Below are 88,386 nucleotides of genomic sequence, written 5' to 3'. Positions count from 1 at the left end.
GCACCTCTAGCTCAATTGGCAGAGCAATTGACTCTTAATCAATGGGTTCCGGGTTCAAGTCCCGGGGGGTGCACCAAGGGAAGGGCCCTTGAGCGGCAATAGCTGCTCAAGGGTTATTTCTTTGCGTTGTGAGCAACAAACAATTGCACCTCTAGCTCAATTGGCAGAGCAATTGACTCTTAATCAATGGGTTCCGGGTTCAAGTCCCGGGGGGTGCACCAAAGAAAGATCCCTGGATGGCCGAGACGCCACCCTGGGATCTTTTTTGCTTTTCGGCCTGCTCCGCCCCGGACCGGCCGCCTCGCGGTGTCCCGAACCGGCCGCCTCGCGGACCTAGTTCGGGACGTCGTCGTGCGATGCGCCGGAATCGGCCGCGGCCACAATGACATTTACGGCGGCCGCGGAATGGTTGTTCGCCAGTTCGCGCACCAGGGCTTGAAGTTCCCGCCGCAGTTTGGCGGTATCCACGGGAACGGGTTCAAGAACTTCCCGCTCCAACTGCGTGGCGAGCCCGAGCGTGCGCTCCCCCGCTTCGGTCAGACTGACCACTTGGCTTCGGCGGTCCGAAATGCCGCGAGCGCGGCTGACATGGCCGTGCGCTTCCAGCCTGGCGAGGGTCTTCCCCATGGTCTGCGCCTGTACGCGGACAATCTGTGCGAGCATCGACTGCGTGGTGGGTCCCTTGACGGCAAGCACTTCCATGACAATGACCCCGGCGTGGGTCAGCCCCATACCGCGTAATTTCTCATTCCAGGCGTGCTCCACGAGCCGCGCCGCCGTGGAGAGCAGGCGCCCGGTGGGCCACCGTTCCATGTCAGGCATAAGGGCCAGTATATCGGCCAGGGCGTATCGATCTGGTTCGGGTCCAATTCGTGAAGCGAACAGCTCGTCACTAAGCTGGGTGCTCGCGAACCCAAGCAAGGAGCATAGTATGGCGGAACGACTCATTCCTGGCGGCGTTGCCCCCGATTTCACCCTCAAGGACCACACTGGCCGTGACGTCAGCCTGGCCTCCTACCGTGGCCGGAATACGGTCATCTATTTCTACCCGGCGGCGTCCACCCCGGCATGCGCGAAGCAGGCCTGCGATTTCCGGGATTCCCTCGAAACTCTTCGTGCCGCCGGTTACGAAGTCCTTGGCGTCTCTCCGGACACAGTGAAGGACTTGGAAAAGTTCGTGGCCGAGGAATCCCTGACCTTTCCCCTGCTGTCCGACGAAGGGCACCACGTAGCTGACGCTTACGCGGCTTGGGGAGAAAAGAAGAACTACGGACGCACTTACGAAGGGCTGATCCGATCCACGATCGTGGTGGACCCCGACGGCAAGGTAGCCGTGGCCCAGTACAACGTGCGGGCCACCGGACATGTTGCGAAGCTCCGCAGGGACCTCAAGCTCGACAAGTAGCCACGACATGCCCGCGTCGGGCGACGGCGGAACGGCCGGCGCAAACCACGGGTACAATAGAGCGCGGTATGTGCCCGGGACGCAAGAGACCCTGAATCCCGGCCAGGTACCAGCACCAGCGCGAGTGGTGAAATTGGCAGACACGCAGGATTTAGGTTCCTGTGCCTTCGGGCGTGGGGGTTCAAGTCCCCCCTTGCGCACACGTCTGAAGTGCCCCGGTCCTTGACCGGGGCACTTCAGTTTTCAGCCGGGACTCAGGCCCCTGAACTAGACTGGACTGCGGTCCGGCTGCCACGGGCCTTCGCCCGTCCAACTGCCTTGAGGGGACAAGAGTGGTAAGCAGCAAGCTTCGCCGTGTCACGCTACAAATCGGCGCAGGCCTTCTGGCCGTGGCCTTGACCTCGTGCACGGTAGCCCCTGGTCCGGCACCGTCAACATCGGCCGCGGGGGATGCACCGCCGGAGCCGAGCAAGACGTTCAACTTCGGCACCCCGTCGATGCCGCTTGGACTCGACCCCGCCCTGACGAACGACTCGGAGTCGTATCGCGTCACTCGGCAAGTGATGGAAGGCCTTGTGGGCGTGGATGCTTCCACCGGGCAACCGACGCCTCTTCTGGCCACAGCATGGTCCCAAGGAAATGACGGACTCAGCTACGACTTCACGCTGCGCACAAAAGTCACTTTCCACGACGGAACAGCCTTTGATGCCGCCGCGGTCTGCAGCAACTTCAACCGCTGGTTCAACCTTCCGGCAACCGTGCGCCAACAAGTGCCCGGCATTCCCTTCAAGAGCGTCTTCAAGTCCTTCTCGGACGACGCCACTCTCTCCTTATTCAAGAACTGCAAGGCGATCTCAGCCGACCACGTCCAGATCAACTTGGCGAAGCCCTTCACCGGATTCCTCCAAGCCTTGACCCTGCCTGCTTTCGCAATGTCGTCCCCCAAAGCGATGGCCGAAGGCACCGCGAACGTCCTGGACAAGAAATTGGCAGGGCAACCGGCGTCGTCGTATGCCTCCCATCCCGTCGGCACCGGCCCGTACGTCTTCTCCTCCTGGAGTCAGGACCGCATCACCCTTACGAGCTACAAGGGTTACTGGGGCGATCGCGGACAGATAGCTACAGTCAACTTCATTCCGTTCGACCATCCACAAGGTCGCCTTCAGGCCCTGCTGGCGGGCACAATCGACGGCTACGACCTCGTCACCGCCGGAACCTTCGACCAACTGGTCAAGAAGGGCATGCAGATCGTCCAACGGGATCCGTTCTCCGTGATGTACCTGGGAATGAACGAGTCCGTGGGTCCCCTCCAGAATCTTGGAGTCCGCCAGGCAATCGAAATGGCCATCGACAAAGAGACCCTTATCCATAAGTTCTTTATCGACAACACGTCACCGGCATCCCAGTTCGTTCCGCCCAAGCTGAGCGGATTCAACAACAATGCTCCGGCGCTCGGGTACGACCCGGACAAAGCCAAGCAGCTGCTCGCTAAATCCGGCTACAAGGGCGAAGAACTCAAGTTCTACTACCCGCTCAACGTCACCCGCGCCTACATGCCCACCCCGGAAAAGATCTACGCGGAGATCAGCGCCGAGCTGACCGCCGTCGGGCTCAACATCAAACCGGTGCCTGTGAGCTGGGACGATGGCTACCTCCAGAAGGTCCAATCGCCGGGCGATCATGCGCTCCACCTACTCGGCTGGAACGGCGCCTACTCGGATCCGGACAACTTCGTGGGCACCCTTTTCGGTGAGAACAATGGCGAGTTCGGCTACAGCGATCCGCAGGTGTTCTCGAAAATCGACCGAGCCCGTGGGCTCCCTGACGGCTCCGACCGCAACTCCCAGTACCAGACCATCAATGCCCAAGTTGCCGCAACCGTCCCGGCGGTCCCCATTGCCTTCCCCATCTCGGCCTTGGCTCTCTCCGACCGCGTCGAGAAGTACCCTGCATCGCCTGTCTTAAACGAAGTTTTTACAAACGTTCGCCTGAAGTCTTGACGGGCCGCCGCAATTTCAGTTATGTGCCCACGCGGGGATATTCTGTGACAGCCAGTGCCGCCGCTATCGGAGATTGATCGTGACCTTCATTTCCAAGACACACCACGCTGACGTCGTCCTTATTGGGGGCGGAATCATGAGCGCAACCCTCGGTGCGTTCATCAAGCAACTCGAACCCAGCTGGACCATCTCCCTCTTTGAGCGACTCGACGAAGCCGGCCTTGAAAGCTCCGGACCGTGGAACAACGCGGGAACCGGACACGCAGCGCTCTGTGAGCTTAACTACTCCCCCGCAGCGAAGGACGGTTCTGTTGACCCGTCCAAGGCCCTGCACATCAACGAGCAATTCCAGCTTTCCCGGCAGTTCTGGTCCCACTTGGTGGACAACAAGTTGATCGGTTCCCCGAAGGGCTTCATCAACACCGTTCCGCACATGAGCTTTGTCATCGGCGACAAGCATGCAGACTTCCTCAAGACCCGTTACGAAGCACTCAAGCCCAACACGCTCTTCCGCAGCATGGAGTACACGGAAGACCAGGCACAGATCGCCAAGTGGGCTCCCTTGATCGTCAAGGGCCGCGACGCCAAGCAGCGCGTGGCCGCCACCCGCGCTGCGGAAGGCACCGACGTCGACTTCGGGGCCTTGACCCGCGAGCTGACCGGCTACCTCGCCAACAACGGCGTTGAAGTCAATTACGGCCACGACGTCACCAATGTGCGCAAAGCCTCCGACGGCGGCTGGGACCTTTCGCTCAAGCACCCCGCTTCCGGCGAACACGGCCAGATCCACGCCAAGTTCGTCTTTGTCGGCGCCGGCGGTGGAGCACTCCACCTGCTGCAGGCATCCGGCATCCCGGAGAGCAAGGGCTACGGCGGTTTCCCGGTCTCGGGCCAGTTCTTCCGCTGCACCGACGGGGCCATCGCCAGCCAGCATAGCGCCAAGGTGTACGGCCAGGCCTCCGTAGGCGCTCCGCCCATGTCGGTGCCGCACCTCGACACCCGCTACGTCGACGGCAAGCGTTCCCTGCTCTTCGGCCCGTACGCCGGTTTCTCCACGAACTTCCTTAAGACCAGCAGCTACCTTGACTTGCCGCTGTCAATTCGTCCGAGCAACATCATCCCGATGCTCGCCGTGGCCAAGGACAATATGGACCTGACCGCCTACCTGATCAAGGAAGTGGCCAAGCGCCACGATGCCAAGGTGGAGTCCCTCCGCGAGTACTACCCCCAGGCCGACGGCGGCAACTGGGAGCTGATCACAGCGGGCCAGCGTGTGCAGATCATCAAGAAGGACTCCCGAAAGGGCGGCGTGCTGCAGTTCGGAACCGAGGTCATCACGGCTCGCGACGGCTCCATCGGCGCACTGCTCGGCGCATCGCCTGGTGCATCCACCGCAGTCCCGATCATGATCGAGATGCTGCAGCGATCCTTCCCGAAGAACTTCAAGGGCTGGCAATCGAAGCTCAAGGAAATGATGCCGGGCTACGGCGTCAAGCTGAACAACAACCCGGAGCTTGCCGCGGAACTGGAAGCGAGCACCGCCCGTTCGCTCCAACTCGAGGCTGCCAACGCAGTCCAGCACTAGTATCAGTCCGGGCTGCGGCCAGTTCGAGACACGAGACAGACCGTAGATCCCGGGAGACAGTGCAATGTTCCGTCTGGCAAGGCTTTCACTGGCGAACAGGGCATTGATCGCGCTGATCACCGTTTTCGCTGCGGTGTTCGGCGTGATCACCATGTCCTCCCTCAAGCAGGAACTCATTCCCTCGATCGAGTTTCCGCAGATTTCGGTGATCACGGCCATGCCGGGCGCGTCTCCGGAAGTCGTCGACAAGCAACTCAGCCGGCCCCTCGAATCAGCATTGAACAGCGTCGAGGGCCTCGAATCGACCACGTCGACATCGCGGAACGGCGTTTCGCAGATCACCATGGTGTTCACCTACGGTTCGAACCTGGACCGCGCGCGCAACCAGATTGATCGCGCCATCTCCAACGCGAAACGGGTACTACCGGCCAATGTCGAGCCCCGCTCCTTTGCCGGGAGCATCAGCGACTTCCCTATCGTGTTTTTGGCCGTGTCTTCGGACAAGCCGCTGAGTGAGCTGAACACGGACCTCCAGCGGCTCAGCGTTCCCCGGCTGCAGAAGCTGGACGGGGTCCGCAGCGCCGACGTAACCGGCGGGGCAACCCAGCACATCCTGATCCAGCCCAAGGCCCAGGCCATGGCCGCAACCGGCGCCACGGTCCAGTCGCTCACAAACGCCCTCAAGAACAACGGCACGCTGGTTCCCGCCGGGACCATCGAGGACCAAGGCAAGACCTTGTCCCTCCAGATCGGCAGCCCCGTGGACTCCCTCGATGTCATCAAGGGCTTGCCGCTGGCCGGGGCCAAGGGCGGTACCACCATCGGCACCGTCGCGGATGTGAGCATCAAGGACGACGCCGCGACCTCCATTACCCGCACCAACGGAAAGCCGACACTGGCGTTGTCCGTTACGAAGAAACCCGAGGGCGATACGGTTGCCATTTCGCACGCCGTCAAGGATTCCCTTGCCCGGATGGAGGCAGAACTCGGCTCCAATGCGCACTTCACCCCCGTGTTCGACCAAGCCCCGTACATCGAAAAATCGATCAAGGACCTCACCACGGAGGGGCTGCTTGGACTGGGCTTCGCCGTTGCCGTCATCCTTGTGTTCCTGATGTCCGTTCGCTCCACCTTGGTGACGGCGGTGTCCATTCCCCTGTCCCTCCTGATCACATTCATCGGAATATCGGCAACGCACTACTCGCTGAACATCCTTACGCTGGGCGCGTTGACCATTGCGATCGGCCGCGTGGTGGACGACTCGATCGTGGTGATCGAGAACATCAAACGCCACCTCAGTTATGGCGAACACAAGCTCGCGGCAATCCTCAATTCCATCCGGGAAGTTGCGGGGGCCATCACAGCGTCCACCCTCACGACGGTTGCCGTTTTCCTGCCGATCGCCTTCGTGGGCAATCTGGCGGGCGAGCTGTTCCGCCCCTTCGCCCTGACGGTGACCATCGCCCTGCTGTCCTCATTGCTCGTGTCGCTCACCATCGTTCCGGTGTTGGCCTATTGGTTCCTCAAGTCCCCATCCCAGTCCGCCGCCAATGACGCCCGTGCCGCCGAGCGCGCTGTTGCCGCTGCGCACGAGGCAGAGCAGCGCAGCCTGCTGCAGCGCGGATACTTGCCCATCCTGGCCAAGACCCAGAAGCACCCGGTGGTGACGATCGTCGCCGCGGTCCTGGTGTTGGGTGGAACAGCAGCCATGTCCCCGCTGCTGGCCACAGACCTGCTGGGAAGCTCCGGTCAGAACAGCATGACCGTGCGCCAGGTTCTTCCCGCCGGTACCAGCCTGGAGCAGACTGGCGCCGCCGCTGCCAAGGTGGAATCGGTCCTGCGCGGGATCAACGGCATCAAGGATGTACAAGTAACGTCAGGCAATGCCCAGACAGGTTTCGCCGCCCTCACGTCAAGTGGCGCCTCGAACTCGACATTCACGGTAGTAACGGACGAAAAAGCCGACCAGCAGAAACTGCAGGACACGGTCCGGGCCGGGCTCGCAAGCGCCGCGGCCGCAGGAAAGGTCACTGTTGGCGCCCAACAGGGCGGCCTGGGCACGTCTTCCAGCGTGGACATCACCATCAACGCCGCCAACGCCGCTGATCTGAAAACCGCGAGCGACGCTGTGGCGAAGGCCATGGACGGGGTACCCGGGAGTTCCGAGGTAGCCACCAACCTGGATGCCAGCCAGTCCGTAGTGCAGGTGAGGGTCGATCGAGCCAAAGCCGTCGCCGCCGGGCTGAACGAGGAACAAGTGGGTGGAGTGTTGGCGTCCACCGTCAGTCCTGTACCCGCAGGCACAGTCCGTATCGACACCACGGATTTTCCGGTCCAAATCGGCGAAGGCACACATTTCAGCAGCATCGCCGATGTCAGGGCCATCAACCTCCCGACGGCGTCAGGACCGGTTCCGCTGTCCAGCATCGCTTCCGTGGACCAAGTGGACACGCCTGTGTCCATCACCAGCAGCAACGGCCAGCGGAGCGCGAAGGTGACCGTGACGCCGTCGGGCTCCAATCTCGGTGCCGTCAGCACGGCCGTCCGTGACCGGCTCGACTCCGTGCAGCTGCCTGCTGGCGTCACTGCCGCGATCGGCGGCGCAACAACGCAGCAGGCGGACTCGTTCCGGCAACTCGGCCTCGCTCTCCTGGCCGCCGTCGCCATTGTGTATGTCATCATGGTTGCCGCCTTCAAGTCCCTCATCCAGCCTCTTATCCTGCTGGTCTCCGTGCCTTTTGCGGCGACAGGTGCCATCGCGTTGCTCCTGGTCACGGGCGTCCCGCTCGGGCTGCCGTCCCTCATCGGCATGCTGATGTTGGTGGGAATCGTGGTGACCAATGCGATTGTGCTGATCGACCTCATCAACCAGTACCGCAAGCCGCACGGCGGCGGCGCCGGAATGAGTGTGGCAGAAGCCATCACCCACGGCGCCCGTCAGCGGCTGCGTCCCATCCTGATGACCGCCCTCGCCACCGTTTTCGCCCTCACCCCCATGGCCCTGGGCATCACGGGTGGCGGCGGCTTCATTTCCCGGCCACTGGCCATTGTGGTCATCGGAGGCCTCGTCTCGTCCACGGCGCTGACCCTCGTCCTGGTGCCGGTGCTCTACAAATTGGTCGAAGGCCGGCGCGAGAAGAAGGCGCTGCTCAAGGCACTCACGCAACGTCCCGACGTCCCGAAGGATGGCACGGCCGGCCATGGCCAGGCAGACCACCTGGACTGGACCACCGGGATGATCCCCAGGGTAACCGGCCGCCGATCGGCTTCCGGCCCCGCCGAGTAAGGCAACACGCCGGGAACAAAATCTTGCCTTGCCCTGTTACAACCAGCGATACATGCAAATGCATCTATCTTGAGATAGACTGTTGGCAGAGCCCGGACACCAATCGGGCAGGCAGAAAGGCACATCATGGAGATCGGCGTATTCAGCGTCAGCGACATCACCACTGACCCCACCACGGGCCATACCCCCACGGAGAACGAGCGCATCAAGGCCGCCGTGGCCATTGCCAAGAAGGTCGAAGAGATCGGCATGGACGTCTATGCGATCGGCGAGCACCACAACCGCCCCTTCTTCTCCTCCTCCCCCACCACCACTTTGGCCTACATTGCGGCGCAGACGGAACGCATCACGCTGTCCACGTCCACCACGCTGATCACCACGAACGATCCCGTGAAGATCGCCGAAGACTTCGCCATGCTCCAGCATTTGGCGGACGGCCGCGTGGACCTCATTATGGGCCGGGGCAACACGGCTCCGGTTTACCCCTGGTTCGGCAAGAACATTCAGGACGGAATCGAACTCGCCGTGGAGAACTACTCCCTGCTGCGCCGGCTCTGGGATGAGGACACCGTCAACTGGAGTGGCAAATACCGCACCCCGCTGCAGAACTTCACGTCCACACCCCGTCCGCTCGACGGCGTCGCGCCCTTCGTCTGGCACGGCTCCATCCGCAGTCCCCAGATCGCGGAACTTGCCGCGTACTATGGCGACGGCTTCTTCGCCAACAACATTTTCTGGCCCAAGGAGCACTACCAGCAGCTGATCGGCCTGTACCGCGAACGCTACGAGCACTACGGCCATGGCAAGGCAGACCAGGCCATCGTGGGCCTCGGCGGGCAGTTCTTCATGCGCAAGAACTCCCAGGATGCGGTGAAGGAATTCCGCCCCTACTTCGACAATGCTCCGGTTTACGGCCACGGGCCTTCCTTGGAAGACTTCACCTCCCAGACGCCCCTGACTGTGGGCAGCCCGCAGGAAGTCATCGAGAAGACGCTGACCTTCCGCGAATACTTCGGCGATTACCAGCGGCAGCTGTTCCTGGTGGACCACGCCGGATTGCCGCTCAAGACCGTGCTGGAGCAGCTGGATCTCTTCGGCGAAGAAGTCCTTCCGGTCCTGCGCAAGGAGTTCGCGGACCGCAAGCCCGCCCACGTGCCTGACGCGCCTACCCACGCGTCCCGCGTTGCCGCTTCCTTGGCCGCTTCATCCAGCGATGATGTGACCGATGCTGTCAGTGACGCCGTCGGGCGGTCGGCGTGAGCACCAAGGCGCCCACCTCGTCGGCCGTGCGCCTCGCCGCAGAAACCTGGGAGTCCTTGTTCCGCTCCCAGGTTGCGGTGATGCGCCGGCTCCAGGCCGGACCGGCGTTCAAGAAACTCCCCATCAAGGAGTATGACGTCCTGTTCACGCTCTCCCGATGCCCCACGGGCAAATTGCGGTTGAACGAGATCAACGATCATGTCCTGCTCAGCCAATCGAGCCTGAGCCGCTTGGTTGACAGGTTGGAGAAGCGCGGACTCGTCGAACGCAGCATCGCCCCCGACGACGGCCGTGGGATCCTTCTTGGGCTTACTGAAGCCGGTCAGGAACTGCAGAAAGAGATCGGCCGTGAGCACATCCGAGACATCGCCGAGCTTGTGGCTCCGGCACTGACGGCCGAGGAACAGCGTGACCTTCTCCGGTTGACCGAAAAGCTGCAAGCATTCGTGGCAAACAAGTAGGCGGCCGTACGGGCGTCTAGCGCAGGACGACGAGCTTTGCCGGATCCTCATCCGGCAGTTCGTCGCCCACTACCGCGGTGACGCTCAAACTCTTCAACGACAAGCTTCCGCCCACCGTGGACAGGAACGCAGTGTCCGACGAATCGCGGCCGGCCGTGATGCGGAGCATGGACTCCCGAGGAGCCAGCCCGGTGGGGTCGATCACGTACCAGGTTCCGCCGATGTGGGCCTCCGCCACGGCATGGAAGTCCATGGGGCTCAGCCCGGGGGCATAAACGGCGGCGAGCCGGGCGGGGATGTCCTTGGAGCGGAGGAGGGCAATGGCGAGGTGGGCGAAGTCCCGGCAAACACCTTTGCGGTGCAGGAGCGTTTCCACCGCACCATCTGTCCCCCGGGAGGATCCACTGATGTAACGCAGTTCGTCGTGGACCCAATTCCGGACGGCTTGCAACAGTTCCTCGCCGTGGAGCCCCCCGAACTCGGCGTACGACGTCGGAAGCAACCGATCGGACTCGGCATATCGGCTTGGCCGCACATAACGGATGAGTTCCATCCGCGAGGACTCATCGGGGAGGCCAACGCCCTTCACCGAGGCCCGGTAATCCACCGTGACCTCGCTGGGTTCGGCGAACTCCATGTAGTGGAAACGTCCACCATGATGGTCCGCCAGCTCAGTGAGCGGAACAGCGTCGCCTTCCACGGTGACTGACAACTCTTCGGTCAAGGATTCGTAGCCCGGATTGGTGGCGACGGCGATTGCCATCGCCACCTTGGTGTTGGCGACGGTCTTGAAAACGAGCTGGGCAGCAACGTTACGTTCCATGGATCTCCGGAGTGTTGCGGCTGGACAACCCATTAATTATGCAGAGTTGGCGCCGGCGAGCGTACGTGTCAATCGTGGTTCTACAGATTGATCTTCAGAGACAGTAGCATCCGCTGGACGTTGGCGAATTCCGAGCCCTGATCGACGTACTTCGCGGCTTGGTCCAAGGTGTCGAAGGACTTCGCGGGCGCCACTACTTCGTCCGTGGCAAAAGCGTGCACTGCGGGCATGTCGCCAAAGTAGTAGTTGCCTTTTCCTGCTGGCCCCGCCACGAGACTCCGGAGTTGGCAGGCCTGGCCGTCAGTTCCGGCCACCATGTTGGTGATGCCGTACGAACCGAAGAACTTGTAGCCCTGAATGACCCTGAACACCACGTGCGGAGGAATCGTGGAACCGCCATCCGCATGGGGCAGGTCAATCGGGACGCTGCTGACTACCACATAAGGCCTCTTGGCGGCCGGACTACAGTCGGCTGGGCTCACTTCAGGCAGTCCTGTGTGCAGGGTCGCCAGATACCCTCCCTTGGCGTCCTTGACCACGATCTTGAGGGCGCCCGGCAAGGAACCGGCGTCGGGCGTGACCGATTGCGCGATCCAGTCGCTTGGAAGATCGAAGCTGACCTTCTTGGCCGCATCCGAATACGTCTTCCACGCCGAGGCCGTAGCCCCCGCCGTCGCCGTACTTCCCGTGGAGGGGCTCCCCGAAGCAGCGGAGGTGCCCGACGGCGGGGCGGTACCCGCGGCCGACGGCGCCGTAGTGCCGGGTGCCGCACTGGTGGACCCTGCCGTCCAGACGGTTCCGCCTTTGCCCTCGGAACTGCAGCCAACCGCGGACACCACAACGAGCGCCCCCACGACGGCGACTGAAAACTGCAACGGGATCCGCTTCGCTCTCATGCGCACCAGCCTAGCGGCGCCCCGCCGCTGCCCGCCTGTCCCGGTCGGCGTTTCGCGAGTCCAAACCCGCAGGGAGCGTTCGGGGAGCGGCTGCGCCTCGCGCCGTAGGACTAGGCTGGACGCATGGCTCCAGATCAGTTTGACGAGGACGAAAACAGTGTGGCGGGAATCTCCGCCGTGGAAATCGCGGATTGGCGTTTGCGTACGTTTGCCTTGTACGACGACGTCCGGAAGATTGCGGTGAGCGATCCCTTTCAGGCCCATGTCTATTGGCGCCAGGAACGGGACCGTATGTTCGGTACCCACCCGGCCTCGGCCTTGACGCCCGCCAGCAAGCAAGCTTTCGCCGGCCTGCGCACCGCGGACTACAACCCCGGATTCCGCCGCTATGCTGCTTTGTCTCCTGAAGGCGCGGGGCAGGAGATGAACGTCCAGACCGGAACGGACGGCGTTGTGCCATTCGTCCGCCTCGGCACCTTCGATCTCGACGAGCTTGGTTCCCTGGCCGTGTGGCGCCTCCGCAGTTATGGCGGCGGCATCTTCGTCCCCTTCCGCGATGCCACAGCCGGTAAGCCGGGAGGGAGCTATGGTGCCGGCCGGTACCTGTTGGACACCGTCAAGGGCGCTTTCCACGGCCTTCGGGGATCCGGGCAAACGCAGGAGTTCGTTCTCGACTTCAACTTCGCATACAACCCGTCCTGCGCGTACAACGAGGCCTGGGCCTGCCCCTTGGCCGGACCGGCGAATCGCCTGGCCGCGGACATCCCGGTCGGGGAGCTCTACCTGCCCCTCTAGCTGCGAAAACGGCACCTGCCGCGGGAGTTAGTCGCACGCCGCCGCGTAACCCGTAACCATCCGGTGAGGACGTAGGATGTCTTCATGACCTCCCCACGTGCACGCCGGATCGCCCGCGTCCGCCCCTTCTCCCCCGCCACTCCGGACGAACAATTCTTCGTGGCGAACGACGCCGTCGAATTCGCTTCGGAGGCAGGCCGCATCTGGACTGTGGTGGACAGCCCGTTCCCGGGTTCGCCGGCAAACGGCAGCAGCGCGGAGCGACCGGGGTGGCACGCGGGCGCGCAGGTCCTGGAGGGCACGTTCACGTTCCTGGCCCCGTCTGTTCCCGCCAACGTCTTCGGCATGGCACACAACACCGGCCAGCCAGGCCGGGACCTGCCCGCACAAGCGTTCCACAAGGCCGCCACAAGTGTCATCGGACCGGGCGACGCCATCGAGCTCGCCTCTGCGATCGGCTACGTGGACCCGGAAGCGGAACTGACCGTCGTCGTCGGGCGCAAAGTCCGCGGACTGACACTCGAGAACGCCCGCGACGCCATCCTCGGTTTCACCATCGGCAATGACGTTTCTGCACGGGACCTGCAGAAGACGGACGAGCTGTGGATCAGTGCCAAAAGCCAGGACACCTTTACTCCTGCAGGACCTTGGGTCGTCACGGACCTCGACGACCGTGATCTTTCGATCGGCATCGTGCACAACGGCAGGGAATTACGGACGGCGAGCTCCGCCGACCTCGGCTGGAAGGTGGACGAAATCCTTGTCTACCTCAGCTCGTTCATGACTTTGCACCCCGGCGATCTGGTGCTCACCGGCTTCCCGGCTGAGTGCGCCCCGATCGCGCCGGGAGACGTTGTGACCTGCCGCATTGAGGGCATTGGAGAGCTCAGCAACCCCGTTATAGCCGCTTCTTGGGAGAAAATTCCCAGCTTGATATGACAGGCTTGAGCCATGGAGCCTCCTGCCGTGACCGCAACCGAAACGCGGCAGACGTCCCTTTCGAGAACGGTCACCAGCAAGCGTCGCAAAGGTATCCTGCGCTATCCGGTGGTCCGGCAGCTCGTCCCTTTCACCGGCGTCGGAATCATCTGCACGGCGACGTCGCTAGCCCTGTACGCACTGTTTCGGCCGTGGATGGGACCCCAGCTGGCCAACGCCGCAGCGCTGACCATCACCTCGCTCATGAATACAGCACTGAACCGGCGGCTGACCTTCAAAATCACCGGCAACCGGAAGAGGACCCGGGACCATCTGAACGGGCTGATCGTGATCGCGGTGGCCCTGGTCATCACGGGAGGGAGCCTGGGCGTGCTCCATGCGTTCCGGCCCAATGCCACCCTGACCGAGGACCTCTGGACCACCACGCTGTCCGGATTCTTCGCCACCGCCGTGCGCTTTACCATGCTGCGGCACTGGATTTTCCGCCGGGCGCGGCACGTCTGAGCTGCCGTCGGATCCCCAACTGACTGGCAGTTATTGTCGTTATGAGCCCTCAAAACGGCATCTGCTGCCAGTCAGTTGGGCTGGGGAGAGTCAGCGGCGACCGAGCCCCTGCACGCTCCCGACGGCGGCAGCCACGGCCTGCGCGGCTTGCTCCAGTTCCGCTGAGGTCACCGTGGAGTTGAAGCTGAAGCGGACAGCGGTCTGGGCTACCTCGGCGTCAATGCCCAACTCCAGCAGGACCGGAGACGGTGCATCCGATCCAGCGGCGCATGCTGATCCGCTCGAACAGACCACGCCAAGCCGCTCAAGTTCCAGCAAGACGGATTCTCCGCTGGTGCCAGGGAAACAGAAGGACGCGATGGATGGCAGCCGCCGCGAGGGGTGGCCCGTGAGAACAGCTCCGGGCACAGTTTCAAGGACGGTCCCGATGAAGGCATCCCGCAGCTCAGAGACCCGGCCAGCGAGTCCCGGCTGTTCAGCCAATCCGGATTGTTCATCGTGGGCAAGGGTAAATGCCGTGGCAAGCGCAACGGCACCTGCCACGTTTTCGGTTCCGGAGCGTCGCCCCCGCTCCTGGCCACCACCGTGGACTACCGGCTCGATCTTGAGCCTTCCCTTGGCATAAAGAACGCCGCTGCCCTTAGGCGCGCCGAGTTTGTGGCCGGAAATACTCAGCGCGTCGACGCCCAGTTCCTTGACGCCGATGGGCAGCCAGCCGGCGGCCTGGACGGCGTCCGTATGGAACGGCACGCCATGTTCCGCGGCCACCTCCGCGAGCTGCCGCACCGGCTGCACCGTCCCGATCTCGTTGTTGGCATACATGATGCTGACGAGGGCAGTTTCCGGGCGCAGGGTGGACCGGAGCGCCTCAGGCGTCACGACCCCGTACCTGTCGACGGGGACCACGTCCACGTCGAATCCATGGACGCGTTGCAGGTAGTGTGCGGATTCCTCGACGGCAGGGTGTTCGATCGCGCTGATGACAATCCGGTTCAGGGCCGAATCCGCGGACCGCCGTGCGAGGGCGATTCCCTTCACAGCCAAGTTGTCGGCTTCGGTGCCGCCGGAGGTGAAGGTGACCTCGCCCGGCCGGCAGCCCAGGACCTTGGCTACTGCCGCACGAGCGCCGGACAGCGCGTTCGCAGCTGTTTCGCCGAGGCTGTGATGGCTTGAAGGATTGCCGAACTCGCCCGTCAAGTAGGGCCACATCGCTTCGAGGACTTCCCTGCGGACGGGAGTGGTGGCCGCCGCGTCGAGGAAAATCATGGCGTCAGCCCCGGCCTGGGGGGACGCCTACGTCCAGCGTCACGTCAAGGCCCAAATCCAGCGCGGCAACACTGTGCGTGAGTCCGCCGATGGAAATGACATCCACTCCCGCCGCGGCGATGTCCGCCACGGTGTTGACGTTGACGTTGCCACTTGCCTCGACGATGGCGCGCCCGGCCACCTGCTCCACGCCGGCACGGAGCTCCTCAAGGGAGAAGTTGTCCAGCATGATCGTGTCGACGCCGGCTGCGAGCACGGGTTCGATCTGCTCGGCACTGTCTACTTCCACCTCGAAATGCGTGGTGTGGCCCAGCTGTGCCTTGGCGGCCGCGAGCAGTGCGGTGAGTTTGGCGGAATCGCCACCGGTCATCACGGCCAAGTGGTTGTCCTTGGCCAGGACCGCATCAGACAGGCTGTAGCGATGGTTGGCTCCCCCGCCGCAGCGGACGGCATAACGTTCCAGCACCCGCAAGCCGGGTGTTGTCTTCCGGGTGTCCGTGATGCGGGCTTTGGTGCCCTCGACCAGCTTCACGAACTCTGACGTCTTGGTGGCAATGGCGCTCATGCGCTGGACCAGGTTGAGCCCGACGCGTTCGGCAAGCAGCACCGAGCGGGCACGGCCGCTGACCCGCGCGAGGTGGGTTCCGGCGTCGAACGCAACACCCTCGGCGAGCAGCAGCTCCACTTCGGTGTCCGGGTCGATGAGCAGCATTGCGTCCCGGAACACGGTTCCGCCGCTGAAGACCCCGGGAACGCGCGCATTGAGCACGGCGGTGGCCCGGGCTTCGGCGGGGATCAGCAGTTGCGAAGTGATGTCCCCGTTCGGCGCATCCTCCGCGAAGGCCCGCTCCAGAATGTCCCGGACGGGTGCTGTGGGGAGGGTCAGGCTAGTCATTGACGAGGCTCGCTTTCCGGCGGATGGTGTATCTCTGATTCGGTTCTTCATACGGGGTTTCGACGGCGTCACGCCGGTAGTGCGCCCCCAGCGACCCACGCCGCGCGCCGGCGGCTTGCACCAACAGTTGCGCCGCAAGGAGCAAATTGGCGTCCTCGTGCATCAAGGAATCCGCTGAGTCCGGCACGTTCTCAGGAAGCACGACGTCGACCCAAGCGTTGAGTGCCTCAGCAGCCTCCCGGAGCAGCCCTCCAGTCCGGAGAACCCCGGCCTTGGCTGTCATCAGCCGACGGAGGGCGGTACGACTGAAGGGCTCGGGGACAAGCTCAGGCTGCCACGAAAGCGCCCCTGCAGGCGCCGAGGGAACTAGCGAGTCGGTCTCCCCGCTGTTGGACTGCACCTCGCCAAGGAACCCTTCAACAGCCCGCCGCCCAAACACGAGTCCTTCGAGCAGGGAGTTGCTGGCCAGGCGGTTTGCGCCCTGGACACCCGTGCACGCCACTTCGCCGGCTGCGAGCAGTCCGGGCACGGAGGTGCGGCCGTACAGATCGGTGCCTACGCCTCCCATCCAGTAGTGGGCGGCCGGGGCAACCGGAACGGGCTGGCGGGTCCAGTCGACGCCGGCTTCGCGGGTCCGGGCGCTGATGGTGGGGAATCGTTTCTCAAGGAAGCCCTGCCCCTTGGCTGCTTCGACCACCCGGGCGTCAAGGAAGACGTGGCCGTTGGGATCGCCAAGTGAAGCCAAGTGGAGGGCGATGCTGCGGGAGACGACGTCGCGCGGAGCAAGTTCGGCGTCCGGGTGGTAGGCCGGCATGAATCGTTCGCCCTTGGCGTCCACCAAGATGGCGCCTTCGCCGCGGACAGCTTCCGAGATCAGGAGGGGATCCGCGCCGCCGGCCGCCGGGCCTGCAGCAGCTGACAGCACCATGCTCGTGGGGTGGAACTGGAAGAATTCCAGGTCCGCGAGCTCCGCTCCTGCCCGCCACGCGAGCGCGAGCCCGTCGGCCGTTGCAACCGAGGGGTTGGTGGTCCGGGCGAATAGCTGCCCCGCTCCACCGGTGGCAAGCAGCACCGCATCGCCGTGTAGAGCCTCGAGGCGCCCGTTCCGCAGGAATTCAACGCCTGCCACACTTCCCTCGGACTGGATCAAGCTAGTGGCCTGAGCGTGTCCCAGCACTTGGAGTCTCCCGGCAGCCTGCGCGTCAAGGACTGCGAGGATGAGTGCCTTCGCAATTCCGGCGCCGGTGGCGTCTCCGCCGGCGTGCAGGATCCTCGGGGCCGAGTGGGCGGCTTCGAGCCCCAAGGCGGGATCGCCGTCGTCGTCCGCGTCGAAACGGACACCGAAACGCTCAAGCCCCATGATGTCGAGGCGCGCTTCGGTGCACAGCACCCGCACGGCTTCCTCGTTGCAGTGGCCGCCGCCGGCCTTGAGGGTGTCCGCAATGTGCGCGGCAACGGTATCGCCGGGGGCGGGCTGCTCGAGGACTGCCGAAATCCCGCCCTGCGCGAAGAAGGTGTTGCTGTCTGCAAGCGCGCCTTTGCTGAGCAGGACGACGTCCGCACCGGCCTCAGCGGCCAGCAGTGCGGAATAGAGTCCGGCGATGCCGCTGCCGACGACGACGAGTCGCCGCCGCGCAGTAGCGCCGGGAAAGCGTTCTGCAGTCATATCAGGCTCAATTCGACTGGTTGATACGGGGTGGGCCTAGAGCGGCCGTGCGGCTAGCATGCGCTCGAGGGCGATCTTGGCGTTGTCCTTGACGGAGTCGTCTACGGTGATGCGGTTCACCACGCGGCCCTCCACCAATTCTTCAAGCACCCAGGCAAGGTAGCCGGGGTGGATGCGGTACATCGTGGAGCAAGGGCAGATCACCGGGTCCAGGCAGAAGATGGTGTGCTGGGGGTTCTCGGCCGCCAAACGGTTCACCATGTTGATCTCGGTCCCGATGGCAAATGTGGTGGGCTCGGTTGCGGCGGCGATGGCCTTCTTGATGAAGTCGGTGGAGCCTGCGCCGTCTGCCGCGTCAACAACTTCCATGGGGCATTCAGGGTGCACAATGACGTTCACCCCGGGGAATTCGGCACGGGCCTTCTCGATCTGGCCCACGTTGAAGCGCTTGTGGACGGAGCAGAAGCCGTGCCAGAGGATGACGCGGGAATCCAGCAGGGTCTGCTCATCGTTTCCGCCGAGCTCCTTGCGCGGGTTCCACATAGGCATCTGCTCCAGCGGCACGCCGAGGGCTTTGGCAGTGTTGCGGCCCAAGTGCTGGTCAGGGAAGAAAAGCACCCGCTGGCCGCGTTCGAAAGCCCATTCGAGCACCGTCTTGGCGTTGGAGGACGTGCAGACGATGCCGCCATTGCGGCCGCAGAAGGCCTTCAATGCGGCTGACGAGTTCATGTAGGTCACCGGGATGACCGGGGCCCTGCCTTCGGAATCAGGTGCGGTCCCGAAGATCTCTTCGAGCTGCTCCCAGCATTCCTCCACCGAGTCCTCGTCCGCCATGTCTGCCATGGAGCAACCGGCGGCCAGGTTCGGCAGGACCACGGCCTGGTTCTCGCTGGAAAGAATGTCCGCAGTCTCTGCCATGAAATGCACACCGCAGAAGATGATGGCCTCGGCGTCGGGCTTGGTCAGGGCCGCGTTGGCCAGTTGGAAGGAGTCGCCTACGAAATCCGCATACTGGACAACTTCGTCGCGCTGGTAGAAGTGGCCCAGAATGACGGCCCGCTCCCCCAGCGTCTCCTTGGCGGCGCGGATCCGGGTGTCGAGCTCGGCGTCGCTGGCCAACTTGTATTCTTCAGGCAATTGGCCCTGCCGGGGTGTGGCTTTTGGAGCATCGTCGGAGTTGGAAGCGCCGGGGCCGTAGGCGGGGATGCCGGCGAGGGCCTCTGCGAGGTCGTACTCCCACGGGCCCTTGGACAGAGCGGGGCTGCACGTTGAGCCCGCTGCGGAACGGCCACTCTCGGCTTCCTCCCGCGTGATCAGCTGGATAGCTGTGTTGACGCTGCTCATGGTGTACTCCTGTTGTCTGGCCCGAGTCCGGGCGTGCCGGTGAAGCGGTAGAGGCGTGGCGGGCGGTGTTTTCCGCCCTGGAGGTATTCACCGGTCTCCTCGATTTCCGGTGTTCCCTTGATTTGCCGGCGAAAGTTCGCCGGATCCAGCTGGCGGTCCAGGACAGCCTCATAGACTTCGCGGACCTGGGCCAGGGTGAAGAACTCCCCCAGCAAGTGATAGGCGATGGACCCGTAGGCCATCTTGTTGCGCAGCCGCCATAGGGCGTAGTCGACGATCGCGTTGTGATCGAAGGCCAATTCGGCGAGCCTGTCTGCCCGGAACCAACGGACATTCTCTGACTCGTCCGCGAGTGCGGCTTCCGTGGGCTGCACCAACGCCCAGTAGACGATCGAGACAACACGTTGGGCAGGCGAGCGGTGCAGGCCGCCGAAGGCGTAGAGCTGCTCAAGGTATTGAGGTGCCAACCCGGTTGTTTCGCGGAGGTTCCTCGAAGCTGCATCCTGGAGGGACTCGTCATGCTGCAAGGGACCGCCGGGAAGCGCCCACATGTCCTTGAACGGTTCGCGGATGCGGCGTACCAGCGGCAGCCACAGCGTCGGGCGGCCGGAGCTTTCGCTCGGGCGTAGGGCGAAAATCACCGTGGATATAGCCAACGACGGCGGTGCGAGCCTGCGCTCTGCCACATTGGCGGAGGTGGCGTACACGGTGTTCACCCCGCTTCTTTGCCTCAGGGACTGGAAAGATAGTTAAAGTCAAAATGACTAGAACTAATGGTACGACCGTCTGGGGACAGAGTCCAAATGTTTCAGCCCGCATTCTCCTTGGCGGCCGCTTCCAGGAGGGGCAAGGTGCGGCCTTGGAAATGCGTATTCAGCACGATCACCGACGACGAGCGGAGCACGGTCTTGGTGGCGATGAGCTTATCCAGCACGCGCTGCAGGTCCGAGTTCGATTTGCCCACCACCCGGACCATGAGATCCGAACTGCCGGAAACAGTGTGGATCTCAATAAGTTCGGGAATAGCGGCCAAGGCTTCGACGACGGCGTCGTGCCCCAGGTCCTGGTTGATGGTGAGCGAGCAGAAGGCCACCACGGGATAGCCGAAGCCCGCAGGGTCCGGCTGCGGAACCCAAGGAGCCACCACGCCCCGCTCGGCCATCCTGTCCAGCCGGGACTGGACCGTGGCGCGAGCCACCTTCAAAACCCTGGATGCCTCGAGGACGGACGCACGCGGGGAGTCGGTGAAAAATCGGACAATCTTGGCATCCAACCCGTCAACAGCCACCAATTTTCCCTACTTCCAGCCGGATACTGCACAAATCGACAGGAAACGTGCCGATCTCCGTTCACATTGCTTCCATCGTCTCACAAGTGTTTTTCGCCACTTTGCCTGTGTAAGCGGTAAATTCGATAAGTCCCACGAGGACCAGCTGACAAACCCTCCACAAGAAGGCAAACACGAATGACAACGACGTCCACCGCTGTTCGACCCGCCATTCCTTCGCAAGGCCTTGGCCACTCGATGAAGCCGCGCCAACTGACCATGATGGGCCTGGGCAGCGCCATCGGTGCAGGCCTCTTCCTCGGCTCGGGCGCCGGGATCCATGCGGCCGGTCCCGCAGTGCTCATCTCCTACCTTGTGGCTGGCACCCTGATCATCCTGGTGATGTGGGCCCTGGGCGAAATGGCCGCAGCCAACCCCAACAGCGGCGCCTTCTCCGTCTATGCCGAAAAGGCGATGGGCAAAACGGCCGGATCAACGGTCGGCTGGCTCTGGTGGTTGCAGTTGGTAGTCGTCATCGCCGCGGAAGCCCTCGGCGCGGCCGGATTGCTCTTCTCTGTCTGGCCGGTCATTCCCGTGTGGGCACTGGCCCTGATTTTCATGGTGGCCTTTACCGCGATCAACCTCGCCGGAGTCCGGAACTTTGGTGAGTTCGAGTTCTGGTTCGCCATCCTGAAGGTTGCTGCCATTGTCGTGTTCCTCATCATCGGCGCGGCATTGCTGTTCGGCTGGCTGCCTGGAGTGACGTCCCCCGGCATTGGACACATCACGGGTAACTTCGCACCGTCCGGTTGGGCCGGAATTGCCGCGGCACTCTTTGTAGTGATCTTCGCCTTCGGTGGCACCGAAATCGTGAGCGTGGCTGCCGCGGAAACGCAGGACCCGGTTCACAGCGTCGGCAAGGCCATCCGCACCGTGGTGTGGCGCATCCTGGTTTTCTACATCGGCTCAGTCTTCGTCATTGCTGCTGTCCTTCCCTCGGACTCAGAAGGGTTGAAGTCGCCGTTCGCTGGCGTCCTGAACCTGGCGGGCATCCCGGGAGCCGGCACGGCAATCACCCTTGTTGCCGTTGTGGCCCTGCTGTCAGCACTCAACGCGAACCTCTACGGGGCCTCACGCATGGTGTTCTCGCTGTCTGAGCGCGGCGAAGCCCCGGCTTTCCTGTCGCGGCTGCGCGGCGCCCAGGTGCCCATGGCCGCCGTCGGCGTCTCTGTCGCTTTCGGCTTCATCGCCACCGTCCTGGAACTGCTCTTTCCCGATCACGTCCTGCCGGCCTTGCTCAACCTGGTGGGCTCCACCTGCCTCGTGGTGTGGGGTACGGCACTCGTGTCCCAGTTCATCCTGCGTCGCCGCGCCGACCGCGAAGGAACCGAGTTGCCGCTTCGCATGAAGGGCTTCCCCTTCCTGACAGTGTTCGGACTGGCGCTGCTTGCCCTCATTTTCGTGGTGGGCTTCTCGAACGCCGAGAGCGCGGGCCAGTTGATCGGCACGTTCCTCCTGATCGCGTGCATCGCCGTGGCCTGCCGCATCGGGGCCAAGGTCAAGGCCGCACGAAGCGCCTAGCAAACCCAACTAGATAGCAGTTGTTGTCGTTTTGACGAGTCATAACGACAACAACTGCGAGTCAGTTGGGTGAGGGAATGTTGTACAAGCTGCTAAGCATTCCATCGGAACCATTGACAGTTCTTGGCAGTTTGCCTAGCCGCAAATAGGCGGATTGCCTACGGCCTACACAGTGACTACGGTCACGTCCATGGACTCATTTCTTCCCGCTGTGGCCGCAGCCGATGCCGCGCCCCTGGCTTCCGAACAGCTCAGGGAGCTTTACTCCCTGATGGCTGCCGTTCGATATCTGGATACCTCGGCCGTCGCTTGGCAGCGTCAGGGAATCATTCCCGGCTATGCTCCGGAACTCGGCCAGGAAGCAGCCCAGGTCGGCAGCGCCTACGCCTTCGACACGGCACACGATTTCGCTTTTCCGACGTACCGCGAGATGGGCGTCGCCAGGACCATGGGCGTGGACATGGTGGCGTACATGTCCACCCACAAGGCAACATGGCACGGCGGCATGTACGATCCCCTGGCAAGCCGCCTCGCGCCCATCCAGGCCGTGGTGGCAGGCTCAGTGCTCCATGCCGTCGGCTGGGCCCACGGCCAGACCCTGAGCGGGGAGCCGGGAGTTGCGCTCAGCTACTTCGGCGACGGCGCCTCCTCCCAAGGCGATGTCCATGAAGCCATGAACTTTGCCGCCGTGATGAAAGCACCGGTTGTCTTCTTCATCCAAAACAACGGCTGGGCGATTTCCGTGCCCACCGAGCGGCAGGTGGCCGGCGGGTCGGTGGCTGCCCGCGCAGCCGGCTACGGCATCCCGGGCATTCAGGTGGACGGCAACGATGTGGTGGCCGTCTATGAGGCCACCCGGGACGCCTTCGCGCACTGCCGCGCAGGAAACGGCCCTGTAGTGGTCGAGGCAATGACCTACCGCCGCGGTCCCCATTCCACAGCTGACGACCCCGGCCGGTACCGGAGCCTCGACGATGAGCGCATCGACGCCGGCAAGGATCCCTTGGAGCGCCTCCGCGAGCGTCTGTTGGCCGTGGGCGCGGCAGATGACGCCTTCTTCGCCGCCGCCCACCAAGCAGCACGAATCGAGGAAGAAGCGATCCGCACCGGAATCGAAGCCCTCGGCCCGCGGCCAGGCACTGAGATGTTCGATTTCGTCTTCCAGGAAACCACCCCCGCCCTTGAAAACCAGGCCACCCGTTGGCGCGAGGAGTCCGAACATGTCTGAGAGCACCACCGCCACCCTCGAAACTGCAACACGGAACGAAGCAACCACCAAGACCCAGTCCACCCGGCTCTCCATGCAGCAGGCCCTCAACCGCGCCTTGGACGAGATCCTCTCGGCCGATCCAAGAACGGTGGTCTTCGGCGAGGATTGTGGACAATTGGGCGGAGTCTTCCGCATCACCGATGGCTTGCAGGCCAAGCACGGAGAATCCCGCGTCTTCGACACGCCGCTCGCTGAATCAGGCATCTTGGGCATGTCCGTGGGGCTCGCCATGGCTGGCTTCCACCCCATTCCGGAAGTCCAGTTCGACGGCTTCGCGTATCCCGCGATCAACCAGATCGTGTGCCAGATCGCCAGGATGAACTACCGCAGCAGGGGCAAGCTTCCGATGCCGATCACGCTCCGGGTCCCCAGCTTCGGCGGTATTCGCGCCCCCGAACACCACGGCGAAAGCCTCGAGGCGCTCTTCGCGCACGTTCCGGGCCTCAAGGTTGTCTCGCCGTCGGACCCGCATGACGCCTACCACCTGCTCAAGTACGCGGCCTCGCGGCCGGATCCGGTGATCTTCATGGAACCCAAGTCCCGGTACTGGCAAAAGGGCGACGTCGACACTTCCGACGGCGGAACCCTCACCGGCGCCCGGATTGTCCGGCCAGGCCGCCACCTGACCCTCGTGGCCTGGGGCGCCATGGTGGCCCGGTGCATGCAGGTTGCGGAACTCGCGGCCGAAGACGGAATCGACGTCGAGGTCCTTGATCTGCGCTGGCTCAAGCCGATCGACGCCCAAGCATTGGCGACTTCCGTCGGAAAGACGCGGCGCGCCGTCGTCGTGCATGAAGCTCCGCTGACCTCCGGGCTGGGGGCCGAAGTGGCCCAACTGATCACGCAAAGCTGCTTTGACACGCTGAAGGCGCCCGTGGAGCGGGTCACCGGCTTCGACGTGCCGTATCCCTCCGGCGACCTGGAGGACGAATACATCCCGAACATTGACCGCATCCTCCTGGGGATCCAACGAGTACTGGAGTATCGACGTGGCTGAAATCAGCTTCCCCCTGCCCGATCTTGGCGAAGGCCTCATTGAAGCGACCGTGCTGGACTGGCTCGTCTCCCCCGGCGACCATGTCGAACGGAACCAGCCCCTCGTGGAGCTGGAAACGAGTAAGTCCGCCCTCGAGTTGCCAAGCCCGCAGGCAGGTAAAGTGATCCGTATCCACGGTGCGCCGGGCGACACTATCAACGTCGGTGAACCGCTGGTGGTGTTCGAGGTGCCGGACAATACTGCCGGCATCGTGGGCACGGTTCCGAAGGATGATGTACCCAAGCGCCGGGTCCGCCTGAGCGCCGTACTTGATGAGGACTGACACCATGAGCGGCAGGCACGCAGAACAGCACATCCATACGGTGGAAGGAACGGATCCCCATATCTTCGTGGAAATCCATGAACCCGCCGCAGGGACCGACGCCGGACTGCGCCCCATCCTGCTCCTGCATGGCTTCTCTTCCTCGAGCAAGCTCAACTGGGGAGACACCGGGTGGATTACCGCCCTGCAGGCCGCCGGCCGCCGCGTTATCACAGTGGACCTCCCGGGGCACGGCCGAAGCGCTTCGCCCGAGGACTTGGACTCTTACTCCCCCAGCCGGATCCGCGCGGACCTGCTCCAGATAGTGGCCGACGCCGGCGCGCGCCCGCTGCGCGATGGCGACCCTTCCAGCGGACTCGACATCATTGGTTATTCTTTGGGCTCCCGGCTCGCCTGGGAATTCGGGGCAACCCAGCCTGAACTCGTGCACCGCCTGGTATTGGGCGGCCCGAACAAGGAAGACCCGCTGGCATCCTTCGATCTCGCGGCTGCCCAGCACTACCTTGCAGACGGCATGCCCATTGAAGACGAATCCACCGCGGGGTTGCTCAAAATGGCGCAGCTCTTGCCGAGCAACGATTTGTTTGCGCTCTTGTCGCTGATCGAAGCGATTAAGGGAGAACCGTACGATCCCGCCGAGGCGGTGCCGCACATGCCGATGCTCCTGGTGGCCGGAGATAAGGACGAACGGGCCGTCACCATGCCTGAGCTCGCGTCAATCGCCTCCCACGCCGGCGGCATGGTGGAACAATTACTCGTCCCCGGACGGAACCACAGCAACGCCATCACCAGCCGGGTGTTCAAGGACGCCGCCCTGGCGTTCCTCGGCGTCTAGGCTGACGATGAAGCGGCTCGCCTTACCGGGCCAGCCGCTCCGCGTTAAGGGTCATCCGCTCCAGCACGCTGACGGCCATGGCGTATTCATCCAGGCCTATCCCCATCGAGATGTCCCGGCGGGAGTCCTCGACGAGCCTTTGGGCTTCCATATGTTTTACGTGGCCCAATTCGCTGAGGCTGATGCGATCGTCCACCATGACGATCATTCCACGGCCTACCAGCGCGGCCAGTTCTGTTTCGCGACGACGCGTATCGCCGCCCCAAAAGGGGCTGAGAACGCCGTCAAGGTCCTCGGGGCTGAGAGGTGCCTCCGCGAGGACGTTGAGTGTCTGCCACTGCCTCCGGCTGAGTTTCAACCTCGCCAAGGTGCGGTCCAGATGCGCTTCCAAGGTGGCATCCAGGCGTTTGATCCAGTAACCGATGGGCTTGTTCACACGGCCCATCGTGGCAGCGAGGAGCGGCCGCGGCAAGAAAGGTAGGCTTGATTCAGCGCCGGATTACGTGGAAGTGAGACGAATGGGCATGCGCTTCAAGGACCGTGCGGACGCCGGACGCCGGCTGGCAGCCGGGCTTCCGCAACTCCGGAAACGGCCAGACACGATCCTGCTTGGCCTGGCTCGCGGCGGGGTCCCCGTAGCGGCCGCGGCCGCCGTCGAACTTTACCAACCGTACGGCGCCGTCCTGGTGCGCAAACTCGGCATCCCGGGACGTGAGGAAACCGCCTTCGGCGCCTTGGCCTGGTCCAACGGCAGAATTGTCCGAATAGTCAATCGGCCCCTTGCCGAACGGATGCGGTGGCACGGAATCACCCAGGGTTCGCTTGATGCCGTGGAGGTACGCGAGCGGGGCGAACTCCTGCGGCGCGTGAAAACCTACCCGGGTATCAGCTTCGATCTCTCCGGAAAGACTGTGGTTCTTGTCGACGACGGGCTGGCCACCGGCGCAACCATGCGCGCCGCCGTCGAGGCTGTCCGGTCCGGTGGGGCGGCGACCGTCGTGGCCGCCGTCCCTGTGTCATCCCTCGAAGCCCAAGCGTCCATCAGCCGGGTATGCGACTTCATGATCTGCCTGCACACACCGGGGAAATTCCACGCCGTGGGCGCGTTCTACGAGCACTTCGAACAGTTGACGGACGACGACGCCGTGCGGCTCCTGGAGCGGGCTGGTTGAGCCCGCCCGTATTCGCAGGAACTCCGACGCTCGCTCACTTCTGTTGGCCCATTTCCCGACGCTCCTGCAGATATGTCGGCTTCCAACCCGACGCCCCTGCACAAATGAGGCAAAGATTCGGAACGCTCTTGCACATGTTTTGAACTGCAGGAGGGAGCCGCCGTTTTGGCTCATAGGTGAGCGAGCGTCGGCGTGCCTTTGGTGCCTAGTGCGCGCTGAACCCCAGCGGACGGCCCTTGGTTTCCTTGGCCAGCACCACCCCTACCGCGGAGATGACGCACAGGACCATGATGTAGATGCCCACGGAACCTGACCACTTGGTGCCGTCCAGGAGAGCCTGTGCGATCAACGGCGCGAAGGCCCCGCCAAGGATCGAGCCCAGCGCGTACCCGATGGAAATCCCGGAGTAGCGGACCTGGGCAGGGAACATCTCGGCGTACATGGCAGACATGGGGCCATAGGAAAGACCCAGCCCTATGGTCAGGACGAAAAGTGCCGTTCCGTACAGGAGGATGTCCTTGGAATCGATCAGCGCGAACATCGGAATCATCCAGGCGAACACGAGTCCGTAGCCGATCAGGAACGTCTTGACCCGGCCGATCTTGTCCGAAAGCCAGCCACCCACCATGGTGAAGATGAGCCATCCGAAGGAAGCCACCGTCGTGGCCAAAAGAACCTGCGCCGACGGCATCTTGAGGGCCTTATTGGCGTAGGAAATGAAGAACGCGATCAGTAGGTAACCGGCCGCGTTGTTGGCGATGAAGATCAAGGCAGCGAGGATGACTTCCTTGCTGTTCTTGCGGAAGAGTTCACGCAGCGGAGCCTTGCTTTCGGCTTTGCGCTGGGAGATTTCCTTGAAGACGGGGCTCTCCCCTACCGCCCGGCGGATCAAGTAGCCCACGACGATCAGGACGACCGACAGCAAGAACGGCACACGCCAGCCCCAGGCATTGAAATCCGCCTTGGACAGGCCCGAGGTCAAGAAGTACAGCAGGCCCGTGGCCAGGATCATGCCGATGGGAACGCCGATCTGGGGGTAGGCACCAAACAGGCCGCGCTTGGCCTTCGGCGCATGTTCCACGGCCATCAACGCTGCGCCACCCCATTCACCTCCGGCTGAGAAACCCTGCAGCACGCGCAGCGCAATAAGCAGGACCGGCGCCCACAATCCGATGGTTTCATAAGTGGGAAGCAGGCCGATCAAGGCCGTGGCCCCGCCCATCATCACGAGGGTCATGACCAGGACAGCCTTGCGGCCCAGCCGGTCGCCGAGATGTCCGGCAACAAACGCGCCGAGCGGACGGAACAAGAAGCTGATGCCGATCGTGGCGAAGGAGAGGATCTGCGCCAGCCCGGGGCTGGACTTCTCCAGCGGAGTCAGGAACAGCGGCGCAAGCAACGTCGCCGTCAGCTGGGCAAAGATGAAGAAGTCGTACCACTCGATGGTGGTGCCCACCAAGGTGCCTGCGAGGACCCTGCGCTCTTCGCGCTTGCTGCTTGGGCCCGATTGGGTGTCGACAGAGGAAGTTGCGGTCATTGAAACTCCAGTGTTGGGTGCGGTGATGACTGTCGTCCTGAATTACCGACAGAACGGTCAGTTGGAATAGCCTACTACGCGAATGTGATGGACGGCACAAGATGACGACGGCGGCCGAAGTCGCCGTCGTCGCACCCGCCCTGGCACGTTCAGTCTTGCCGATCGAGGAACTCCCGCACCCGGGCGCGGACCGGCTCGCGATCGTAGCTGTTCACGAGGGCGCCCGCCATGCGGACGGGGTCACCGAAGAAGAAGTATTCATATAGGGCCTGGCGACCGGCGAACGAGGAAATGCTCGCGTCGAATGCAAGTTTGAAGAGCCGGACGCGCTCCGGGCCGGTGAGGGTCTTAGCCTGCAGGTACATTTCTATGTCCGGCAGTGCCTCGCTGGCCACGTCCGCTTCGCCGGGGAGCGCCATGAGGCCGGACGCCGAGAACTTGCGGATGATTGCCGGGAATCGCTGGGCAACCTTGGGGTACCAGTTGCGTGCGGCGTTCAACGTTGGCCAATGCGGCAGGAACACGCCATCCGGACTTGGGGCGGCCTGCGCCTCCGCGGCCACCATGAGGGCCTTTTCGATTTCAACTGTTTCGATCAGCTCCGCGAGGTCCTCCTGGATGTGCTGGAAACTGTCAATCCCGATGGACGCCGCGATCTCGGACGCAAGGCCAAGAAAGAACTCGCTCTTGGCAATGGTCCGCGTGACCACCTGGTGGGTCATGAGGGCCCCGGCGCCGGTCTCGGAGTAGAAGGCGTTGCAGAGTTCGGGATGGCCAAGCATGAAGATGCGCTCGTTGGGGACGAACACATGATCGAAGACCACGACGGCGTCCATCTCCTCGAAGCGGCTGGCGAGGGGCTCGTCGTGGGTGCTTCCGCCGTTGTAGAGGGAGGTCCGGCACAGGTAGCGCATGCCCGGCGCGTCATTCGGGACGGCGAAGGCGTAGGAGTAGGGGGCGTCTTCCGGCGTTGCCCGGAGGAGCGTCGAGGGAAACACGAGGAGTTCGTCCGCAATCGGCGCGATCGTGGCTAGCATGCGCGCGCCATGGACCACGATCCCATCCTCCCGTTCCTCCACCACCCTGGCCGAGAGTTGGCCACCGAGCTGTTCGGACCCGGACACCGAGCGGTTGACCTGGGGCGGAATCAGGGTGTGCGTGGCCAGGAGATCATTTTCGCGGCAATGCTCGTAGTACTTGCGCATGTTCTCGCCAAACATCGGATCGGCCTGGGCAAACCACTTTTCCGCAGCCGCGAGCGCCGTGAGTGCTCCGTTCATGTAGTCACCGGTCCGGCCGAGGAATCCATGGGAGTACTCGGCCCAGGTGCGGATGGCCGCATGCCGGTGTTCAAGGTCCTCTTTGCTCCGCGGCACCAGGAACGAAGTGCTGACGCGATCCCCGGTTGTCGGAGATTCGTAGGTGAGGGCGTCCGCGTACTTCGGGTCATGTTGCATGTCGAAGAGCTTCGCGTACGTGCGGGCCACGTTCCTGAAGGATGGGTGGTCGGCGATCTTCTCGGTGACCATCTCGCCGTCGATCAGGACGTGGGGGTTCATCGAGTTGAGCTTGTCCAAGTACTGCTGTCCGGTCCGGATTCCCATGGTTGTCTCCAATGATGGTTGAGCTGAAACGGCATTGCGTGTGTGGATGCGGCATTTCCCGGCGCCGCGGCAACTACAGAAGATCCTCCATTCCCAATTGGCTTTCCGGGATGGTGGTGAAGGAGCTGTTGGCGAAGGCCAGCGCATCGCCGTTGCGATAGTTGAAGTCGACCACCTCGCCCACGTAGAGGGTGTGATCACCACCGTCGTATGCGGCCCATGGCTTGCACTCGAAGTAGGCGAGGACATTGGATAGGCGGGGCGCGGTGTCGCCTTCCACCCAACGCGGCTCGGGCCCGGGACGGCCTGCGAAGTGCAGGGCGAGCTCCTGCTGCTCCGCCCCCAGGATGTTGACGCTGAACGGCCGCCCGGCAAGCTCGTCGTGGGCTTTGGCGGTACGGGCGATGCTGACAAGGACCAACGGCGGCTCCATGGACACCGAGGTGAACGAATTGACTGTAATGCCGTGCCGCTTGGTTGCGCCGTCGAACGTCACGATGGCCACGCCTGTGGCAAATCGGCCCAGACTGCCACGGAAGTGATGTGCCCGCGGCCGCGAAGTGCGGCCCAGACGGCCTGGCTCCGCATTCTGGCTGGACTTGGCAATCATCATTGATTCCTGGAGATTGTTCTATATGTGAACTTGTTCTATATTTGAACAACAAATTCTCATACAGAACCATAGTCTTTTGCGGTCCACGGCACAAGACGGCGGGTCCGCCGCGTTAGACCCCAACATAGGATGGAGCCCATGATGTCTCCCAGTGCCACGAAAAGGCCGCAGGAAACGACGGCGACCGTTTCGCCGTCGCAGACTCTCTCCCGCGGAATCCGGGCACTGGAAATCCTGGCCGCCGCCGAGCGCCCCTTGACCATTGCCGAGCTCGCCACCGCCCTTGGCGTTCATCGCTCCGTGGCCTACCGGATTCTGCGCACGCTGGAGGACCATTCCCTTTTGGTGCGCGATGACGCCGGCCGTGTTCAGCCTGGCCCCGGATTGGCGGTGCTGGCGCGGGGCGTCTCCCGCGATCTCCAGACCGCAGCCCTCCCCGAACTGACCCAGCTCGCCAACACTCTGAACATGACGGCGTTCGTGGCGGTCTGGGACCATCAGGATTGCGTCACGCTGGTCACCGTGGAGCCACGCCACTCGGCCGCGACCCTGGCGCAGCACCCGGGGACCCGTCACCCCGTGAACACCGGAGCGCCTGGAATCGCCATCCAGTCCACCATGAGCGAGGACGAATGGGCCACCCGCGCCCCGGGCCTGCCCTATCGGCAGGAGGCAACCGAAGCGCGCCGGCTCGGCTATGCGGCAAGCCACGACGAGGTCATCGCAGGATTGTCTTCCCTGGCCGCTCCCATCCAGGTGCCCGGCGGGCGGCCCGCTGCGATCGCCGTCGTCTACATCCGCCGTGAACAGGACCAAGCCGCCGTCGGGGAAGCACTGGCCGCGAGCGCAGCTCGGATAGAGTCCCAGCTGGCCTAAGGGACCCTGCATTTCACCCTTGATGCGTGCGGTCGTCCTATTTCTTCCAACGCTCGCTCACTTTTAAGGCCAAAACCGGGAATCCTTTTGCAGATGATCTGAAAGAGGGTTTCCAAAAAAGTGGGCCATAAGTGAGCGAGCGTCGCTATTGTTGGGTGCCCGGCTTGCGCCGGAGGAAGAGTCCCGCCAAGATGCCGAGCACCAGAAGCGCACCCGAAGCGGCGGTGGACACCACAAAGGCGGCCCCGGAACCTTGGGTCTGTGCCAACTGGCCAGCAAGGTAGGCGCCCAAGGCCGTACCGGCCACGATCCCGCTCGCCAGGGCGGTCATGACCGTTGCCATGCGGCCGGGCGGTGCCACCACTCCTCCGATGCTGAAGACCGTCACCATGACGGGTCCCACCGGGATTCCCAGCACCAGCAGAACCATGGCCATCGGCCAGATCCCGGCCGGGAGGAACAACAACAGGGAGAACGCCGTCATCGCCGCCGCGGCGACCACCCAGCGGATCGCCAGCCCAAAGCGCTGCGGCCAGTAGGCAACAGACAGGGCGGCGACGGCGGAGCTCAGGCCCATGACGGAGTACATGAGCCCCGCGATTTCGGCAGTGGCGAATTGGGCGGAAAAAGCGCTCAACGCATTCTGCGTGGCACCGAAAAATGTTCCCATGCAGACCATGGCCATTACCGGAACGGCCACTTTCAACCAGGCCAGGGAACGGACCCGTGATCTCTGTCCTTCAGGAGCGCTCCCGACGGCGGTCGGTCCCTTGCGCTTTGCCGGCACCACAGCCAATTGCGAAGGATGCACGGCGAAAGCAGGTACTAGAGTGGCGGTGAGGACCGCAGCCAATGCCAGCGGCAGCCAAGCAGCTACGAGGCTGGCCAAGATGCCAACCAGCGCCGGCCCCAGGACGAAAGTGATTTCGTCTGCGGTTCCCTCGTAGGACAAGGCAGTATCCAGGTCTGCGCGGCTCGCCGCCACACTGCCGGAACCGGCGGCTTTTCCACCAGCTCCGGAGCCCACGTTCCGTGCGGGGAGGTTCCTTGTGGTCAGGGCCATCCATCGGACACGGGCCATGGGACCCACCTGCGGGCAACTCGCTCCAGCAAGGAAGGCCGTCACGAGAATGGCGATCGCGTCCGTGGGTGTGTTGAAATCCGGCGTCAGGTAGGCGGCAACAAGCAGTGCGATGACTGTGACCGCGTTGACGGCCGCGGCTACCAGCAGGACCGGGCGTTGGCCTGCCCGGTCAGCGAGCGAGCCGAGCACGGGCGCACCCACGGCTGACCCGATACCCACGGCGCCGGCGGCCAGGCCGCCGATGGCGTAAGAATGGCTGACGGCCGTGACGAGGGTCAAGGTGCCAACGGTCAGCATGGCAAGGGGCAGCCTCGCGAAGAGTCCCAACGGCAGGAAGTCTCGGCCAGCAAGTTCGGGCAGGCGCGCGAAGCGGCCAGGCAGACGCGAACGGCGCTGGGGGACAGGCTGCGACGGGGCAGGCTCAAGCGCCGTGTTGGCCGCGGAGTTTTGTGGAAAGGAGTTCATGATTCCGGGTTCGCTGAATGGTGCGCATCGTCCCTCCTCCCGATGCGCGCGACCCGGTGTAACCCTCCAAGTCTACCGGACGGCTCGCTGAGGATGCGTCCGTTCCGGCTGCTGCGTCCTACGCGGCCGCGGCGTCGACGATTCGCACGGTGGAGCCGTTGCGGCTCTTGATCACTTGGAGCTGGCTGCTGATTCTCTGCTTCATTTCGGCAACGTGGCTGACGAGTCCGACTACCCTGCCGCCGTCGCGCAATCCTTCCAGCGCGTCCATCACCTGTTCGAGGGACTGCTCGTCGAGGCTCCCGAAGCCCTCATCCACGAACAAGGTCTCGATATCTACGCCGCCGGCCTCTTGCTGGACAACATCCGCGAGCCCCAGGGCCAAGGCTAGCGAGGCCATGAAGGATTCCCCGCCGGAAAGGGTGGCGGTGTCCCGCCGCTGTCCCGTCCATTCATCCACGACTTCCAGGCCCAGCCCGGATTTCGCGCCCCGGGCTGCCTTGGCGTCCGTGTGCTGAAGGGTGTAGCGGCCGTCGCTCATGGCAACAAGGCGCTCTGACGCCGCTGCTGCGACTTGTTCGAGCCGCGCAGCCAGAACATAGCTGTTGAGGCTCATTTTGTAGCCGTTGTCGCCCAACCCCCTGGCAGTTTCGGCGAGTTCGCTGAGCACCCGGGCGCGTTCGCGGGGCTCCCGTCCCGAGGCCGACACTGCTTCATACTGCGCACGGATCGTTGCCAAGCTTGCCAGGGTCCGGGCGGCGAGCCCCGCGGCAAGGGCAAGACGACGCGCCGCTTCTTCCGCTTGACCGGCCTCCTGTTCGAGGACGGCCAGCTCGACGTCGGCCAAAGGCACCTCGCCGATTCGGGCTTCCTTGGCAGCGAGCACAAGGTCCTCGGACTCAAAAAGCTCCGCGAGACGGGCGCTCTCGGTCTCGAAATCTCTGATGGCTTCGTCAAAGCGTGCGGCGTGCTGTTCGTCGAGGATGTCTCGCCGGGCATCCTCAGCTGTCTCGAAATGGTTTGCCGACAGGGCCCGTTCCAAGGCCGCCGATGCATCGTCCAAGGCCTCCCGGGCGCCTTCCAACTGGGCGCACGCGGTGACGGCGGACTGGAGGAGCTCGCGTTGCCTGGTCAGGGCCTCGATCCTGCCACGCAGCGTCTCGAAGCCGTCACGAAGCCCGGAAAGCAAGGTGTCCAGGGACTGGCGTTGATCGCTCAGCAGGATCAGGGCCGACTCGTCCTGGGCCGCAACCGTGTCATCCCGGAGTTGCTCTTCTTCCAGGCGGGAAATCCGCTCCATCACACGGGCGAGGCTTTCCTTGCCTCGCTTGAGTCCGTTGACAGCGAGCCGTGCTGAGGCGAGCGCGTCTTTGGCCAAGGCCTCTGTGGAAGCAGCTTCTTTTGGATCGATGCCGCCGCCTTGGGCCGCGAGCACAGCGATCTCCTGCTCGGCGGACGCGAGCTCGGCCGACGCGTGGAGCAGCTCGTGCTCACTCTCGTCATAGCGCTCGTGGGCGGATTGCTCTTCCTCGGCAAGGGCCAAGGCTGTCAATCCGGCTGACGCTAGCGAAGGGTGCTCGGCGCTTCCGCAGACAGGGCATGCTTCACCATCATGCAGCTTTGCTGCGAGCTCTGCGGCGGCGTTGGCCAAGCGGGATTCGCGGAGATCCAACCAGAGTTGGCGGAGGTCCTGGGAAAGCGCGCGCGCCAACGCGTGCCGCTTTGCCGCAGCGGAGAGCGATTCGAGGGCAGCTGCGTGACGAGCCACGGTCTTGACGGTGTTTTGTGCTGCCGCGGCTTCGCTTTCGCGCAGGGGCAGTTCCAAGGTTGCCGCTTCCAGCTGACCCAGGCCGGTTTCCAAGGAGGCTGCCTCCACGCGAAGCGCCACCAAGCTTAGGGACCTTGATTCCTTGGCGGTATCCCGATGCTTTGCCGCAGCATTGAGTCCGACGAGCCGGCCGGCAATGTGGTCGAGCTTTTGTTCGTCCTCAACCCGGGCTTCGAGGACCGCCGTGGTTTCCCGAATCCTTGCCAAGGCCGCGGCGGGATCGCTTGCGTCCAGCGAGGCCGCAAGGAGTTTGGCCTTAGCCGACTCGGCCTTCGAGGCCGCCAGGTCCAGTGCCCTCGCAGCACGGTCGACGGCGTCGAGCTGGCCACCGAGTACGGCAGCCTTCCGGTGACGCCCAAGACGGTCGCGGAATTCCTGGACTTCGGCCGCGCGTGCAGAGAGTGCTTCGCGGCGGCGCGTGGCGGCGTCGAGCTTCGCGTGCCGTTGAACCCGTTCCCGGGCAGAGTTGAGCTTATCCGCCAGCTGAAGCGTGGCGGCGTCGGCGGACGTGGCAGACTTTTGCCGCTCCAGCGATTCGGCCTGCGCCCGTGCTTCCAGGTGCCCGAGCCAGAGTTCGGGTGTGTCCGCGCCGGATACTATGTCATGGACATCCGGCTCCACTGAATCTTCAATGCCTAGCTGCGCGAACTCCGATTCGGCCCGCTGCAGGAGCAAGTGAAGACCGTTCCCGTTGTCCTCCACTTCCGCGCGCGCGGCGTTTGCCTGGAGTGCCAACTGTTGCTCGATGGCTTCGAAACGCTGGGTGCCGAAGAGTTTCTGCAGCAGGTCCAGCCGGTCGGAAGCCTTGGAACGCAGGAAGGCCGCGAAGTCTCCCTGCGGGAGCATGACCACCCTGGTGAACTGCTCCCGGTCCATCCCGAGGACATCACCGATTTCCGCGCCTGCTTCGTCGTTGCGGGAACTCTTCTCCTCCCACGAACCATTGACCCGTTCGCGCAAGAGGGTCTTGGCCTGCTGGGTGGTGAAGCCTTTGCGTCCGCGGGCACTGGGCTTGTCCCACGCCGGGGAGCGGGTGACTTCGAAGCGCCTGCCGCGCGCCGAGAATTCGCAGACAACGCGGGGCTCTGCAGCCGGTTCCGCGTGATCGCTCCGCAAGCGTTTGCCGTCTTGGCGGGCGCCGGGTACCGAACCGTACAAGGCAAAGCAAATGGCGTCGAGCACGCTCGTCTTGCCGGCACCGGTTGCACCGTTCAGGAGGAAAAGACCCCGGGCGCCCAGTTGATCGAAGTCGATCGACTGAACCCCGGCAAACGGCCCGAAAGCCTCGATCTCAAGGCGGTGGATTCTCACAGTTCCGCTCCTTCCAGCCGGACCGCTTCCAATGCTTCACGAAGGGCGGAAAGTTCAGTTTCGTCAGCGGGCCTCCCGCGCACATGGTCAAGGAAACCACAGCAAACGCCGAGATCGTCCTCGGCTTCAGCAAGCCTGCTGCTGTAGCTGGCCTTGGCCCTGCCCCCGGCGTCCTCCGGGTCAAAGCCCAACACCAGTGTGTCCGGGAAACGGGTACGCAACTGTTCCATGGCCTGCGCCGGGCGCGCTGAGTCCGTGAGGGTGATCTGGCAGTAGGCGGATTCGGCCCAGTTGTGTTCCTCGGACTCCAAAAGCCCGGCGAGCTTCCCCCTGAGAATCGCCAGCTCCCGCGGCGCCTCCCACAAGATTTCCTCGACGCTCCTCACGCCGTCAACTCCGACGTCGATCAGCCAGGCGCCCTTCCGATGCTTGGCTTCGGAGAACGAGTAGGCCAGCGGCGAACCCGAGTACCGGACGTGCTCGGAAAGTTCCTGCCGCCCGTGGAGATGGCCCAAAGCCGTGTAGCCAAAGCCATCGAAGAGATCGAGTGGCACTGCTCCCAATCCGCCGACGCTCAGATCGCGTTCGCTGTCCGAGGTGATACCTCCACTCGCGAACGTGTGCGCCAGCACTACGGAATGCACAGGTCCCGTCTCACTTCTCCGGGCGATGTCCTTGTGAATCAGCTGCACCGCTGCCTGGGTGACGTCAAAATGACTCGCCGTTTGTGTGCTGAGCCGTTCGGCAACGAGCCTCGGTTCAAGATAGGGAATGCCGTAGACGGCCATCACCGGGGCCCCCGGATTGGCTTTGCCGGCGCCGCTCCCGTCAAGTGCGAACAAGACCGGGGAATCCAAGTCCTCCACCCGTGTCCTCAAATGGACTCCCCCGCGCTCCAGCAGGCGTGAGGCGAACCCGAGGCGGATCGCGGAATCATGGTTGCCGCTCGTCAGTACCACGCTGGCCCCGGCGTCCGTGATCCGAACCAGGGCGTCGTCGAGAAGCTTCACAACATCAAGGCCGGGAAGTGCACGGTCGTAAACGTCTCCGGCAATCAGCACGACATCGACCGATTGATCGCGGATAACCGCCAGCAATTGCTCAATGAAGTTGCGCTGGGCATCCAGCATCCCGACGCCGTGGAATGAGCGGCCCAGGTGCCAATCCGAAGTGTGAAGAAGCTTCATGTTTTCACGCTAACGGGAGGCACAGACATTTTTGGCGCGGCACGGCGGCATCGGGAATATCGGGGCCTTCCGGGCAACTAATTCCGGTCTCAGTCCCGCTTGCCGTCGAAGAAATCACGGGCGGGGTCGACGGCGGGCTTCACTTCTGCGGCAGGCGCAGCGGGCACAGCGGGTGAAACCTTTGCCGGGCCTTCAGTCGCGGCGGCGTCCGCGTCGTCGTCGGACTCTTCGTCCCATTCGCCGGACTGCGCCGGTTCTTCAATCTCCGCGACGACCGCCGGAGCGGACTCGCCAAAGCCGCGGAAGATGAGACCCGCGATCGCTGCCCCCACCAAGGGCGCCACCCAGAAGAGCCAGAGCTGCTCCAGCGCCCAGCCGGAACTGAAAACTGCGGACGCGGTGGCGCGGGCGGGGTTGAAGGCAAGGTTGCCGGTGGACTGGCCCAACTGCAGCAGCGCTGCGACGGTCAGGCCGACGGCGAACGGTGCAGCAACCTTGCTGGGGTTCCGCCGGGCGGTGACCCCCAGGAAGACTCCTACCAGGATCGCCGCGCCGAGTACCTCTATGAGCATCACGCCGGTCAGCGGAACCTGGAAGCTGGAATGGGCACCGAACCCCGAGGTCGCGGTGTCAAAGACGTTGCGGCTGTCGGTGATCCCGGGAACAGTCCGTACGACGGCGAAGATCGCCAGTGCGCCCAGCAAAGCGCCCACAAGCTGGGCACCCAAGTAGGCGGCCCCATCCACAAGCTTCGTGCGGCCCGCGATCACGTGGCCAACGGTGACTGCCGGGTTGAAATGCCCGCCCGACAAGTAGCCGAAGGCAAGCATGGCAGCGGTAACAGCGAGGCCGCTGGCCAGCGACGCCGGCATCGGAACCGCCTGGGGATTGATGAAGATGAGCACACCCAAGCCAATAACCACAAGGAACAACGTCCCCAGAGCTTCAGCGGACGCCCGGGCGATGAGCCCCGTACCGCGGGAGGAGGGAACGGACACAGTTGTGGTCATGTCGGATGATTCCTTAGTTCGAAGTTCGGGTGGCGCGTTGCGGAGGCACACGGCAACAGCTAGCCACGCAGCAGATCGCGCGTTGTGCCCCGCAGCATCCTGTCAGCCGAGTCTGGACGCTACCTGAATCCGAGCCTAGTCGCCAAGCGCGATCGCGGCGACCGCCGCGCAACCCAGTGCGATGATGGACCCCGCGCTGGCCAGCATGAGGACGGCCGACGCTTCGTCCGCGCCCTGGTGGAGCTGACGGGACCTTACCCAAACAACGCCACCCAGAACGATCGTCGCAGCGGCGGCCGTCAAAGCGCAGATTCCTTGGTAATCGAGCCCCGGTATTCCAGTGGGCACTTGCCCCGCGCCGGACTTGGCCGACAGCCACCTGCGCCAGATAAACAGGTCCACAACCAGAAGCGAAATAAGGGTCCGGCGCCAAGCGAGCGTGGTGCGCTCCGGCTGCAGCCCCGAATCCCTGGCCTCGACGCTCAACGCGCCACCAGGATCAACACAGCAAACGTGAAGGCTGCCACGGCAACCACGATGGTCATCAGCATCATGACCCGTGAGAACGGCAACGCTTGGTCGTTGCGCATAGCGGCCTCCATCTGCGCCCACCGTCGGTAGGCAAGCGTCGCGAGGCCCGCGCCAATGATTGAAAGCACGACGCACAGGACAATGCGCACCGGCTGCGGTGCGATATTCGGAGCAAGCTGATCGATCGCCACGGCGCCCGCCAGCAGCGCCAAGGAAGTGCGAATCCAGGCAAGGAAGGTCCGCTCATTTGCGAGGGAGAATCTGTAGTCCGGCGTCTTTCCGGTTTTCCGCCACGCGGGTTCACGCATCACTGCCTCCTGGTTCAGGAGCCACGGTATCAGTGGGCATGTGAAGTCCGGCGAAGCAGCCGCGGTAAATTACCACTATGAGTGCTTTACCGTCCCCCTCCGTCGTGCCATCCTTCGAGTCCCGGGTCCTCGGCTGCCTGCTGGGAGGGGCCTTGGGCGATTCGCTCGGATACGCGGTGGAATTCGACGACGTGGACGCCATCCGCTCCCGATACGGCGCGGCAGGACTCACCTCCTTCGGACAGCTCGACGGCGGCTCCCACTTTTCGGACGACACCCAGATGACGCTGTACACCGTGGATGGCCTCGTGGAAGCACTTGAGTGGGCCAACGACGGCGTAGCCGCCGATGAAACAGCGTGCCTCTGGCTTGCTTATCTTCGCTGGCTCGCCACCCAGGACGTGGCCTTGCCGGCATCGGCCCCCGTTCCCCAACCGCGTTGGATTGACAGCCAGGAAGTGCTCCGGCACCGCAGGCATCCGGGCAAAGCGTGCCTGAGCGGACTCGCCACGGGCCAGATGGGGACCAAATTTCGCCCTGTCAATCCGGAATCGAAGGGCTGCGGCACGGTGATGCGATCCGCTCCATTTGGCCTGGTCCCGCATATTTCCGAAGCCACGGTCTACAAGCTGAGCACTGACGCCGCGTCGCTGACCCACGGGCACCCTTCGGCACGGCAGAGTGCCGGCGCCTTCAGTGTGCTGGTGCACAAACTGGCCACGGGCGTGGATGTACGGACTGCGGCTGAATATGCCTTGAGTGTGGTGGCGGCATTGCCGGATCCCGCCCCTGAACTCCTGGATCGTCTTCGCCAAGCGCTGGAACTATCCTCCACAGGCGCCGTGCTCAGCCCCGAAGAACTCACGGCGCAACTGGGCGAAGGCTGGCTCGCGGAGGAGGCACTCGCCGTCGGACTCTATGCCGTGTTGGCAACTGCCCCTGCGGCAGAGGCACGGCTCGATCCATCGGCCCATTTCCGTCAGGCGGTTGCCGTTGCGCTGAATCACAGCGGTGACAGTGACTCCACCGCTTCCATCGCGGGCAATATCCTGGGGGCATTCCACGGTGAGGCCGCCCTGCCGTCGGACTGGCTGGAAGCCCTTGAGGCGCCGGAAGTCATTCGCGCGATGGCGCAGCAGTTGATTGCCGTCACGGTCGGCTAGAAAAGGCCAGTTCAGGCCTGGCGAAGTGCGATGTTATTGCAGGCTTCGCAAACTTCCTCGGGAATGAGGCCACGCTTCTGGAGGAAACCGAAAATGGCGCAGCCAAGGCAGAATCCCACAAACGACTCGAGGGACGCTGCGACAATCAGCAGGGCGAGAAGGATCCACGCTCCCAGCGCGAAACCGGCGAAGAAGAGAACCACGGCAGCGGTACTCAGCACGGCGCCGATTCCTTGTGCGAAGCGCTTGGGCGGACCCGGGACAAGCTTGGCAGGACCGACTCGGGGTGCCAGGACCTTCACGGACAACAAGGCAAACGGCGAGATCCTGGGCCCGAACAACACCCGCAACCAGAAACCGGCCGCAATCAGCACGAGCCCCCAGCCAAAGCCGGTGAGGAGCGTAAGCACCGCAGCCAAAACCACAAGGCCCGCAGTGATCCTCGCGGCGTACTCATTGACAGGATTGGGGAAAGCGAAAACGGCGCGCCACCCGGTGGCCGCCGGAGCCGGCGTCCCTGCGGTGAACCGTGCGGTGTCAGCCTTCTTTCCCTGTGTCATGGCTCAAGGCTAGGAGTGCGGGCACGCAACGGGAAGCTTTGTTGCTCCGTGTGAATATTGATGCTGCTAGCTTCCGCCGACCATCTGCAGGAACTCTCCCTCGGAAAGCACCTCGATCTGTTGGCCGCGGCCATGCAACTCCAAGACCCGCTTGGCTTTCCCCGTGAGGCGACCGTTCCGCAGATCGCCTGCTACGAAGCCATCGCCCACCACCAGGACCGTGGTCCTTCCGGTGACGCGGCTCTCGGGGCGTGCGCCCATCTCCGCGGCCCGCTGTTTCGCTTCCGGCCGGGCAATGGCAAGTTCACCGGTGAAAACTACTGTCTGGCCGAACAGCGGGTGGCCCGGTTCCGCAGCAGGGTTCGGCACCGGATTGGTACCCTCTTCCGGCCAGTTGCTCCAGGCTCGCCCAAGTTGGCCGGCGCCATTCACGACGCCGGAGCGGCCAGAAGGTTGCGAACCGGCCCCGACGGCCGCGAGCGCAGCCAGGGTTTGCTTGGACAGGCCGTCTCCCGGCTGAAAGGCCGGCTGTTTTGGCAAGGCCAGGCCGAGGGACAAGTAGAGCTCGGCAATACTATTCGCGTCGTTTCTGCGTGCAATATCGACCAGGATCCCCGCGCAGGCCCGGGCGTCCTCGGCGGCATCGTGATGGTTCACGAGGGGCACGCCGGCCTCTTCAGCAGCGTAGGGGAGGGAATTGGACACCAGGGAATAGCAGCGCCTGGACAACATCACGGTGCAAACGTATTCGTACGCCGGGCCGGGCAGCCCGGACACTTCAAGCCCGGATCGGATGACGCCGAGATCGAAGGCTGCGTTGTGGGCCGCCAAAATATCGCCGCCGATGAAAGCCCCGATTTCGGGAAAGAGATCGCCAAAGCGTGGAGCGCCGGCGACGTCCTCGGCCCGGATGCCGTGGATTCGTGTGTTGTGGTACTGGAAGTGGTCGTGGTTTTCCGGTGGGCGCATGAGCCAGGAGGCTTCCTCCACCACTACTCCGCCGCGGACCTTGCTGAGGCCGACCGAGCACGGCGAGCCCCTGAAGCCGTTCGCAGTTTCAAAGTCGATCGCCGTAAAGTCCAATGCCACTGGTCAAGGTTACAGAGGGAAAGAGCCGCCCGGTGCTCCAGTGATTGTCGCCACGATGAGGGCGTCCGCGACGGCAAGACCACGAACAACCGGCGGCCTCAAACTTCGCTTGCTGTCTCCTGCAGATTGACGAGAGCCTTCTTGGTTGCCCTTTGGGTCAGGACGTGGATGACTGACCCTACTGCTGCCCCTGCGAGGGCAAACAGCACCACGCCAGGCAAGGAGTCCTCGAGATTAGTCGCATCCTTGGGGGCATGCTTGCCGGTGGACTTGCTCCAGACTGCCTCCAAGGCCTTATTCGCCGCGATTCCGGCGCCCATGCCCACCGCCATGCCGAGCAGTTTGATCAAGACGTTCATCTCGTTCCTCCGATCGTGGCCTCACGGGCCGTTCAAATGCCTCGGTGCTGCCGTCGCGCGCGTGTCCCAGCAGCCTCCGGCCTTTGCCTAAGAATGATTGTGGATAATCAGCATGCTTAGCATTCAGCATAGGTGAAGAGTACGGTTCCGGCCCAACGGTCACCGGCTCAACCTGAGCCCGTTCAAAGCCCTCGCGCCTCGGTTATGTGGAAGGCCGGTGTCCTGGGGCCAGCAGCTCGCGTGGACCAGCAGGGTATCCGCCCCGGCGGCTGGCCATGACGATTGCGAGGGCTGCCGCCGTCGGGACGGCCGCGGCTAGCGGCACCCACAGGGCGCCGACAGCAGTCAGGGCCAAAGCGCCGTACCCGGCGCCGACGGCGATGCCCAGTTGAATGGTAACCACCGTCAAGCCGTTCGCAGCGTCCTTGTGCTCTCCGCCGGCGCGGAGGATCGCGGCCTGGTTGTAAATACCGACGGCCCCGAACGCAGCTCCCCACACGGTCACCAGCACGAGTTCACCACCCCATGTGCCGCCCACTACTGGCAACAGGCCGAAGGAGACCACAAGCAGAGCGACCGCTGAAAGCAGGGAGCGCCGCGGATAGGAATCGGCAGTGAGACCAGCGATCCAGATCCCCACGAGGCTGGCAGCCCCCACCACGGACAGGGAGATGCTGGTGAAGGCATCCGGAAGGCCTGACGCGTGGAGGAACGGGGCGATGTAGGTGAAAAGGGTGAAGTGGCCCAGGAGCAAGAGAGGCCAGGCCGTGGCCACCGCGATTACGCCGGGCAGCTTCAGCGCTCCGCGGAGGGTCGGCCTGGTACTGCCGTCCTCGTCGGGCGCGGCGGGGAGCACCCACACCGCCAGCAAGGCGAGGACCGCACCGACTCCGGCCAGGACAAGGAACGAGGCACGCCAGCTGAGCACCGAGCCCATGAGTGTGCCGATCGGAGCGCCGACCGCAAGCGCGATGCTGTTACCACTGAAGACCATGGCCATTGCTTTTCCGACAGAGTGCGCTGGAACGATCCTGGCAACGTAAGGGGCCATGCTTGACCACAGCATCCCGTGGGCCACACCGCCGAGGAGCCTCGCGGCAACTGCCAAGCCCAGGCTGGGGCTGGATGCCAACAGCACGTTGCTTAGTGCGAACGCGAGCACGGTGGCGATCAACAACGGTTTGCGCGGGATTCGTCCGCCCAGCAGCCGCGCCAGGGGAAGGGCCGTAAAGACAATGACTGCCGCATAGGCGGCCGTGAGGGAGCCCACAGCTGATTCCACCACCCCCAGGTCCCTGCTGATCTGGGGCAGCAGTCCGGACGGAAGGAGTTCGGTGGTGACGGCTGTGAAGCCTGCCGCAGCGAGGATCAGAAGACCTCCCCACGGGAACCTCGGGCTTCGGAACGATCCCTCAGATGTGGCCTGTTGCGAGGCGGGCTGCATCGACGCACGTGTCATGGTGTCCTCAAGCGTCGTTGTAGGCGAGGTTGCTGGAGAGATGACGGTGGGCCTCGGCCTGAGCCCGGAGAGCCTTGGCCCGCTGCTCGAAGACACCCACAGCGTCCAACCCTGCGGCGAACCGGAGTGGAGGATCCTCCAGCTCGGCCAGTCGGATCAGTGCATCCGCGAGCTTGGCGGGGTCTCCGCCCTGCAGGCCGTTCATGCTCTTCCACGCCGTGACCGTCTGCTCGGTGCGTTCGGCGTAGTCCTCAATGGTGGATTCCGCGTAGCTCGTGGATTCCGGCGTGAGCAACTCGGTCCGGAAAAACCCCGGCTCGACGAGCATGGTGCGGATACCGAAGGGCGCGATTTCAGGGGCGAGGGATTCGGCCCAGCCTTCGACTCCGAACTTGGACGCGGCATAGGCGGTCAGGAACTCCCCGCCCGCGATACCGGCGGTCGAAGAGATCGTGACGACCAGGCCCGAGCGCTGGGCCCGCAGGACCGGCAGGGCCGCACGGGTGACGTTCATGGGCCCGAACATGGTGGTTTCGATCTGTGCCCGGAAATCCTCCGGGCTGATTTCCTCGAAGAACCCGGCGTAAAAGTTGCCGGCATTGTTCACGAGCACGTCGATCCGGCCGAAGCGGTCGACGGCGGCCTGGACGGCCGCCTTCGCATCATCGGGGTCGGTGACGTCGAGCGTCACGGCCAGCAGGTCCTCGTTCTCGCCAAGGGCCTCGGCGACTTTTTCGGGGTTGCGGCCGGTGGCAACCACCCCGTGGCCGGCGGCCAGGGCTGCCTTCGCGATGTCGGTGCCCATGCCGCGGCCGGCTCCGGTGACGAACCAGACCTGCTTCTCGATCCTGCTCTCCGTCGGTCCTGCTTGGTAATCCTGCTCAGGCATGGGGCGTCTTTCCTGCGTTGGGTGTCCCTGGCCGCGAATGGGAAGGCAGGCCTGGGGAGGTGGATCCACCGGCGGGGGTGCCGGGGGTAGTTGTTCCGGGAGGCGATGCCGCCCAGCTGGCAAGGAACGCCAGCGTGTTCCCGGACGCGGAGCCAGGCTCCGCCGTGAAGGTGAACAGGGTCTGACCCTCATCGCCGGGAAGGTCCAGCGTCTCGAACTGCAGGGACAAGTCCCCGGCGAGCGGGTGGTGGAAGCGCTTCGTGCCCGCGGCGTGGATCCGCACATCGTGTCCGGCCCAAAGCGCGGCGAACAGCGCGCTGCGTGTGGTCAGCTCCCCGACCAGCTCGTTCAACACGCGGTCGTCGGGGTTCCGCCCCGATTCCAAACGCAACATCGCGACGGTGGTCGCTGCGATCGCGCGCCAATCAGGGTAGAAGTCCCCCGCGCCCGGATCAAGGAAGAGATAGCGCGCCTGGTTCGGCAGCCGGGACGAAATGTCCGGCCCCGACGGCGAGGAGGAGTTTAACTGTGAGGCGAAACTGAACACCGGCCCGTACAGCGCCCGGCCCAACAGGTTGGCGGCCAGGACGTCCGAACGGCCGTCCTGCACGATGGCGACCGCTCCGGTCATCCCGTCAAGCAGACGCTGCACCCCGGGACGGACCCTTTGCTGCGGTGGCCGGCGTGGCAACCCACGCGACGGGGCGTTGGCCGTCCTCGCCAGATCCATCAGGTGCGCCCGCTCAGCCTCGTCCAACTGAAGGGCCGATGACACAGCCTCGAGCACAGCGTCAGAGACGCCGCGAATACTGCCGCGTTCCAGACGGGTGTAGTAGTCCGCGCTCACTCCCGCGAGTTGCGCCACTTCCTCACGGCGCAAGCCGGGAACACGGCGCAACTCCCCGTACGCGGGGATGCCGGCCTGCTCCGGGCTGATCTTCGCTCGACGCGAGATCAGGAACGCACGGATGTCGTCTCTTCTGTCCACATCCACCACGCTACGCACGCCGGGCGGCTGGTGGCAGTGTCTGTCAGACACCCCCAGCGGATGTCTCAGGGCCCGACGGCGGTTGTCCCGTACCCTTGAAGGGTGACCCTTTCTGCGATGAACCACTTTGCCGTGTCCGCTTTGGGGGGCGCAGGACAGGTGCAGCCGCACATGTCCGCGCTTCTCCCTGACTGGTTGAACCCCCAGGTCTTCCTGGCCAACCCCGCTTTGGCGCCGTGGGTAGTCCTGGTTGTCTGCGGAATTGTGTTCGCAGAGACAGGGCTCCTGGTGGGCTTCTTCCTCCCTGGCGATTCCATGCTCTTCACTGCGGGCTTGCTCGTGGCCACGGACACCATCAAGTTCAATATCTGGGCACTTGCTGCCCTGATCATTGTGTCGGCGATCATCGGCAACCAGAGCGGCTACCTCATTGGCTCCAAGGCCGGACCTGCCATTTTCAACAAGCCTGATTCCAAGCTGTTCAAGCGGGAGAATGTAGAAAGCGCACACGCCTTCTTCGAAAAGCACGGCGGCAAGGCCTTGATCCTGGCCCGCTTCGTCCCGATCATCCGCACCTTCGTCCCGGTGATCGTCGGCGTCGCGCAAATGGACAAGCGCAAGTTCTTCATCTTCAACGTCATCGGCGCCGTGCTCTGGGGCGGCGGCGTCACGCTGCTCGGATACCTTCTGGGCGACAAGGTGCCGTGGGTCCGGGACAACCTCGACATCATCTTTGTGGTCATCGTGCTGCTCTCAGTGGTCCCGGTCGCAATCGAGGTCATCCGCGGCTTCCTGGCGAAGCGCAGGGCCACCGATCGTGGAACAGAACCCGTCGAGGAGTTCATCGAAGAACACGAAGCCGGCAAGCGCAGCGAATAGCTGAGCCGGCCCCATCACGTCGAATGGCACCCTGCAGTTGCGGGGTGCCATTCGCGTTTCTAGCGCAGGGCGTCCACGATGGCCGGAAGCAGCGCCCGGAACGCCTTGCCACGGTGGCTGATGGCGTTCTTTTCCTCGGAACTCAGCTCGGCGCAGCTGCGGTCCAAGCCTTGGGGCTGCAGCACGGGGTCGTAGCCGAATCCACCCGCACCCCGGGGTTCGCGCAAGAGGGTGCCTTCCAACTGGCCGTACTCGACCACCTCCCGGCCACCGCCGTCGACGGCGTCGGGTACAGCGAGCGCTGCCGCGCAGACAAACGCCGCTCCACGGTGTGCGTCGGGGACGTCGGACAATTGCGCCAGCAAGAGTTGGAGATTGGCGCCATCGTCACCATGCCGGCCGGACCAACGGGCCGAGAAGATGCCGGGAGCTCCACCCAGCACGTCCACGGCGAGCCCGGAATCATCGGCAATCGCCACCAGTCCGGTGGCTTCAGCCACGGCCCGTGCCTTGAGCAGGGAGTTCTCGGCAAAAGTTACCCCGGTCTCTGCAACGTCGGGGGCTCCGGCCGCGGCCGCGTCAATCACCTGGGTATCGACGTCGAGCCCTGGGACCTGTCCCCTGAGGAGTTCCCGGAGCTCGCCCAGTTTGCCCTTGTTGTGGGTGGCGAGAACGAGTCGCGGGACAGCTGCGGGCATTGCCTCGCTCACGGGGCCTCGGCCAGGGTCTCGCGCTGGATCGCCGCCAGCTCGCCCGTGCCAATGAGGGCAAGGTCCAGCAGGGCATTCAGCTCATCGCGGTCGAACGGGGCTCCCTCGGCGGTTCCCTGGACCTCTACGAACTTCCCCGAGCCGGTGACCACCACGTTCATATCGGTTTCGGCACGCACGTCCTCTACATAAGGCAGGTCCAGCATGGGGATGCCGTCGATGATCCCTACAGAGACGGCAGCGATCGTGTCGATCAGCGGCTGCGCGTTCTTTGCGATCATCTTGTTCTCCCGGGCGAAGCGGATCGCTTCGGCGAGCGCCACGTAGGCGCCCGTGATCGCTGCGGTGCGGGTTCCGCCGTCGGCCTGGAGGACATCGCAGTCCAGCACGATCGTGTTCTCGCCAAGCGCCTTGGTGTCGATGATGGAACGCAGCGACCGGCCGATCAGGCGCGAAATCTCGTGCGTGCGTCCGCCGATCCGTCCCTTGACCGACTCACGGTCGGAACGGGTGTTCGTGGCCCGCGGCAGCATGGCATATTCGGCCGTGACCCAGCCCCGGCCTTCACCTTTGAGCCAGCGCGGCACGCCTTCAGTCAAGGACGCTGTGCACAGCACGCGGGTGTTGCCGAATTCGATCAGGGCCGAGCCTTCGGCCTGCTTGGACCAGCCGCGCGTAATGCTGATGGGACGGAGCTGATCAGGCGTGCGGCCGTCGGCACGGATGACGGGGACAGATGTGGCTTCGGAAGTCATACTGCAAGCTTAGCGATCCCCCGGCCCTCGCCGGACTGCGCAGTTGGACTGCGGGTTCAGACGGTGTAGTGAACCCCGGCGACCGCGACGGCGACATCGCCGGCGAACTCGGGCCGCGCCTCTGCCATAACCTTGGTCTGTGACGTCCACACGGGGATGTGAGTCAGGAGGAGCCGCCGGGCTCCCGCGGCTGTGGCTGCCTGCCCCGCGCGCTTGCCGGTCAGGTGCACATCCTTGATGTCGTCGTCGCGGCCTTCTTCGAAGGCTGCCTCGCACAGGAAGAGATCCGCGTTGCGGGCTGCATCCTCAAGTCCCCGGCACGAGTCGGTGTCTCCCGAGTACGTCAGGATCCTGGTGACGGGACTTCCATCCTTGCCCGGCTCGGTGACCTCTACGCGCAATGCGTAGGCCTCTTCCACCGGGTGGTTCACGGCATACGGCGTCACCGTGAACGGTCCAAGCTGCACGGACTGGCGTTCACTCCAGTTGCTGAAGTCGAACTCATCGTGCATTCCGGGGTCCAGTTCCAGCCCGTAGGCAGTGGCCATCCGGTCGGCCGTCGCGGCGGGCCCCCACACGGGGATCCTGTCCCGACCCCAACCGCCTGGCTTCCAGCGGACGGCCACGTGCAGTCCGCACAGATCCATGCAGTGGTCCGGGTGCAAATGGGTCAGGAAGATCGCGTCGATGTCCTCAAGGTCCGTGTACCGCTGGATGGCCCCGAGCGCACCACTGCCTAGGTCCATGACGATCTTCCACTGGCGTTCGCCGTCTTGCGCGGTCAGCAAGTAGCACGACGCCGGAGAGCCCGGCCCGGGAAAGGAACCCGTGCAGCCAACAATGGTCAGTTTCACTGGATGCGGCCCCCGCGGGCCGCGCCGAATTCGTTTACGGTGAAGGCTGCAGGATCAACGAAGTTGGAGGTCCTCGCATGGTGGCCTCCCGTGCGGGCGGCCTCCAGCATTTCCGGGGTGATGCGCGCGAGGCTTCCTGTCGGATACTGCGCGGCTACATGGTCCACGTGGCGCACGGACAGGACCTCAGGGCCGAGGAAGCGGCGCGCCAGGAATTCGAACTGGACTGCATCGCCGGTCGCCATGAAGTCGTGCCGCGGCAGGCTGGCGTCGGTGCGCTGGATCCCGTGCGTGGCCAGGGCGCGGTACACGTCTTTGGCAGTCTCCTCGGCGCTCGACACAAGGGTGACGTCCTCCCCCATGACGTATGAGATCACTCCCGTCAGCAGCGGATAGTGCGTGCAACCCAACACCACGGTGTCCACTCCGGCATCTCTGAGCGGTTCCAGGTACTCGTGGGCTGCGGCCAGGAGCTCGGGACCGGTGGTGATGCCGGCCTCCACGAAGTTTACGAATTCCGGACAGGCCACCGAGGTGATACTCAGGTCCGGGGCGGCGGCAAAGGTGTCCTCGTAGGCCCGGGAACCTACTGTGGCCGATGTCCCGATGACACCTATCCGGCCAGATCGCGTAGCGGACACCGCCCGGCGGACCGCCGGCTGGATGACCTCAATGACGGGAATCCCGTAGCGGGCCGTGTATCGCTCCCTGGCATCGCGCAAAACTGCGGCCGAGGCTGAATTGCAGGCGATCGTCAGAAGCTTGACGCCGGAGTCCACGAGCTCGTCCATGACCCCGAGGGCGTTGGCCCGGACTTCGGCGATGGGAAGAGGTCCGTAAGGGCCGTTGGCGGTGTCCCCCACGTAGATGATGGACTCATTGGGCAATTGGTCGATGATCGACCGCGCCACAGTAAGGCCGCCCACGCCGGAATCGAAGACACCTATGGGGCGTGATCCCAGCAAAGTGTTGTCTGCGTTGTTGTTCAGTGTTTCCGGCTTGCGCTGGGATTCCCGCGCCGGTGCGGCGCTCTCCCCACCCGATACCGTATCCGATGCTGAGTTCATGATTCTTAGAGAATAAGCCAAGGCATGTGCCGCAGCCATGACTTGTGGCGGGGGCCTCGTGTCTGTTTTGTCACACGGAAGGCAGTGAGCACATCTAATTTCACCTCAGGATTTCCGGTCTATCGATGCCATCATGGCCTGCACCAGCGATTCCTGGAGCCAGGTGGTGAAGTTGTACACGAGCGCCAGATAGCTCTCTACGTCTTCGGCCTGGGACCAGTCCTGCATGGCGTGGACATGGTCGGCATCGGCTTCGTCACGGATATCGAGGCGCTCGGCCAGCACCAGGCGGACGTCGTTGAGCGCCATGGACCAGAGCTTGGCTTCTTCCGGCGTGAGCACAAGCTCGTTGCGGTCCAGGCCCATCGCTGCGGCCCGAAGCGCACCGATTTTTCCTTCCCTCAGCGAGCGCTCGGTGAGCTGGCGGAACTCGAGGGAGGCGGCGTCGTCGTTCTTCATGACGTTTGGCAACAGCCTGAGCAAGGCGCGATCGGACGGTTCCTTGACATTCATGTCCAGGCCGATCAGGGCCGTCAAGGGGTCTTCATTCTGGGACAGCTCCGGTTCCAGCATGGAAATGACATCGTCCAGAAGGCCGCGCAGGAGTTCGCGCTCGGCGGGCTCAAGGTAGCCGGTGATCCCTTTGAGTCCGTACTTGAAAGCCTTAGCCACGTGCGCCACCCTTGCGTCCCCGGCCATCGCCGCTGCTGCTCGCCTTTTCAACCGTTGCCCACAAACCGTAGCCGTGCATGGCAACCGCGTGCTGCTCAACCTGTTCCTTGCCACCGTACGCCACGATCGAACGGCCCTTCCTATGGACCTCGAGCATGAGTTTGTTGGATTTCGCCTCGGAATAGCCGAAGTAGCTCTGGAACACGTAACTCACATAGCTCATGAGATTGACGGGATCGTTCCAGACCACCAGGTTCCAAGGGATGTCAGCAGCGCTGAGGACGTCGGTGGACGACTGCTCCGCGATGTCCGTCCGTTCCTCTCCCTTTATGCCTATGTCTGTGGCTGCGCAGGTGCCGGGGGCGGCGGTAGTGGTCATCTGTCCATTCTAATGGCGGTGGGTGGGCCCACGCCGGCGAGGGCCCCGGGTCGAGCGAAGCGAGACCTGGGAGCCGGTGGATGGGCCCACGCCGGCGAGGGGCCCGGGTCGAGCGAAGCGAGACCTGGGAGCCGGTGGGGACTAGAGTGAATTCGTGAGTAGATCCGTCGCCTGGGACCATCCCCGCACGTCGTTGTACACCGATCACTATGAGCTAACAATGCTGGAAGCTGCCCTGCATTCAGGGGCGGCGCACCGGCGCTCGGTTTTCGAGGCCTTCGCCCGCCGCCTGCCAGATGGGCGCCGCTACGGCATCGTCGCCGGCACCGGCCGGCTGCTCGAGGGAATCAAGGACTTCCGTTTCGGCGACGCCGAACTCGCCTTCCTGGACCAGCACAAAGTGGTGGACAGGCAAACCCTGGACTTCCTGGCCGACTACAGGTTCTCCGGCGACATCTGGGGCTATCCCGAAGGTGAAGCATACTTCCCCGGCTCCCCCATCCTGATCGTCGAATCCACGTTCGCGGAAGCGTGCATCCTGGAAACCTACATCCTGTCCGTGCTCAACCACGACACCGCCATAGCTTCGGCCGCCTCCCGCATGACCAGTGCCGCCGGGAACCGCCCCTGCATCGAGATGGGCTCCCGGCGCACCCAGGAGGAATCCGCGACGGCGGCCGCACGGGCCGCGGTCATCGCCGGCTTTGGCAGTACCTCCAACCTTGAGGCCGGCCGCCGTTACGGCATCAAGACCGTAGGCACCGCGGCCCACTCGTTCACGCTCCTGCACGATACGGAGCGCGAGGCCTTCGAAGCGCAGATCTCCGCGTTCGGGCCGGGAACAACGCTTCTGGTAGACACCTACGACGTCGGGACCGGGGTTCGCACCGCCGTCGAACTCGCGGGTGACAAGCTCGGAGCGGTCCGCTTGGATTCCGGAGACCTGGTGGCCCAGGCACAATGGGTTCGCGAGCTTCTGGACAGTCTCGGCAACGTCAACACCAGGATCGTCGTCACCTCGGACCTGGATGAATACGCCATCGCGGCCCTCCAGTCGGCTCCGGTGGATGTGTACGGCGTGGGCACCTCCCTGGTCACCGGATCAGGAGCGCCGACGGCCAGCATGGTCTACAAGCTGGTCAGCCGCACCAACGATGCCGGGGAATTCGTCTCTGTCGCCAAGGTTGCCAAGAACAAGGCCAGTGTGGGCGGGCGCAAATACGCCCTCCGCAAACTTGACGAACACGGCATCGCAACGCACGAGATCGTAGGCATCGGACACCGGCCGGAAGACGACGGCAACGACCGCCCGCTGCTCCAGCAGTTCATCAAGAATGGTGAACTGCTCCCTGGGTGGACAGGGCACGAAGGGGTAGTCCGGGCACAGGACCGCCATGCAGCCACCATGGCTGAGCTCCCTCCCGTGGTCCGGAGGTTGCAACGCGGCGAGCCGGCAATCCCCACCATCTACGAGGAGGACTGAATGTCCCGGGCCCTGATCATCGTCGACGTCCAGAACGACTTCTGCGAGGGCGGATCCCTTGCCGTGGAAGGCGGCGCTGCCACAGCCGCAGCCATCAGCGAATACCTCGATTCCAATCACCAGCATTTCGACCACATCGTGGCCACACAGGACTGGCACGTGGACCCGGGCAACCATTTTTCGGACACGCCGGACCTGGTGGACAGTTGGCCTCCGCATTGCCGCGCCGGGAGCAAGGGCGCTGAGCTCCACCCGGACCTGGATGCCGAGTACATCCAGGCCTATTTCCGCAAGGGACAGTACACCGCGGCGTACTCAGGGTTCGAAGGAGTCCTGGCACCCGAAGACGAGGTGCCCACGGGCGAGCTCGCACCCGGCGCCGTCCCCTCCGTCGAACTGGATGAAGACGCGCTGGGCCTCGACGACTGGCTGCAAAGCCACGGAGTGGAAGAAGTGGTGGTGGTGGGGATAGCCACCGACTATTGCGTCAAGGCCACGGCTTTGGATGCCGTCCAGGCCGGCTACTCCGTGACAGTGATCGGCGAACTCACCGCAGGAATCGCGGAAGATCTTGGCGAGACCTACGCGGAACTCGAGGAAAACGGCGTCGAACTGGGACAGAGCTAAAGCCGGGAATCCCGGCCAGGGAGTCAAGCGGCTCTACTTCCGCCCGATGAACCAATCCTGAAGCTTGCGCAGTCGCGACTGCAATTGGTCTTCGTTCGCTTGGGCGACGGCCGGCCCGCCGCACACCTCGCGCAATTTGTTATGAACGACGCCGTGCGGAGTGCCTGTGCGGGCAGACCACGCCGCTACGTTCTTGGCAAGCTCGTTGCGCAGATCCATCAGCATCCGGTGGTCCGGAACCGCGGGTGACGCTGCGGCCGCCAACGGCGACTGACGCTTCTTCCGCGACTGCTGATCATGCTGGCGTTGCCTGAGCAAAGTTCCCACCTGTTCGGCATCAAGCAGCCCCGGAATCCCGAGGAAATCAAGTTCGTCCTCGGAACCGATATCTGCTCCCGTACCGAATTCGCCGCCGTCGAACAGCACGCGGTCAAAGGACGCCTGGGAATCGAGTGCTTCGAACTTGCCCTTTTCCAAGGAGTCCGACGCCTTCTCCTCGCGGTTGGCCTCGGCCATCAGGTTCTCTTCGGGGTTGAAGAGACCGTCCGGATCTTCCTTCTCAGGCCGGTCCAAGGCATGGTCCCGCTCAGCCTCCATGGAGTTGGCGAGGGCCATGAGGGGCGGCACGGAGGGCAGGAACACCGACGCCGTCTCGCCGCGCTTGCGGGCACGGACGAAACGGCCCACGGCCTGGGCGAAGAACAGCGGCGTGGACGTGGACGTCGCGTAGACGCCGACCGAAAGCCGGGGGACGTCAACGCCTTCGGACACCATGCGGACAGCCACCATCCAGCGCTTTTCGCTCTCGGTGAACTCCTCGATCTTGTGCGAAGCCTTGGAATCATCGGACAGAATCACCGTGGGCGACTGACCCGTGATCTTCTTGAGCTGGCCGGCGTACGCACGGGCGTCGTCGTGGTCCGTTGCAATGACGAGGCCTCCGGCGTCGGGCACGGTACGGCGCACCTCGCTGAGGCGCTTGTCCGCGGCGGCAAGAACCGCTGGGATCCATTCGCCGCTGGCGTTCAGCGCGGTCCGCCAGGCCTGGGAGGTGACGTCCTTGGTCACGGCGGCCTCGCCGAGGGAAGCCGCCATTTCGTCGCCGGCGCTGGTACGCCACCGCATCTGGCCCGAGTAGGCCATGAACAGCACAGGGCGGACAACATGGTCCCTCAAGGCGTTGCCGTAGCCGTAGGTGTAGTCCGCCTTCGATCGGCGGATGCCGTCGCGGTCTTCGGCATATTCGACGAAAGGAATCGGCGAAGTATCGGAACGGAAAGGCGTCCCTGTGAGGGCCAATCGCCTTGTAGCGGGATCGAAGGCCTCCCGCAATCCGTCGCCCCAGGACAATGCCTCTCCACCGTGGTGGATTTCGTCAAGGATGACCAGCGTGCGGGCGGCCTCGGTCTTGGCGCGGTGGAGCATCGGTTTGCTGGCCACTTGTGCATACGTCACCGCGACGCCGACAAAACCCCTGCCGTGCTGGCCGTCGGAATTCTTGAAGTTGGGGTCGATGGCAATGCCCACCTTGGCGGCGGCGTCCGCCCACTGGCGCTTCAAGTGGTCGGTGGGAGCAACGATCGTCACGCGGTTGACGGTTCCGTTGTCAATGAGCGTCGAAGCGATCCGGAGAGCGAACGTGGTCTTACCGGCACCCGGCGTGGCCACCGCGAGAAAATCACGGGGGTTGGTGGTCAAATACAGATCCAGGGCTTCCTGCTGCCAGGCGCGCAGTTTCGGGGCGGTTCCCCAGGCCGCGCGTTCCGGATACGCCGGGGGCAGCGCAGGGCCGCCGAAAAGTGTTTCAGTCACGCGGATTCCACCCGCCTGGTGTCTGCCTGACTCGCGGCGATCAGGCCGCGGGCCACGCCACCAGGCGCAGCTCCATGCAGGCCGCTGCGCGAGGCAGCGACGATTCCAAGCAAGGCCGCTGTAGCCAGCGAAACCCAAATAACCACAAAAACACCAATCTTTTCCGGATGCGCCGGATCACGCATGGAAGCAAACAGGCAGGACAAAAAACTCCCCCTCCTGCTACTAGGAAATATCCAACTACTAGGGATTGCTCACTGCTGGGACTTGCTGACTACTTGGAGTCGCCCGATCCGCTGCCCTTGTCTCCGCCGTCGTTACCAGGGCGAAGTCCGTCATAGATTTCTTTACACTCGGGGCAGACCGGGAACTTCTGCGGATCCCGGCCAGGAGTCCACACTTTGCCGCACAGCGCAATCACGGGTGCGCCTGTCAGGGCGGACTCCATGATCTTTTCCTTGCGGACATAGTGCGAGAAACGCTCCCGGTCACCGGGTTCCACTTCCTGGCGCACTTCCTCGCGCTCAATGGTTGCAGTGGAAGTTCCGGCTCCGGAAAGCTCGCGCATGGGATCGTTTTCGAATGGGTCCGGAGGCAGCGTCGTCATGCCATCCATCTTAGCCGCTGCAGCTTCGCGATCAGATGCTCTGCCACTTCGGCTTGTTGTCGTACGTGTGGCGGTAGTAGTCGGCAAGCTTGAGCGAGGAAGCGGCAGCTTCATCAATCAGGATGGTGGCGTGCTGGTGCATCTGCAGCACCGACGCGGCGCAGATGGCTGCGACGGGCCCTTCCACAAAGTCCCGGACAGCCTGGGCTTTCTGCGCCCCGGTGGCAATCAGGACAACATGCCGGGCATCCATGATGGTTCCGAGCCCCTGCGTGACCACGTGGTGCGGGACGTCGTCGATGCTCTTGAAGAAGCGGGCGTTGTCCTTGCGTGTCTGCTCGATCAGCGTCTTGATCCGGGTCCGCGAGGCGAGCGACGAGCCGGGCTCATTGAATCCGATGTGGCCATCGGTCCCCACACCGAGAATCTGCAGGTCAACGCCGCCGAGTGCCCGCATGGAGTCCTCATACGCCTGGCACGCTGCAGGAAGGTCGGCTGCGGTACCGTCTGGGCTATGGACGTTCGCGGGGTCGATGTTGACCCTGTCCGTGAATTCGCGCCGGATGACTTCACGGTACGATTCCGGATGTCCAGGCTCGAGCCCTACGTATTCGTCCAGGGCGAAAGCGTGGGCCTGGCTGAAGTCAAGGCCCCTTTCCTGGTGGCGGCGCGCAAGCTCGTCGTAGACAGGGAGCGGAGACGAGCCCGTGGCGAGGCCCAGGACAGCGTTCGGCTTTCGACGAAGCAGCGACTCGATGGCATCAGCGGCAAGTGCCCCGATCTGCTTGCTTCCCGGAAGGATGACAACTTCCATGGTCCACGACCTTTCTGGCTGAGTTTCCCGGATCGACTGGTTCGACTTTCAGGTTATCCCATGTCCCATATCTTGTCATTGTCGCTCATGGAATCAACGGTGGACGCTGAGTTGAGCAAAGAGTTCCGGCCCGCGTCGGTCAAGCCAGCGGCCGCCGATCCGGACACCCGCCACGAAGAGAACTACTCCAAGAAGTGCGCCCATTGCAAGATTGATCCACCCCCACAACGGATCGCCCGTGACGGACTGGACAATCACGAGCACAAGTTCGGGAAGGAGCAGGACAAGCAGGACCGCCATTCCTCCGAACTGGACGGCCAGTGTCTGGGCAACGTTGCCTGGCGGCTTCTTGAACGGGCTGTCACCGGGCAACGGCACGCTTGACGTGTACCGCGCCGACACGATGGAAGACAACCCGAGGCCCGTAAACAATACGCCCAAGGAAAGTCCAAGAATACCGGGCAGCCAGCCCCAATCTCCCGTCAGGAAAAATGGCCCGACGGCGAAAATCAGCACCACGGGGAGCGCGAAGGCCAGGCAAGCAAGGGCCCGGCCAAGCCGGTCGTCGATGCCGCGGACCCCGGTGGCCAGATGCAAGGCAAACGCGGTGTTGTCGTACGAAACATCGGCTGCGATGGACCAGGCGAGGACAAAAGCAGTCAGGGGCCCGAGGACCATCAGCATGGAGTAGCCTCCGGACTGCCCGGATTCGAACAGGAAGATCACCGGCAGCAACGGGACCACAGTCAGTGCGGCCGCATAGCGCGGATCACGGAGCCAGTAGGTGAGGGCGCGAGCCGCAACAGCGCCGGTAGGAGTTGCCGGCAGAAGCCCGAACAAGCCAAGTTTTCCGCCGCGTTTCCCTGATCCGCCGGAGTATCTCGGAGTAACCAGCGCCCGCTTGAGCAGTGCATTCCAACATGCAAACAACGCGAGGAGAGTGGCCAACGAGATGAGCGTCTTAATGCCGGCGCCCGCGGCATCTCCCGATGCCAGATCCCCACCAAGGGCCCAGGGAGCGCCGAGGGGAGTCCAGGAGACCGTCCGGGCGAGTCCGGGAAGATAGTCGGTGGAACTGGACACTCCTCCGACGACGCCAGCCACGATCGGTCCCATCAAGACAAGCGGCACAAAGACCACAATGCTGCTCGCATCCTTGAAGCGACGGGAGGCAGCGAGGCTGGCTGTCGCCGTCGTTACCACTTTCGACAGCACCACACAGCTGAGGACGCCCAGCACGGCACCCACCAGGGCACCGGCCACCGCCGGCGCACTTCGCCACCATGTTGCCGCAGTGAACAAAGCCACCAACAGGGTGGACAAGCCCGGCAATCCGATGAATCCGGCGAGGGCAAGTCCGGTCAGCAGCTGGCGCATGGGGATCGCCGACGTCGTGAAGCGGGAAGGGTCAAGCGTCATATCCGCGGCCGAAGCCATCAGCGGCACCACAGCCCAGGCCAGGATCGCAGCAGCGCCGCCGAGGACGACGGCGGTATGTGCGGTCTCAGTATCGGCCCACCGCAAGGCGACAAGGACCGCAATCAGGGCCGCCACGACTCCTAATGCGTAGAGCCCACCGATCGCGATCCCCACGATCTGGCCCGGACTGCGCCGGAAGCCGTTCAGCAGGAGCCGCCATTTCAGGCTCAGAAGGTGCGCAACCATTCCAGGCCTTTCGTCCGGTTTCCGCCGCCCACCAACTGCACAAAGCGGTCCTCGAGCGTGGCGCCGTCGCGGACCTCATCCACGGTTCCGGCAGCCAACACCCTGCCCGCCGCGACCACGGCCACGTGGTCGCACATGCGCTGCACCAGGTCCATGACGTGGCTTGAGACGATCACGGTTCCTCCCGAGGACACATAATTGTCCAGGATCCCCCTGATGTTGGCAGCTGAGATTGGATCCACCGATTCAAAGGGCTCGTCCAGCACCAACAGCCTTGGCGCATGGATGAGCGCCGAGGCCAGTGCGATCTTCTTTGTCATGCCGGCGGAATAGTCCACCACGAGGGTGCCCGCGTCGCCGCTGAGATCCAGTGCTTCAAGCAGTTCCCCTACCCTCTGGGCAACGATTTCCCTGTCCATGCCGCGAAGCAGGCCCGCATACGTGACCAGCTGTTCACCGGTCAATCTGTCGAAGAGCCTCACACCGTCCGGCAATATCCCCATCAGTTTCTTGGCTTCCAGAGGCTTCGCCCATACGTCCACGCCATGAATGAAGGCAGTTCCGAAATCCGGCCGCAGGAGCCCCGTTGCCATGGACAACGTGGTCGTCTTGCCCGCCCCGTTGGGACCAACCACTCCGTAGAAGGAGCCGGCGGGCACATCCAGGCTGATGCCGTCGACGGCGATCTTGCCGCCGAAGCGTTTGGCCAGTCCGCGAAGCGCCAAGGCGGGCACCCGGAAGGTGGAAGCGGAATCGGGAAGCTGGACACTCATGCAGCCAGCCTAGTCCCGGCAAGGCTTCCGGGGCTCGTCCCTGAGGGGGAACTCCGGACCACCCCTCCGGACCTGCCTCATCCCAAAGGACTAGATGTGCAAAGGATTAGATCTCCAAACGCTTGGCGTCAGAAGCTGTGCCGCGGAACCGCGCGCTGATACTGCGGCGCCCACTCCAAGGGGAACCCAAGTTCAAAAGCTGCACGAAGCCACCAGTGCGGATCCCGGAGTGCCGCGCGGGCCATGAAGACGCCGTCGGCTTGGCCGGTGGCCACGGTATGTTCGGCTTGCCCGGAGGACGTCAGGAATCCTACAGCCCCGGTAGGGACGCCCGCCTCGCGCCGGATCTGCTCAGAGAATCCCGTCTGATAGCCAGGGCCGGCTTTGATCCGCTGATGGGCCACAGCGCCGCCGCTAGAGACATCCACCAAGTCCACACCGCGCTCGGACGCCGCCCGGGCCAGACGCACCGAGGTGTCAATGTCCACGCCACCCTCGGCCCAGTCGCTGGCCGAAATCCGCAGCAACAACGGCATCGAGTCGGGGATGACGGCACGGACGGCATCGATGACCGCAAGCGTCAGGCGGCTACGGCCGTCCTCACTGCCTCCCCAGGAATCATCGCGCTTATTGATCAGTGGGCTTTGGAACTCATGCAGAAGGTAGCCATGGGCGCCGTGGATCTCGAGGGTGTCGAAACCCGCATCCACTGCCCGCACGGCCGCCGCCGCGAAATCGGAAATCACGGCCTGGATGTCCGCCTCGCTCATCGCAACAGGGGTGGCCAGCCCGGCAAAGGCTTCGTCGCCCGGGCCCCGGGGGACCCAGCCGCCGTCGGCCTCCGCAACGGATCCGTCCTGTTCAGCAAATGGCCAATAAGTCGAAGCCTTGCGCCCGGCGTGTGCCAGTTGGGCGCCGATTTTGCCGCCTATGGCGCTGTTGCGGTGTACAAAGTCCACGATCCGCTCCCAGGCGGCCGCCTGCTCAACCGTATACAGCCCGGCGTCCCTCGGGCTGATCCGCCCCTCGGGGCTCACGGCTGCCGCCTCGGTGAGTATAAGGGCCGCACCGCCCGTGGCAAACGCTCCAAGGTGCACCAGGTGCCAATCGTTGGGTACCCCGCCATCGCCGTCGGCCGAGCAACTGTACTGGCACATCGGTGATACCCAGCCTCGATGAGGCAAGGTCAGGGAGCGTAGCTGGAGCGGGCTGAACAACGCCGGCTGCGTCATTAGAAGAGGACCCGAGCGAGGCCTTGCCGGGCCTTGGCCACACGTTGGTCCGAAATGCCGACGACATCGAACAGCTCGAGCAGGCGTACACGCGCGGTTTCGCGCTCAGGCCCGAAATTGCGGCCGATGAAGGCAATGATGCGGTTGAACGCGTCCTCGATGTGGCCCCCCGAGATGTCCAGATCCGCCACGCTGAGCTGCACTTCGATGCTGTCCGGTTCCTCCGCGGCCTGGTGGCGCAGGGCTTCGACTTCTGTCGCGGTCAAGGACTCAAGGCGGCCCATCAGTTCCACCTGCGCGAGTCCGGCCTTCGCTTCCGAGTCAGCGGGCTTCTCGGCAAGCGCCTGACGGTAAGCGATCGCGGCAGCGGCGTAGTCCCCCGCCTCAATGGCATCGAAGGCTGTTTGGTGCAGGGGTGGCAAAGGCGGGGCCTCAGCGGCAGGGGCGCCGTCGCCGATGCTGCCCGTCACTCCGTTGGCTTCGGCCACCTTGAGGAGTTCATCGATAAGGCTGCGGATTTCCTGGTCCGAGGCGGGCCCTTCGAACAGCGGCACAGGCTGGCCTTTCAACACTGCGACAGCGGTGGGGATGGCCTGGATCTGGAATGCCTGCGCAAGCTGCGGGAACGCGTCAACATCCGCCGCGGCCAGGACGACTTTGCCGGCGAAACCTTCGACAACAGTTTCGAGGCTCTGCAGCAGATTCGATGATTCCAAGGAGCGGTTGGACCACAAGAGGAAAAGGACCGGAATCTGCGAGGACAGCTGCACGAGGTCTTGGAAATTAGCCTCGGTGGCATCTACTCGCAGGGGCTGGGTACTTCCGCTGCTTCCCCCTGAGGCAGCCGGGACACCGCTCGATGCCGACGGCGCAGGGCGCCGCAATGCAGAGAGGTCGACGGCGCCGCGAAGGTTGAGCTGGCTGGCAGCGGCTGGAGAGACGGGACGGGATCCTGGCGAACTCATACCGTCCACTCTAACCGCTGCGCCACGAGCATTTGCCTACTTGAAGCTGGCTCCCACCAGACCGCGGACCGCGGCAACGAGCTTCATCGGAGCAGTCGAACCAGCCGGCGGAATGTACACGGCTACTGACTCCGCGAAGGTCTGCACGAGGCCCACTTTCGTGGAATCCCCGCCGGCAAGCACAGCCGCAGCTTTGTCCACAGTCAGCGTGTCGCCATCAGACTTGGGCTTGCTGGTGAAATCGAAGTCCAGCTTTCCCACAACCACAGCACCGCCGTCGGACGTCCTGAACACTGCCGTGTCCGCCGGAGTGGGGGTGTGGGTGAAGGTGAAGTTTCCATTGGCGCCGGCCTTCACGGTGCTGGCCTGGTAGTCCAGGACATCGGCAATGTAGGGCGAGTTGGTTCCCTCCACCAGCTTGTCCTTGAAAGCTGAGTCCGCCTTGGTCAGGCGATCACCCAGGGCGGCCAGCGCCTCGGTCCCGCTGTACTGCAGCCCGGACTTGTCCTCTGCTGCTACCTGCTGGGTTCCGCCCAAGGGGATCGCCGGGAAAGACGTCCCGGGCTGGAGCGGAGAGGCACTCTTGAGCTTGTAGTTCTCCCGCGCCGAAGCCTGCACAAGAGTCAGAACCTGGGGAACCACGTTGCCGTCGCCCTGCGTCACGGCGATCACCGTGCGCGGCCAGTTGCGCTGAGTAGTAATGACGCTGCCCAGCAACTTGCTGGACCGGACGGGCATCCGTGCCTCGTGCGTTGCAACCTGGGACCGGATCTTGTAGTTCTGCGTCCGCACCTGAAGCTCCGCGCCGTCAACCCGGGGAGCGAGCTTGGCGGCATCACGCGCGGCATCGCCGGCGGCCACTGCGCTGGCGACCTGTTCCAGGATGCGTTTGAGTTGGGCGTCCACCAAGACAGGGGCAGACGGGGCCCCGGAGGTCTCTGACGGGCTCGCGGTGGGTGACCCTGAGGGAGAAGGGGTATCGCTCGCCTGGGCGCCTGCCGCAGTGCCACCAACGAGGGCAGCTGCCACTGCGGCAGCCACGATCGAGACACGGAGCGCAGGACCGCCGCCCGTGCTCTTCTTGGTGTCCTCGCCCGCAGCGCCATTATCGACTTCCGCGTTCTCGTTTGTCTTCCCGCCGTCGGCGGGATCGCTTGGGCGAGGGCCCCGGCCTCGGCCGCGTGTGAGCTTGTTGACGAAAGGCAGCGCCACACCCGCGAGCATGAGGATCGCGCCAATGACGATGAGCGGGACGGCCCACGGCATGGTGGCATCGTTGCGGAACGTCACGGAGATCGACGACGGCGCGGGCTTGGTTCCGTCGCTGGCCAAGAGCAGCGACCAGTTGCCACTCGCGGGCGGAGTAAAGGTGTAGTCCAGCTGACCGTTGGCGTTCTGGGTTTCAACCCACAGGTCCGATCCGGCCGGGGATGGAGCTGTCGCTTCGCCGTCAGTGCCCGCGACTTGGAGGGACTTGCCGTCCTCGGAGACCCCGTTGACGCTGTTGTGTGCGGTCTTTCCTACCCATGCATCGACGTCATCCGGGCGGCCAACAGCCAGTACGAAATTGCCATCGCCCTTGACGCTGATCTTTGTGGGACCGCCTTTGTGGGTCAGCACGCTTTGGTTGATCACCGTCAGCGGAGCGGCTTTGGCGTCGCCGGGAGCGGACGCGGTCACGGTCTCGGCCGGAGCCCAAAAGGTCAGCTGGCCAACACCGGCCAACAGTGTCAGCAGGCCAAGCAGCACCAGCGAAACTGCAGTCTTCAATCGCACAGGAATACCAATCATCAGCGGTCGTTGAACTTCAAGGGTAACGGTTTTGTTACCGAAGAGTCAGTTCGGAGTCCTGCCACGGAGGCTCCCGGCGCACCGCTTGGCCCCTGGAATCCGCCAATTCCCGCCTGCTGATAGTGTGGCGAACAACATCACATCGGGCACCGCCGGGGCCTGAACGCGGAACGAAAAGGCAGCTAAAACACGTGAAAGAGCGCAAGGGTCCGACTCCGGCCGAACAACAGCCCGGGACCAGCCTGGATGGTTTGGCCAACGGGTCCGCCCAGGACGGCAGGGATCACGGCGAGGGGCTGATGGCTTCCTTCGTGCGCCGGCTCCGCCAGCCCATTCCGGGCGCACAGCCGCGGGTGCGTTTCGAGATGCCGCCCGAGCTTGAGCATGATGAAACAGTCGAGGCCGAGCAGGACGAATCCGGCGGTCCGCGCTTCGGCTCCCCCGGTCCGAGGATGTCCGCGCAGCATCCGCTCTATGTCGGATTCATGGGCACGGCCGGCGTCGGTGTCGCTCTATTGTTGTACTACATCGGTACCAATACCGCCCAGCTGTTGCTATGGATCGTGACCGCTTTGTTCATTGCACTGGGCTTGGATCCCGTGGTTGGTTGGCTTGAGGGACGAAGGATTCCGCGCCCTGCCGGGGTCGTCATCGCGGTCGGAGCGGTTGTTGCCGGGGTGGCAGCGTTTTTTGGCACTCTCATCCCCACGATCGTGGAACAGGTCTCGCAGATCGTGCGGCAGGCTCCTGATTGGATCCGCGGTTTCGTGGATTCCGATTTCTTCCGGTCCTTGGACAGCCAGTTCGGCGTCCGCGACAGGATCAGCCAGGAGCTGGACAAATTCGTCAAGAACCCGGACGCCATGGGTGGCATCTTCGGCGGTGTGGTCGGTTTCGGTTCCACTGTGGCCAACGGCGTGTTCGGGACGCTGATCGTCCTGGTCCTCAGCCTTTACTTCCTCGGTGCACTGCCTGCCATGAAGAGGTGGGGCTACAGGCTTGCCCCCCGCTCGCGCAGGCCGCGTGTGGAGGCTCTGTCAGAGGAAATCACGCGTTCGGTGGGCAACTACGTGATCGGCCAAGTTTGTGTGGCCTTGCTCAACGCATTGTTCGCTTTCATCGTCATGAGTATCCTGGGGATCCCGTTCAGCGTCCTTCTGGCTTTCGTGGTGGCCCTGCTCGCGTTCATACCCCTGGTGGGAGGAATGATCGCCGCCGTGGTGGTCATTCTGGTGGCCTTGACCGCCGGGTGGCAAACGGCCGTGATCTACGCCATCTGCTACTTCGCCTATCTGCAATTTGAGGCCTATTTCATCTCCCCGCGCATCATGCAGAAGGCGGTCGCTGTTCCCGGCGCAGTCGCCGTGATCTCGGTGATTGCAGGCGGCAGTTTGCTGGGCGTCCTCGGCGCCTTGATTGCCATCCCGACGGCGGCAGCCATCATGCTGCTGATCAAGGAAGTCTTCATCATCCGGCAGGACCGCCACTAGGCCTTGCGATGGCCTGGGGCCAAGCAACTGGCCAGCCGGCGGCCACCGGTCACGCGGTAGCTACCAGACCCGTCCATTGGCGCGGCAAGCCGTGAGGTCCCGCGCCGGCTTCCGTCACGTCGTCGACGATCTCGTCCAAAACCCGTGCCGCATACTTCTCCCCGACCCACAGGTGCTTGGCGCCGTCGATCCCCAGGACACTGGCCTGGGGCACCAGGCTGAATCGCTCAGCGGCCTCAGCAGGCTGAAGATAGTCGTCGTGTTCCGGAACCAGGACGGTCAGTGGCTTTCCCGAGGCGGCCCATTCCTTCAGGTGCACATCAGTCGCCCGGTGCAGCGGTGGTGACAGCAGCACGGCGCCCTCCACCTGGGACGCCACAGGTTCAACTGCCCCGTACATCAAGGCCAGCTCAGTACCAAAAGACCAACCCACCAACCAACGGTTCGGAAGCCCGCGTTCCACCGCGAAGCGAACGGCGGCTTCGACGTCGTACCTTTCACCGATTCCTTCGTCGAAGTGCCCCTGGCTGGTACCCCGGGGCGAATGCGTCCCCCGGGTGTTGAAGCGCAAAACCGCGACGCCGGCCAGTGCCGGAAGTCGATAGGACGCCTTGCGATAGACGTGCGAATCCATGAATCCGCCGTGAGTAGGCAGCGGGTGCAGGGTAATCAACGTTGCCGTGACCTCACCGGATTCCGGCAACGCCAACTCTCCCACGAGCCGATTGCCGTCATCAGTGAGGAACTCCACGTTCTCGCGGCGCGCCGGCAGAACCGTCGACGCCCGGATATCAGTTGCAGACTCCGGTTGGCTGAAAACGAGGGACGCAGGATCGAAACTCATGCTTCCAAGCTTAAGTGCTCAGCGGTATCTGTACGTGCGGCCTGTCCAGCAGTTGTTGTGCCAGTGCCGGCGTTCCGCCAATCCTGCGGCTTCGCCGAAGAGGTGCGTCTCGGACCACACCACCAAGTGGGCGATTCCGGGCATGATGGCCATCGAACAACCGGGGCAGATATAGGTCTTCTCGGCATTCCGTGCGGTCATGGTCCGGACCATCCAGTCGCCGTCGGGGGCGCTTTCCCTGCGGGCGATGCCCGAACGGGCGCGTTCCAGATCCAGTTCCGGCGACTCGCCTGTCCGTTTCCAGCTTGCCTTGGCTGATTCGGTGCGTCGGGGGCGGTTGGAGCGGGGCATGCCTCCATTCTGCCCCAGTCGCAGAATGCAAACGGCAGAGGAAGTAAAGTGGAGCGGGTGCGACTCGTCATAGCCCGTTGTTCCGTTGATTACGTTGGCCGCCTCAAGGCCCACCTCCCGCTTGCCACCCGGCTTTTGCTCGTCAAATCCGATGGTTCGGTGCTGGTCCACTCCGACGGCGGCTCCTACAAGCCGCTGAACTGGATGAGCCCGCCCGCTACCCTTCGTGTGACCACGCCGGAGGAGACCGAGGTCGAAGAAGGCGTGGTGGAGCAGTGGACAGTGCAATCGGCCAAGACCGATGACCGGCTCATCATCAACATCTACCAGCACCTCCACGACACGTCCCACGACCTCGGAACCGACCCCGGGCTCATCAAGGATGGCGTCGAGGCCGACCTGCAGCGACTTCTTGCCGAGCAGATCGAAACCCTCGGGGCCGGCTATTCGCTCATCCGCCGTGAGTACTTCACCGCCATCGGGCCGGTGGACATCCTCGCCAGGGACAGCGACGGCCGGACAGTCGCCGTCGAACTCAAGCGGCGTGGCGACATCGACGGCGTCGAGCAGCTCACGCGGTACCTCGAGCTGCTCAACCGCGATCCGTTACTGGCACCGGTACGGGGCATTTTCGCCGCCCAGCAGATCAAGCCGCAGGCCAAAGTCCTTGCCAACGACCGTGGAATCGATTGCATCACCCTGGACTATGACGCCATGCGCGGCGTAGATGACAGCGAGTCGCGCTTGTTCTAGGTGGTCCGGTTGACCCCGCCTTCATCCTGGGCTAAACCGGGTCCGAGGCAACCACAGGCAACTAGAATCAAAGCATGACTGTCCCAGACCGGCCTGCAGCTTCTTCTGCGCCTGTGCGCCACCTTATTACCGGAACGATCGTCAGTGACGGCGTGGTGATCGAAGATGGCCTGGTGGCAGTGGAGGACGATCGTATCGCCTTTGCCGGGCCGGCCGCCGAATTCCACGAAGCTTCCTTTGAAGGCTTCGAGGAAACGCCGCGGACGGATTTCCCCACGGAACGTTACATCGTTCCCGGTTTCGTGGATTTGCATTGCCACGGCGGCAACGGTGGCGACTTCCCGGGGGCCGACGAATCCTCGGCGCGCAAGGCCATCGATTTCCTGCACCGGTCCGGAACCACAACCTTGCTCGCCAGCATGGTCACGGCGTCCCGGGAGGACCTCCTCCGCGGCATCGAGCTATACGTGCGTTTGGCCGATGAAGGGCTTGTGGCGGGTATCCACTTGGAGGGACCCTTCCTCTCACATGCCCGCTGCGGCGCGCAAAACCCGGCCTACCTGCTTGAGCCGGACCTGGATCTCATGAACGAGCTGGTAGAAGCCGCTGCAGGCAAGCTCGCCACGATGACTTATGCCCCCGAGCTTCCCGGCGCCGCAGCATTGGTGGACCTCATGACGTTCCACGGAGTCACGCCGTCACTTGGCCATACGGATTGCGACGACGCAACGGCTGCTGCCTCGCTCACCGCGGCACGCGAGGGCTTGGAATCCGCTGGATTCGACGGCGTCAGCTCTTTGCCGACTGTCACTCACTTGTTCAACGGCATGCCTCCCATGCACCACCGCTCCCCCGGCCCCGTGGCCGCCTCCCTTCGCACGGCCCAAGAAGGGAAAGCCGTAGTGGAACTGATTGCGGACGGGACCCACCTCGATCCAAGCACCGTGGCAACCGTTTTTCAGCTGGTAGGTGCCGCGAACGTTGTCCTCGTGACCGATTCAATGGCAGCAGCGGGACTCTCCGACGGAAACTACATGCTGGGCCCCTCGCCGGTGACCGTGACGGACGGCGTGGCCACCTTGGATGCCACCGGCTCCATCGCCGGCGGTACTGCCACCATGCTCGACGTCGTCCGGCGCACCGTTGCAGCCGGAGTCCGGCTCGCCGACGCCGTTTCGTCGGCGACGGCGGTTCCAGCCGCAGTCTTGGGACTCTCCGATGAACTCGGCGGCCTTCGAAGGGGCCTGCGGGCCGATCTGGTAGTCGTGGACAAAGAACTGCAACTCGCGGGCGTATTGCGCAATGGGGATTGGCTGGCCTAGGCCGAATTCGCAAACGCCCAATGGCGGGAGCCGCTTTCTTCCGTTACCTTCTTTTTACTTAAAATTTGTCGGAATTCCCGAACAGACCGTTGACCTCCAGTAGCCGCCATGAAAGTGTTGTAGCAGTCTTTGTGTAGGTGTGATTCATGCTCGCAAGACGTGTTGCGAGCGTGAAGCTCCTGCGAAGCCAACCAAGCCTGGCTTGGACGGAATACCAGGTCTTCTCGCGGAGTAACCAAGGTCGGCACGCGGTGTGCCGGACTTAATAGTTCCACAATGAGGAGAAACAAAAATGGCACTGGGCACCGTCAAGTGGTTCAACGCTGAAAAGGGCTTCGGCTTCATTACCCCGGACGACGCAGAAGGCGACGTCTTTGTCCACTACTCCGAGATCCAGACCGGCGGATTCCGCACCCTCGACGAGAACCAGCGTGTTCAGTTCGAGATCGGTCAGGGCGCAAAGGGCCCGCAGGCCACCGGCGTAACCGCCGTCTAGTTTGACTGCTTGAATTCTGCCTGGCAGGTTCAAGGAAGGGGTTCCGCGCAGAATGCGGGACCCCTTTCTCCTTCCCAACTGGCTCGCATTTGTTGTCGCTATGAGCCGTCAAAACGACAACAAATGCGAGTTAGTTGGGTTCTCAGGCAACGAGGGTGCGAAGAAGCCTGGCAGTTTGCCGAACGGACAGCCCTGGCAAATATGCCCGGCTTAGCGCAGCGCCGATCGCGGGAATCTCCAAGCTGTCCTGGTAGTACATATAGAGGGTCCTGTACTCGGGCTGGAACCTGGATTTGAAGCGCGCCAGCGATCGGAATCCGTAAACAGGTTCCAAGGTCCTTCCAACAAGGTCGAGAATGCCCGCCATACCGGCGTCCCCGCTGGAGAACTCCTCGGGATCCCCGGCCAACGGCGAACCAGACAGGGAAATGACCTCCACGCCGTGACGCAACTCCTGCACTGCTGAGGCAATCATGAATTCCATGATGCCCGGGAACGCATCACCGCGCCGGCGCATGAAGTCCAATGTCCAGCTAACCACTCGACCCTCACGAAACACCGGAAGCCAACTGGTGACCCCGTAGACAAACCCTTTGCTGTCGACGGCTATGCAACACAGCACGTCGTCGTCCATCAGCTCGTCGAGGGAACCCAGGGTAAAGCCCATTTCAGGTACTTTCTTCCTGGCGGCCCATTCTTCTGACACCTCGCCAAGTTGGGAACGGATGTGCTGGGAGAACTTTGAATAGCGTCCCCACCGGACTTCAACGCCGGCTTTGAGCGCCCGGTTCTTGGCTGTGCGGACATTTTGCCATGCTTTGCCCGTGAACTCGAGGTCGCGGATGAACAGCCGGGTTTCCTGGGCGACGGCAATACGGCGAAATCCCGTGGATTGCAACATCGGCCACAATTCCTCGGTGCAGGAGTAGAGGCACGGCACCAATGCGTGGTCCGCACAGTAGTCGAGGAAACCTTCGGTCGCGGCGCGGGCCTGTTCGGGAACGCCGAACGGGCCGGCGAGGGTCAGTGCAACGTTTCCATGCTGCTGGTAGGCAATCCCGGCGTCCGTTCCGGGAGTGAACCAGAACTTGTTCGGCTCCCATAGCGCCATCCAGGAGAGGGACTCTCCGCCGCGCTTGACCAAATCCCTTGCCACTTGCCGGGCCGGATCGTCGCCGCCAGGACCGTGTTGCCGCTTGAGGAGCAGCATCCACACCGCGGCGAGTGCCACAAGCCAGAAAATAATCCCCGACCAGGCGAACAATATTGATTCGGCGGCGCTCCGCTCGGCGAACACTCGCCCAAAAGCCGTCGGTATCGGCAGGGGGAGATATTGCCGGGCGAGTTCGGCAACGAGCCCCAAGACGCCGCCGTCGTGCGCCATGCCGCCCGAGCCGAGCCAGGCCCCTGTGTAGGCACTCGCCAATACAACCCACGTTCCGCCAGCCAGCAACGCCATCTTTCGGCGAAGAAGCGCCCTCGACGCCACCACAAAGTTGCCCCTGAACAGGAAAAGCAGAACTGCCAGGATGAGAGGAACCAGCGCGAGGGTCAGGATATGGAACACTGCGGACCCCAGGACCACGGTGCGGGCACGTCCTGGAAAGTGCGGAATGCTGGCAAACAAAACCAGGTAGGCGAAGGACAGTGCCACCACACCGAGCTGTACGCCAATGGCGATCTTCAGCGCCAAGCGCCTCCCTTGACGCATGCCCACCGCACAAATGAGGAGAAGCAATGCGGGTACGACGGCCAGGGCTACTCCGGCTGGGCCGGGATAGCCCTGGCGTCCAAGTTCCAGGCATTTGATGTCCACGGTGCCGCCGCAGTTGGCCTGCAGCTGCGTGAGTGTGGGGACAGGGTTCAGGACCATCTCACGGAGCAATGCCAACGGCCCCGCGGGGCTCCGCACGGCGCCGGCTACGAGGGGTCCGACGCCGAAAATCGCCACCATGAGTGATAACAGGTTTCGCGTCTCACGCCTGGTTGCGCGATGGCTCGGTGGTATGCCCTGGTCGAGTTGGAGCCAGAGACCGCCCCCCAGTCCTACCAGCGCACCGGTGAGCGCCATGACAGCCGAGGGATCGCCAACGTAGAGGACCAGGAGAAGTGCCAATGACACAACTGTCGCCCTGAGCCGCCGGCGCCACAGCGTGGGAAGAAGACCGCTGGCGGCCATCGAGACGAAGAGGGTTGCGGGAAGGGGACCGGAAGTGCTGGCGTCCATCATCCGTCCCAACCAGCCGTCGTCGGCGTAGGCGGCGACCTGGACCACCAGCAGGAAAGCAGTGACCGTGGCAAACTGGCCACCAAGGAACCCTGCGGCCGTGCGGAACCATCCCAATTTGCGCTCTGAGGACCCCAATAGCACGACGAGCAGCAGCGAGCTCGTAACGTAGTCGAAGGGATTGACAGCAAAGAACATCGAGGTCCAGATGGACCACCAGTCCCCTGACTTCAATCCGCCACCACTCACGCCGGTGAGGTGCCTCAACGCATCAGGGCTGGACGCGACGTCGGGATCGAAGATCGCTGGAGTAAGCAGGTAGAGCGCGAGCACCAGCACGGTGAAGGGGATTGCACCAATGTGTGCACCCACGTTTCCAACCAGGGCCCGAACGAGCGCTGCCACCATCTTCCGTGCGGGCTTGGCGTCCTCGTGCACGGATGCTTGGTCCTTGGACAATTGGGCTTCCTGGGTGCTCATTGCGTGATCCCCCACCGCGGAGCCAGGAAATCCAGTGCGGAAGGAAACTCCTGCACGGCCACCGCCCACGAGTGGCCGGCTCCCGAAACCGAAGCCTGCCTGATGTCGAATCCGGCACCGCGGGCCGCCGTCGCAAGCTCGGTGGCGAAATGACTGAACTCACCGTCAGCGGTACCCACCGCTATGAAGCCTGCATGCCCTGCGTAGCTTTGCTTTTTCATCAAGGTCAGCGGAGTCAAGGCATCGAAAGCCGCAGGGTCTCCGCCGAATGCGGTCTGGATGGTCCTCTGGCGGTCGGGACCAAGCGAAGGCTCTCGCTCGCCCGAGAAAGCAATGAAGGAAGGATAGATTTCAGGATGAAGGGTAGTCATCTGCATGGCACAAGTCGCACCGAAGGAAAACCCGCCGACGGCCCATTTCCTTGGATCGGCGGACACGCCGAGAGTCGAGTTGATCCAGCGCGGAACATCGACCGCGAGGTACGTGTCGGCACGGGCGATCCGGCTATCCACGCACATGGTGTTTGCAGTATCGGAACCGTTTGGATCGACCACCACCACAACCGGCGCTGCTCCACCATGTTTTGCCGCGAAGGCATTCATCGTCGGTTCGAGTAGCCCGCCGGTCAGCCAATCGGCGGGACGTCCGGGCTGGCCGGCAAACAAAACCAGCACGGGTAGTTGGGTTCGGTCGGTGGCCAGGTAGGCCGGCGGCAGGTAGATAAAAGCATCCTGCGCCTTGAAACCGGATTCGGTCCCCGGAATCGATGCCCTGCGGACTATTCCCGCACCATGCGCTGACACCGGCAGGGGTTCCGAAGCAACCTTCTTGAACTCGTCCCCAAGCTCCGGAATCCGCCCCACATTGTGGCCGAAAAGATCTGCTGCCGTGTGGTTGAGGCCGAAATAGCTGTTGATCTGAAGCGAAGCAAGGAGCAAAACGGCCACAAACGAGCCTGCGGCGGCGCTCCTGACACGCCACGAAGAACCAGGGAGCCGGAACAGAAAGAGGGCCAGCGCTGAGAAGGCAACCACGGACCACGCGAGAACTTCGAAGGAGAGGTCCTCAGGGAACACGATGAGAACGTTGACGAGCAACCAGTGGATGAGTGCCACAACTCCGATTGCCACGACAACGGCCGCAACAATGAAGAGCACCCAGCGCCAGCTTGGTCGAAAGAGCAGGAATGCTCCCCCGGCAATTCCCGCGCCAAGGATAGTCCAAAAGAATGGACCATCAACAAGGCTTAATTTGTCAAGAAAGTCCACAGTCCTCAGCGCCAGGTGCCGACGCCCACCACGGGGCCGGCTTCCAGCCAGGAAGACAACCCGGCGTAGGCATCAAATCTCATCGCGAGCATGAACCGCTGGCCTTCATGCTGGAGTTCTACGACCACGACGTCGGGCTGCAGCCTCGTCAGTTCTTCTTCGGTTGGCTTCCGGCGACCCAGGAGTTCCAAGGAGCTGCGCCGAAAGCTGTGCCTCGGACGGAAGCTGAGGGAGAGCAAACGGAACCACTCGAGGTCCGAGTCCTGATAACGACAAACCCCCATCCGCCAGCTGTTTCCAGCCATGCAAATGGAGGCGTCGACCGTGCCCAGGGCGCGCCGCAAATTGAAGCGGCGCACCCCTACGAGGCACAGTATAAAAATCAGCAACGTAAACGCCGTTGCCAAGGCGATGAACGGAATAGCAGAATCGTCCATCAAGGTCTTGCTATCGGATCCCCGCAGTAGCTGCTTCGCCCAGCTGGGCGTTGTCAGCGACGATCACCACGCGGTTGTTGTCGACGGAGAAGAACCCGCCGTCCACAACTACCGACAAGCGGTCTCCGGAAACCGGCTCGATGGCCAGCTCGCCCTCGGCCAGGATGGCGAGGAGCGGCGAGTGGCCCGGCAGGATCCCGATTTCACCATCGCTGGTCCGGGCCTTGACCATCTTGGCCGCACCAGACCACACAAAGTGGTCCGCTGCGACAATCTCAACCTCGAGCTCAGCCATACTACTTGGTCTGTTCCTGGATCTTGGCCCACTGGCGCTCGACGTCATCCAGGCCGCCGACGTTGAAGAACGCCTGCTCTGCGATGTGGTCCAGCTCGCCGTCGCAGATAGCCGTGAAGCCTTCCACGGTGTCCTTGATGGACACGGTGGAGCCCTCGACGCCGGTGAACTGCTTGGCGGTGTAGGTGTTCTGGGACAGGAACTGCTGGATGCGGCGTGCACGAGACACGACGATCTTGTCTTCTTCGGACAGTTCGTCAACACCGAGGATGGCGATGATGTCCTGGAGTTCCTTGTTCTTCTGCAGGATCTGCTTCACGCGGACAGCCGTGTTGTAGTGGTCCTTGCCGATGTACTGCGGGTCCAGGATGCGGGACGTCGACGTCAGCGGGTCAACGGCCGGGTACAGACCACGGGATGCGATTTCACGGGAAAGTTCCGTGGTCGCGTCGAGGTGTGCGAAGGTCGTTGCCGGAGCCGGGTCGGTGTAGTCATCTGCGGGCACGTAGATGGCCTGCATCGACGTGATCGAGTGCCCCTTGGTCGAGGTGATGCGTTCCTGCAGGAGGCCCATCTCGTCGGCGAGGTTCGGCTGGTAACCAACTGCGGACGGCATGCGGCCGAGCAGGGTGGAGACCTCGGAACCGGCCTGGGTGAAGCGGAAGATGTTGTCGATGAAGAGCAGCACGTCCTGGTTCTGCACATCGCGGAAGTACTCCGCCATTGTGAGCGCAGACAGGGCGACCCTCAGGCGCGTTCCCGGCGGCTCGTCCATCTGGCCGAACACAAGGGCGGTGTCCTTGAGGACGCCTGCCTCTTCCATTTCAACCCAAAGGTCGTTGCCTTCACGGGTACGCTCGCCAACACCGGCGAACACCGAAGTACCACCGAAGTTACGGGCAACACGGGTGATCATTTCCTGGATCAGGACGGTCTTGCCGACACCGGCGCCACCGAACAGACCGATCTTTCCACCCTTGATGTACGGGGTGAGAAGGTCAATGACCTTGATACCGGTCTCGAGCATCTCCGTGGAGCCCTCGAGGGATGCGAAGGCGGGAGCCTTGCGGTGGATCGGCCAGTAAGCGTCAGCCTTGATCTCGGACTCGTCAACGTCAAGCGGCTTGCCAAGGACGTTGAAGATGTGGCCCTTGACTCCGTCGCCTACAGGCACGGAGATCGGGGCACCGGTGTCCTGCACGGACGTGCCGCGGACAAGTCCGTCGGTGGCCTGCAGGGCGATGGCGCGGACGAGGTTGTCACCCAGGTGCTGGGAGGTCTCGAACGTGATGGTCTTGGTCTCACCGTTGAGAGTGATCTCAGTGGTAAGCGCATGGTAGATCGACGGGATTGCGTCAGCCGGGAATTCGACGTCGACAACCGGGCCAATGACACGGGCAATACGGCCGGTGGCGCCGGCCGTTGCAGCTGCGTGCTCGGTAGCGGTGGCAGTCATCTCTCTCACTTCACTCAGTAGATGGCGTGGGGTTAAGTTTATCTATTTGGTGCAGGTGCAGCTTGCGCCGAACCAGACACCGGCGGCTACGCGCTCAGGGCGTCGGCGCCGGCCACGATTTCGGAAAGCTCCTGCGTGATCTCAGCCTGGCGGGCCGTGTTGCGCAGACGCGTGTACTTCTTGATCAGATCGGTCGCGTTGTCGCCTGCCGACTTCATTGCACGCTGGCGGGCGGCGAGCTCGGAAGCTGCTGCCTGCAGCATTGCTGCGAAGATGCGGGACTCGATGTAACGCGGCAGCAGTGCGTCAAGCACTTGCTCCGATTCTGGTTCAAATTCGTACAGAGGCAGAAGCTCGGACTCACTGACCGTCTGCTCTTCAACTTCGAGCGGCAGCAGACGAACAACTGTGGGTTCCTGCGTCACCATCGACTTGAAGCGGGTGTAAACGACGTGGATCTCGTCCACGCCACCCTCAGCGAAGTCATTGGCGAACTCTTCGAGAAGAGCGGCACCGACTTCCCTTGCAGTCTTGAATTCCGGTGCGTCCGTTCCGCCGGTCCATACGCGGGAGTACGAACGGTTGCGGAAGTCGAAGTATGCCTGGGCCTTACGGCCAACCAGGTAGGTCTTGACTTCCTTGCCCTCTGCTCGGAGAAGTTCGTTGAGTCCTTCGGCCTGCTTGAGCACGCTCGCCGAGTAAGAACCAGCCAGGCCACGGTCCGAGGTGATAACCAGGACGGCGGCACGGCGGATCTGTTCCGGCTCGGTGACGAGCGGGTGATCGATTTCGCTCTGGCTTGCGACAGCAGAAACGGCACGGGTGATCGCGTTTGCGTAAGGCAGTGAAGCTGCCAAGCGGGCGCGGGCCTTACCGATGCGCGAGGTAGCGATCAGTTCCATCGCCTTGAAGATCTTGCGCATCGACGTCGTCGAGCTGATCTTCTGGCGGTAGACCCGGATCTGGGCTCCCATACATTTCCTTTCCTAAGATCCCGATGGATCAGCGGCTAAGGCTTGGCGAAGGCCCCGGGCCTGCGTTTACGCAGGCCCGGGAACCAATGCTCTAGCGCTTCTGCTTGACGATCTTTTCCTGGTCGACTTCGCCGCCGGAGATCGCTTCGTGCTCTTCGTGTCCGGCACCAACCAAGAGGTTGTCGCCTTCGCCGAAGAAGCCCTTCTTGAAGGCAACGATGGCGGTCTTCAGCGCTTCAGCGGTGTCGTCGTCCAGGACGTTGGTCTGCGCCAGCGTGGTCAGGATGGAGGACTTGTGCTTGAGGTGCTCCAGGAACTCGGACTCGAATCGGCTGACATCCTCAACCGGAACATCGTCCAAGTAGCCCTTTGTACCGGCCCAGATGGACACAACCTGGTCCTCGACCGGGAACGGCGAGTACTGGCCCTGCTTGAGCAGTTCCATCAGGCGGGCACCGCGGGTCAGCTGCTGGCGGGAAGCCGCGTCAAGGTCGGACGCGAACATCGCGAACGCCTGCATGTCGCGGTACTGTGCCAGGTCCAGTTTCAAGGTACCGGAGACCTTCTTCATCGACTTGACCTGCGCCGCACCACCAACGCGGGACACGGACACACCGACGTCAACAGCGGGGCGCTGGTTGGCGTTGAAGAGGTCCGACTGCAGGAAGATCTGGCCATCAGTGATGGAGATGACGTTGGTCGGGATGTAGGCCGAGACGTCGTTTGCCTTGGTTTCGACGATCGGGAGTCCGGTCATCGAGCCCGCGCCCAGCTCGTCGGAGAGCTTGGCACAACGCTCGAGGAGACGGGAGTGCAAGTAGAAAACGTCACCAGGGTACGCTTCGCGTCCCGGCGGGCGGCGGAGCAGCAGGGAAACTGCGCGGTAGGCTTCAGCCTGCTTCGACAGGTCATCGAAGATCACCAACACGTGCTTGCCGCCGTACATCCAGTGCTGGCCGATGGCCGAGCCTGCGTACGGAGCCAAGTACTTGAAGCCAGCCGGGTCAGATGCCGGCGAAGCCACGATGGTGGTGTATTCCAGCGCACCGTGGTCTTCCAAGGTCTGGCGGACAGCCGCGATGGTGGAAGCCTTCTGGCCGACGCCGACGTAAACGCAGCGGACCTGCTTGGTCACATCGCCCGAAGCCCAGTTGGCCTTTTGGTTGATGATGGTGTCCACGGCGATGGCGGTCTTGCCGGTCTGGCGGTCACCGATGATCAGCTGACGCTGGCCACGGCCGATCGGAATCATGGCGTCGATAGCCTTGAGACCGGTCTGCATGGGCTCGTGAACCGACTTGCGCTGGGTCACGCCCGGAGCCTGGAGTTCCAGTGCGCGGGTGGTCTCGGCCTTGATCTCGCCGAGGTCATCGATCGGCTGGCCCAAGGGGTCAACCACGCGGCCCAGGAAGGCGTCGCCTACCGGGACGGACAGGATTTCACCGGTGCGGTGGACTTCCTGACCTTCTTCGATACCGGTGAAGTCGCCGAGGATGATGACGCCGATTTCGCGGACGTCGAGGTTCTGGGCCAAGCCCAGGGTGCCGTCTTCGAAGCGAAGCAGCTCGTTCGCCATGACCGAGGGAAGGCCCTCAACACGGGCGATGCCGTCACTTGCGGCGGTCACGCGGCCGACCTCTACGCGCTCTGCGTTTCCGGGTTCGTAGGACGCCGCGAACTCGTTCAACGCATTACGGACGTCGTCGGCGTTGATGGTCAATTCGGCCATCTGCAGTCCCTGCTCTCCTGTTTTCGTGATCATCGTTGCTCACGATGACCGGTGTTTGTATCAGTTAAGTTGTGCTTGTCTGGCTAGCCAGCGAGTTGCCGGCGGAGCTCGGACAGGCGGGCTACGACGGAAGCGTCAAGCACTTCGTCGCCCACCTGGACCCGGATTCCACCGATCAACGTCGGATCAACGCTGACGTTGACCTTCAGCTCGCGGCCGTAGAGGGCATCAAGCCCCGCCTGCAGACGGCTGGCCTGCGCATCCGTCAACGGACGGGTAACGCGGACAGTTGCGATCCAGCGCTGCTGGCGCTTGGCTGCAAGCTTGGCGAAGTTGTCGATGAGCTTGCTCGGCTTGACGCCGCGCGGCTGCGACACGGCCTGGCCGATGAGAAGTTGGGCTTCCGGGCTTGCGCCAGGAACCAGCTTCCCGGCCAGGCTGATCTTGGCCGCAGCACTTGCCTGCGACTCTCCCAGAGCACGTTGTACCTCGTGGCTGGAAGCAACGGTCTGGTTGAAAGCAAACAGATCGTTTTCCAGCTCTTCCAGCCCCGTGATTCCGGAGGCAGAAACGGCCGACTTGTTTTCAGCCACGGCGATAACCACCGTGGCGGCAAGAGTCTCGAGTGCATCGCCGATATCGCGTGCCGACGCCCAGCGTGAGCTGGCCAATCCGCTCGCAATTTCCGCAGCATCAGCGGAGACTTTCCCGCCAACCAGCTGCTTGACCAGCGCCGACTTTTCTTCTCCACTACGGGAAGGGTCAGTCAGGGCGCGGCGCAAGCCAGCCGAGCTGTCCACCGTTCCCAGGATTCCGAAGAGGTCCTTAGCCAACTGCAGCGAGGCCGTTGGAAGCGTAGCTTCCAACTGCTCCAGCGCTTTGGTCAGCGATTCGCTCGATACACCTGCCATTACTTAGCTGCACCTGCGCTCTGGGTCTCCAGATCTGCGAGGAAGCGGTCCACCACGCGGGCGGCACGCTCGTCATCGCTGAGCGATTCGCCAACGATGCGCTCAGCCAAAGTCGTGGCCAAGGTGCCCACCTCGGAACGCAGGGAGACAACAGCTGCCTGACGCTCCGATTCGATCTGGGCATGCGCCTGCTCGGTGATGCGTGCTGACTCGGCTGCTGCCTTGGTCTTCAGCTCCGCGAGGATCTGGGCACCTTCGGCACGAGCTTCTTCGCGAATGCGGTTAGCCTCGGCACGGGCATCGTGGAGCTGCTGCTTGTACTCTTCGAGAGCTGCAGAAGCTTCAGCCTGGGCCTTTTCAGCCTTGGCAATGCCGCCCTCAATCGCCTCTGCGCGCTCGGCAAAAGTCTTCTCGAACATCGGGACAACAAACTTGACCACGATGTAAAAGAGGACAGCAAAGCCAGCGAGGACGACGCCCATTTCCCAAGGGTTGGGAACGAGCGGATTAGCCGACTCGGCGGCGCCTTGAGCGGCGGCTGAGATGATCTGCTGATTCATGTTTCACCCGTCCTTATCTACTCGGTTCTGAATGTTCGCTTGGTTCTTAGCGGTTTACTTGAGAACGAAAGCGAAGACCAGGCCGAGGATGGCGAGGGCTTCCGTCAGAGCCAGACCAAGGAACGCGATCGGCTGGAGCACGCGCTGGGCTTCCGGCTGACGTGCAACACCGTTGATGTAAGCAGCAAATACGAGACCCACACCGATACCACCGCCGATTGCGGAGAGACCGTAGCCAATGAGGTTAAGGGAGCCGTTGATATCGCCGTTCATTGTTTTCCTTTCAAGATGCCGCACTCGCGGCAGGTTGTTTGGTTTGCTTCAACCCCCGAGGGGGAAGATTAAGGGTTGTGCCTAGTGGCTGTCCGCGTGGAGCGCGCCTTCGATGTAGATCGCAGTCAGAAGGGTGAAGACGTACGCCTGCAGCACCATGATCAGGGCCTCGAGCATGTACATGGCGACGGCGCCAACGAGTACCAGCACGGATGCGCCCTTGAGAAGGACGTTTTCCTGCATCACAAGGAACTCAATGCCGGAGCCGGCGATCATCACAATAAGGTGCCCTGCCATCATGGTGGCGAAGAGACGGAGGCTGTGGGTGACCGGGCGGACCATGAAGTTGGAGATGATTTCGATCGGCACGACGATCGGCAGGATGTACCACGGAACACCGGAAGGAACAGTGGCCAGCTTGAAGTACTTCAGGCCGTTCTTCTTGATGCCGATGCCGATCCAGGTGACATACACGACTGCGGCCAGCACATAGGCCCCGCCGACGTGCGAGAAGCTCGGAAGCTGGATCACGGGAATGGCGCCGTAGATGTTGTTCACCAGGATGAAGAAGAACAGGGAGAACAAGAGCGGCACGAACTTCATGAAGTCGCGGCCGCCGATAATGTCCTTGGCGATGCTGTTGCGGACGAAGCCGTAGGCCATCTCGCCTGCGAACTGCAGCTTGCCGGGAACCAGCTGCTGCTTGCGCGCGGCGAGAATGAAGAATGTAGCGATAAGGACGACCGACAGGATCACCAGCAACATCTGCTTGGAGAAGCCATCGCTCGCACCCCACGGCAGGATAGCCGGCAGGTGCATTTGGTCGATTCCGGGAGGAGTGAAGGTCCCTGAATCCTGGGCCGGGAGCGCAAGCGCGATCAACGCGTTTCCTCTCTGCAGTGTCCATCATTGGGCGTTGTTGAGGATCCGGCCGCGTTTCTTGCAGCCATTTCCCGTGTGAAATTATTTGGCATTACTGTGCCCGTCCTGGGACGGACCACTGTCTGCTTTGCTCTCACTGGAAGACGAGCGCTGACTAGTGAGGCCGTGCATATGGGAAAGATAGAACCCTCCTGCGGCTCCAAGCAGAGCGCCAAGGAGCACAATCCAGTGAGTCCCCCACAGATTATCCAGACCCCAGCCTATCAAACTCCAGACTATGATTCCGCCAACAATGTAGCTGAAGACGGCAATACCGGCGTTGTATCCGCCGTCGCTTCCGTCGCTCGCGGACTCAGTGGAATCGCCGGGTTTTAGGGCATTGGGCGTGGCGGACTGTGGCTGGTTCTTAGGAGTGAACATCGTCGCCTCCTTTGCCTGCTGCGGGGTCGTTATATATCTGGAGCCGGGCCTTGCTGAAGCCGTAGATTTCGGCGGCTTGCCACGAGACAACGGCGACGACGGCGCCAATCACGAACCAGCGACCGTGCAGCCATGCGGGGGCTCCGAAGACGAACAGCACCGCGGCAAAGCCCACCACCTTGACAAAGTAGCTGCCAACGAAGAGGCCGACGGCGCCGGAGGGATTGTCACGGCCAACAAAATGGCCGATCAGCAGGCTGATGGCAAAAAAGGCCATCACCAGCGCCCCGCCGAACGCGACGGAAAGAACTCCCAGGCCACCGTTCATGACCGCCGCAATAACGGACGTTGCCGCGAGAGCCGCGACCGCCGCCGTCGAGCTGAGGAAAAGAAGCCGCAGCCACAGCGAAGAACTGGAGCGGGAGACAGCAACGCCGTTCGAGTCGGACTGTTGTCCGCCGGCGTTGGAGGTCATGGGGATGCCAATCGTCGTGGCAAAGATGCCAAAGTCTCAAAAGGGTGGGTGCACGGGCGAGTGACTGTCCGCCCTAAAATTCTACATGAGATAGAACTGTGATGTTAACGCCCTTGTCACACACCGTCTACCGGGTGGCGCGTCCGCCGCGGGCGAAGTACGGCCAAGCTGTCACGCCGGCCATGATCAGCGCGGCCACGATGTCCACCGTGAGAACCATCTGCCAGGGGAAAACAGCGAAGGCCAGGCCTCCGAACGCCAGGATGCAGGTCCACACGTACATCATGAGCACTGCCGTCCGGTGTGTGTGACCAAGCTCTATGAGCTTGTGGTGCAGGTGTCCTCGGTCGGCCGACCACGGCGATTGCCCACGTGCAGTCCGCCGCAACACCGCCAGCCCGAGGTCCAACAACGGCAGCGAGAGAATCGCGAACGGCAGCAGGATGGGGACGATCGTAGGAATACCGTTGGCACGGTCGTAAAGCCCGGAGCTGATCTGGCCCGTGGATACCACACCGGCCGAGGCCATCACGAGGCCCAAAAGCATGGCGCCTGAGTCGCCCATGAAGATCTTGGCCGGGAACCAGTTGTGTGGCAGGAATCCGATGCAGCAACCCACGATGATCGCCATCAGCAGCGCCGCCAGGTCCGAGCGGTCCGTGAGTGTCGCATTGCGGTGGACCCAGTAGGCCGTCAGGAAAAACGCAACCCCGCCAATCGCAGCAACACCCGCAGCCAAGCCATCGAGTCCGTCGATGAAGTTGACGGCATTCATGGTGGTCACAATGAGGAGGGCAGTCAGAACGACACGCAGTGGTTCGGACTCAATCCGGATGGGCTCCGGAACAAACGGAATCACTGACATCTGCACGCCCCAGACCGCAACGATCGTGCCGGCTGTGCACTGGCCGATCAGTTTGACCCACCATCGGATGTCCATCACGTCGTCGGCAACACCGACCGCGACGATCACCAGGGCGCCGGCCAGTATCCCCCACGGCGCACCGTTCCCGTGGAAGATGTCTTTTACGAAAAACGAATTACTCGCGACGGCGAGGGCCACGGCAAAGCCTGCGAAAAGTCCCAGACCACCGAGTCGGGAGATCGGCACCGAGTGCATATCGCGGCTGCGGATGGGGGCAAACAGCCGAAGTTTGTTCCCCATCTGGCGGGCTACCCAGGTTGCAAGATAGGACACGACGGCAGCCGTGAGCATCATGAGTGAGTACATGATCACGTGGCGGCTCCTGTTGGCGGTGGTGGATTTCGTCCCCGGCGAATAGCTGCCGGCACGTCACCCGCAACACCTCTGCGCACCGCCGAATATTGCTGTACTACAGTTGGACTCTGTCAAGATACTAGCGGCAACGGCGGCTTTGCTCCGTTTCACGCGCCCCTAGGGCGAGCCGGGAGGACCCTCCCCGCTACTGCCCGGAAGGAACCCTACATGACTGTCTCCGTTGCCGTTGCGGCTGTGACCTTTGACCGCCCCGGAGAGCTCGCGGTCCTGCTCGACGCTGTCAACAAGCAGTCCATAGCGGTGGACACCATCTGTCTCGTGGACAGCGGTACAACCCCTTCGCGGGAGCTCGCATCAAGCCACCCGAACGTGGACTACGTTCGCTCCGAGGCCAACCTGGGCGGGGCGGGCGGCTTCGCACTCGCGATCCTCAAGGCAGTGGCCAGCGGCGCTGAATGGGTCTGGATCATGGACGATGACGCCGAACCAGGCGATCCAGAATGCCTCGAAACCCTGGTTCACGAAGCGGAAGCCCGGGGACTGGATGCCGTGGTCCCGCTCGTCGTGGCTCCCGGCCACCCGGACAAGCTCTCCTTCTTCTTCCGGATCGACGGCAAAGTGACCCACGACCGTTCCGAGGTCGAGAAGGCCGGGTTCCTGCCCGACGTCGGGCACTTCTTCAACGGGGCCCTCATCCGCTCCAGCGTCTTCTTCAAAGTGGGAGTGCCGGATATCCGGCTGTTCATCCGCGGCGATGAAGTGGACTTCATGATCCGCCTCAGGAAAGCGGGGATACGCTTCGGTACGGTCGCCACGGCGTGGATCACCCACCCGCACGCGTTTTCCGAGACCAAGCACGTCTTTGGGGCGCGCTGGCATGTGATCGTGCCGGATTCGGCGTTCAAGCGCTACTTCTACTACCGCAACCGCGGCTATTTGATCCGCCGGTATCGGCGCGGCAAGTCCATGGTGGCCGATGTCGGAGGCTACCTGGGCTACTTCCTTCCCCGCGGTGACTTCCGCGGGCTCGCCGAGTGGTTCCGGGCATTCTCAGCCGGTTTGCGCAACAAGGGCTTTGGCCCGCTGGAGGACCAGAAGTTCTAGCGGCCCGGCGGTGTGCTGTTCTTACGAGAGAGCCGACGGCGGACCAGCAGGCCGAGTAGCACCCACGGCTCGCCGAAGACCCGGTACGCGACGCGCCCCGGATGCAGGACAAGTCGCCAAGCCCATTCAAGCCCGAGGCGGCCGAGCCAGCGTGGAGCAAGCTTCTGGAGCCCCGCCAACTGCTCGATAGCCCCGCCGACGGTGCAGTAGACGGCGGGCGGAAGCTCGTCCAGCCGCCGGTGCAAGACGGACTCCTGCAGCGGCATTCCCAGGCCAAGAAGCACCAGCTGGGGACGGAACTCCGCAAGCCAGGCAACGGCGGCCTCCTCGCTGGAGTTGTCCCAGTTCTCACCAGGCCGGCCAGAGACCTCGGCACCAGGCACGATCCCGCTTAGCCGTTCTACCGTCTTGGCGTTGGCCTCGGGCCCCGCCCCGACGACGGCGATCCGGCGTAGTCCCTCGACGCCGCCTAGCGCCGGCACCCAGTCAGTGGATCCCAAGCGGTATTCCATCAGCCCTGGGCTGTCGCTCCGTGAGTCTCCACGGTGGCCAAGTCCCCAAAGCATGGCGACAGGCGCTCCATCCAAGAGGACTACATCGCTGCGCTCATAGAGGTGGCGGAAATCCGGACTCGAATGAAACAGCGTGACGCTGTGCAGGTTGTGCCCAAGAACCACCTTGGTGGTGCCATCCGAAACGAACCCGCTCATGGCCTCGATAAGTTCGTCCGTGCACAGGGCAGTGACGTCCACGTCCAGAAGGGGAACACGATCCCGGACCAGGCTCATTCGGCCCTGATCTCGTCCGACTCCGGCTCAGGCTCAGGCTCCGTGACCGGCTCAGGCACGGCTTCGCCGAGCGCCAACACGCCGGGAACCACCTCGCGGAGGCGTTCCAGGGCAACAGCACCGTCGCGGACCACCCGGAGCGGCAGTGTGGTGGCGTCAACAATGGTGGAGGCTACGGACTCGGTTCCTTCGACAGGACGGAACCCGCCCTCGAGGTACACCTCGACCGATTCGGCAAGCTGGGTCCTCGCCTCGGCAGCTGTCTGCGCGGCGGGTTGACCGGTGCGATTGGCCGAAGACACCGCCAGCGGACCTGTGCGGCTGAGCAGTTCAAGCGCAATTTCGTCGTCCGGCATGCGCAGGGCCACGGTTCCTCGGGTCTCCCCCAGGTCCCAGTCCAAGGATGGCTGGGCGTGGAAGATCAGCGTCAGGCCGCCAGGCCAGAAGGCGTCTGCCAGTTTACGGGCGTCTTCCGAGACATCGGTTGCCAGCCCGTCCAGCGCATTGAGCCGTGGGATCAGTACGGGGGGCGGCATATGCCGGCCGCGGCCTTTCGAGACAAGCAGCATGGTCACGGCCTGGGGTGAGAACGCGTCCGCGGCAATGCCGTAGACGGTGTCCGTCGGCATGACGACACACTTTTTCTCGTTGATGGCGCGCTGCGCATGCTCCAGGCCTTCGGCGCGTTGTTCCTCTGACGTGCAGTTGTAGCTTGTGGTCACAGCGCTATTCTTTCATTTCCCGGAGGCAGCGATTGCCAACACTGCGCTCGTGGCACGTTCCTTGTCGTTGAGATCAAGGTGAGTAGTGACTTCCATCCAGCAGCCGGCGGCCTTCAGGTGTTCGGCAATCCAACCTGCCTGCACCTCTGCGTGCTCCATGACGAAGAAGCCACCGGGCTTCAGGAGCCGGGCAGCCGAGGCGGCAGCCGCCGTCGGAAGCTCCATCCCATCCGCTCCCCCGCCGTACAGCGCCTCGGGCGGATCGTGGAGTGCCACTTCAGGTTCGTTCGGAATTGCTTCAGCGGGGATGTAAGGCGGATTGGAAACGACGACGTCGAAAGTTCCGTTCTGTTCGGGCAAGGCGTTGCGGAGGTCGCCTTGCACGAGCTTCACACCCAGTGGCTTCAGGTTCCTGGAGGCCCAGGCATGGGCGAACGTGCTGAATTCGACGGCGTGGACCTCGGCCCCAGGCACTTCATGGGCGATCGAACCAGCAATAGCACCGGAGCCGGTGCCAAGATCCACAACCTTCGGGTGCGGGAGTCCCTGGAGGTGGTCGATGACCAACTGGACGACGGATTCCGTTTCCGGCCGCGGAATGAACACGCCAGGGCCCACGGCCAGCGTGAGGTAGCGGAAGTGCGCGACGCCGGTGATGTGTTGCAGCGGAACGCGCTGTGCACGCTCCGCCACCAGGTCCGCATAGCCCTCAGGAGCGGCAGAATCGCCGAGCAGCATGGCACGCAAGCGCCCAAGGCCGACACCCAGGAGATGTTCGGCGAGGAGCTCGGCGTCCACGCGCGGAGTGGGCACACCGGCGTCGGACAGGATAGCGGTCGCCTCGCGGACAGCGTCAGCCAGGCTCTGGCCAGGAAAGAGCGTCATGAATTTCCCTGCAGGCTGTTACTCGCCCAGGGCATCCAGGCGTGATTGTTCGTCCATCTCGATGGCCGATTGGATGACCGGCTCGAGGTCGCCGTTCATGACGGCGTCGAGGTTGTAGGCCTTGTAGCCGGTTCGGTGGTCGGCAATCCGATTTTCCGGGAAGTTGTACGTGCGGATGCGCTCCGAACGGTCCATGGTGCGGATCTGCGACTTGCGCTGGGCCGAGTTCTCGGCATCGATCTGCTCCTGCTGATGGGCGAGGATGCGGGCGCGCAGGACGCGCATGCCGGCTTCCCTGTTCTGCAGCTGGGATTTTTCGTTCTGCATTGCCACCACGATGCCCGTGGGAAGGTGGGTGATGCGGACTGCCGAGTCTGTAGTGTTGACGGACTGGCCGCCAGGACCCGAGGACCTGTAAACGTCGATCTTGAGGTCGTTCTGGTTGATTTCGAGCTCTTCGGGCTCGTCCACTTCCGGGAGCACCAGTACACCGGCCGCCGAGGTGTGAATACGGCCTTGGGACTCGGTGACGGGGACGCGCTGGACGCGGTGCACGCCACCCTCGAACTTCAGCCGGGCGTAGACACCTTCGGCAGGATCGTTCGAATTGCCCTTGACGGCCATCTGGACGTCCTTGTAGCCGCCAAGGTCCGATTCCGTGGCCGATATAAGCTCGGTCTTCCAGCCGCGCGACTCCGCATAACGCATGTACATGCGCAGCAGGTCCCCGGCGAAGAGGGCAGCTTCGTCGCCGCCTTCACCACCCTTGACCTCAAGAATGACGTTGCGGGCGTCGTCGGGATCGCGAGGAATCAGCAGCCGACGCAATTTCTCCTGGGCTGCCGGAAGCTTCGCCTCAATCTCGCCGACCTCAGCAGCAAATTCAGCGTCCTCGGAAGCCATTTCCTTAGCCGCTTCAAGATCGTCCATGAGCCCGCGCCAACGGTTGTACGCTTCCACGATGCCCTGCAACTGGGCAGAACGCCGCCCCAACTTGCGGGCCATGGACTGGTCGGCATAAACAGCAGGATCACTCAACTGCGCCTGAATGGCAGCATGCTCGTCAAGCAATCCCTGTACGGACTCAAACATTTCAAAACCTCTTTCGACTTGTACAAGTCTAATAACTGCAACACGGGGTCACTTACGGCCCATGCCGGGGGCCTGAATGGGCCGTATCTGACCCCGCGTTGCAACGAGAAGGGGCGGGGGCGGAACATCCGCGCGGCACAAACCGCACGAACGAACCAGCACCCGCCCCTAAAACAGCTATTTGTCGTTATCCGACTTGGCTCCAAGAGTCGTCTTCTGTACCTGCATCAGGAATTCGACGTTGCTCCCGGTCTCCCGGATCTTGTTGGTCAGGAGTTCAAGGCTCTGCTGCGTCTCGAGTCCGGACAGGACACGGCGCAGCTTCCACATGATCTTGACTTCTTCGGCCGAAAGCAGGTTCTCTTCGCGACGGGTACCCGAAGCGTTGACGTCCACGGCCGGGAAGATGCGCTTGTCCGCCAGCTGGCGGGACAGGCGGAGCTCCATGTTGCCCGTGCCCTTGAACTCTTCGAAGATAACCTCGTCCATCTTGGAACCGGTCTCCACGAGCGCGGTTGCCAAGATAGTCAGCGAGCCACCGTTTTCGATGTTGCGCGCAGCACCGAAGAAGCGTTTCGGCGGGTAGAGCGCAGCGGAGTCGACGCCACCGGACAGGATGCGGCCGGAGGCCGGTGCTGCCAGGTTGTAGGCGCGGCCCAGGCGGGTCATGGAGTCCAGGAGGACCACCACGTCCATGCCCATTTCCACGAGGCGCTTGGCGCGTTCGATGGAAAGCTCGGCAACCGTGGTGTGGTCATCGGCGGGACGGTCGAAGGTGGAGGCAATGACCTCACCCTTGACGGTGCGCTGCATGTCCGTGACTTCTTCGGGACGTTCGTCAACCAGCACCATCATGAGGTGGACCTCAGGGTTGTTGGTGGTGATCGCGTTTGCGATGGACTGCAGGATGAGCGTCTTGCCGGCCTTGGGCGGGGAGACGATCAGGCCGCGCTGGCCCTTGCCGATCGGGGCCACGAGGTCGATGACGCGCGGGCCGATCTTCTTGGGATCCGTTTCGAGGCGCAAGCGCTCGGACGGGTACAGCGGGACGAGCTTTGCGAATTCGACGCGGTCCTTGAGCTCTTCAGGCGTCTTGCCGTTGACCGACGTGACGCGGACAAGTGCGTTGAACTTCTGGCGCGCGGTCTGCTGGCTGCGGTCCTCGCCGTCACGCGGGGCGCGGATTGCGCCGACCACGGCGTCACCCTTGCGCAGGTTGTACTTCTTAACCTGGGCGAGGGACACATAAACGTCGTTGGGACCGGGCAGGTAACCGGAAGTGCGGATGAACGCGTAGTTCTCCAGCACGTCCAGGATGCCGGCAACAGGCAGCAGGACGTCATCCTCGGTGACCTCGACGTCGTCGACGTCGGGGCCCTGGCCGCGGCCGCGACGGCGTTCGTTGCGGTCGCGGAAGCGGTCGCTGCGGGTGTTTCCTTCGCGGTTGTCCCGGCCGTCGCGGTTGTCCTGCGGACCCGGACGATCGTTGCGGTCGCGGCGGTTGCGACGATTGCGGCGGTTGCCGGTGTCATCGCCGTCGTTAGTGTCTTCGCGGCGGGTACGGGTGCTGTCGCGGCGATCGCGCTGGGCGGGTTCGCCGGCTTCGGCCGAAGCCTGCTCACCTTGGCGCGGCTGGGCCTGACGCTGATCGGCCTGACGCTGATCGGTTTGACGCTGTTCCACGCGGGGCTGTTCAGCCTGGGGCTGCTCGGCCGGACGGGTCTCACTGGCTTCTCCGGCCTCAGCAGGAGCTGCTGCCGCCTCGCCGCGACGACGATTGCGTGTGCGGGGCTGGCGGCGTTCACCGACGGCCTCGCTTGCTTCGGCTACAGGAGCAGCAGGAGCTTCGGCGGCAGGGGCGGGAGCCTCCACGGTTTCCGTGGCAGCAGGAGCGGCGACGACGCCGTCGCTCGTGGCGCGGCGGCTTCGTCCACGGCCACGTGCCCGGGTGCCTTCCTGCGCAGGAGCTTCGGTGGATACTGCGGCAGGTGCGGCAGAGTCCTCAACTTTTGCTGCTGCAGGCGAGGCCTTTGGTGCTACGGCTTTGGCCGCGGCAGGAGCCTTGCTAGTGGTTGCGCCGGCACGGTGGGCTGAGATAGCCGAAACCAAGTCCCCCTTGCGCATCCGGGATCCGCCCGAAATGCCCAGCTGACTGGCGAGAGCCTGGAGCTGCGCGAGCTTGAGGCCTGCAAGGCCGCTGCTCTTGGCGGTTGCGGCCGTTGATTCAGCTGCAGAAGATGTTGTGTCCACAGCTGAAGCCAGCTCAGTGGTTTCTGTCACGAAGGATCCTTCCCCCTCGACGGCGTCCAGACCTAGAGCTGGACGCGATGATTTGTTCTGGACTGCAGTTCAGATCTGCAGCCGTGATTTCGGTCTTGCCGGTTTAGTTTCAGCAGG

At 63.4% G+C, this 88,386-nt stretch carries 86 protein-coding genes and 3 tRNA genes; 28 read left to right on the top strand and 61 right to left on the bottom strand.

What is annotated here, in order from left to right; all coding sequences use genetic code 11:
• Both OOZ51_RS02490 and OOZ51_RS02485 read left to right on the top strand, forming a co-directional pair.
• Positions 1-76 (top strand) — tRNA-Lys (locus OOZ51_RS02490).
• 69 nt (positions 77-145) lie between these two features.
• Positions 146-221: transfer RNA gene (locus OOZ51_RS02485), tRNA-Lys, on the top strand.
• Between the two features lie 112 nt (positions 222-333).
• Here OOZ51_RS02485 and OOZ51_RS02480 read toward each other — a convergent pair.
• Entirely contained in the window at positions 334-822 is a 489-nt protein-coding gene (locus OOZ51_RS02480) for a MarR family winged helix-turn-helix transcriptional regulator (RefSeq protein WP_265977288.1), read from the bottom strand.
• Positions 823-931: 109 nt separating this feature from the next.
• Between OOZ51_RS02480 and bcp the strand changes: the two genes are divergently transcribed.
• From bcp to OOZ51_RS02445, 7 genes are all read left to right on the top strand, one after another.
• Complete coding sequence (bcp, locus tag OOZ51_RS02475) at positions 932-1,405, top strand: thioredoxin-dependent thiol peroxidase (protein ID WP_265977287.1); 474 nt, start codon at positions 932-934, stop codon at positions 1,403-1,405.
• Positions 1,406-1,523: 118 nt separating this feature from the next.
• Positions 1,524-1,605 (top strand) — tRNA-Leu (locus OOZ51_RS02470).
• A gap of 132 nt (positions 1,606-1,737) precedes the next feature.
• Positions 1,738-3,405, top strand: coding sequence for an ABC transporter substrate-binding protein (locus OOZ51_RS02465; protein WP_265977286.1), 1,668 nt, complete (start codon positions 1,738-1,740; stop codon positions 3,403-3,405).
• Between the two features lie 79 nt (positions 3,406-3,484).
• Positions 3,485-4,990 (top strand): malate:quinone oxidoreductase, encoded by a 1,506-nt coding sequence (locus OOZ51_RS02460; RefSeq protein WP_265977285.1) that lies wholly within the window; start codon positions 3,485-3,487, stop codon positions 4,988-4,990.
• A gap of 64 nt (positions 4,991-5,054) precedes the next feature.
• On the top strand, positions 5,055-8,276 hold the full coding sequence (locus OOZ51_RS02455) for an efflux RND transporter permease subunit (protein ID WP_265977284.1): 3,222 nt from the start codon (positions 5,055-5,057) through the stop codon (positions 8,274-8,276).
• Positions 8,277-8,402: 126 nt separating this feature from the next.
• A complete protein-coding gene (locus OOZ51_RS02450) occupies positions 8,403-9,536 on the top strand; it encodes an LLM class flavin-dependent oxidoreductase (RefSeq protein ID WP_265977283.1) in 1,134 nt (377 codons plus the stop codon).
• Positions 9,533-9,997 carry a MarR family winged helix-turn-helix transcriptional regulator gene (locus tag OOZ51_RS02445; RefSeq protein ID WP_265977282.1) on the top strand — a complete coding sequence of 155 codons (465 nt, stop codon included), beginning with the start codon at positions 9,533-9,535 and terminating at the stop codon, positions 9,995-9,997. Before OOZ51_RS02450 ends, OOZ51_RS02445 begins: the two co-directional genes overlap by 4 nt.
• 16 nt (positions 9,998-10,013) lie before the next feature.
• Here OOZ51_RS02445 and OOZ51_RS02440 read toward each other — a convergent pair whose 3' ends face one another.
• Together OOZ51_RS02440 and OOZ51_RS02435 are read right to left on the bottom strand one after the other, a co-directional pair.
• A complete protein-coding gene (locus OOZ51_RS02440) occupies positions 10,014-10,820 on the bottom strand; it encodes a transglutaminase-like domain-containing protein (protein WP_265977281.1) in 807 nt (268 codons plus the stop codon).
• A gap of 80 nt (positions 10,821-10,900) precedes the next feature.
• Positions 10,901-11,716 carry a hypothetical protein gene (locus OOZ51_RS02435; RefSeq protein ID WP_265977280.1) on the bottom strand — a complete coding sequence of 272 codons (816 nt, stop codon included), beginning with the start codon at positions 11,714-11,716 and terminating at the stop codon, positions 10,901-10,903.
• Positions 11,717-11,839: 123 nt separating this feature from the next.
• Here OOZ51_RS02435 and OOZ51_RS02430 point away from each other — a divergent pair, with 123 nt between their 5' ends.
• The 3 genes from OOZ51_RS02430 (at position 11,840) to OOZ51_RS02420 (ending at position 13,954) form a co-directional block, all read left to right on the top strand.
• Entirely contained in the window at positions 11,840-12,511 is a 672-nt protein-coding gene (locus OOZ51_RS02430; RefSeq protein ID WP_265977279.1) for a DUF1684 domain-containing protein, read from the top strand.
• 84 nt (positions 12,512-12,595) lie between these two features.
• Positions 12,596-13,450, top strand: coding sequence for a fumarylacetoacetate hydrolase family protein (locus OOZ51_RS02425; RefSeq protein ID WP_265977278.1), 855 nt, complete (start codon positions 12,596-12,598; stop codon positions 13,448-13,450).
• A 12-nt stretch (positions 13,451-13,462) separates the two neighbouring features.
• Positions 13,463-13,954, top strand: a complete 492-nt coding sequence (locus tag OOZ51_RS02420; RefSeq protein WP_265977277.1) for a GtrA family protein — start codon at positions 13,463-13,465, stop codon at positions 13,952-13,954.
• Positions 13,955-14,044: 90 nt separating this feature from the next.
• On the opposite strand, the gene OOZ51_RS02415 is transcribed toward OOZ51_RS02420, so the two are convergent.
• The 6 genes from OOZ51_RS02415 to OOZ51_RS02390 form a co-directional block, all read right to left on the bottom strand.
• Positions 14,045-15,220, bottom strand: a complete 1,176-nt coding sequence (locus OOZ51_RS02415; RefSeq protein ID WP_265977276.1) for a cysteine desulfurase family protein — start codon at positions 15,218-15,220, stop codon at positions 14,045-14,047.
• 4 nt (positions 15,221-15,224) lie between these two features.
• Complete coding sequence (nadC, locus tag OOZ51_RS02410; protein WP_265977275.1) at positions 15,225-16,115, bottom strand: carboxylating nicotinate-nucleotide diphosphorylase; 891 nt, start codon at positions 16,113-16,115, stop codon at positions 15,225-15,227.
• A complete protein-coding gene (nadB, locus tag OOZ51_RS02405) occupies positions 16,108-17,781 on the bottom strand; it encodes an L-aspartate oxidase (RefSeq protein ID WP_265977274.1) in 1,674 nt (557 codons plus the stop codon). Before nadB ends, nadC begins: the two co-directional genes overlap by 8 nt.
• Before the next feature lie 36 nt (positions 17,782-17,817).
• A complete protein-coding gene (gene nadA / locus OOZ51_RS02400; RefSeq protein WP_265977273.1) occupies positions 17,818-19,125 on the bottom strand; it encodes a quinolinate synthase NadA in 1,308 nt (435 codons plus the stop codon).
• Positions 19,122-19,832 carry an NUDIX hydrolase gene (locus OOZ51_RS02395; protein ID WP_113990543.1) on the bottom strand — a complete coding sequence of 237 codons (711 nt, stop codon included), beginning with the start codon at positions 19,830-19,832 and terminating at the stop codon, positions 19,122-19,124. The genes nadA and OOZ51_RS02395 overlap by 4 nt, the downstream gene beginning before the upstream one ends.
• Positions 19,833-19,933: 101 nt before the next feature.
• Positions 19,934-20,413, bottom strand: coding sequence for an Lrp/AsnC family transcriptional regulator (locus tag OOZ51_RS02390; RefSeq protein WP_265977272.1), 480 nt, complete (start codon positions 20,411-20,413; stop codon positions 19,934-19,936).
• 177 nt (positions 20,414-20,590) lie between these two features.
• Here OOZ51_RS02390 and OOZ51_RS02385 point away from each other — a divergent pair, with 177 nt between their 5' ends.
• The 5 genes from OOZ51_RS02385 (at position 20,591) to OOZ51_RS02365 (ending at position 25,397) form a co-directional block, all read left to right on the top strand.
• Positions 20,591-21,973, top strand: a complete 1,383-nt coding sequence (locus tag OOZ51_RS02385) for an amino acid permease (RefSeq protein ID WP_265977271.1) — start codon at positions 20,591-20,593, stop codon at positions 21,971-21,973.
• A 190-nt stretch (positions 21,974-22,163) separates the two neighbouring features.
• The gene (locus OOZ51_RS02380) at positions 22,164-23,201 is read left to right on the top strand and encodes a thiamine pyrophosphate-dependent enzyme (protein WP_265977270.1); all 1,038 of its coding nucleotides are present in this window, start codon (positions 22,164-22,166) and stop codon (positions 23,199-23,201) included.
• Positions 23,194-24,240, top strand: coding sequence for an alpha-ketoacid dehydrogenase subunit beta (locus OOZ51_RS02375; protein ID WP_416346334.1), 1,047 nt, complete (start codon positions 23,194-23,196; stop codon positions 24,238-24,240). Before OOZ51_RS02380 ends, OOZ51_RS02375 begins: the two co-directional genes overlap by 8 nt.
• Complete coding sequence (locus OOZ51_RS02370; RefSeq protein WP_265977269.1) at positions 24,233-24,562, top strand: biotin/lipoyl-containing protein; 330 nt, start codon at positions 24,233-24,235, stop codon at positions 24,560-24,562. The genes OOZ51_RS02375 and OOZ51_RS02370 overlap by 8 nt, the downstream gene beginning before the upstream one ends.
• Before the next feature lie 4 nt (positions 24,563-24,566).
• Positions 24,567-25,397: an alpha/beta fold hydrolase gene (locus OOZ51_RS02365; RefSeq protein ID WP_265977268.1), complete on the top strand. Its 831-nt coding sequence runs from the start codon at positions 24,567-24,569 to the stop codon at positions 25,395-25,397.
• A 22-nt stretch (positions 25,398-25,419) separates the two neighbouring features.
• Here OOZ51_RS02365 and OOZ51_RS02360 read toward each other — a convergent pair whose 3' ends face one another.
• Positions 25,420-25,842, bottom strand: a complete 423-nt coding sequence (locus OOZ51_RS02360) for a MarR family transcriptional regulator (RefSeq protein ID WP_265977316.1) — start codon at positions 25,840-25,842, stop codon at positions 25,420-25,422.
• 73 nt (positions 25,843-25,915) lie between these two features.
• Here OOZ51_RS02360 and OOZ51_RS02355 point away from each other — a divergent pair, with 73 nt between their 5' ends.
• Positions 25,916-26,569: a phosphoribosyltransferase gene (locus OOZ51_RS02355; RefSeq protein WP_265977267.1), complete on the top strand. Its 654-nt coding sequence runs from the start codon at positions 25,916-25,918 to the stop codon at positions 26,567-26,569.
• 205 nt (positions 26,570-26,774) lie between these two features.
• On the opposite strand, the gene OOZ51_RS02350 is transcribed toward OOZ51_RS02355, so the two are convergent.
• From OOZ51_RS02350 to OOZ51_RS02340, 3 genes are all read right to left on the bottom strand, one after another.
• Entirely contained in the window at positions 26,775-28,106 is a 1,332-nt protein-coding gene (locus tag OOZ51_RS02350) for an MFS transporter (protein ID WP_265977266.1), read from the bottom strand.
• Between the two features lie 149 nt (positions 28,107-28,255).
• Positions 28,256-29,710: a 4-hydroxyphenylacetate 3-monooxygenase, oxygenase component gene (gene hpaB, locus OOZ51_RS02345; protein WP_265977265.1), complete on the bottom strand. Its 1,455-nt coding sequence runs from the start codon at positions 29,708-29,710 to the stop codon at positions 28,256-28,258.
• A 73-nt stretch (positions 29,711-29,783) separates the two neighbouring features.
• Complete coding sequence (locus tag OOZ51_RS02340; RefSeq protein WP_265977264.1) at positions 29,784-30,320, bottom strand: flavin reductase family protein; 537 nt, start codon at positions 30,318-30,320, stop codon at positions 29,784-29,786.
• A 144-nt stretch (positions 30,321-30,464) separates the two neighbouring features.
• Between OOZ51_RS02340 and OOZ51_RS02335 the strand changes: the two genes are divergently transcribed.
• Positions 30,465-31,199, top strand: coding sequence for an IclR family transcriptional regulator (locus OOZ51_RS02335; RefSeq protein WP_265977315.1), 735 nt, complete (start codon positions 30,465-30,467; stop codon positions 31,197-31,199).
• A gap of 145 nt (positions 31,200-31,344) precedes the next feature.
• On the opposite strand, the gene OOZ51_RS02330 is transcribed toward OOZ51_RS02335, so the two are convergent.
• From OOZ51_RS02330 to OOZ51_RS02305, 6 genes are all read right to left on the bottom strand, one after another.
• On the bottom strand, positions 31,345-32,748 hold the full coding sequence (locus OOZ51_RS02330; protein WP_265977263.1) for an MFS transporter: 1,404 nt from the start codon (positions 32,746-32,748) through the stop codon (positions 31,345-31,347).
• A gap of 118 nt (positions 32,749-32,866) precedes the next feature.
• A complete protein-coding gene (locus tag OOZ51_RS02325) occupies positions 32,867-35,887 on the bottom strand; it encodes an AAA family ATPase (RefSeq protein WP_265977262.1) in 3,021 nt (1,006 codons plus the stop codon).
• Positions 35,884-37,074 (bottom strand): exonuclease SbcCD subunit D, encoded by a 1,191-nt coding sequence (locus tag OOZ51_RS02320; RefSeq protein ID WP_265977261.1) that lies wholly within the window; start codon positions 37,072-37,074, stop codon positions 35,884-35,886. Before OOZ51_RS02320 ends, OOZ51_RS02325 begins: the two co-directional genes overlap by 4 nt.
• An 89-nt stretch (positions 37,075-37,163) precedes the next feature.
• On the bottom strand, positions 37,164-38,084 hold the full coding sequence (locus tag OOZ51_RS02315; protein ID WP_265977260.1) for an MIP/aquaporin family protein: 921 nt from the start codon (positions 38,082-38,084) through the stop codon (positions 37,164-37,166).
• A gap of 135 nt (positions 38,085-38,219) precedes the next feature.
• Entirely contained in the window at positions 38,220-38,570 is a 351-nt protein-coding gene (locus OOZ51_RS02310) for a DUF202 domain-containing protein (RefSeq protein WP_265977259.1), read from the bottom strand.
• The gene (locus tag OOZ51_RS02305) at positions 38,567-38,923 is read right to left on the bottom strand and encodes a YidH family protein (RefSeq protein WP_265977258.1); all 357 of its coding nucleotides are present in this window, start codon (positions 38,921-38,923) and stop codon (positions 38,567-38,569) included. Before OOZ51_RS02305 ends, OOZ51_RS02310 begins: the two co-directional genes overlap by 4 nt.
• 77 nt (positions 38,924-39,000) lie before the next feature.
• Here OOZ51_RS02305 and OOZ51_RS02300 point away from each other — a divergent pair, with 77 nt between their 5' ends.
• Positions 39,001-40,086, top strand: a complete 1,086-nt coding sequence (locus OOZ51_RS02300) for an ADP-ribosylglycohydrolase family protein (RefSeq protein WP_265977257.1) — start codon at positions 39,001-39,003, stop codon at positions 40,084-40,086.
• An 11-nt stretch (positions 40,087-40,097) separates the two neighbouring features.
• On the opposite strand, the gene OOZ51_RS02295 is transcribed toward OOZ51_RS02300, so the two are convergent.
• From OOZ51_RS02295 to OOZ51_RS02270, 6 genes are all read right to left on the bottom strand, one after another.
• Positions 40,098-40,646: a DUF4395 domain-containing protein gene (locus OOZ51_RS02295; protein WP_265977256.1), complete on the bottom strand. Its 549-nt coding sequence runs from the start codon at positions 40,644-40,646 to the stop codon at positions 40,098-40,100.
• A gap of 66 nt (positions 40,647-40,712) precedes the next feature.
• The gene (locus tag OOZ51_RS02290; RefSeq protein WP_265977255.1) at positions 40,713-41,735 is read right to left on the bottom strand and encodes a 3'-5' exonuclease; all 1,023 of its coding nucleotides are present in this window, start codon (positions 41,733-41,735) and stop codon (positions 40,713-40,715) included.
• 98 nt (positions 41,736-41,833) lie between these two features.
• Entirely contained in the window at positions 41,834-42,094 is a 261-nt protein-coding gene (locus OOZ51_RS02285; protein WP_265977254.1) for a DUF4235 domain-containing protein, read from the bottom strand.
• Positions 42,095-42,296: 202 nt separating this feature from the next.
• A complete protein-coding gene (locus tag OOZ51_RS02280; protein ID WP_265977314.1) occupies positions 42,297-43,538 on the bottom strand; it encodes an MFS transporter in 1,242 nt (413 codons plus the stop codon).
• A gap of 22 nt (positions 43,539-43,560) precedes the next feature.
• Positions 43,561-44,442, bottom strand: coding sequence for an SDR family oxidoreductase (locus tag OOZ51_RS02275; protein ID WP_265977253.1), 882 nt, complete (start codon positions 44,440-44,442; stop codon positions 43,561-43,563).
• The gene (locus OOZ51_RS02270) at positions 44,435-45,481 is read right to left on the bottom strand and encodes a helix-turn-helix transcriptional regulator (RefSeq protein ID WP_265977252.1); all 1,047 of its coding nucleotides are present in this window, start codon (positions 45,479-45,481) and stop codon (positions 44,435-44,437) included. The genes OOZ51_RS02275 and OOZ51_RS02270 overlap by 8 nt, the downstream gene beginning before the upstream one ends.
• Positions 45,482-45,547: 66 nt before the next feature.
• Between OOZ51_RS02270 and OOZ51_RS02265 the strand changes: the two genes are divergently transcribed.
• Positions 45,548-46,309 (top strand): VTT domain-containing protein, encoded by a 762-nt coding sequence (locus tag OOZ51_RS02265; protein WP_265977251.1) that lies wholly within the window; start codon positions 45,548-45,550, stop codon positions 46,307-46,309.
• 59 nt (positions 46,310-46,368) lie between these two features.
• Here OOZ51_RS02265 and rdgB read toward each other — a convergent pair whose 3' ends face one another.
• From rdgB to clpS, 6 genes are all read right to left on the bottom strand, one after another.
• Positions 46,369-47,007: an RdgB/HAM1 family non-canonical purine NTP pyrophosphatase gene (gene rdgB / locus OOZ51_RS02260; protein WP_265977313.1), complete on the bottom strand. Its 639-nt coding sequence runs from the start codon at positions 47,005-47,007 to the stop codon at positions 46,369-46,371.
• 8 nt (positions 47,008-47,015) lie between these two features.
• Positions 47,016-47,774, bottom strand: coding sequence for a ribonuclease PH (rph, locus tag OOZ51_RS02255; RefSeq protein ID WP_078108499.1), 759 nt, complete (start codon positions 47,772-47,774; stop codon positions 47,016-47,018).
• A gap of 56 nt (positions 47,775-47,830) precedes the next feature.
• On the bottom strand, positions 47,831-48,628 hold the full coding sequence (locus tag OOZ51_RS02250) for an MBL fold metallo-hydrolase (protein ID WP_265977250.1): 798 nt from the start codon (positions 48,626-48,628) through the stop codon (positions 47,831-47,833).
• Positions 48,625-49,734, bottom strand: coding sequence for a glutamate racemase (gene murI / locus OOZ51_RS02245; RefSeq protein ID WP_265977249.1), 1,110 nt, complete (start codon positions 49,732-49,734; stop codon positions 48,625-48,627). Before murI ends, OOZ51_RS02250 begins: the two co-directional genes overlap by 4 nt.
• A gap of 66 nt (positions 49,735-49,800) precedes the next feature.
• Positions 49,801-50,367, bottom strand: a complete 567-nt coding sequence (locus OOZ51_RS02240; protein ID WP_265977248.1) for a DUF2017 domain-containing protein — start codon at positions 50,365-50,367, stop codon at positions 49,801-49,803.
• The gene (gene clpS, locus OOZ51_RS02235) at positions 50,360-50,746 is read right to left on the bottom strand and encodes an ATP-dependent Clp protease adapter ClpS (RefSeq protein WP_265977247.1); all 387 of its coding nucleotides are present in this window, start codon (positions 50,744-50,746) and stop codon (positions 50,360-50,362) included. Before clpS ends, OOZ51_RS02240 begins: the two co-directional genes overlap by 8 nt.
• Positions 50,747-50,900: 154 nt before the next feature.
• Between clpS and OOZ51_RS02230 the strand changes: the two genes are divergently transcribed.
• On the top strand, positions 50,901-52,229 hold the full coding sequence (locus OOZ51_RS02230) for a nicotinate phosphoribosyltransferase (RefSeq protein WP_265977246.1): 1,329 nt from the start codon (positions 50,901-50,903) through the stop codon (positions 52,227-52,229).
• The gene (locus OOZ51_RS02225) at positions 52,230-52,856 is read left to right on the top strand and encodes an isochorismatase family protein (protein ID WP_265977245.1); all 627 of its coding nucleotides are present in this window, start codon (positions 52,230-52,232) and stop codon (positions 52,854-52,856) included.
• A 33-nt stretch (positions 52,857-52,889) separates the two neighbouring features.
• Here the strand turns inward: OOZ51_RS02225 and OOZ51_RS02220 are convergent, their stop codons facing one another.
• The 9 genes from OOZ51_RS02220 to OOZ51_RS02180 form a co-directional block, all read right to left on the bottom strand.
• The gene (locus OOZ51_RS02220; RefSeq protein WP_265977244.1) at positions 52,890-54,668 is read right to left on the bottom strand and encodes a DEAD/DEAH box helicase; all 1,779 of its coding nucleotides are present in this window, start codon (positions 54,666-54,668) and stop codon (positions 52,890-52,892) included.
• A complete protein-coding gene (locus OOZ51_RS02215; protein WP_265977243.1) occupies positions 54,665-54,853 on the bottom strand; it encodes a hypothetical protein in 189 nt (62 codons plus the stop codon). The genes OOZ51_RS02220 and OOZ51_RS02215 overlap by 4 nt, the downstream gene beginning before the upstream one ends.
• Before the next feature lie 89 nt (positions 54,854-54,942).
• Positions 54,943-55,284: a DUF3039 domain-containing protein gene (locus OOZ51_RS02210; protein ID WP_265977242.1), complete on the bottom strand. Its 342-nt coding sequence runs from the start codon at positions 55,282-55,284 to the stop codon at positions 54,943-54,945.
• A 22-nt stretch (positions 55,285-55,306) separates the two neighbouring features.
• Positions 55,307-56,089: a glucosamine-6-phosphate deaminase gene (gene nagB, locus OOZ51_RS02205; protein ID WP_265977241.1), complete on the bottom strand. Its 783-nt coding sequence runs from the start codon at positions 56,087-56,089 to the stop codon at positions 55,307-55,309.
• A gap of 93 nt (positions 56,090-56,182) precedes the next feature.
• On the bottom strand, positions 56,183-57,754 hold the full coding sequence (locus OOZ51_RS02200; RefSeq protein ID WP_265977240.1) for an ABC transporter permease family protein: 1,572 nt from the start codon (positions 57,752-57,754) through the stop codon (positions 56,183-56,185).
• Positions 57,736-58,527 (bottom strand): ABC transporter ATP-binding protein, encoded by a 792-nt coding sequence (locus OOZ51_RS02195; protein WP_265977239.1) that lies wholly within the window; start codon positions 58,525-58,527, stop codon positions 57,736-57,738. The genes OOZ51_RS02200 and OOZ51_RS02195 overlap by 19 nt, the downstream gene beginning before the upstream one ends.
• Before the next feature lie 128 nt (positions 58,528-58,655).
• Entirely contained in the window at positions 58,656-59,759 is a 1,104-nt protein-coding gene (locus OOZ51_RS02190) for an NADH:flavin oxidoreductase/NADH oxidase (RefSeq protein WP_265977238.1), read from the bottom strand.
• A complete protein-coding gene (locus OOZ51_RS02185; RefSeq protein WP_265977237.1) occupies positions 59,759-60,724 on the bottom strand; it encodes a tetratricopeptide repeat protein in 966 nt (321 codons plus the stop codon). The genes OOZ51_RS02190 and OOZ51_RS02185 overlap by 1 nt, the downstream gene beginning before the upstream one ends.
• A gap of 36 nt (positions 60,725-60,760) precedes the next feature.
• A complete protein-coding gene (locus OOZ51_RS02180; RefSeq protein ID WP_265977236.1) occupies positions 60,761-62,515 on the bottom strand; it encodes a DUF8094 domain-containing protein in 1,755 nt (584 codons plus the stop codon).
• Positions 62,516-62,814: 299 nt separating this feature from the next.
• Between OOZ51_RS02180 and OOZ51_RS02175 the strand changes: the two genes are divergently transcribed.
• Positions 62,815-64,005 (top strand): AI-2E family transporter, encoded by a 1,191-nt coding sequence (locus tag OOZ51_RS02175; protein WP_265977312.1) that lies wholly within the window; start codon positions 62,815-62,817, stop codon positions 64,003-64,005.
• 49 nt (positions 64,006-64,054) lie between these two features.
• On the opposite strand, the gene OOZ51_RS02170 is transcribed toward OOZ51_RS02175, so the two are convergent.
• Both OOZ51_RS02170 and OOZ51_RS02165 read right to left on the bottom strand, forming a co-directional pair.
• A complete protein-coding gene (locus tag OOZ51_RS02170; RefSeq protein WP_265977235.1) occupies positions 64,055-64,849 on the bottom strand; it encodes an alpha/beta hydrolase in 795 nt (264 codons plus the stop codon).
• A gap of 18 nt (positions 64,850-64,867) precedes the next feature.
• Positions 64,868-65,200, bottom strand: a complete 333-nt coding sequence (locus OOZ51_RS02165; protein ID WP_265977234.1) for an ATP/GTP-binding protein — start codon at positions 65,198-65,200, stop codon at positions 64,868-64,870.
• Positions 65,201-65,257: 57 nt separating this feature from the next.
• Between OOZ51_RS02165 and nucS the strand changes: the two genes are divergently transcribed.
• The 3 genes from nucS to OOZ51_RS02150 all read left to right on the top strand — a co-directional run bounded on the left by nucS (position 65,258) and on the right by OOZ51_RS02150 (position 67,771).
• A complete protein-coding gene (nucS, locus tag OOZ51_RS02160) occupies positions 65,258-65,953 on the top strand; it encodes an endonuclease NucS (protein WP_265977311.1) in 696 nt (231 codons plus the stop codon).
• A 74-nt stretch (positions 65,954-66,027) separates the two neighbouring features.
• Complete coding sequence (gene nagA / locus OOZ51_RS02155) at positions 66,028-67,275, top strand: N-acetylglucosamine-6-phosphate deacetylase (protein WP_265977233.1); 1,248 nt, start codon at positions 66,028-66,030, stop codon at positions 67,273-67,275.
• Positions 67,276-67,567: 292 nt separating this feature from the next.
• Positions 67,568-67,771 carry a cold-shock protein gene (locus OOZ51_RS02150; RefSeq protein ID WP_028264741.1) on the top strand — a complete coding sequence of 68 codons (204 nt, stop codon included), beginning with the start codon at positions 67,568-67,570 and terminating at the stop codon, positions 67,769-67,771.
• 142 nt (positions 67,772-67,913) lie between these two features.
• Here the strand turns inward: OOZ51_RS02150 and OOZ51_RS02145 are convergent, their stop codons facing one another.
• The 14 genes from OOZ51_RS02145 to OOZ51_RS02080 form a co-directional block, all read right to left on the bottom strand.
• The gene (locus tag OOZ51_RS02145; protein ID WP_265977310.1) at positions 67,914-70,406 is read right to left on the bottom strand and encodes a bifunctional lysylphosphatidylglycerol flippase/synthetase MprF; all 2,493 of its coding nucleotides are present in this window, start codon (positions 70,404-70,406) and stop codon (positions 67,914-67,916) included.
• A gap of 68 nt (positions 70,407-70,474) precedes the next feature.
• A complete protein-coding gene (locus OOZ51_RS02140; RefSeq protein WP_323054647.1) occupies positions 70,475-71,635 on the bottom strand; it encodes an alpha/beta hydrolase in 1,161 nt (386 codons plus the stop codon).
• A 116-nt stretch (positions 71,636-71,751) separates the two neighbouring features.
• Positions 71,752-72,183 (bottom strand): DUF2550 domain-containing protein, encoded by a 432-nt coding sequence (locus tag OOZ51_RS02135; protein ID WP_265977231.1) that lies wholly within the window; start codon positions 72,181-72,183, stop codon positions 71,752-71,754.
• A 10-nt stretch (positions 72,184-72,193) separates the two neighbouring features.
• Positions 72,194-72,478: a F0F1 ATP synthase subunit epsilon gene (locus tag OOZ51_RS02130; RefSeq protein ID WP_184737143.1), complete on the bottom strand. Its 285-nt coding sequence runs from the start codon at positions 72,476-72,478 to the stop codon at positions 72,194-72,196.
• Between the two features lies 1 nt (position 72,479).
• The gene (atpD, locus tag OOZ51_RS02125) at positions 72,480-73,934 is read right to left on the bottom strand and encodes a F0F1 ATP synthase subunit beta (RefSeq protein WP_265977230.1); all 1,455 of its coding nucleotides are present in this window, start codon (positions 73,932-73,934) and stop codon (positions 72,480-72,482) included.
• Positions 73,935-74,020: 86 nt separating this feature from the next.
• On the bottom strand, positions 74,021-74,908 hold the full coding sequence (locus OOZ51_RS02120; RefSeq protein ID WP_265977229.1) for a F0F1 ATP synthase subunit gamma: 888 nt from the start codon (positions 74,906-74,908) through the stop codon (positions 74,021-74,023).
• Positions 74,909-74,999: 91 nt separating this feature from the next.
• Positions 75,000-76,637 (bottom strand): F0F1 ATP synthase subunit alpha, encoded by a 1,638-nt coding sequence (gene atpA, locus OOZ51_RS02115; protein WP_265977309.1) that lies wholly within the window; start codon positions 76,635-76,637, stop codon positions 75,000-75,002.
• An 83-nt stretch (positions 76,638-76,720) separates the two neighbouring features.
• Positions 76,721-77,548: a F0F1 ATP synthase subunit delta gene (locus tag OOZ51_RS02110; protein WP_265977228.1), complete on the bottom strand. Its 828-nt coding sequence runs from the start codon at positions 77,546-77,548 to the stop codon at positions 76,721-76,723.
• Positions 77,548-78,108 carry a F0F1 ATP synthase subunit B gene (locus OOZ51_RS02105; RefSeq protein ID WP_265977227.1) on the bottom strand — a complete coding sequence of 187 codons (561 nt, stop codon included), beginning with the start codon at positions 78,106-78,108 and terminating at the stop codon, positions 77,548-77,550. The genes OOZ51_RS02110 and OOZ51_RS02105 overlap by 1 nt, the downstream gene beginning before the upstream one ends.
• 54 nt (positions 78,109-78,162) lie before the next feature.
• The gene (gene atpE, locus OOZ51_RS02100; RefSeq protein WP_028264751.1) at positions 78,163-78,381 is read right to left on the bottom strand and encodes an ATP synthase F0 subunit C; all 219 of its coding nucleotides are present in this window, start codon (positions 78,379-78,381) and stop codon (positions 78,163-78,165) included.
• Positions 78,382-78,462: 81 nt separating this feature from the next.
• Positions 78,463-79,263, bottom strand: a complete 801-nt coding sequence (gene atpB, locus OOZ51_RS02095; protein ID WP_236811724.1) for a F0F1 ATP synthase subunit A — start codon at positions 79,261-79,263, stop codon at positions 78,463-78,465.
• 81 nt (positions 79,264-79,344) lie between these two features.
• Positions 79,345-79,683, bottom strand: coding sequence for a hypothetical protein (locus OOZ51_RS02090; protein WP_416346333.1), 339 nt, complete (start codon positions 79,681-79,683; stop codon positions 79,345-79,347).
• Positions 79,670-80,158, bottom strand: a complete 489-nt coding sequence (locus OOZ51_RS02085) for a Cg1360 family ATP-synthase-associated protein (RefSeq protein ID WP_265977226.1) — start codon at positions 80,156-80,158, stop codon at positions 79,670-79,672. Before OOZ51_RS02085 ends, OOZ51_RS02090 begins: the two co-directional genes overlap by 14 nt.
• A gap of 127 nt (positions 80,159-80,285) precedes the next feature.
• Positions 80,286-81,395: an MraY family glycosyltransferase gene (locus tag OOZ51_RS02080; RefSeq protein ID WP_265977225.1), complete on the bottom strand. Its 1,110-nt coding sequence runs from the start codon at positions 81,393-81,395 to the stop codon at positions 80,286-80,288.
• 210 nt (positions 81,396-81,605) lie between these two features.
• Between OOZ51_RS02080 and OOZ51_RS02075 the strand changes: the two genes are divergently transcribed.
• A complete protein-coding gene (locus OOZ51_RS02075) occupies positions 81,606-82,502 on the top strand; it encodes a glycosyltransferase (protein WP_265977224.1) in 897 nt (298 codons plus the stop codon).
• Here OOZ51_RS02075 and OOZ51_RS02070 read toward each other — a convergent pair.
• The 5 genes from OOZ51_RS02070 to rho all read right to left on the bottom strand — a co-directional run bounded on the left by OOZ51_RS02070 (position 82,499) and on the right by rho (position 88,269).
• Positions 82,499-83,290, bottom strand: a complete 792-nt coding sequence (locus tag OOZ51_RS02070) for a WecB/TagA/CpsF family glycosyltransferase (RefSeq protein ID WP_265977223.1) — start codon at positions 83,288-83,290, stop codon at positions 82,499-82,501. The two genes, OOZ51_RS02075 and OOZ51_RS02070, sit on opposite strands and share 4 nt — an antisense overlap.
• Positions 83,287-84,012, bottom strand: coding sequence for an L-threonylcarbamoyladenylate synthase (locus tag OOZ51_RS02065; protein ID WP_265977222.1), 726 nt, complete (start codon positions 84,010-84,012; stop codon positions 83,287-83,289). The genes OOZ51_RS02070 and OOZ51_RS02065 overlap by 4 nt, the downstream gene beginning before the upstream one ends.
• Positions 84,013-84,024: 12 nt before the next feature.
• Positions 84,025-84,897 carry a peptide chain release factor N(5)-glutamine methyltransferase gene (gene prmC / locus OOZ51_RS02060; RefSeq protein ID WP_265977221.1) on the bottom strand — a complete coding sequence of 291 codons (873 nt, stop codon included), beginning with the start codon at positions 84,895-84,897 and terminating at the stop codon, positions 84,025-84,027.
• An 18-nt stretch (positions 84,898-84,915) separates the two neighbouring features.
• On the bottom strand, positions 84,916-85,989 hold the full coding sequence (prfA, locus tag OOZ51_RS02055) for a peptide chain release factor 1 (protein ID WP_265977220.1): 1,074 nt from the start codon (positions 85,987-85,989) through the stop codon (positions 84,916-84,918).
• A 177-nt stretch (positions 85,990-86,166) separates the two neighbouring features.
• Positions 86,167-88,269: a transcription termination factor Rho gene (rho, locus tag OOZ51_RS02050; protein WP_265977219.1), complete on the bottom strand. Its 2,103-nt coding sequence runs from the start codon at positions 88,267-88,269 to the stop codon at positions 86,167-86,169.
• Positions 88,270-88,386 lie beyond the last annotated feature (117 nt).

Source organism: Arthrobacter rhizophilus (assembly GCF_026241105.1).
Taxonomy (GTDB): domain Bacteria; phylum Actinomycetota; class Actinomycetes; order Actinomycetales; family Micrococcaceae; genus Arthrobacter.
This window is presented reverse-complemented; position numbering and strand designations above follow the sequence as displayed.

Excerpts from the sequence above, each read along its gene's own strand:
- OOZ51_RS02480 (WP_265977288.1), bottom strand. The coding sequence starts at position 822 with ATGCCTGACATGGAACGGTGGCCCACCGGGCGCCTGCTCTCCACGGCG.
- bcp (WP_265977287.1), top strand. The coding sequence starts at position 932 with ATGGCGGAACGACTCATTCCTGGCGGCGTTGCCCCCGATTTCACCCTC.
- OOZ51_RS02455 (WP_265977284.1), top strand. The coding sequence starts at position 5,055 with ATGTTCCGTCTGGCAAGGCTTTCACTGGCGAACAGGGCATTGATCGCG.
- OOZ51_RS02450 (WP_265977283.1), top strand. The coding sequence starts at position 8,403 with ATGGAGATCGGCGTATTCAGCGTCAGCGACATCACCACTGACCCCACC.
- OOZ51_RS02440 (WP_265977281.1), bottom strand. The coding sequence starts at position 10,820 with ATGGAACGTAACGTTGCTGCCCAGCTCGTTTTCAAGACCGTCGCCAAC.
- OOZ51_RS02435 (WP_265977280.1), bottom strand. The coding sequence starts at position 11,716 with ATGAGAGCGAAGCGGATCCCGTTGCAGTTTTCAGTCGCCGTCGTGGGG.
- OOZ51_RS02430 (WP_265977279.1), top strand. The coding sequence starts at position 11,840 with ATGGCTCCAGATCAGTTTGACGAGGACGAAAACAGTGTGGCGGGAATC.
- OOZ51_RS02425 (WP_265977278.1), top strand. The coding sequence starts at position 12,596 with ATGACCTCCCCACGTGCACGCCGGATCGCCCGCGTCCGCCCCTTCTCC.
- OOZ51_RS02420 (WP_265977277.1), top strand. The coding sequence starts at position 13,463 with ATGGAGCCTCCTGCCGTGACCGCAACCGAAACGCGGCAGACGTCCCTT.
- OOZ51_RS02415 (WP_265977276.1), bottom strand. The coding sequence starts at position 15,220 with ATGATTTTCCTCGACGCGGCGGCCACCACTCCCGTCCGCAGGGAAGTC.
- nadC (WP_265977275.1), bottom strand. The coding sequence starts at position 16,115 with ATGACTAGCCTGACCCTCCCCACAGCACCCGTCCGGGACATTCTGGAG.
- nadB (WP_265977274.1), bottom strand. The coding sequence starts at position 17,781 with ATGACTGCAGAACGCTTTCCCGGCGCTACTGCGCGGCGGCGACTCGTC.
- nadA (WP_265977273.1), bottom strand. The coding sequence starts at position 19,125 with ATGAGCAGCGTCAACACAGCTATCCAGCTGATCACGCGGGAGGAAGCC.
- OOZ51_RS02385 (WP_265977271.1), top strand. The coding sequence starts at position 20,591 with ATGACAACGACGTCCACCGCTGTTCGACCCGCCATTCCTTCGCAAGGC.
- OOZ51_RS02380 (WP_265977270.1), top strand. The coding sequence starts at position 22,164 with ATGGACTCATTTCTTCCCGCTGTGGCCGCAGCCGATGCCGCGCCCCTG.
- OOZ51_RS02375 (WP_416346334.1), top strand. The coding sequence starts at position 23,194 with ATGTCTGAGAGCACCACCGCCACCCTCGAAACTGCAACACGGAACGAA.
- OOZ51_RS02365 (WP_265977268.1), top strand. The coding sequence starts at position 24,567 with ATGAGCGGCAGGCACGCAGAACAGCACATCCATACGGTGGAAGGAACG.
- OOZ51_RS02360 (WP_265977316.1), bottom strand. The coding sequence starts at position 25,842 with ATGGGCCGTGTGAACAAGCCCATCGGTTACTGGATCAAACGCCTGGAT.
- OOZ51_RS02355 (WP_265977267.1), top strand. The coding sequence starts at position 25,916 with ATGGGCATGCGCTTCAAGGACCGTGCGGACGCCGGACGCCGGCTGGCA.
- OOZ51_RS02350 (WP_265977266.1), bottom strand. The coding sequence starts at position 28,106 with ATGACCGCAACTTCCTCTGTCGACACCCAATCGGGCCCAAGCAGCAAG.
- hpaB (WP_265977265.1), bottom strand. The coding sequence starts at position 29,710 with ATGGGAATCCGGACCGGACAGCAGTACTTGGACAAGCTCAACTCGATG.
- OOZ51_RS02340 (WP_265977264.1), bottom strand. The coding sequence starts at position 30,320 with ATGATTGCCAAGTCCAGCCAGAATGCGGAGCCAGGCCGTCTGGGCCGC.
- OOZ51_RS02335 (WP_265977315.1), top strand. The coding sequence starts at position 30,465 with ATGTCTCCCAGTGCCACGAAAAGGCCGCAGGAAACGACGGCGACCGTT.
- OOZ51_RS02330 (WP_265977263.1), bottom strand. The coding sequence starts at position 32,748 with ATGAACTCCTTTCCACAAAACTCCGCGGCCAACACGGCGCTTGAGCCT.
- OOZ51_RS02320 (WP_265977261.1), bottom strand. The coding sequence starts at position 37,074 with ATGAAGCTTCTTCACACTTCGGATTGGCACCTGGGCCGCTCATTCCAC.
- OOZ51_RS02315 (WP_265977260.1), bottom strand. The coding sequence starts at position 38,084 with ATGACCACAACTGTGTCCGTTCCCTCCTCCCGCGGTACGGGGCTCATC.
- OOZ51_RS02305 (WP_265977258.1), bottom strand. The coding sequence starts at position 38,923 with ATGCGTGAACCCGCGTGGCGGAAAACCGGAAAGACGCCGGACTACAGA.
- OOZ51_RS02300 (WP_265977257.1), top strand. The coding sequence starts at position 39,001 with ATGAGTGCTTTACCGTCCCCCTCCGTCGTGCCATCCTTCGAGTCCCGG.
- OOZ51_RS02295 (WP_265977256.1), bottom strand. The coding sequence starts at position 40,646 with ATGACACAGGGAAAGAAGGCTGACACCGCACGGTTCACCGCAGGGACG.
- OOZ51_RS02285 (WP_265977254.1), bottom strand. The coding sequence starts at position 42,094 with ATGAACGTCTTGATCAAACTGCTCGGCATGGCGGTGGGCATGGGCGCC.
- OOZ51_RS02280 (WP_265977314.1), bottom strand. The coding sequence starts at position 43,538 with ATGCAGCCCGCCTCGCAACAGGCCACATCTGAGGGATCGTTCCGAAGC.
- OOZ51_RS02275 (WP_265977253.1), bottom strand. The coding sequence starts at position 44,442 with ATGCCTGAGCAGGATTACCAAGCAGGACCGACGGAGAGCAGGATCGAG.
- OOZ51_RS02265 (WP_265977251.1), top strand. The coding sequence starts at position 45,548 with ATGAACCACTTTGCCGTGTCCGCTTTGGGGGGCGCAGGACAGGTGCAG.
- rdgB (WP_265977313.1), bottom strand. The coding sequence starts at position 47,007 with ATGCCCGCAGCTGTCCCGCGACTCGTTCTCGCCACCCACAACAAGGGC.
- rph (WP_078108499.1), bottom strand. The coding sequence starts at position 47,774 with ATGACTTCCGAAGCCACATCTGTCCCCGTCATCCGTGCCGACGGCCGC.
- murI (WP_265977249.1), bottom strand. The coding sequence starts at position 49,734 with ATGGCTGCGGCACATGCCTTGGCTTATTCTCTAAGAATCATGAACTCA.
- clpS (WP_265977247.1), bottom strand. The coding sequence starts at position 50,746 with ATGACCACTACCGCCGCCCCCGGCACCTGCGCAGCCACAGACATAGGC.
- OOZ51_RS02225 (WP_265977245.1), top strand. The coding sequence starts at position 52,230 with ATGTCCCGGGCCCTGATCATCGTCGACGTCCAGAACGACTTCTGCGAG.
- OOZ51_RS02215 (WP_265977243.1), bottom strand. The coding sequence starts at position 54,853 with ATGCGTGATCCGGCGCATCCGGAAAAGATTGGTGTTTTTGTGGTTATT.
- OOZ51_RS02210 (WP_265977242.1), bottom strand. The coding sequence starts at position 55,284 with ATGGATGGCATGACGACGCTGCCTCCGGACCCATTCGAAAACGATCCC.
- nagB (WP_265977241.1), bottom strand. The coding sequence starts at position 56,089 with ATGGAAGTTGTCATCCTTCCGGGAAGCAAGCAGATCGGGGCACTTGCC.
- OOZ51_RS02200 (WP_265977240.1), bottom strand. The coding sequence starts at position 57,754 with ATGGTTGCGCACCTTCTGAGCCTGAAATGGCGGCTCCTGCTGAACGGC.
- OOZ51_RS02195 (WP_265977239.1), bottom strand. The coding sequence starts at position 58,527 with ATGAGTGTCCAGCTTCCCGATTCCGCTTCCACCTTCCGGGTGCCCGCC.
- OOZ51_RS02190 (WP_265977238.1), bottom strand. The coding sequence starts at position 59,759 with ATGACGCAGCCGGCGTTGTTCAGCCCGCTCCAGCTACGCTCCCTGACC.
- OOZ51_RS02185 (WP_265977237.1), bottom strand. The coding sequence starts at position 60,724 with ATGAGTTCGCCAGGATCCCGTCCCGTCTCTCCAGCCGCTGCCAGCCAG.
- OOZ51_RS02180 (WP_265977236.1), bottom strand. The coding sequence starts at position 62,515 with ATGATTGGTATTCCTGTGCGATTGAAGACTGCAGTTTCGCTGGTGCTG.
- OOZ51_RS02175 (WP_265977312.1), top strand. The coding sequence starts at position 62,815 with ATGGCTTCCTTCGTGCGCCGGCTCCGCCAGCCCATTCCGGGCGCACAG.
- OOZ51_RS02170 (WP_265977235.1), bottom strand. The coding sequence starts at position 64,849 with ATGAGTTTCGATCCTGCGTCCCTCGTTTTCAGCCAACCGGAGTCTGCA.
- OOZ51_RS02165 (WP_265977234.1), bottom strand. The coding sequence starts at position 65,200 with ATGCCCCGCTCCAACCGCCCCCGACGCACCGAATCAGCCAAGGCAAGC.
- nagA (WP_265977233.1), top strand. The coding sequence starts at position 66,028 with ATGACTGTCCCAGACCGGCCTGCAGCTTCTTCTGCGCCTGTGCGCCAC.
- OOZ51_RS02150 (WP_028264741.1), top strand. The coding sequence starts at position 67,568 with ATGGCACTGGGCACCGTCAAGTGGTTCAACGCTGAAAAGGGCTTCGGC.
- OOZ51_RS02145 (WP_265977310.1), bottom strand. The coding sequence starts at position 70,406 with ATGGTGGCAGCGCTCGTTCGGGCCCTGGTTGGAAACGTGGGTGCACAC.
- OOZ51_RS02135 (WP_265977231.1), bottom strand. The coding sequence starts at position 72,183 with ATGGACGATTCTGCTATTCCGTTCATCGCCTTGGCAACGGCGTTTACG.
- OOZ51_RS02130 (WP_184737143.1), bottom strand. The coding sequence starts at position 72,478 with ATGGCTGAGCTCGAGGTTGAGATTGTCGCAGCGGACCACTTTGTGTGG.
- atpD (WP_265977230.1), bottom strand. The coding sequence starts at position 73,934 with ATGACTGCCACCGCTACCGAGCACGCAGCTGCAACGGCCGGCGCCACC.
- OOZ51_RS02120 (WP_265977229.1), bottom strand. The coding sequence starts at position 74,908 with ATGGGAGCCCAGATCCGGGTCTACCGCCAGAAGATCAGCTCGACGACG.
- atpA (WP_265977309.1), bottom strand. The coding sequence starts at position 76,637 with ATGGCCGAATTGACCATCAACGCCGACGACGTCCGTAATGCGTTGAAC.
- OOZ51_RS02110 (WP_265977228.1), bottom strand. The coding sequence starts at position 77,548 with ATGGCAGGTGTATCGAGCGAATCGCTGACCAAAGCGCTGGAGCAGTTG.
- OOZ51_RS02105 (WP_265977227.1), bottom strand. The coding sequence starts at position 78,108 with ATGAATCAGCAGATCATCTCAGCCGCCGCTCAAGGCGCCGCCGAGTCG.
- atpE (WP_028264751.1), bottom strand. The coding sequence starts at position 78,381 with ATGAACGGCGATATCAACGGCTCCCTTAACCTCATTGGCTACGGTCTC.
- OOZ51_RS02090 (WP_416346333.1), bottom strand. The coding sequence starts at position 79,683 with ATGTTCACTCCTAAGAACCAGCCACAGTCCGCCACGCCCAATGCCCTA.
- OOZ51_RS02085 (WP_265977226.1), bottom strand. The coding sequence starts at position 80,158 with ATGACCTCCAACGCCGGCGGACAACAGTCCGACTCGAACGGCGTTGCT.
- OOZ51_RS02075 (WP_265977224.1), top strand. The coding sequence starts at position 81,606 with ATGACTGTCTCCGTTGCCGTTGCGGCTGTGACCTTTGACCGCCCCGGA.
- OOZ51_RS02070 (WP_265977223.1), bottom strand. The coding sequence starts at position 83,290 with ATGAGCCTGGTCCGGGATCGTGTTCCCCTTCTGGACGTGGACGTCACT.
- prmC (WP_265977221.1), bottom strand. The coding sequence starts at position 84,897 with ATGACGCTCTTTCCTGGCCAGAGCCTGGCTGACGCTGTCCGCGAGGCG.
- prfA (WP_265977220.1), bottom strand. The coding sequence starts at position 85,989 with ATGTTTGAGTCCGTACAGGGATTGCTTGACGAGCATGCTGCCATTCAG.